We start from the raw sequence: 115,343 nt of genomic DNA on the forward strand, positions 1-115,343 counted from the left end.
GTCATCGAAACGCCGCCACGGCTGTTCACCGCCGCGCCCGTGGAGGTACTGACGGCACCGGAACCCGAGGTACGAGCAGATCCGCTCGATCTGTTGCCCCCGCCTCCGCCTGTCGGTGAGGAAGGGGTCCCCGACAGTCTGCTCCAGGTGGTGGTTAAGCGGCTTACCGGTCACGGCCGACCCGCTCACGAGGTCTGGCTACCGCCACTGGTCGAGTCGCCTACGGTAGACATGTTGCTACCCGATCCGGCATGGCAGTCGCCGGTCAATCGGCATGGACAACTGTGGATGCCGATCGGCATCATCGATAAGCCGTATGAGCAACGACGCGATGTGATGACGATCGATCTCTCTGGCGCACAGGGCCATGTGGCTGTCGTCGGTGGCCCGCAGTCCGGTAAATCCACCACGTTGCGCACCATCATTATGTCGGCTGCGGCTACCCACACACCCGAGCAGGTGCAGTTCTACTGCCTCGATTTCGGTGGCGGTAGCATGGCCGGTCTCAATGGCTTGCCGCATGTCGGCTCGATCGCCAGAGGTACCGACGTAGACCGCGTGCGGCGTACTGTCGCCGAACTCAGCACTCTGCTGCGCCAGCGGGAAGAACAGTTCGCGCAACTCGGTATCGAGTCCATGGCTGACTATCGTCGGCGTAAGGTCGCCGCGCAGGCACAGGGGCGAACCGACGATCCGATTCTGGCCGATCAGTTCGGCGATGCGTTCCTGGTCATCGACAACTGGATGGTTATCCGCGATGACTATGACGACCTCGTCGCACCGATCGCGGTGATTGCTCAGCAGGGGCTCTCTCGCGGTATCCACCTCATCCTGGGCGCAAACGCGTGGCGGGAGATACGCGCGAACATCAAGGACCAGATCGGAACCCGGATCGAACTGCGCCTCGGCGATCCGGGCGATTCCGAGTTGGGCCGACGGGTCGCGGTCAATGTGCCGGTGAACCGGCCGGGGCGCGGTCTGACCCCCGATCAGCTGCACATGCTCATCGCCCTTCCTCGGATGGACTCGGATACCAACCCGGAGAACCTCTCGGAGGGTGTTGCTACCTCTCGCGAGCAGATGGCCGCCCTCTACGGCGAACGGCGCGCACCCGGTGTGCGTATGCTGCCGGAAAGTCTGCCGCGTGAACAAGTACTGCGAGAGGCCAGTGCGCGGGGCATCGTGCAGGGCCCGACCAGGGTCGTTGTCGGTATCAACGAAGCCGATTTGCAGCCAGTTGTCCTAGATTTCGGCGCCGAACCGCACTTTATGGCCTTCTCCGACGTGGAATGTGGCAAGACCACTCTGCTCCGCACTATCATTCGCGGAATTACCGACAACTCGACCTCGGAAACTGCCCGTGTCATTCTCATCGACTATCGTCGCACTCTGCTCGGCACCATAGAAGGCGACCAGCTTGCGGGATATTCGACATCGTCGCAAACGTGCGGTCCGATGCTCAAGGAAGTAGCCGAATTCCTCGCGAAGCGGATCCCTGGGTCCGATATCACCCCTCGGCAGCTGCGCGAACGTAACTGGTGGAGCGGACCTGAAATCTATATCGTCGTCGACGATTACGACATGGTCACCACGGGCGGATTCACTGACCCGCTGGCTCCGCTGCTCGAATTATTGCCACAAGCCCGCGACATCGGTCTGCACCTTGTCATCACTCGTCAGATGGGCGGTGTCTCCCGGGCCCTTTACGCCGGATTGCTCGGGTCGCTGAAGAATCTCTCTGTGTCCACACTGGTCATGAGTGGTTCCAAAGATGAGGGCAAACTTGTCGGCGATGTCCGGCCGATGACCTTGCCTCCGGGGCGTGGCGTGCTGTGGTCGCGTGCTGGACAAAAGATGGTTCAGATCATCGATCTGCCACCGGAGGATTGAGGCATGATTTCCAGGGGAGGGTTATGAACTCTCCCCTGGTTCTCTGGTGAGTGGAAAGGGATTCAAGTCCGCATCGAATCCCGGTGCGTCCCGCATCTTTTCTTGAAGGCTGTCCGGCGCATACTGGTCGGAACCTGCAAGGCTGTCGAGATGCTCCCATCCCAATTTGTCGAACTTCTCCCGATCCTCGGGCGATAGTGCGGCCTGCTCAGCTTCGGATTCGGCGCGAATCCGAGCGAACTCCTCGGGATCCCAGCCTGGCGGCGTAACTTCGGAACTACTCATGAGCCTTCTCCTACCATTTCCTGCTTGCGGTCACTTGTGACCAGAAGAACTAATTCTCGTGCATGATCTAGTATCGGACTGTACCGCTGGTCGGCCATGCCTGCTCGGCCACGAAAGAGGCTATCGCCCAACTGCATACCCTCGTCGACTCAGGACTGGTGGGTTCGCAACGCCTGGTCTGCTTGTCGACCCTCACAATGAACGCGGGTTGGGCCCGGCCGGTCTCCACGTCGCGGACTTGGGTGAAGTATTCGATCGCCATCGGCGTTTCGTCGAGTCGGTGTACGCGGATCTCGGTGCGATATGGGTAGATCTGGGTGGCGGCCATCGGAGTTCCCTCGGCGACCCAGGCACGGTACTGACCGATGGCCTCAGTCGACGAGGCGCTGCTACCGAACTCTGTGATCATGCCGGTCCGCGCGTCTACAATCCGCTGGCTGTAGCCCAGGTCCCAGTTGCCCGCGGCTTCTTCCGCCGGGCTCGGGCAGGGTGTTACGAGCCAGCCGTACTCGAATTCGTCGATATCGTAATGGGGATACAGTCCAACAGTTTTCGTGATGTGCTCGATGGCGTCCTCGGTCGAGCGCAGCGGTTCACTCACTACTTTGTCCCCCTCATGGTCGGCGTTGCTCGATGCCCCACGAGCATGGCATGCTCAGCAGTGACGTGCACAGCGGTACGAACTACAGCGACGGCGGTCGCACGGCCGGCAGGATGGGATGTCCCGTCGAACCCCTACCGGTTGGGCCCAAGGACGATGGTGGACGGAATACGGCTCTCGAATGACAGACGACGATCTACTGTCCGTGGTGCCGGGCATCGCGCTTCATGACGCGGCAACTGAATTCGTTCGGCGTTGCGGTGACAACATTGCGTCGGCACGACCGATCGACATAGCAGACAAGCTACATTCCGTATTTCAGGGTGCGGTAGTTCGCCCGTCGCCTCGACGTGATGGAGGGCCGATCGACCCCCACCACCAGTTCATGTGGGTGACCGAGGACGGTTCGGCGGTTGACCTCCGAGACGAACGCGTGGTGGACATCGAGAATGGCGTTGTAGCGGAGAGCGTGCGACTGACGGCTCTGCAGGTGTCGGTCGTCGCCGATCTCCTGCGCGAACTCGCGGCACGACTGCGTCCAGGCGCGGCGTTCGGGTTGTCCAGCGATGGTCTGACATTGGCTGGCTTCGCGGAACATCTTGCAGATGATCTTTCCACGCGGGCCGGTTCGCGGCCGAGCCGCACGGTCACGGTCAGTCTCGACGAATGGCCTTCGTGGTTGGAAGATGTCGAACGAGTACCTGACTCGGACTTGCGGAACGCGGTTGCTCGAATGTTGGACACGCTCGCCGAACAGGGGACAAGTGCCGAACCGATCGACGAGAAATCCGTGGTCGAGGCATTCGACGCGTTGGCCGGGGTTGTCGAGCACGCTCAACCTTCCGGTCTGCCACACGGCTACGACCCAGGCCTATTCCTGCGCAGTGTTGCGGGCAGAACGTTGTTCGCGGAGGCAAACGATATTCGCACCAGGTTGGCAGAGGAGGCTGACAGGGCGGAGTCGGGAGCTGGTGTACCGGGTCTCGTCGCACTGACAGAACGAGTAGCCGTCACGGCCGGAATTCTGTTGAAGGAACTCGCCGCGAGGCTGCGTCCCGGAATCACCTACGGACTGTTGCCTATGAAGTCGGAACTCGGGGTCATTGCCGACGACTTGGCGGCGGAACTCCTGGCGCAAACCGAATATGGACGCCCGACCTTCCACCCCGGTCCGACCAGGTTGTACATAGTCGCACCAGACCGCTTGAACCCGAGTGTCGGCAATCCTGGCGTGATGGCCCCGGTCGACCATCTCGCGTCGGCCGATTCGGTGTATATCGTCCCGGTGCACCCGATCTCACCCGAATCGGTGCGTGAGTATCAGCAGCTCCGCGAGTCAGTGCTGCTGTTATGCGGGATACTGGACGATCCGCGCGGCTCCGGAGCCGAGTTGCTGGCTGCTGCGGAAGCAATCCACGATCGGATTCGTGGCGAAATAGGCAGTGCCTCCCCGGCCGATCCGAGTCGGCACTTCCTGCATTTCGGGACTCTCACCCGCAATAGAACCGAGCCGTATGGGTTGACCGAGTTCGGCGCCTATGTTAAGGAGTCCCTCGCTGATACCTCGCGAACCCCATACCGCCCGCTGCTTCTGTCCCCTGTGGAGGCAGCTGTCGTTGCCGACTTACTGGACGAGCTATCGGCAAGACTTAGGCCGGGCGCCGCATTCGGGATAAGTACCGATGGGGCATCGCTTGCCGCGATCGTTGCCGATGCGGCGAATTCCTTTCGCGCTCGAACGGATTTCCGGCGCGACGCCTGCGCAGTTCCCGCTGCGGCTGCCTCGCCCACTAGATACCGACGACTCCGCAGCTCCGCTATCCGCTGGCTCGACACATTCGACGAGAATTGGACCGGTCAGCTCGGTGACAATGACGCGACTACCGCACTATTAGACCTTTATCTCTTGGCGCGGGACCGACCTTTTCGATCCGATCCGGCCCGAGCCGAGCCAGTCCGAGATCCGGTACTGCATCTGTGTAGCCGGGTCGACCGCATCGATGACGGCGTCCACCCGGTGACGTTGTCAGAGGAAGCGGGAGCTATCGAAAGCCTCCTAGTCACAAGCTCGGTTGATCCCGCGTCGTCTGCTCTCCAATGGTCCGGCCTAGCCGGTGTCCACGTCAGCAGCATGCTGGGTGAATTGGCCTTACGCCTCCGACCAGGTCCCGCATTCGGGCCGTCGAACAATGGTATTGCGCTGGCCGATATCGCCCACCGCCTCAGCGAACAGATCTGGAACCAGGTCTCTCCTGGCGTCTGACCGTAGTCCACCTACCTAAATTTGCCTCGGCCTCATCGATATCGGTCATGAGTCCTCATTCGGCACGACCATCAGGCCTTGCATATCTCGTCAGTCGGCATCGCGCGACTTGTAGCCGAGGTTGGCCTGACCCCACCGAGTAGTCGACGGCCTGCTGATGCGCCCAAGTCCTCGGGTACTACGAACTCTCGTGCCCATTGAGCGTTTCCGGGTAACGCTCACTCATTCGGGCGTTCAGGGGGTCGAAGAGCTCCACAGAGCCAGGTCAAACTGCATCTGGCCGCATGATCTCCACGCCGAGCGCTTGGAGTAGTTGCGCACAGACAGGTCCAGGTTCAGTCGCCTGACCGTTCTCAGGGTCGCCGGTAGGTCTAACTTTTCTGGATATAACTACTGAACCTTCGAAATGCGATCTAGCGTCACCTAAAGATATAGACTCCACCTCCCCCCTCAATTCATCTAGCCCCCACAGTTGATCAGATATCAGAGCAACTTCGGCACTATGTTCGACTTCGTGTCGAAACCGACCGATGCAATGCTGATCTACAAAAGACTGAACACTCGGGTGTATATTGGGTCCAGAAGTTCCAACATTCGACGACTGGCTGAATATTTTCCCACCGATCAGCAGAGATGTAACGGTAGCCGGATATAACTCAGACAAAGAGATCCTCCGCATCACTTGGCGAGATGAATCGCCGATAGTTGTCCAACGACTCGAGTTGATCGTGCCCAAAGTAATAGGCACCGGTGTGGTGATACCGGAAGAAGCGCCCTTCCCGTCCACGAGCAATATGGAATTCTCAGGCTGCTCATACCCTACAGGAAATACCGCTTCACCAAGACTCTCGCCGAGCTCAGCGAAATCTTCAACCTCCCCGGGCCGGAGAAACGGCAGCTCGAAACTCCAAAAATCTTCCATACTGTCGCCTCGCCTGAATTTCAATCTACCCAGGTTATGAATAACAGCCCGTGCTGCGGGAGTTGAAACAAGAGGGAAACGTTCATCTGTCGCGCAGCCTTCGATGCGTTCAACCATTTCATCAGCATCACGTCCGATATCCCGGTTCGCTGACCAGCCGTACTTGGCCAACCAGTTCATCAATTCGTCACTGACTTTCGTCTGATTCAGAAGAATAAATCCTTCGCCCGAAGTATCTCCCATACCCGCTTGTTGTGGGCGCCGATGCGCTCCCGGTCTTGCCTGGCCTGTTCGGGATCGTCGAAGTGCCGGTGCACTAAGATGAGGTTCTCCAGCGGCGTAACCGAGCCATCCTCACGAACCCGGTAGTGAGATGAGGTTTCCCCGTCGTTGCCCTCTTGGTAGAAGTCGAGGAAGTAGCCGGTCTCGTCGCACTCCGCGCGGACGACAATCCGCTCGCGGGACGACCCTTCTGGTGCGATCAACCCGATCCCAATCCTCATCGGTAGTGGATCCGGGAGTGCGGCGATGTGGGTCGTCCCCGGTTTCAGTGTTGTGACGAAGATGTCCCGCACCCGATCGGGCACCTCTTCTTCCGACCTCATATACTGCCCAATCCAATCCAATCCAATCCAACTCTAGTCCGAGTCGATCTCTGTCGACCGTGGAGCGGCGTCAGTTGGTCGCTTCTGTTACCCAGTTGGGAAGTGCGACGTTGTACAACTTGGCCAATCGAACTTCTTCGCGGAAATCATCTACAGAGGGCTGATCCGCCCATTTGGGCTCCGTGGGTCCGTACATATCGAAATCATATTTTCCGGTGTACCAAATTTCCAAACGTGCAGAGAACCATACGGCTGGGCGAGACCGCGTTGCCGCGCGATATTCGCTGAACCTATCGGCCACCTCGGCTGGGGGCGTCCAGGGCGCCATTTTTCCGGATATGTCTTGCACCAAGCCATTGATCTCCCGATGGCCACCGACTTCGCGGAAATGAATCTGTGCATATGTCCATCCTGGGGGTAGGGCGATATTGGTCTGCGTTTCGATCAGTTCTACATAACTTTCCATCGGCGGGTTTTCGCCCGGCTTCACCGGCGGAAGGGGGGTTTCCGTATTCAACTTCGCCTTTAGCCAGCGAGGAATGTATTCTTCAGTCCGCGGGAAATGGCGAAGATCATTTTCATACGCCGCCGAAGAGATTGGCGGGTCCCAGATTGGGTCAACCCATACGTTGAATGTAGCATTAAGAAAGTCGGGCGGTTTGATGTACATGCGCAGTGAGAGCCATGTGCCAATTCCATCTTCGTACCGTAGAAGGCGCATGTCAGTGAAGGCGCGCATTACTTCCGGTGGCAAATCGCCAACCCCGGCGGAACCATCAGCTTTGAGAATAGTGTACTTGATATCGAAATCGGTTCCAGAGCCCAATGCGGTTACTTCAATGCGTTCCCATCCCGGCTCCGCCGCCTTGATGATTCGGCCCGCTGTCCACAGAAGAATCCTTTCACTCTGTGTGTGCTTTTCATCTCTGGTTTGGGATGGGAATTCTAGGCGTTCAAACGGATGTGGCACGTTCATGCTGTCAGCTCCTAGAAATTCTGATGGCTTCTGAAGTGAAGGACGATTCGGTTGCTATTCGGGTTTGTTTCTTGCACTATCCAGTATGCGTAGTCTGGTGTTACACCCACGGATGAGTTGCTAGGGAAGACTCTAGCACGCTCTAATGCATGACCCGCTCTGTGTAGATTATGGCGATCCATCTCGGATCGCCGCCAGCTGTCATTGTGACGGCTCAGCGGGTCCGTTGATGGAAGTAGTATGTTGTTCTCTCGCCAGAGTTGCGAAAAGAGGCCGAGCGCCTCATTTATTGAGCCCGCCACATGGTCATGGGTGTGACCACCGCGGAAATCCTGACCAGGGTAGTCGATCTCGCCGGCATTGCCCACACGAGCTTGCACACTTCCTGCACGGGGGGGATGGCCTCCAGGACTATAGTCGGGCCTGAACGATGTCGAACCGTTTGCGACGTCGTCTGTGTGGAATACGCGGTCGCCGACCCTATATCGCGTGTTTGTGTGTGGAAGGCCGTCGGCGAGACTATCCCCCGGACTCCGTAGGTCGTTTCGTCGCATTGTCGAAGCATTGCCGAGTTCCGGATTGTTGTTGGTCCAAGTTTCGATGTGAGTAAAGGATGACTGTCCAGTCTCGGGATCGGCCGGTCCGGTGTAGAAATCCCCATGCCAATTGCCGTTTTGGTCGAATACTTCGTATCGGCAATTTGGCTCGAGATCGGTCCGTGAACTGAACGGTTGGTTGCTCGCATTCCAGTCCTGAATCGGTCGATAGTTATCGCCGCCCACTTGGAAATCTGGACCTGTTGGGCACCCAAATGTATCGAGCTCGAACTGCGGCCGGCCACTGGCGTCGGTGCGGAATGTGAATGGTTCAGGGTGACCGGTATCGACTCTGTAGTCAACGTCGGGAAGCGGATAACTCGCATCTGGGTTGGCTACCGGGTTGCCCGGATATCCAGTGCGAGTGTTGTCTACTTCGGTGTCGACATGCGTTATGCGGGGCGGGTTCGAGTCATCGGTGTAGACCGTAGTTCGCCGACCAGTGGAGTCGGCTATTTCATATCGAGTTCGAGGCTCCAACGTGGGGTTATCCGCTGGATCTCGATGAATGCTGTAGAAGGGTTCGCCATCCTGCACGACACGGTTGACAGTCTGGTCGAATGGTGGTGCTTGCCAGTCGATGTCGTTGTGGGTCGGGTTGACTCGGTCACCCGGGCGAACGGCTCGACTGACAGCAGACTCTGCGTTCAGATTTCCAGGTCTACTACTGGGGGCGTGAGCGTTGGTGTCATTAATTGAATTCGTGCCGTTGGAGTGATGTGTCTGCCATTGCCCATCCGGTGGGACTCGAGGGCTGCGGGATCCGTCGGGGTTGGTGACTGTGCTTGCGCTGAATACGTTTCCGTTGGCGTCGGTCCAGGCGGCTTGGGTGGGGGCTAGGACTTCTACGCCCAAGTGTTGGGCGAGGCGGTCGGCGAAGCCGTTGGTGGAGGCGTCGCAGCCGATCAGGCGGATGGGGGTTACGCCGTCCCAACCGGAGCGGCGGAGGAGGTCGCCGTATTGCTCGGGGGTGAGGGTTTGTCCGCCGATTACGGCGTGGCCGTCGGGGGTTATGTGGGTGTCGGCGGTGAAGCGGTTGGGGTCGGCGGGGACTCGGTGGGGGAGGTCGCCCATGGTGGGGTCGCCGCGGTGGTGGGAGATGCCGGCGGGGGTTTGTTCGGCGTGGTTGTTGTGGATGGCGTCGAGGTCGATTGTGGTGTTGGAGGTTGTGTCGACTTCGGTTGTCGAGGTCTCGGTGGCTGTTTCACGGACCAGCCGGGCCAACCCCGCCAAACTCGGATCATCACGATGAAATGACACTCCCGCATCCGTACGTTCACCGAAAGGCAGTGGAACAGTCGGATCACCCGAGTGAGGTTGATGAGCTGCGGTTGTCTGCGAACGAGGGCTTCGCCCTGACTCGCGGTTGGCTGTCTGTGAGCCTGTTGAATGTGGCAGGCCTGGGATCGTGTGTCTCGGTGCCCAGGAGTCCGTCGCGGCGATCTGGTGGTGGTCGGCGAGGTCGGCGAGGTCGGCAGCGTCTCGGAGGTCGAGGACCGTCCCGTCCGCGCGCACGATGCAGACTTGGAGACCGCCTGCTTCGCGCAGCATCGTCTCCGGTGGACTGTCGGTTGCGGTCAGCTCCTGGGTGTCCCACCAAACGGGGGTGTCGGAGTCACGCGGGAATACGACGAGTGTGGCGTGTCCACCGGTGAGGCGTGGTGTGCCGTCGGGTCGGAAGACTCGGTTGCCTTGTCGGTCGAGGCGTTGCCAGCGGGTGGCGACGTAGGCGGCTGATCCTGGTCCGAGTTCAGTGAGCAACCTGTGGAGTGCGCGGTACTGGTCGGCGATATCCATCGTGGGGTTGAACTGCAACCAGTCGGTGGCCAACCAGGAACTGATGTATTCGCGGTCGAGGCCACCTTGATAAACCGTGGACCCGTTGGGACCGATGACCGGCAGCATCCTCGGTGCAACGCGGGGGTCACCGAAGAAGGTGGACAGGCCGGCCATGGCCGCCCAGCCGCAATTGTTACGTCGGCCGGGGCCGTCGGGGCCTTCGCCGTTGACGAGTGCCGCGGCGGGGTGGGTGCGCGGGTCGAAGTGAGTTTCGAAACCGCCGTTCGTCGAGGCGAGCAGTGCCCGCATGTGTTGCTCGAGCATCGGGTCTTCGTGCGCCTGAACAGGATTGACGGAGAATCCGTAGTCGACTGAGTTGTAGTCGGGCAGCAGGCCATTTCTGGTGCCCTCGGGTGAGGACGGATTCCCCTGCTGCTCAGGGGAATGAGGTTCGGGTGAGGGTTGTGTCCTGGTGTTCGGGTCGGTCGATGGTCCGGCCAACATGGTCGAGTCTGGGGGTGGTACCTGTGTTTGTCCGTTCGGGCCGGAGGTCGGATCGCCGTCGCGGTGGAGTCGCAGATCGATGACGTGGACCTCGCCGCGGTCGCCGATCAGCACTCGCCGGAACGTCACTGCGACATCCGCCTCGACCAGGCGGCGGTGGTCGTTCGCTGACAGTGTGTGCTGGTGTGGGTCCGCATCGGCGGATACGACCAGCACGTTCGGGGTGGGGGAGGGTAGCGTGCCGACGCCTTTGTAGTGATCGACGGCGCCTGCCGCCTCCAGTACGTCCGCGGCGGCGCGGGCCAGTAGTTCGGTGCGGACGTTGTCGACCTGATCGCGCGCTTGTAGGTAGTCGAACATGGCCTGGTCGGCGAGCTCTTGGTAGCGGTCCGCTTCCTCGATCGCGGCCCGCGCGTCCAGATGTTCGCTGACGTGGGCGGCGCCGTGGTCGAGAACGCGTTGGGCGGCCGAGCGTCGGGGGCCGAGATGGTCGGTGATCGACTGCCACGCCTGTCGGGGGCCACGAATATCGGGGTCGAGGCCCAGGTTACGTGCGAGGACCTGAAGTTCGGCAGCAGCCGAATCACGTTGGTCAGCAGTACGTTCGATATCGCTGGCAAGTTCGGCGAGGGTCGCCGCGACCTCGGGAGTGGTCGTGACGTGCCTGACTGGCGGCCCGACGGTTTCCCAGCTGGCTCCTTCGGCCAACGACGTGTCCGCGCTCGCGTCGAGAGCGTGGGCGAGCTGTTCGAATTCCTCGACGATCATGGCGGCGGTACCGGTGAGGCGATCGACGAGTTGGCTTGCCGTGTCGGTCAGCGGGTCCACTCCGGGACGCTGCCTGGCGGCCGGTCCGGCGTTGCGCAGTGGATGCGCGTTGCGGATCGTCAGATCTGCCAGTGCCTCTATTTCCGCAGCGCGACGGACTATTTCGGCACGAATCTCGGTGTGGGTCGCGCTGATTCTGTCAGCATCCGGTTTGGTCGTCGTCGCGCGGAGGGTGTCGAGCCAGCCTTCCCTGCGAGCGATCTCTGCCCGGAGCCGGTCCGCTGTTCGTGCCGGGTCGGGCGCAGGAGCGGACTCCTGCTGAGACAGCAGGTCGGTTAGTACGGTGATGTCGGCTCGAACGACATCACCGACGATGTCGACCTCGTGTGATTTCAGGTGAGTGTCATAGACAAGGGCGAAGCGCAGCCAGTCAGTGTTGGGATCGGTCGATGTGCGTCCGGAACTCAGCGCGGTCGAGATATCGTGGCTGCCTGCGATATCCCGCAGGAATGCGGCGGAATCGACGTGACTCGGGACAGGAAACAGCTGCCCTGGCTCGACCACCGGCATTGGCTGGTTGTGCTCGGATTCGGACTCGCTCGCCGCGACAGCCGCCGCCCATGCGACCTCGTGGTGGGCCATCGCGGCCATGGCTTCGACTCGGCCCGCGCGAAGGACGTTGTCGCGGCGCAGCGCGTCGAGGGTTTCTCGGATGCGCGCGGGGTCCAATGCGGCGCGATCGACGGCCAATCTGCCGGCCAGTTCCACAACGGCAAGATCGACGTCGGCCGGAAGATCCAGCTCCGCCGCCGTGAGCCGATAGAGAGCGTGCTCTGACTCCGCGGGCACGCGATCGACGCCCGTGAGGGAATCGAGCCTGGCTTGGGCACGCAGATACTGCTCGGACCGGTGAACGAAATCCGCGCGCTGTCGGATGTCGGTGGCGAGCCGATCGCGAAGAAGTTGCTCGTGGTTTCGTGAATCAGCCGCGGTGACAACATCGGGGACGTCGAGGTAGGCCGCCCACGCAGCTGCCTCATTGCGCAGCGACGTTCGCCGGGCGGCTTCGGCCTGCCAGATGGCTTCGTCCTGTGGCCTCGAGAATTCCGGACCACTTCCCATATTCGCTGGATTACCGACCGACCGGTCGATGAAGGTCCCGCGCTCGCCCGCGATCTCACGGAGCAACCGCGCTCCTGGGTTCGTTCGGGTGACGTCGATCTCGCGCGAGAAGGGGATATTGGCGTCCTCCGCACGATACCGCTGCCAGGTGTCTATGGCCGCCTCGATGGCACCGGCCAGGCGCACATCACGTGCGTGCAGGTCGGCAGTGGCTTGTCGTAGGCCATTAGGTCCGAGGTCGGTCAGCGTGAGACCGAGCCCATCGGCCTGCCGCTGCAGGAGCGTGGCGTGGCGCAGGGCGTCGGCGTACGCGGCGCGAGCGTCGGGCTCGAGCTGAGTGGGATCGACCGGATTGGCATCGGCGAACCGGGTATCGGGGGCGGGTGCCATCGCGTGTTGCAGTCGGCGAACCAATTCAGGGTTTTGCTCGACGATCTGAGTAGGCGTCTCCGGTGATGCGGGATCCGTGTTGTTCGGGGTGGCCAGGTGCTGCCAGATGGCAGCGGTGCGTTCGGCTTCGAGACGCGCGAAATCCGGGTCCTCGGCATTCTCGGCGGTCCCTTCGTCCCAATACCGGTACGGGGTCCCGTCTGCGCGGCGTGGCGGTGGAGCGTCGGAAACCGTCTCTGTCCAGCCACGGAAATGTCGCTTGAGCAGTTCTCGGTTCTTGATGAGGATTGCGAGCTCATGCAGGATTCGCGCGGCATTGGGGGCCTGGACCTCCGCGAGTGCCTCGCTTTCCCCCGAGTGTCGCTGATCGTTCGCGGCGTTGATTCGGGACGGCGTATGAAAGATATGGTTCTGGCCCTGGCCATCAAGGCCTGAGCCGGATGGGTGTTTGGCGGTCGCGGCCGCCTGGTTCCACATAGCTACCCGCTCTCGCAGGCCGGTGACGATCCCTCGTAACCAGTTGCGCGGCCTGGTTGGCGTGGTTGCGGCGGCGGCTTCTGGAGCAGCCGATTCAGCCACCGGTACCGACTGGGGTTCGCTGAGGTGGCGCAGTGCAGTGCGCGCGGCATTGTCAAGCTCGGTCGCCGCCGCGTGATGGGTTTGGTGGAGTCGCTCGATCGCGGACGCGCGGGCCTGGTCGATCCGCGACGACACCGCGGGGTGACGCTGGAGCAGCGACTCCGGTCGCGTCGCGCCGCCGTCTTGACGCAGGGTGTTCGTGAGTTGTTCGACCGCCTGCTGACGGGTAGCTTCGAGCGCACGATTCCCGGCGCGATAGCTGTCGCCGAGTGCTGCGATGGGCCCGGAGACAGGCTGCGTTTCGGCGTGTTGTTCGGACGTTCCCAGGTCGAACACGTGTACGTTGCCCGCGTCGTCGATCACCACCCGCCGGTAGTCGACACCGATTCCGGCGTCTTTGAGTTCGCGCATGTGCTGCTCGTCCAGCACGGTGTGTGGGTCTGTGGTCGAAACGGCGACGGCACGCGGCGGACGCCCAGGAACCACGCCGTATCCATCGGATCGGATGTCGGCCCCAGCAGCGGCGAGAATGTCAGCGACAGCGCGTCGTGCTGCTGCTGATCGAAGGTCACTTTCGATCGCGCGGGCGCTCAAATACCGGTCCAGTTGCTGCTGCGCCCGCTCGTTCACCGCCACCAGCGCGTCGATCGTCCGCTCGGCGGCATGTCGTTGGTGGGAGAGGCTCACCATCTCGTCCGGCGTGCTGGGCTGAAGATCGTAAACCTTTGCCTCGGTGGCGATCTGGGCCTTGACATGGGCCCGGATGTTATCGGCTACGGTGCGTGGGCCCGCTGTGTGCGGATCGACGCCCACTTGTCGCGCGAGCGTCGAGAGTCGGCGCCGGGCCGAATGCTGCTCTGCCGCGGCCTCGGTGATCTGCCTGCTGAGCGAACTGAGCTGTTCGCGCACAAGCGGATTCGTCGGGATGTGCCGCGCGATTGGCTCGGGTGTGTTGGGTCCGGTCAGTTCTCCGCTGTCCGGCGACGTGTTCGTTGGTCTGCCATTGCTGTCGGGGTCGTTCTCGCTCGAAGAAGCCGCGCGTTCGCCCGCCTGATTGGGATCGATCCCGTGACGATCCTGATCCCGAGTCCCCGGGACGAACCCATCCCGACTGGCGACAGTGGCCGACCCATCAGGGCGGAACGTCTGCCACTGCCCATCCGGCGGAATCCGCGGCCGACGCGACCCGTCGATTCGCGGCTCCGGTGTACTGGAGAATACCCGACCCTGAGAATCCGACCATGCCGTCTTCGTCGGGGCCAACACTTCGACACCCAAATGTCGCGCCAACGCGCCGGCGAATCCGTTGGTCGCTGCGTCGCAGCCGATCAACCTGATCGGGGTGTGCCCGTCCCACCCGGCGGCACGGATCACCGGAGCCAACTCGGCGAGGGTGTGCGTGCGGCCACCGAACAGCGGCCGTCCGTCTTGGGTGAGGTGAACGTCGACGGTGAATCGAGCCGGGTCAGGGCGGACCTGCCTGGCCAACTCGGCCATACTCGGGTCATCGCGGTGGAACGACACACCCGCGTCCGTGCGCTCTGCGCCGGGCAGGTCGGTCGTCGGGTCGTTCGGGAGTGATTGATGAGTCGTGCTCGGCTCATCGCCATCATGGGGTCGAGCTTCGTGCGCAACCGCCGGATCGTGAGCCTGGGGCAACAACATGGTGTGGTTGTCGGTCAAGAACTTCACGAACGACGGATCATGTTCGCCGAGGAGTCGCCACGGAACGTGGGCGGTGGCGTTGTCCATCAAGCCCAAGCGACCCAGTTGGTCAGCGAATTCGGCTCGCAAACCAGCCAACTCGCCCACCCGAGCGGGGGCACCCGCAACTTGGGAGATCTCGGCCGCCAGCGACTGCAAGCGATTGAAGCGATCGCGTAGCTCGGACGTCAGCTCTGTTGGTTGTCCTTCCGGTGCGTGATCCGCTCCATTTTCGCCGGACTGATTACTATCAGAAGTCGTTCCTAGCGTGTCATTGTTCAGGGGCGGGGAAGGAGCTGGCGTCGATGGAGGACTGGCGGGTGTTTGTGTTGTCTGCTCAATTTCCGCCGCGTGCTGATGCGGGGTGCCGGCGGGCTCGATACCGGGCAAGTTCAGTGCTGTATCGGTAGCTGGAATGAGGTCCCGTGGGAAAAGCTGATCCGGTTCCTGATCCTGCATCGGAGTGTGCGAATCGGAATGGACACCGTCGGGTGACTGTGATGTATCGGCAACTTCCGCCCAGATGACATGCATTATTCCGTTGGCATCCATGCGGCGGTAGAGCACGCGGAACTGCCGTCCATCGGGGATAAGCACTTCTGCCTCGCCACGCTTTTCCGGCGGATGAAGGAACGAGATGTCTTTCCCGCTGGCTGAAAGGATGGTCAATTCTACGGTCGGGTTCCATTTGAACTTGTTTTTTGAGGTCGATACAAATCCGGGATCCTCCACGACGGAATCGACGCGGTTTTCGTACCAGAATTTCTGCATTTCTTCCGGCGAGAGCATCAATGATCTCTTGACCGGGCCGATGTGGTTCGGAAGAGCGGCGAGACCGCTGCGAATCAATTCGATGGTCTCCGTGGTGACCGTGTCGAGGGGTTCGCCGAATCGCAGGTGGCGATTAATTTCGGCGTATGCGTCTCCGGCGTAGTCGACGAGGGCATCGCGGACGGCTCGGGGGAGTTGGTCGCAGGCGTCTTTGGCTATTTGTTCCTGCGGCGTCAGTCCCGTTTCGGTTGCCTCGTTACTCGGTGCCGATGTGGCCGCGGCGTCTGGAGTAGGCGTGTTCGAATGCGGGGAATCCGAGGGCGGAGTGCCTCGGTTGTCGGGGTGAAGTTGTTCGTCGATCGTGGCTCGGATTTCGGCCAGGGTCTGGCCGGCTTCGGCGGCTCGGCGTAGGACGGTGAGTTCGTGTTCTGGTGAGTCGGTGGGAACCACGATCATGGTTTCCTCGGTGACCGCGATGGCGGTCATCGCGATACGGTCGGCGTTGACAGCTGTTTTGGTGTTGTCGGCCATCCATGCGCGATAGGTGGCGTGGTCGAAGTCCGGGTTTGCGACGAGTTCTGCGACTCGTGCGTGCAGGAGCTCGGCTTCGTGGGTGATCTGTGCCTGGAGTGCTTCGGTGTGCGCTTCGCGTTCGGCCGGGTTCGCGGCCGGGTTCACCGCGTCGAAATGATCGTTGGTTTGCTGTTCGATCGTCGCGAGTCGGCTCGTGACACCGAGGTCTATATCTGCTCCGGCGAACCATGGCGTCATGGCGCGGTCGACATCGGCGACGCTGTCCGGGGACCACAGCGCTGTTGGTTGGGTGTCGCGAGCGAACTGGATTACCGGTTCATGGGTGGTGTCCGGGTCGGCGTCGTAGCGGTGATCGTTGACGATCTTTTCGAAATTCTCGCGACGCTGGTAAGGGTCGAATGTCTCCCAGTACTTGTGTGGTCCGTGCTCGATCCCCGCACCGATAGTGTGGAGGGCGGTCACCAGTTCATCGATTTCCGCAGGAGTCAGACGAGATCCATCAGCGTGACGGACATCGAAGAGATCATGATCGCCCGTGATCGGTTTCCAGCCATCGACGGTGCGGCGTTCGACGATACCGTCGACGACTTGAAATTCTCCCTGTCCGCTGTTGTCGAGGGTGAGCCGGTCCATGCTTTTTTGGTATTTGAGCCAATCGCTATTGCGCCGGTCAAGTCGGGCTTGCAAATTCCTGCGATGCTCAGGACTCATTTCGGCGGTGTCCGGCATCGATAGCATTCCGGGTGCGAAACGTCCGACCAGCCCCTTCGCGTGTGCGGGTGCGCCGAGTTCGATATCAAGATCATTGATGGTCTTGTCTTTGATCGCCATCGGCTTGTATGCGGCACCAGCACGTATGTGTCGAACGGCATCGGGATTGGTGGGTCGCACTTCCAAGATCAGGTTGTTTGCATCGACATAGCGCTGTATTTTGCGCTGATTCTCGACCGGTATCCCGTGTTGCGATTCTATGACTTCGGAATTGAGCGGCATCGGCTCAGGTACCGACCGCTCACTGTCCTCCGGAATGTCCAGTTCGCTGTCAGGGTTGGCTGATGGGGTGTGGCCGTCCAGCGCGGGATTCGGTGTTTGTTCTGGGCTGGCCTGCGTATCCGGACTACTCAGGACTGGATTATTCCGCCCTTCGGCCAGGCGCCCTCCGTCCTTGCCTTGTGCAGAATCCGACCGGCTGTTGCCCGGGCGACTCCGTCCATCGGACTGTTGGTCGTCTGAAAATCGCGAGTCTGTTTGTTGAACAACAAAATTCGGCTGCGATCTGCCTCTGTTGTCCCGAACAGGTATTCCACCTGTGTCGGGGTCTCCTGGGCTCGGTCGAAGAACACCAGTAGTGCCATCGTTGGTCTCCCACGTGTGGTCGTATCGCTCGCCGGTGCGAGCGGGGATGTCGGCTGCCCAATTGTGGGCCTGGTTTGCTACGGCATGCGCGTCGGGATAGGTGGCTTCGGGGTGGGCGCGCATGTAGTTCGACTCGGTCAATTCGTGTTCGAGCATCACGATGTCTTGCGGCAACTGTCGACCTGTTGCGAGGCGAATCCATGCCTCCGCCTGATCTGGCGATGGATCGAATCGGGCAAGTATGAAGCCGCCGTTGTCGTAGTCGCGTAGGAGATGCTGCTCGCGCATCAGGTGATTCTTGATCTGGGCAATTTCCGTGTCGGTGAACCCGGTAGAGCCGTCGGATCGTTGGATGTCGGCGAGAGTAGCCACGATTCGGGCGATATCGCCGTCGTAGGACCGGAAGTGGTCGTAGGCCTCAGCGGCCCATTCGTCGTCGTAGCTGGGATCGCGCGGTCGGACAGCTCCACCAGATTGTTCCCATGCCTGGGCTACGTCCGACGCAGGCTGGGGTGCACTGTCACTAGCTGGGAGGGAGGCGTTGTTGCTGGAATTCAGCGCTCGATCGTGCCCTGGTCCGGCCAGATCCCGTCCGCTCGGTTGCGCATCTGTGCCCAGGCGTTCACCTTGATGCTGCTCGGATGGATTTTGCCGGTGTTCGTTCGGTAGCTGAGCGCTTGTTTGTCGATCGTCAACAGTTGGTCGCTGTCCTCCAACGGCGGATTCATCAGCGATCGTGCTTGAACTCGGTACTCGATTTCGGTCGGGGACTCGCGTATCCGTTGAAACTTCACTCGCCATTGTGGGGGATAGATCTGGTAGGCCTCGATGGGCCGTCCGCTCTGCATCGCCTTGTCGTACTCCAGCCCGATCAGATCGGTCGGGAGATTGCTCCCGTGCCCTGTCACCCGCCCCGTTTGTTTGTTCACTACGTAGCAGCCGCTCCCCACTCTGTGGTCCCGGCTCAACTCCGGTGGGGATATCGGCCGACATACCCAGCAGGTTTGGAATTCCGATATTGCGTATTCCCCCGAACCCTTGAGGACTCGGTCCAGATACTGTTGAACTTGTTCCCTGGTTTCCAGCTGTAGACTTGGCACTGACGGTACCTCCATCGGAATCGATAGATATAAAGGCGAGATCGAGAGACCTTTCGGTCATCGTGGTCGGTGGCTTGTCCGACATCTCCTTCGATTGCGGGTCCCACCATACTGGAGAATCAGCACCATGCGGAAAAACGATAATTGTGGCATGGCTACCGCCATCGACGGGATTTCCATCCTCGTCGAACATTAGTTGCCCGTCCGTATCACGCGCATGCCATTGGTTGTACACGAAGGCCGCTGATCCCGGCCCCATCTGTGTTATCCAGTCATGCAGTGCGGTGAACTGTTCCGGGATGGACATGCCCTGGCCATCGAAGTTCTGCCAGGAGCCACCGATCCAGTTCGCCGCACGGTCGAGTCCGCCCAGCTCACCTCGTTGATCGAGCCTTCCGTCGGGGAGATATTCCTCGTTCCGCGGGAGCGCTACAGCGGGCCGTCCGAGAAACGACGACAGTCCGGCCAGCGCGGTATCGAGGCAGTTGTACCAGCGGCCGTCCACTGTCGGACCGCCATCGTTGATGAGTCGTCCATAGTCGTTGGTCCGTGGGTCCGCGCCCATGATGAAGTGGTCGTCGTCCAGTAGCGCGTCCTGGACTGCTTGGAGGTAGGCATTGTCTTCGAGGGGAGCGAGTCTTTCTGAGCCGATGATGCGGGTGTCGTCGAGACTCGGCACGTGGGTGGGCGTATTGGCTTGTGCAGTCTCGATGCGAAGTTGGCGTAGCTCGGCTTCGGTGGGTGGGCGGGTGTCGGCGTTGGGGATGTTGTTGGTGTGTGTTGGTGTGTGTTCGTCAGGGGAGGGGCTGGTACCTGGACGCGCCTCGGGTGGTTCGGTGGTGTTAGGGATTGTGCGGATTGGAGATTGCGGGGAATTGTGGTCGGGACGGTTTTCGAGTTGGTCAAGTGCGGCCGCTTCGGCGAACAGTTGGTTGACGAGCGCGCGTTCGTCGGCGTTGAGCGGCACGTACGGCTTGAAGATGGTGTTGTGTTCGATGTCGGCGGCGATGGATGCCCGTCGTGTGGTGAGCTGTAGTTCGTAGGTATAGGGGATGCCGTCGACATCGATCCGAATGACGAGCGGGATGACTCGGTATCCGGGGTTTCCCTTGGGGGTGACGTACATGTTGTCGATTTCGACGATTCGGCCGCCGTCGCCGGATCCGATCAGTTGTTGGACGCGGTCGAGTACTTGTGCGAGGTGCACGGTGTTGTTGACGGTGATGCGAGCGCCGATGGCGTCGATGGCGTCGCCGACTTGGTAGTCGGGGCGTGGACGTCGGCGTTCGTTGCCGTTGACCATGCGTTGGACTTTGTCGATGATCGCGTCAGCTGGTTTGGTCCGTAGGTTGGTGGTGACACCGTCCAAACCTTCGGTCAACCGAGCCAGTTCGGCTTCGACCGCAGGTTCCACGTCATGGACGAGCCGTCTCGCGTAGTCATCGACAAGTACTTGTTCGGTGTCGGTGGGGTTCGCACCGACCTGGCGAGCTGGGTCGAGGAGTTTGCTGTCGGCGACCAGCGCAGCCATTCGTGCTCGGCCGTCGGGCAGGTGATTGACGCCAGGTGTGAGCGGGTCGAAGAGCGGACCTTGACCTGGGTTTTGGGCGACGAATTCGGTTATCGACGTTCCGTCGAGTAGCTGAGATTGGGAGATTTCCCGGAGGATCTCCAGCGCGGCGTCGCGACGACCAGGGTCGCGAATTGCGTCGGTCAGGTTAAGTGGGTGGCCGACGTCGTTGACGAGGCGGTGAATGATGCTCGCGACCTCGGGATGCCCAGCGAGAGCTTGATCGATCGCGTCATGCATGGTTTGTTCTGGATCTGAACTCAGCGATGACGTGTCGGTTGCGACGGATGTGGCCGGTTGCTCGTTGCTCGTATCGGTTGTTGATTCGGACGGTCCGTTTTCCGTGGTGCTTCCGGGGCGGCCACCATCGTGTGGGACGCCGACGTTAGGTCTCGGCACCGACGTATTAGGTGTGGCACCCTCTTCTGAGGTCCGGTGATCGGGGTTGGCAGGGTCTGAAGGGTTGCCTGAGATCGCACGACCTGGATTTGAAGGGTCTCGTGAAGTCAGCCCTTCGACAGGGACGACGTAGCCTCGGTCGTTGATCGGGCCACCTCGAGGATGGCCTCCTTGCGGTAGGTCGAGCACACCCTCGTTGGTGAAGAAGCGGACCTGACCGTCGCGGCTGACCACCGCCTCGATATGCGGAGTCTCCTTGTAGGTGACATCTTTGTGCATACTGTCGACCACGTCGGGTCGGAGTCGACGTTCTTCCTCCGACGGCGGGCCGGGTAGCCGATCTTCGGGATGCGTATGCAGGATGAAATTGTAGGTGTCTTTTAAATTAGTAGGGATTATTGTTGAGCGTTCTCCGCCGCGGAACAGTCGTAGATCGCCCTTGCTGTTCTGGATAACAGCGTGTTCCAGGCTCGCAAATTTCTGCAGTTCGGCGAGATGCCCGATATTTATTTCGCCTGGTCTGATGGGGATGCTTTCGTTCTCGGCCAGGGCGTTTGCCAATTGCTTGGCTTTCGGCGAGAGTTCGCCGAACGTTATTTCCCCGCCAAGCAGTCGCGAGTTCGACTTGTAATGTGTTGCCATCTCCCGCGTGTCGTCGGCGGCGATCTCCTGGACCGGGGTCGGCTGCTGATGAAGAATGGCTGCCTCGGCCGACGCCATCGCCACTGGCGGATCGATGTTTGTGCTGGAAGCCTGTACGGGTGCGGTAATTCCCATTGCCGGGATGTGAGGACTGGCACCAGCGCGCGGCCCGGTGACCGGCGTGCTGGGTGACACCGTATTGGGGTTCTGTGACGTCGGCGCGGGCTTGGCGGCGTTTGGCTCACGCGCATCGGCACCGGTTTGTGCTGGGGCCGCGTTCACCGTAGAAGCCGGCGTCACTGTCGTGGCTGATGGCACTGCCGCTGGTGCGCTGCTCACTGCCGCTGGCGCGCTACTCACCACCCCTGGCGGGCTGGTCGGCGTCACGACGGCCGCTGTCGGTGATGGCGAGGCGAGACTGCTGACCACCGATGAGGTCGCAGGGTTGGTCGTCGGTGCAGCCTCTGTCGGCGCGACCGAATCAGCCTGCTCGGAAACCTGTGGCCGACTTTCCAGCGCGTTATCTGACTGTGGCACAGCTGTATCCGTAGCCGCGGCATCGGGTTTGGGCGAAGCCGCGTCCGGACTGGCTTCACTGGTGACGGCCTGACCATCGTTCGCGACAGGTTCGGCGGTCGTAGCAGGAGAAACCTCGCTGACAGCGTTCGACGGGGCTTCTATGCCGGTCGACGTGCCATTAATCGCCGATTCTCCAACAGCGTCAGGTGTGGCACTCGTCGGTGCGGTTGCTGCCACAGGCGCTGAGCTGTTGGCGTCGGCGACTTTGGGAGATGCTCCCGGACGATCATTCGCGGCGTTGGTCGCCGAAGGTGCCACATTACTTGTGCTATTTCCGGTAGCGCCATCGCGCCCATTCGTGCCCGTTACAGAATCAGTACCCCCCGTTGAGCCTCGCGATCCAGTGTCGAGTTCTTTACTGGATTGGTTCGTATCTGTGGCGCTGCCGGGCGTGCCCGGGGTTGCTGGATTAGCGGCACCGCCGCGGTACCCATGAATGGCTGAGGGCCCCGCGCCCGACAACGCACCGCCGGTCAGCGAGCGTGGGTCGAATTCCCAGTGGCCGGTGAAGGCGCCAGTGGCCAACCACGCCGCACCGGCACCAGCCGCGCCGGCGATCATGCCGGTGAGGGCACCGTTTGTCATGCCCTTGACGCCGCCCGCGCCGGTTGGCAAGGCCCTGCCTACGCCGAACCCGACACCGCCGCCCGCAGCGCCGGCGATCGCAGAAATGCCAGCGTTGAGCTTGACCTTGTCCCAGTCGTAGCCATCGACATGGCCGGTTTGGTTCTGAATATACTGGACAAGCAATTCTTGGCTAGTGCCTTGCAGTGTTTCGACAACTGCTTCCTGGAATACCTCGAATACCAGCCCAGCAACTACTTTTCTGGCGGCGGCATTGGTGATTTTCCGCAATAGTGTGTTCTCGATCGCCGCGAGTAGACGCTTTGAGAGAAGTCTGAAGAATGTTCTCGCCGATGCGATAGCAGCGGCTTCCGCAGCGGGCGCACCCGGCCCGGCGCACGCGGCCAGAGCGAGTTCCGACATCAGCCAGACGCCGGCGATGTAGAAGTTGAGTTTGGCGGCTTGGAGTTCATCGCCCATCGCGTCGGCTGAGACCGCCAGACTGCTCCATTCCTCGCCGAGGCTGGCGAGCGAGCCGTGCTTGTCGCCGTCGGTTCCATCGAGAAGCGGGGTGATCCAAGCGATGATGGACTCGCCGCCTTGGCCGGACGGATACGCCGCGTTGACCTCGCCGATCATGGCTTGGAGATCAGGGACAAGGGCTTTCGTATCGTTGGCGACGGCGGTGAGGTCGCGCCCCATCTCCCACATACGGTCTTCGTTGCCATGGGGCCAGTCGGCGCCGACTACCCACTCGAGCCACTCCAACCAAGACGGAAACTGCAGAGCCACGCGAGATCACCTAACGTCGGCGCATCGCGACTGGTCGGTGAGTTATCGACCGATCCGGCATCGTCGATGATTCGATGATGGCATAGATCATTTCGCCCCCCAGAGCCCGCGCGTCACCTATCAGCATCGCCAACGACGAGCTGGCGTGAGATCGACTGTGCCACAGGTTGCTAGGCCACACAACGTGCACCCCACCAAGCTAGGTTGAATAGGTTGGTGGTGGTGCACGGTGAACCCAGCGGGTAGGGAACCAGTAGACTACCGGCGGGCTCCTTTGCGCAGCAACAAGTTACCTACCGAGTCGATGCCGAGAGGACCGGACAGTGATCGACGATGATGAGGCTTGCCGGTTTTGCGGTCGGTACGTGCTGGAAGTTGACGGGTGGGCGGAGTCGCTGCAGCCGTATCACCAGATGCGTGCGTCGTGGGACGTGAACGCGAGCTTTTTCCGGGGGTCGTATCACTTGGCGTGTGTCCGGAATTTTTCCGAGCGTGACACGTTCCGGAGTGAGGCTGCTACGTGGATCTCCACGGTCGAGGATGTCGTTACCCTCCGGCGCGGCGACGGGGAAACGTACGATGTTCAGCGGCGCGGGCTCGGCTTTATCGACGCGGTGGCGCTGCTTCCCAGCGGGAATGTTTACGAGAATCCGCGGTTCAATCGGTGGGCGTATGTGGAGAATGCTGGACCGTTCTATTTCATTGATATGAACGAAGCTGAAGCTCTCGGCCGAGGTGAGCGTGTGCGCGGCCGTAGTGGTGGAATGTCGAGACTCTTGAGTAAAGATCCGCAGGTGGATATTTCGGAGTGGGACTTGCAAAGGTTGTTGGAGTTCCTTGAAGTGCGGGATCTCTATCAAGAAATGTTGGACACACGCGAGCCTGAGTATCAATATCTGCGTTCCGGGCGAAATCGTGCCGGATTCGTGCTAACGTATTCACTTTCCTGCGTTCAGGAGTTTCCAGTCGATGTAAGTGATTTCTTCGGCGAGTACCTGTCGACGTACGTACGCAAACGGCTAGAGGACGCCTGAAAACCGAAGTCGATGAAAAAAGTGGGATCCATTGACGAAACAGTCATCGGACCGCGAAGTCTGCTTGGTCCGAACTCTAGTTGGAGATGACGAATGGGTTGCCACCTTTGTCATTGATGGACGTAAATATCCCACTGCCGAGGATTTTGTACGGGTAACACTCGAAGCGGGTCAGTCGCTCGACCGGTATTGGAGGCTAGTCGCGGAGTTCGAGACGCGCGCGGTGGGTGTGAACGAACCGGATTTTCCATATCCGTCGTGGGAGGAATATCATGCTTCTCTCGAAAGTGGAGACGTGGGAGTCCCGCGAAAGTAGTTATTGAGTTCGCTGAAGCCGCAAACGCGTCGCAGTAACGGTCAGGGGAGTCCTGAGCCTCGGATCGGGTCGGGTGGCAGATCCATTGGGCGCAGGTGCAAACCTGTGAATCTGGGTTGAGTTTGCCGTATGACTGTATGTCAAATTCTCAGGGTGTGCTTGGCGGTATCAATCACGTCGAGGTTTTCGCGGAACTCCCAATGCGCCGCTCTCGAGAGAGTCCCGATACTCCTCCCACGTAGGATATGGGAAATCTGGCTCACAGACCCCGACTTCCCTCGTCTCAAAGTCTGCAACGAGGCTCCATCTGCGATTTATCTCTATGAACGCTTCGCGAGAAACTCGCTCAAACTCCTCGGCACTCGAAAAATTACGTCCATCGATTGCAAAGGCAGCAACCCAGTCGTCATCGCCAACTAAGGTTCGGACCAGCCAAACATGCCGACCTGCGTTTTGCGAAGTCAATGGAGTCTCCCAACTTCTTGGCCGCGTGGTCCGCGGTGTATCAACGCACCGGCCAGTCAGTACAGGGCTTGCTCAAGCGTACCGCGAGGCTCCGTAGCTTGTGATGTGTTGAATCGGCTACCCTGCGATCGTCAAATTCTCCTCTAAGCGGCATGTCCTGGTCTATAGGTGACATAGGTCGGCGGGGTGTCCGATGGTACGGTTGCTTGCAAAGCTGTGATGTGCGCGGCGGTAGAGAGTTGAGGTCCCCATTGACTGCCCAAAAGCCGGATCGGAAGGTCTGCCTGGTCCGAACTCTGGTCGGCGACGACGACTGGGTCGCCACCTTCGTGATCGATGGACGTAAATACCCAACTGTCGAAGACTTCGCGCGGGTGAAGCTCGAAGCATTCGACGAAATAAATACGGGATGGAAAATTGTCTCGGAATTCGAGACGAGAGTCGTCGGCCCGAACGAACCGGAGTTTCCGTATCCGTCATGGGAGGAGTATCGGGCTGCCCTTGAAGGTGGTGAGCTGGGGGTTTCTCGGAAACCTAAACGAGTCTAGATCTGATGTAACACCAACCGCATGCGCGAAAAACTTCTTCCTATTGCTGTATCGCTGTGCGCACGGAACGTGCAGCGAGCTATCGCCTATGGATTCGGTTCAGTAGCCCTCTACTTTGGCGTGCAGAATCCGCTGAAAAGTGTGTGTGCCGTCGATATCGAGGTAGGGGCAGCCGTCGGTATCCTGGTGTAGCGACGCGGTTGGGTCGTCGGGTGCGATCCAGAGAAGTTTGCCGGCCTCGATCCACGGGCGTAGATCGAAATCGTAGTCACTGGCGATTTGGGTGTGTTCGTTCCATGCGCGCCAATGGCCTTTAGCATCATATACATCGTATTTCTCAGCCCCCCAAAAGTTTTCCAACGGGACCCCCACTGCGCGTTGGGTGCTGAAGTAGGTGGTATTCCATCCGGTGTGGGGGCCGATCGGGATCTGCGCGATGACGGCACGGACCGTGGGGCGTTCCAAGATGCGTGGAATCACGTAGGGGCGGTCGGGGCCTGGCTTGCGAAAGAAGGGCGCGGAAGTCAACGGTTCGACCAGACGGACCGCTCCTCCCATCGCCAGCCAGGTAGGGAGGACCGGGTCGACCACGCGACGTATCGGGTTTTCGCTGTCCCAGTACCAACCGTCGAGGTCGACGGTGTCCATCGGCCATCGGACAGGTTCGTCGGTGAACGGGCAGCGAGAGACGAGAACATCGGGAAGTAGTTCGCGGTACTGCTTGCCTAGCTCGATCGCTTGATAGATCGCCTTTTCGCCCTCGTCGGTGTACCCGAGGTCTTTGTACAGTCGCTTGAGCCGATTGCCTTCGTCGAGCAACGCTTGGCGTTCTTCGGCGAACTTCCGTGTGGCTTCATCGGTCACTGGATCTCCTTCGGCCGACCGCTACCAACTGTCATCGGTCACGCTCGTCCGCCGCCGTTCGTTCCATTGTTCGTGGTCTTCGGCATCAACGAACACCGGCGAATCACTGACGGCTTCATTGCGTTCGAGTGAGCCGGGGGGCGCCATCGAGGGTTTGGGCAGGCTGGGACTGGTGTCGCCGAGGTCCGGTAAGCCTTCGATGAGTTCGTGAATCTTCGGCATCTTGGCCCGCTGCTCAGTGATCGGCGCCATCAACTCCTGGGCTTTACGGCCTACTTCCGCGGCCGCGTTCTGCGCCGCGGAAGTCACGGCTTTGGCGATCTCGGCATTGGTGAGATCGTCGACAGTCGGCGAGATCTTCGTTTCGATCACCGCGCCGTCAGCGTTGACCGTTACCGAGATCCGTCGATTTTCCGCGTAGCCAGTGGCGGTGAGTTGTGCCCGCTGCTGTGCGACCTCGGCTATCGCCTTCATCTGACGGTTGAGACCGTCGAACACTGATGCCGCGTCGTCGACGCTCCTGTCCGCCATGGTGTCGTCTACCGGAACAATCCGGCGTTGTGGTCCTCGGTCTTCGCGGAGGACCCGCCCGATTCGGTAATGCCTGTCGCGAGGGCGCTCATAGAGCTCGAGACGGCTCTTGTGGTTGCGGTGATGTTGGTGCTGTTTTTCTCGAAACCCTTGTCACCGCTGGCGAACTTGCCGCCGAACGCATCATCGCCCCAGGCCGAGGAAGCCGCCGAGACGGCGGACTGGCCGGCGGTGGCGATCGCCGCGAGGCGATCGGCGATGGAATCGGCCGATGCTGCCAGTAGTCGTAGCTTGTCTGCGTTGACCTCGATGTGATCAGCCATCGGAATCTCCCCTGTGTGAACGTCTATCGCCCGCGACCCATCGGGCACTCGATTCGACTGTGCCACAGAGCGTGTCTCAGCACAATCGGGTAAGAGTTGTCGTAGATCGCGGCTAGCGCACGGTGCTGCGGGCCCGCATAGTGTACGGGTACCGTGAATCATGCTCGGCACCTAGCTGGTTGGGGTGGAGTGGCGGCTCGCGATCTGTCAGCTGTGGCGTTACGGAGGGACCTGAGAGCTGTGAGGGAATCGGTGGGGCGGATACCCGGACTCGAGTCGCCGGATGTCGGATTCAGCCTCGGGACCGGATCCTCCGTTGTGTCGGACGTGACGACCGGCCGTGGCGAATCGCGGCCCGCATCGGAGGATTGGCTGTACGAGGCGGCGCGAGCCTTCGTCGGGGTCGGTCCCGCTGGGTGGCGGCGCCTCGAAGCCGTTGTCGCTCTGACCGTCGTCGCTGGTGTGGCCCGAGCGGACTGGTTCGACGAGAAGGAACAGTCGGTGCGGGCCGAGGTGCCAGAGGCTGTCCTGGAGCTGGTTCGTGAGCACCGGTCACGGGATGCTCGGAAAGCCGACGGGCCATGGTGGCGGATGACTGTGCGACTGACAGTGCTCGGCGAAGTCGACTTCGAATTGGACTATGGCGCTGAGCCATTCCCTGATGATCAACTGTTCGCCCCGGAGGCGTACGCGGCCGACCTACTAGCGCATCCACGCAGTCGGCTTCCGGTGTGGTTGGCCGCGTATGTGCGACAGGAGGGCTCGCAGCGGCGCTCACCCAAACAGGCCGCACAACAGGCCAGGGCTGATCGCTCGCGGGGCCAGTGGGCAGCGCCGGTGCAGGGGTTGCCCACATTGTCGGTGATGTGGGCAAGGTGGGCTGTCCTCGCGGCCGTGCACGCCGCGATCGAGTCGCCGAGCGGACCACGTGTTTTGCCCTCATTCGGCATGTTCGAGACCGAGGGCAGGAGTGGCTCGTCTCTGTATCTATTGCCCGGTGATCGCGCCGTGTTGTCCGGCGGAGTGTGGGACGCGGCGGATCTCGATGCTGCTTACAACGGTGGTGCGGTGATGCCCGATTACTACCTTGGGGCGCCCGACTGGGTCGCGAATCCGGTATTGAATCCGCGAGCGGGCACTGGGTTGCTGTCGTTCTGCTTCTGGTGGGACGGGTCTGGGTGGTATCGAGGTGAGTCGGCGGATGTCGAGCATCATCGGTCTGCGATTCCAGAGGTGCTGACGGCGGCTGGTACGGCGGATGCGGTGTGTGAGGTTCTGCCGGAATCTCTTCGTGGTGAGCGGCTATCGGTAGCGATGGCGGCGGTGGCCGCGGCTGAGCGTGCTACAGCCTCTCGGGATGCCGTATCGGGTCTTTTTTCGAGTGAGGGCTCTGTCGACATCGATGGCGCGTTGTATCAGTTGTCTCTTGCTGGGTTGATAGGCGCAAGGGCGGTGCCCAATCTAATGTGAGGAACGCCTGTTGCGCCAAACGCTAAACCGCGAAATACATCTACTCTGGAGGGGAACCGATGGCTGAAGGTAACGCTTTTACCGGGTACAAGACTGATGCCCGAAACGGTGCTTTTGATAGCAATGGCGTCGCATTCGATCCCGCAGTCGCAACTGCAATGGCGCAGCAATGTGCAAATCTGACCAATCTTGTGAATGAATGCCTAAATATAATAAGGTCTGCGACGGACCTTCAGCCACTTAATCAAAGGGGCTCGGGGGCGAAGTTGGCTGACAAATTTAACGCGGCTGGAAAGAGGCTGATCGATACAGTTCTGCCTGAACACCTCAATATACTGAGGGACATGGGTGAGACGTTCGTGGCTGCGGGTAAACTATTCACGGGGGTAGACGACGCGTCTGCCGAGGCATTCAGAAATGGAACGTATACGAGTGATCAACTGGCCACAGCCTTCCAGGGGTTCACGAAACCGTCGGATCAGTGGTCGCCGCGGACCGCATTGTCTATAAGCGTTGGACAAGTAGAGCTTCCTGGATGGAAGCAGTCTCAACCGACAGAAATTCCTCTCTTGACTAATCATCATAAATATTCTTGGAGTGGGACTTATTCATCAGATTATGATGACAAACTGGCGGGAACCTCTCATGCGAATGCCTTGCAGGAACTTGTGGGAAGTGTTGGACTCTCAATGGATCGCGAGGTAAATATAGAGCCAGAGCCGGGAATTCAGTACCAGTGGGATGATTTTCATAACCACTGGGAACATTTCGCGCATACCTCTAACGTAATCTCCAGACTGGCGGCAATTGCGCAAGATTACCACAGAGTGTACGCGTACCTCGATGTGGGAATTCGTGATATGCACACGGCGGTTGATCAGCACCTTCAGGGCTACCAAGGAGACTCCACGGTCGGAGGGAAGTGGGCATCTCCTGGCGCATTGGCTGCCAAGGCGTCGGTATCGAAGTATATAGCCAGCGCGGAGGCGTTAGCGCGCGCAACTAAGTTGATGAGTTGGAACTATGCGCATGCTCAAGGCTGGATGAATCGTCTTCAAAATTTTCTGCCCTATCGCAGCATCAAAGAGGAGTGCGGAGATAATCCCGAAAAATGGGTTGTCGACAGCTGGATGAAAGAACTTCGACAAGCATGGGACAATTGGTACGGCGAGGGTGTTAAGGAATCGGGATCCGCAATCCCGATTATGCCGAATCCGAAGGATTCGCTATCGGTAAAGGTGCCCGAAATAGTGATTCCTCCTGTCAGCCAAGTGCCGGGAAACCCCTCCGGTCTGGGTGGGCAAGCGCCGACCGGGGGCGGAAGTCCGAGCATCCCGTCAACCCCGTCCCCATCAATTCCTACGACCCCCACTCCCTCCATTCCGACGACCCAGAATCCGGTAACGACTGAAGACCAGACACAGAAGACTCTTCAGTCCCTGTTGGAGCAGGGCAGCACGGTGCTACAACAGGGCGTTGAAGCGGTCGGAACGGCGGCCGAGAGCGCTTCCTCAGCCCTTACTTCGGCAATCACCGAGGGATTGACGGCTGCCACCGCCACAGACCAGTCGCAAACGCCACTGAGCGTGGCGCCGAGTGCCGGAGTCCCGTCGGGACAATCTGGCGGTGGGAAGTCGGCCATGTCCGGCGGTGCGGGTAGCGCCGGCGGCGCGGGTAGTGCAGGCGGCGGCGCAACGCAGCCGACAAAATCGCAACTGTTTCCCCGCGCCGCAGTGCAGGGGGTGCAGACCGCAGAGGTATCGACCGCCACGGCCAGAGCTGGACTCGCCTCGACTGGGGCGACCTCTGGCATGTCCAGTCCGATGATGGGATCGCCCGCGGCCGGTGGCGCGCAGGGGCAGGGGCAGGGCAAGGAACACAAGCGAGCCCAGTACCTCGATTCCGCAGAGAATCTCGATGCCGCTCTCGGCGATACGCCGTCAGCTGTCGTGCCGGTGGCTGAAAAATGATGGTGCGATGGCGATTTACCGAAGCGGAGTTCTACGTCCTGTGGATGGATAAGGCGGGAATGGAGCCGCCGGAACCGTTCATGTTCACCTCGCTGACACGGACCCCCGAGGATCTCCGCATCGAACTCCGGGAAGCCCGAGCGAGCTTGAACGAAAAGATGGATGGCGACTTCCACGCTGCGTTCGACGCGATGGCGAACCCCGATATGTACCTGTCCGCTTATGGGTGGAACGATCAGGACCCGTGGGGTGTTGATTCGCAGATTCGGGTGCGGGCTACCAGGAAGGGTCCGAGGGGCTACCTGATCACCCAGTTGCCCGGCGCGACATACTGGCGGCGCGGCGGCTACACCGTGAGTGAATGTGACCCGATCGAGTTGTCCAATGTGGTTATCGACGCGATGCCATCCGCTGAGCGCGGTAGTCGCGGGGATATGGCACTTACCGCGCCCGATCAAGACCTGGACTACGATCACGGACGCTCGGTGGTATCCGGTCCGCTGGATACTGCCGTGAACAAGACTGAGAAATTCCTCCAGGAGGCAGCCTTGGCGGCAGGAGAGATCTATGTTGTCCAGGGCCGGTCGGTTTTCGGTCCACGCGGAGCGACTCGCCACCTGGTTCGTTTCAGAGACCTCGCTGATGACGGCCGCTATGTCATCACTGAGAACCCCGCTTACGTTCGCGCGGTGGACCGAACGAGGTTCGTCTCGGTCCTCAACAGTCATGTCGCGTTGGTGATCGCCGCGATCAAGGACGAACGAGGGTCGGCTCGCACGTGAAGTAACGGCGATCCCGAGATGCGCGTTCGCTCGACTCTGCTCGCCCCGGCAGACGTAGGTCGTTCGACATAGCTTGTCGAACGACCTACCGAACGGCGAGGCTCTCGTAGCGCGCCGCGTGGAAGCTGCCGGTCGTCCTTGCTCGGACGAGCTGCTGCAGCACAACGAAGCGCACCCTTCAGATAGACTGAAGGGTAAGTGTCGCAATCAGATTGAGGATTTGCCAGCGAGGGTTGCAGGCTCGGGGGGAGGGCATCGCACATCTGGTGGCACCCAGCCCTCTCGGATGCGGCTTGATCTGGTGCGGTAGGCGAAATGTGTGATACTTCTAGACGAAGCGATCCGGGGAGGGAGTTGTCGATGCGCGAGTCGAGCGTAGAAGGTTCTGGTGGGGCGGACTGCCCCACCTACACTGCCGTTTCGATGAGCGGGTCGATCAAGGTTCGCACTTCCGAACAGGGGTTGCCACTTGGGCTGCGTGTGGATCCCGCTGAGCTGCACCGCGATCCATCGCAGCTCGCCGCCGAGATTCTGCGACTCTGCCAGCGCACCGCCGCGCGTGCCGGGGCTCTCCGACGCAGGCAGTTGGCGGAGGCTGGGGTGAGTGCTGAAACTCTCGCACTGTCCGGGCTTCCCACCGAAGCCGACGTAGCTCGTCTCGAGTACGTCGAGGAGCAGGAATACGACACCGAGCCGCAGAGCTGGCTCCGGACTATCTGAAGGAGGACGGTGTGGTCGGGTCGTGGGACGAGCTGGAGGCGCGAGCTCGCCAACGGATGTATCGGATCGAGGAACTCGGTGAGCAGATGCATGCGGTTCGGGAACGGGTGACGTCCGCGGAGGGTGCGGTGACTGTCGAAGTGGACGGCAACGGCGCTCTGGTGGATTTACGGTTCTCTGATGAGATCTCACGGATGTCACCAGACGACTTCGAGCGGGCCGTGGTAGACGCCGGCAACGAGGCGGTCCGCGAAGCATTCGCGCGGCGTGCCGAGCTGATCGCTTCTCTCGCTGAGGAGTTCGCTCCTCGGCAGGCAGTTTAAGCAAGTCTTGTGGATGTGTTAACCCACTGGCGCAACGCTATTGGTGCAAGTACGCTTTGATCTAGATCGACGGAGAATGGGAGGGGATCACGATGGGCGACCTGGTAAAGGCCGACTTCGCGGCGATCACGGCTTTCGGTAGTACTCAAGCGACAACGGCGGCGCAGATCGCTGGTGCGGCTGGCATCGATTCCGCTACGGCGCTGGCTTCGGCAGTGCCGGTGTTCGGGCTGATCGGTCAGGACTTCCTGATCGCCTTCGCCCAGGCGCAAGCGAACTACCTTTTGTCGACGGCGGAAATCGCGGCGGTGCACGGTCAGACTGCGGCGAGCGCCTTCGCGGGTGTCGCTGCCTACGAGAGCACGGATTTGGCGTCTGCGATTAGCTTCGCCCTCAAATCGTTGTGAGCGACGCAGTACTGAACCAGACGGTTCTCGATGTCTTGCGTAACAGCCCCGCAGGGTCGATGCTGGATCTTCCGGTCCCGGATGTGTTGACGCAGCTGGGAATTCCCCAGCTGCCTACGATTCCGCAAATTTCGGGGCTGCCGGAGATCGCGCTGCCGTCGATCGACCCCACAGCACTGATCCAGCCAGCCGTGGACCTGCTGAGCGGGTTCGGAACTGGCGCTAGCGGTGGCGGTTTCGATATCTCGGACGTGTTCTCGCTGATGTCCGGGGTGTTGTCCGATTCGTCCAGTGCGACGAGTCAGGCTGTCAGTAAGGTTTCGACAGGCTGGCAGAGCGACGCCGCGGTCAAGGCTCAACAGAAGAGCCTCAGCGTGGTCGATGACATCGGGAATGTTCAAGTACAGGGCACAAACCAGAAGGCAATTCTGCTCGACGCGGAACGCGTTGTCGCGCAGGGGTACGCCGAACTCAGCGTGGTGATCGCGAAGTTCGTGGCCGAGGTGATAGCCGGTATAGCACTGCTCGTGACGCCCGCCGGAATACCGACGTTGCTCGCGATGGCGTCTCAAGTGATCGCTGAGGCAACTGTCATCGCCGCCCGAACACGGGGGGAGTTGACAATCAAGACCGCCCAGATCGTTGCTGCTGGAATGAAAGTACCGGTGACCGGCGCTCCCACCGTTGCTGATGCGGCCCAGTTGGCGAACTTGGTCATGCAATCAGTGCAGCCGCTGGTCTCGCCCGCTACGGAGTTGGCCACCAAGGTCGTCGAAAAGGGCAGCGCGGTAGTCAGTGGCGGCTCGGACATGGTCAGCGACGCCGTCAGTGGTCTGCAGTCGAGTATCAGTGGCATACAGACGGCGACGAACCAGAACGGTCAGGGCACAACGGCTGGCACGCCATCTGCCATCAACGGTGGTACCGGCGCTGATTCCACTGGCGGTACCGGCAGCGGTGCAGGTGGTGGATCCGGCCTCGGGGGGCTAATCGGCGGATCCCCGGCCACATCCCCAGCAAGCAGTCCGCTGACCAGGGCTCCGGTCAGTGATACCAGCTCGCCGACAAATCGCGCAGCAGCGACGAGCACATCCAACGCGGCAGCAACGGGCCGCTCTGCGGCAACGCCGATGATGCCGGGGATGGGCGGAGCGAACCGTGCTGGTGCAGCAGAGGATTCGGCGGCCGGCAACGTCCGCACAGATCTCGTCACCACAGCGCACGGCGATGAAGTAGTCGGAAACATAGAGGGCGTCTCCAACCCGGTTATCGGTGGCGTCGAAGTTGCGGATGAGCCGCCGGACAAAGCGCTCACGCTCTGAATCATCACAGGCAGCAGGAGGATTACCATCATGGCCAACAACGAAATCGCTGGGCTGAGTTTCGATTCCGAATCGGCCTTGGCCGCCGCAGCCCAACTGGACGCGCTCGCGGATCGGCTCGCCGCGGGCATGGAGAAAGAACAAATCAAGCTCACCATCGTCTCCGCGGGCGCCGACGAAGTATCGGTCCAAGCCGCGCGAACGCTCAACTCGGTCGCCGCATCCTTCCAACAGAGCGCTGGTAACGGCGTAGCCGAGCTGCGAAAGCTCGCTACCGCCTTGCGGGCACAGACCAACGAGTTCGGTCAGGTCGAAGAGCAGAGCGCTCTCGGCTTCAAGGTATGAGCGAGCCGCCGCCGATGCTGGAACCACAGAATCCCGGATTCACCGGGACGGTATGGGAGTCGCGGCCATCGGAACAGTTGGCTCGAGATCTTGTGACGGGCGCGGGCGCATCATCTGCGGCCGAAGCCGGTCTGGCCTGGGGACGACTGGGTGTCAGTTTCGCGGCGACGGCCGTCGAATACGATCGCATTCTCGGAACCCTCAGTACTGCTTGGGAATCCGAGAACAGCAGCCAGGTCATCGAACGGTTCCGCACTCTCTCGGACTGGTTGACGTCATCGGCGACCGCAGCTGCGGGAAACGCAGCACAAGCGGAGTCGCACGCGCTGACCTACGAGATCGCGCGGCTGGCCATGCCGGACGCCCAGGAAGTCACAGCGCTTCGTGACCTGCAAAACCTCCTGGAGAGCGTGGGCGCGGCTATGGGCGCGCCCATGCTCGCGAAAATCGCGCAAGCCGAGGACGACGCCGATGCGGCGAAAGCCGTCGCCGCACGAGTCATGCGCACCTACGAAGCCGCGACCGAGAGGTTGGCGACACCGTGGGAGCACGAGCCCGCACCAATGGTCGCGCCTGATGTGCAGGCGAATGGCGGGACATTGAGTACCGCCGACAATCCCGAGGCGTCACCTCAGGCGATGGCTGGGGCGCCCGGGTATTCGAGCGGGCCGATCAATTTCGCACCGGTGAAGACCGCCTATCGTGGCCGAACCACTACCCAGGTCTCCTCGCGTGACTCGGAAACGGTGCGAGTACAGCCGGTTTCGGTGCAACAGGCAGGCACGATGCCGTTCGCGCCGGGCATGGGTGCCGGGCACGGCGGACAGGACGAAGAGGAGCACTCGACACGCTCTGACCTGGCTGGAGTTCCTGCCGGCGACGCTGAGCTCGGACTGGGCTCGGGGATGCAGGTAGCGCCCGCCGTACTCGGCGGACTGGATCCGAGTGCGCAAAGAGGTGTCCCTGATATTGCTTTCACTGCCTCCACTGCCGGTGGTGAAGCGATGCCGACCGCTGAACCCGCAGGCGGAGAGGGAGCTTCGTCGCCATGACGACTTTGACCAATGATGGCGTCCTGGTCCTCGCGCGTCAGCTCGGCGTCCAGACGCTGCCGCTTGTCCTCGCGGTGAGTCCGCAACAGGATTCACATAGTGACTTGACCCTTGCGCACGAGCGCGCGCGAGTCGATCTGATCGCTCAGCGGGTGATCGACCCCAACGGTGACGTGGAGCCCGATATCGCTGATGCGATGTTCACACTGGCACAGCCGGACCGGGAACTCGCTATGCGGATCTTCGGTGATGACGGGTCAGTACGTGTGTGTGTGGCCCGGCGTGGCGAGAACCATGCCGTTGCCGTGCGCCGCGACGGTAGCCTCGAACTCCGGTCCATATGGACCGACGGGTCTGGAGAATCGCTTGCCCGGCCGCTGATCGAGGCGTTGGGACCGAGCGAAGCCGCCTCCGTTGTCAATTTCAGCGCGCTCTCCGTGGACTTGGGCGAACGCTTCGATACCGCCATAACGTCGGAGGACTACGCGAGTGCCGTCTACAGCTTCGGTGTCGAAGACACCCAAGCCACGGCCTACGGACTCGCGTTGGCCTCCTGCCACGCATACGCCGAAGTTGTGGCCTATGCGTACTCCGACGGCGCGACAGACCGATCACCGGGAGCCGCCGTCGTGTACGACACCGGAAGGGGCCGCATTGTGGTCGCACCGGGTGTCGCTCCGGACCAGCAAGTCTGGTCCACACTGTCACCGGGCACCGATCACCGTTTCGCGCAAGCGATTTCGGGATTGATCGACCGATTGCCTGGGGGGAGGTGGCTGTCGTGATCCAGACATGAACACGCAGCTGCTCCACGCAGAGATGGCGATGTGCGACCGCATTGCCTGGCCGTAGTAAGTACACACAAGAGATCGAGGTACACACCGATGGTTGCAGTTGACGAAGCGAAGGTTCAGTCAGCGAAGGATGAGGTCGCGAGTGCAGTCGACCACATTCAGCGAGTTCTCCAAGACGTCCAGGAGCTGGTAGACAGCGGCAAGAAGGGCTTCGTCGGCGCTGCGGGAGCCGCGTATGTCGGAGCCGCATCGGCTTGGGACGAGGAAGCCGTCCGCCTGAAGGGGGTTCTGATCAAGCTCGAGGCACAAGTCGGCGAGGGGCAGACCACCTACGCCAAGATGGAAGCGGTGAACGAAGAGGGGTTCGCACGATTGACGAATCTCTGACCAAGTTTCGCCGTTCCCGACCATATTTGATAGAAATCACAAGGAGTAGAAGATGTCCGGTGTAACTGTCTACGACAGAGCCACAATGACCCACATGTACACCGAGTTGCGTCGGCTTCACGGTGAACTGACGCGGGCCGGTGTCGACGAGATGGAAGCGGCCTCAACGAAGTTGAGGGTTGCTTGGTCGGATGACGCCGGCAACGTCAACGAGGCTTACAATTCCGGTTTCGGGCCGGTAAAGGCATCGTACGACAACGAATTCAAGGACACGCTGGCCAAGCTGGAAGCTATCGCCACCGCGGTAGAAGAGTCGATGGGCAGCGCTTTCGGCGCGGATGCCAGGATCGCGGACGGCTTCGGAGCTATCTAACCGGAGTTTCAAACATGGCACCCCTCTTCGTTAGGGGTGCCATGTTGTCGTTGTTCTGATTTGGTCGGCATGACAGTCGACCTGATGGAGGATTCGTGCCAGCACAGTTGACTACCCGCGCCCAGGTCAATGGGTACAGATTCTTGCTACGGCGGCTCGATCACGCATTGATTCGTCGGGACGTCCGTATGTTGCACGACCCGATGCGGGCCCAGTTTCGTTCGCTGGTCGTTGGTGCCGTGCTGGCGGTGTTGGTGGTCGCAGGCGCGGTCATTCTGTCGTTGATCAGTCCTCAGGGCTCGATCGGCGACGCGAAAATCGTGATGGGCAAGGACAGTGGTGCGTTGTATGTGGTGGTGCAGGACCAGAACAAGAACAGCACGCTGCACCCAGTCTTGAACTTGGCGTCGGCACGATTGATCATGGGAACTCGCGATGTGCCGAAATCAGTAAAAGACAACAAACTCAATTCGTTGCCCCGTGGTCCGCTCCTGGGAATCCCGGGGGCGCCCGCTGCTCTCCCTGTCGCTGACCACGGCGAGAAATCGCAGTGGACCCTGTGCGATACCGTGGAACTGTCGGCCTCCGGCGGAGCCGTCTCTTCTTCGGGCGCGACAACTACGGTTATCGCGGGCGAGCTCGAGCTGAGTGACCGGATGAAAGAGACGGGCCGTGACGCAGCGCTGCTCGTTCGCAACGGTGCGAAGACCTATCTTATATACGAGGGTAAACGGGCCGAGATCGATCTGCAGAATACCGTGATACAGCGCTCATTGAAGGCGTCGAACCTGATGCCGCGTCCGATTTCCACCGGACTTCTCGGGGTGCCGACCGCAGTAGCGCCGGTGTCTCCGCCGGTGATCGAACGCGCGGGCGAGCCCGGCCCTGGCAAGCTGAGCGATGTTCCGATCGGTGGCATCATCAGTGTGGCCGGCCTCGACAAATCTGCGACCGCAGAGCTCTATGTCGTTCTTTCCGGTGGAGTGCAACGTGTTTCGGAGTTCACGGCGGAGTTGATTCGCAACCAGGACTCATACGGAATGAGCACCAGTAAATCCGTTCCGCCGGATACGCTCGATGGGATCTCGACGGTGGACACTCTTCCGGTCGACGACTTCCCGATCAGCACGCCGAAGATCCTCGCCGCTGATCTGAATCCCGTTGCTTGTATCGAATGGACGAAAACGGCCGGCACTGGACTTCTGCAGTCCGACGCAACCGAAGGAGCCTCAGATCGTGCCACCGTATCCTTACTTGCGGGCACGCGTTTGCCGATTTCCGAGAAGACGAAACCTGTCAAGCTGGTGACGGCTGACGGCACCGGCAGCCGCATCGATGAGGTCTACTTACCACCGACCACGGGAGAATTCGTACGGGTGACCGGAACTGAACCGGGCAGTCCCCGGCGCGACCCTGGCTTGTTCTACATCATGGACACCGGAATCCGGTATGGCGTGCCGGATATAGACGCCGCGGATGTGCTCGGGTTGGGGAGAACGCCCCATCTGGCGCCGTGGTCGATCATCGGTCAATTAGTTCCAGGGCCTACGCTGGACAAGCAGGCTGCGCTGGTCGGCCATGACTCGCTCTCCGCGGCCAACTGAACGGCCATGAGGATCCGCCTCCCCGATGTTCGGCCGTGCTGGGTCCGTCGATGCGGAGGTCGCGCTAATCGCTGGCGGTCGACAGCGCACGGGTGAATCGTGCCGCAGAAGGATGGCGGCGCCAGTTCATGGTTCGACGCTGAAACAGCGCGCGCGATGGGCCGGTTGCGGCCGGTCCAGCGAGGCGCGCGAGATGAAAACCTGAACGACGGTAGTAGTCGTGCAATTCAGTGTTTGTGGTCCACGCGTCTAAGCGCACCCATGTCCGCTGCTCGAGTTCGGCCAGGTTGGCCGCGTGTGTGAGCATCCGTTTGCCGATCTGATTGCCCGCGAACCGCAGATCGACGATCATGAAGTGCACGATCACGGATTCGGCCAACTCCCACGGTGACCACAACCCCGGATCTGCCCGCTGGTTCACCGTGATCGTCCCCGCCGGCTCCCCGTCCACCTCCGCGATCCACGTCTCCCCCCGATCCAACGCCCGCCCGACGGCCCCCGCGAAGATCTCGATCGGCCGCCCCCGCCCCGCCACCGTCCACTGATCCGACCCGCGTGCGGTCAGCCACGACGTGCGCTGGACGCGCAGGCGGCAGATCAGTGGCAGGTCGCCCAGGGTGGCTGGGCGCAGGCGCACCGTCATGGCAGGGCGACGGCCAACCCGGGCGCGATGCCCAGTGTGCGGGCGATGACGTCGGTGCCGGTGGTGTCGCCGAGCTGGTAGGCGAGTTGGTTGCGGCCCGCCAGCGAGCGGTGGCGGGTGGCGCGGGTGACGCGTTCGTGGTTGGCGCCGATGCGCAGGTGGTCCAGCAGCACGGTGCCGGTGGCGACGCCAAGGACCGCGGCCTCCTCGGCGGTGGCGGCGCGGGCCAACACGGTGTCGCGGTGGGCGGTCTCGCCGTAGCCGCGGTCGGCCAGGCGGCGGGTGGTGCCCTCGGGGATGTCGTGGGGGGAGTCGATGCCCGCGGCTTCGGCGAGGTCGCGGGGGTAGAAGCTGACCTCCCACGACCAGGGCTCGTTGTCCAGGAACTGCACCACGGTGCGGGCCAACACCCAGGAACTGGGGCTGACACCCAGCCAGCGCGCGACCTCGGGCTCGGCGGGTTCCATCCTGGTGCTGAATTCCTTGGACGGTTCCCGGTTGGCCGCGCGCGCGATCTCCTCGAAGATGTCGTGCGCGGACTTGGGGCGGTCACGCCGGATGTGATCGGTGACCACCGACTCCAGCACTTCCTGATTGCGCACGATCGTGCCGCGCGAAGTCGCTGTGTAGACCAGGTTTTCGGCGACCAACACCTGAATCGCGTTGCGCGAGGTGGTGATCGAGACCTGCATCTGGGCGGCGAGCTCGGAATGGCTGGGCAATCGATCGCCCGGTTTCCATGTGCCCGCACGGATCTCCTCACGGAGGAGGTTCGCGATCCGCAGGTAGGTCGGACCGTCGGCCATCTTGCTCCTCGGTAAGTCGTGCAGGTAACGAAGTGTACTCGTATCGGTTACCTACGGCCGAGTAATGCTTGACAGGGAGCTTGCGAGGTTTATTGTAATGAACGTCCTGATCCGGTGCTCTGCGGCGATGACGGCGAGGCAACGTGGCTGGTTCGGAGAGTTCTACCGTAGTAATGGTTTTCCCCGACACGGTGCGCAGTGTCGACACCGCCGGACCCTCGGCACCCACCGGTCTGTTACCGCTGTCGGACATTCTCGTCCGGGCGTGTCGCGGACACCGGGTAGTCGGTGGACCCCTGCTGTGGTTCGCGCGCGATCTCGCCGTGCTGCACGAGAAACGTGTGGTCGGGCGCGGGGGAAAGGTCGATACCGACCTGGTGGTTCTGCGCGAAATCGACTGTCGCCGTGGTGAATTGGTGTTGGCCATCGACGACTGGGTCCTGCGTGGGATACCCCAGCACCGACTCGGCGCCACCCTGCACACCGAAACGGTCGGCGCGGTCATCGACCGCTTGGCCGAGGCTTCCGTGCGGGCGCACCACGCGCTGATGACGCTGTCCGCCCACGACGAGATGCTGCACTCCGCCTGGCACCACCTGGCCGAACTGGCCGACGCCTATGACGACCTGGTGCGTGATGTGTTGGCGGGTCGGCGACGTTTGCCGGAGTGGTGACCGACAGCGAAAGTGCTTGACGCCTAAGAACCTTCGCGAAGTGTGCGATATCGGCCCCCGTGTTAGCCTCGGCGAGACCATCGGGGTCGTTGGGTTGCATGGGGGATTTCGATGGGGGCTCGACGGCGCTGGATACTGGCCGTCTGTTCGGTGTTGGCCGTCTCGATGTCGGGCTGCGGTGCGGTCACCGACGGAGAAGTGCCGGAACCGGCGGTCGACCTCGGTCTTCTCGACGTGGGCGGCTATCCGACACGTCCGGTCGACTACGGTGCGGACAGCGCTGAACCCATGGTGCTGCACCGGGTGCGGGAGGCGCAGCGTTTGGCGGAGTACTTTCCGCTGCCGACCGAGGTAGACCCGTCGTTGACGCTGCTACACGATCGGCAGGAAAACGTCTTCGTCGGCGGGAAGACGAAGAGCTTTCCGACGATTCACCGCGATGTCAGCCTCACACCGATTTCCGGCGAAGCGTTCACCTCCGCGGGATTCATCGCGGGCTTCAATACCTCGGGAACAGCCGCGGAGGAGACAGCCTGGATCGGCTCAGCGCTGTCCTACGCCGGACTGGTGTATCGCGACAGCGCAACGGCCATCGCGGGGGCCACGGCGCTCGCTGACGCCGGGTTCAATCTCGACGGAGCCGAACCCGTGCAGTTGGTGCAGTTCCCGGCGGTGCGGTCCGCGTGGTTGCCCAAGGAACAGGTGCAGGCGGCCTGGCATGTGGTCGGCTCGGTTGTCGTGATCGTGGTCGCGGAGAGTCCGGAGAACCGGAAACTCGGCATCGCCGAACTGGCTCCGTTGACGACGCTCGTGGAAGGTGCGCTGCGGCGGCTGTCGGACCGGGTGGCCGCGTTTCGGCCGACTCCGGTCGATCAGTTGGCCTCGTTGCCGCTCGATGCCGACGGGTTGTTGCGACTGACCGTGCCGGAGACCACCGGTTACGAGTACGCGCACAAGCACGGCACCTACGACGCACGCGCGGACCTGCACTTGCGCAGAGACCCGCAACGGCACGCGCGCCTGAACGAGACTCACGGCATCGACCGGGTCGCCTATCGAGAGGCTGTTGTCGCGCGGGCCAGAGACGCCGACAGCGCTCGTCGGTATCTGGCCGACATCGCGGTCGGCAAGTTCCTGGCTCGGGAAGACTCGCCTGGCGGGCTGCCACAGGCTCGGTGCGCACGCAATCGCAGCGTGCGTCCGGGCCTTCTGCGCACCGAAAAGTACACCTGCTCAGTGGCTTTCGGGCGCTACGTGGCCACTGTGCATTCCCCCTGGTTACGTGACGCGCAGCAGCGGATCTCCGCGCAGTTCGCGATTCTTGTCAACAGCAGGTGAGGGCGAGCTGGATGAAGTACCTGGAGTTGTTGCGCAATATCGCGGCGGTGGCTGCTGTCGCGACGATGGCGGTGACGTGCGGGCTGGCCGTGCGGGCAGCGCCGGTATCGGGCACCGCCCTCGCCGGTGAGGTCGATGTACGTCGGTTCGATGTCGGCAGCTATCCGGTGGAACCGCTGGAATATCGTGCGAACTACGCGCACTCCCTCGAGCACGGCACCGAACTGGCGATCATGAGGTTGGCCGGACACATCGTGCAGGGCTATGAGGTGGACGAGGCCCTCGCTTTCGGTACGGGCTACGCGCCGGTAGCCGAGCCGCGGGAATACAGGCGCCAGCACGCGCAGGCCGATTTCCAGGAGGTGCTGCGTCGAAATCAGTTGGCCTACGGCATCGTTTCCAGCGTCAGCGCCACCGAGGGGACTGATATGGACTCGAAGCGGGGTGAGCCGGGTTTCGCGATCTCGGTGTTCCAGTTTCCGGATGCGGCGATGGCGTCGGCCGCTGCCGCCGAGTTCGAGGCGATCGACTTCGGCGTAGCGGCCGACGTCAACACCAGGGTTCAGCTGGCGGGACATCCCTCCGCGCGGTCACATTGGCGCCCCGAAGTCAGGACATTGGGCACCCGGTTGTCACACGGGTCCTACATGATCAGCCTGACGGTGAGTACATCGTCGCCGGAGCTCGCCGCGTTGACCACGCTCGCCACGCGGGTACTCGACAAGCAGTTGCCGTTGCTGGACTCGTTGCCGCCGCTGTCGCGTCGCGAGATCTACCGACTCGGCGATGACCCCTTCGACCTGTTGCGACGCACATTGAAGCTTGATCCTTCTCGCTACCCGCAGTTTCCGCGACGTGCCGCCGCCTTCGAGGCGGTCGTGGACGGCCGTGGGGCGATCCTTTTCCAGGTAGAGCAAGCTGAGCAGGGGCGGTTGTTCGGCGAAGTCGGAGTTGACCGTGCGGCGTTCGTGGACGGGACGATCCTGCTTCGAGCGCGGGACCCGGCGGCTGCGCACACACTGCAACACAGGCTGGCCGAGGGGAAACCCGACGTTGTCGCCGGGCCCGACGGTGTACCCGACACCATCTGCCGAACATTCGATGACCGGCGCCGATACACCTGCAATCTCAGGTACGACCGCTACGTGGCAACGGTGTTCAGCGACCAGATCGCCGACGTTCGCCAGCGCGCCGCTGCCCAATATGCCCTGCTGGCCAACAGTTGACGGGATCGCCGATGTCCGCACCGGGAAATATCATCGCCGGGTATCGCATCGAACGGCTGCTCGGGGAAGGTGGGATGGGCGCGGTCTACCTCGCCGCCCATCCCACGCTGCCCCGCCACGATGCGATCAAGGTCCTGTCTCGACGTTTCACCGGCGACCGCGAGTTCAGGGCCAGATTCGAACGTGAGGCCAATCTCGCTGCGGGACTGGATCATCCGAATATCGTCTCTGTCTACAACCGGGGCGAGGACCGCGGGCAGCTCTGGATCGCGATGCAGTACGTGTCGGGATCCGATGCGGCGCAGGCGATGTCGGCGGCTCCGCAGTCGATGACACCGGACCGGGCCCTGCGCATCGTCACCGAGGTCGGCAAGGCACTGGACTACGCACACCGATCCGGCCTGCTGCACCGCGATGTGAAGCCGGCCAACTTTCTGCTCTCGCCACGTTCAGGTGAACAGGAACGGGTACTGCTGACCGACTTCGGCATCGCGAAATCGACCACCGATACCGAAGAACTCACCCAGGACGGCGACCTGCTCGCCACCGTCGCGTATGCATCGCCCGAACAGCTGCTCGGCGGGGCGGTAGACCATCGCGCGGACATCTACAGTCTCGCCTGCTCCTTCTTCCGGCTGTTGACCGGCCGGAATCCCTTCGTCGGGACGGTACCGACCGTGGTGATGATGGCGCATCTGAACCAGCCACCGCCACGCGCGACCGACTTGCGTCATGAACTGCCGGTCGGTGTCGACCGGGTGCTCGAGGTGGCGATGGCCAAGCGGCCCGACCAGCGATTCGGGACCTGCGGTGAATTCACCGACGCGCTGCGTGCGGCGATGACCGGCGCGCAGGTGCGGGCTCCTGTCGGCGCGCCCGATCGGTCGTCGCGGCAATGGTTGGTGGCCGGAGCTGCCGCCGTGCTGGCGATTGCCGTGGCGGTCGGTGTCGCCGTCTGGCCGCAGCCGTCGAGCACGGGCGCGACGGCCGCGGTCGCATCGACAGTCATGAGCACGGCCGCTTCGCCGAAGCCGACCAGTGTCGGACAGGCGAAATCGGACAACCCGCAGTTTCTCGGACGACAGATCCTGCTGGCCGAGTACCCCTCGTACGGAGAGGGGATCGTCTACCTGCATCCAGGGGGACCGACCCAGTTCCTCACCGATCTCGGCTTCCGGTACCACCCGCGCTACTCGAATGCCGAGGCGAACAACAGCACCAAGGCCTTTCGGCACTGGTCGAGGGAACTGGAACCCACCGGCTCTGATGGGCTCGACTATCTCGTCCTCGTCCGCACCGACGACAAGGCAGGCGGCGGTATGGCCGGGGTCTCGACTGACCTGATCGGGTTGCGCAGCACCATCATTGTGGTGGACGACCTCGCCGCCGTCGCCGCCATCCAGAACTGGACGCCCGAGGGCGAAGCCGTTCTGCTCGAGAAGTTGCTGCCGCTGCTGCGTCGAGACGTGAAGTAACTCCGCGAGCAAGCCACGCCCGCACTGCAGGCGTGACTTGTCGGGTCAGTTGAAGCGGCGGTGGTCCACGCCGAACTCGTCGGCGACGGTGGCTGCCAGTTCCACGTAGGCGCGCTTGGTGGTTTTGTGCAGGCGGTGCAGGTCGATTTCGGCGCCCTCGGAGAGGTGTTCGTCGAAGGGGATGATGTGGACGGCGCGGCAGCGGGACAGGAAGTACTCGCGTAGCTGCTGGATGCCGACGTTGGGGGAGCCCTCGCGGGGCAGGTTGATGACCACTACCGCGTTGCGGACCAGGTGGTCGTGGCCGTGGAGCGAGAGCCAGTCCAGGGTGGCGGCGGCGCTGCGGGCGCCGTCGATGGCGGCCGACGAGATCAGCACCAGCGAGTGGGCCAGGTCCAGGACGCCGCTCATCGCCGAGTGCATCAGGCCGGTGCCGCAGTCGGTGAGGATGATGTTGTAGAAGCGCTGCAGGATGCGGGCTACGGCGCGATATTCCTCGTCGTTGAAGGCTTCCGACGCGGCCGGATCACGTTCGCTGGCAAGCACTTCCAGACGGCTCGAGCCTTGGGAGGTGTGCCTGCGGACGTCGGAATAGCGTTCGATCGACGGGTCGAGGAGTAGATCGCGCACGGTCGAACGGGTTTGGATGGCCACTCGCTGCGACAGGGTGCCGAAGTCGGGGTTGGCGTCCACGGCGATCACTCGGTCGCCGCGGATCGAGGCGAAGATCGAGCCGATGCCGGTGGTGGTGGTGGTCTTGCCGACGCCGCCCTTCAGCGACAGCACCGCGATCCGGTAGTCGCCGCGCACGGGTTGGCGGATGCGGGCCACGAGTTCCTGCAGGCGCAGTTCCTCGGCGGACATGCCGGGGTTGATCGCGCCGCCCGACGCGTGGTGCACGGCCTTGCGCCAACCGCTGCCGGGGGCTTTCTTGGCGCGCTTGACGGGGACGTCGTCGAGTGAGGGCTGGTAGCCCTGTGGTTGTGCGCCCCAACCTGGTTGGCCGTATTGCGGGCGTTGCTGGTTCGGGGGTTGTTGGTATTGCTGTGGGGGTTGGTATTGCTGCGGTGCGGGGCTGTTCGGCTGGAACTGGCCCGGGCCGTTGGGTTGGTGCTGCGGAGCAGGGGTGCCGTCGGGCAGGAACTGGCCGGGTCCGTTGGGCTGTGCCGGGGTGCCGTTGGGTGCGAACTGCTGGCCGGGGCCGTTGGGCTGTTGGTACTGGGGCGCCGGAGATCCGTCGGGCTGGTATTGCTGCGCGGGTGCGTTCGCGGGGAACTGTTGCGGGGCAACCTGATTCGGCTGCACGTACTCCGCAGGCTGCTGATACGCGCCGTCGGGGCGATACTGCGGCGAACCATCGGGCTGCTGCGCGGGAGCGGGCTGGTACTGCGGTGCCGCACCGTCTGGCCGTTGAGCGACACCATCGGGCCCGTAAGTGGGCAGGCCGTCCGGCTGCTGATGCTGAGCCGGTGTGCCATCGGGCCGCGGATACGGCGACGCGGCATCGGCTGCCTGCACGAATTCGCCTGAGCGGTAACCGGTTTGACCACCTTGGGCCGAACCCGCGCCACCCTGCCAACTCGACGCGCTCTGCTCAGTCGCACGATGCGGTGCGCCCTGCACTCGCGAATCATCCGAGCGGAAAACCTCGGTCCGATCCTCCGGTGCATGCGTCGGCGCCGGGTCACCCGGAACCGGATTGTATTGCGTCGCAGGGTAAGTCGACGGCAGCGCGCTCTCGCCCGAGGCGTACGGCGAACGCGGGTCAACTTCTGCGGGCAGCTGAGGATCGACGAACTCGCCAGTGCGGTAGGGCGACTCGTTCCGCAGCGCGGATTCGCCTGTCGCGTGGGGGGATGGCGCGGCCGAACGCCCGGCGTTCGAGGACGCTTCGGGAGTTGAGAAGTCCGGCTGAGGCTGCGACTCGGACGTACTGGCAGCGGCTGTTGGCGACTGCGTGCTGCCGGCGATCGAGTCTGCCTGCGCTTCGGTCGTCGCCGCGTTGGGGCGCGCGGAGCCTGCCGTGGTGGGTGCCGTCTCTGCGGGAGCGCCTTCGGCTGGCATCGACCATCCACCGGCCGAATGCCTGGCACCGGTCGGTCGCGACTCAGTGGATGCTGTTGTCGGCGAAGCGGATTCGGGTGCGTCGGGTTCGGCGGTGAGGCGAGTCGGCGCGGCTTGCGACGCGGTGTGGGGTTCGGACGTGAGTCGTGCCGGTGCGGCTTGTGACACGGCGTCGGTGGGCTGTGCCGCCGTCTGCGGTTCCGCGGTGGGGCGCTCGGCATCGGGGCGGGGCGCGACCGGCTGTGACTCTGCGGGGACGGTCAGGCGGGGCGGTGCCTGCGTCGGGCGGGCAGGTGACGGCTCGCTCGGCGGGGCCGGGAGCGGTGGCGGCGGGGGGAGATCCGGGCGCGGCGGGGGAGGGAGATCCGGGCGCTGCTGGGTGGGGCCGAGCGGGGTGAAGCCGTTCGACGGGGGTGCGGGTGTGCGCGCCGGGAGTCCGTTGGTGTCGGTCTTCGCCGCTTCGCCTGGCGTTGCGGGCAGGGCAGGGCCCGCATGCGACGGGGACGCGCTCGCATCGGCCGGGGCGGTGGGCGCGGGCTGGGCGGAGGGCCAGGGTGCAGGGTCGTTGACCGACGGGCCATGCCCGGTAGGCCGAACTCCGGCGTCGGACTGTGCCGGCGTGCGAGTTTCGCTGGTCGGCGGCATTTGCGGGCCGGGCGCGGTTTGCCAACCGGTGCTCGCCTGCTGAGGCGCCTGTTGCGGACGCGCCGCCTGCTCGCGAGTCGGCTGTGACAGCGGCGACTGCTGGACCGGAGTCTGCTCACGGCTCGCTTGCTGATCCGCGAGTTGCTCGCGGGGCGGCTGCTGAGCGAGGGGCCGCTGATTCGCAGCCTGCTCGTCAGTCGACTGAGTCCAAGGCTGGAACGTGCTCTGCTCGCCGGCTACGGCGCGGTGCGGCTGCTGCTCGTGAGTCGGCGGTTGCAGGACGGCGGCGTGATCGCCAGTCGTCGGGCGCAGCGGCTGCTCGCGGTTCGGCGGTTGGGGGAACGTGCCGTGCTCGCCGGTCGGGCGCAGCGGCTGTTGTTCGCGACTCGGTGTCTGCGGGAAAGGGCCCTGCTCGCCGGTCGAGGAGCGCAGTGGCTGTTGTTCGCGGCTCGGCGACGGAGACTGCGGCGCGTAGTCGCGGGTGGGCTGGTGTGGTGACGGGTCGCGAAGGGCGTCCGGGTGCGCGGGCTGGCGCGGGGGGAGTTCGGGGGACGGCTGTTGGTGGGACGGGCCCGGGATCGGCGCGTTGGGGGGCTGGGTGGACCAGTCGGAGACGGGCTGCTCGGTTCGGCGGGCGGGGTCGGCCGGGTGGGCGGACTGCTGCTGCGCGGCCTCTTCTTCGGGCTCGCGGTCCTTGCGACGGCGCCGGCCGCCCTTCTCCTTGCGCGGGGCATCCTCACCGCGGCCGAGGAAGCGGCGGCGTTTGGGCGCCTCGTCGATTTCGTCGTCTTGGGGCAGGTTCTCGACCGGAGCCTCGTAACCGACCTGAGTGACGTCGCTTTCCGACAGCCACGGCGGCAACATGGGGAGGCTGTCGTTGTTGCGGCTCACCGGCACGCCTCGTTCACCAGGGTCCCCCGATCTGATCGACCCACTTCTTACGACGCCGGTGAGTTTACGCGACAACCTCGGCACCGTGGTGGGTGCCTCAAAGCTAGCCGCCGCCCTATCACCACCCAGCGCGCAGCCCTCGGATTACCCGTGCCCGCACCCGGATTGCGGCGCACCCGCGCCTCAGATTCCCCCGCGCCAGCGTCGCGGATCACCAAGCGCCCACGCTCCGATTCACCCGGAACTCACACCCGGATTACCCAGCACAACCCCAGCTCGAGGTGTACGGTTCGGGGCACTTTTGCCTCTGGGCGTCCGGCCCGGTAAGCTTGAGCGGCGGTGCACCTATGCGCCGACTGTTCGCGTGCACGCCGACTGATCGTCGGCAGGCCACGGGCAGCACCCAAACTCAGGTTGAGCGTAACCGGGATCGCGGAGGATATGGCGAAGAAAGACGGGGCCATCGAGGTCGAGGGTCGAGTTGTCGAGCCGCTGCCCAATGCGATGTTCCGGATCGAGCTCGAGAACGGTCACAAGGTTCTCGCGCACATCAGCGGAAAGATGCGGCAGCACTACATTCGTATCCTTCCGGAAGACCGCGTGGTCGTCGAGCTGTCGCCGTACGACCTCTCCCGCGGCCGGATTGTCTACCGCTACAAGTGATGCCTGACGGCGTCGCGAGCTCCGCGCCCGCGGCGTCGCCCAGTGTCTCCAACCAGAGACACCACCAGACTTCCCCAGTCCTTCAGCTGGGGAAAAACTGTGTTCACACCACCTGTGTGGACCGACAAAAGATTGGACTGACGTGAAGGTTAATCCGAGCGTCAAGAAGATCTGCGAGAAGTGCAAGGTGATCCGCCGTCATGGTCGGGTCATGGTGATCTGCGACAACCTGCGCCACAAGCAGCGTCAGGGCTGATTCAGCCTCACCACCGGGCACCGATCGTCTGATCGGATTGACCGAAAAGAAGCACTCCCAGCTCCAGCACGCACATACGTGTGCGTGCCATCCACCGGCACGGAGGCCGGTGCCCCCACCTTGTAAAGACGGGGGGACGGACGGGGAGCAGACCTCCGCCACCATTAAGGAACTGCCACATGGCACGTCTGATGGGCGTTGATCTCCCGCGCGAAAAGCGTATGGAGATCGCGCTGACCTACATTTTCGGAATCGGGCGCACCCGCGCCACCCAGATCCTTGCCGAGACGGGCGTGAGCCCCGACCTGCGTTCCAAGGACCTGAGCGACGACGATCTCGCGAAGCTTCGCGAGTACATCGAAGCCACGGACTACAAGGTCGAAGGTGACCTGCGCCGCGAGGTTCAGGCCGATATTCGTCGCAAGATCGAGATCGGCTGCTACCAGGGCATCCGCCACCGTCGTGGCCTGCCCGTGCGTGGTCAGCGCACCAAGACCAATGCGCGCACGCGCAAGGGTCCGAAGAAGACCGTCGCCGGCAAGAAGAAGTAGGGATAGCGTATGCCTCCGAAGAGCCGGGCCGCTGGCCCGAAGAAGTCTCAGAAGTCGCGTCGCCGGGATAAGAAGAACATCCCGCACGGCCACGCGCACATCAAGAGCACGTTCAACAACACGATCGTCTCGATCACCGACCCCGAGGGCAATGTCATCTCGTGGGCGTCGTCGGGTCACGTCGGTTTCAAGGGTTCGCGTAAGAGCACCCCGTTCGCCGCGCAGCTCGCTGCCGAGAACGCTGCCCGCAAGGCGCAGGAGAACGGCGTCAAGAAGGTCGACGTGTTCGTGAAGGGCCCGGGTTCGGGCCGCGAGACCGCGATCCGTTCGCTGCAGGCCGCAGGCCTGGAGGTCGGCTCGATCTCCGATGTCACTCCCCAGCCGCACAACGGCTGCCGTCCGCCCAAGCGGCGTCGCGTCTAATAGCGGGAAAGGAAAAAGCTTAAAATGGCACGTTATACAGGCCCCATCACCCGCAAGTCGCGTCGTCTGCGCGTCGACCTCGTCGGAGGCGACCAGGCGTTCGAGCGTCGTCCTTACCCGCCCGGCCAGCACGGCCGCGCGCGGATCAAGGAATCCGAGTACCTCATGCAGCTGCAGGAGAAGCAGAAGGCTCGCTTCTCGTACGGCGTCATGGAGAAGCAGTTCCGTCGTTACTACGAAGAGGCCAACCGCCTCAAGGGTAAGACCGGCGACAACCTGCTGCGTCTGCTCGAGTCGCGTCTGGACAACGTCGTGTACCGCGCCGGTCTGGCTCGTACCCGTCGTCAGGCCCGTCAGCTGGTCAGCCACGGTCACTTCATCGTCAACGGTGTGAACGTGAACGTCCCCAGCTTCCAGGTTTCTCAGTACGACATCATCGATGTCAAGGAGAAGTCGCTGCCGACGCTGCCGTTCCAGGTGGCTCGCGAGACCGTCGGTGACCGTCCGGTTCCCGGTTGGCTGCAGGTCGTTCCCGGCCGGCTGCGCATCCTGGTGCACCAGCTGCCCGAGCGCGCGCAGATCGATGTGCCGCTGACCGAGCAGCTCATCGTCGAGTACTACTCGAAGTAGGCGTGTTTGCCGTACCGGGGCGCTCCCGGTACGGCCCACCTACGTCTGCTCTTTGGTGGGGGCACTACAAGGACCCCCGCAATCACTGATCAGGCATCAAATAGTGGATGCCCAGACAGGAAGTAGATCCCCATGCTGATTTCCCAGCGTCCGACACTGACCGAAGAGGTTGTGGCGGAGAACCGCTCGAAGTTCACCATCGAACCCCTCGAGCCGGGCTTCGGTTACACCCTCGGCAACTCGCTGCGTCGTACCCTGCTGTCCTCCATCCCGGGGGCCGCGGTTACGAGCATTCGCATCGACGGCGTCCTGCACGAGTTCACCACCGTCCCCGGCGTGAAGGAAGATGTCACCGACATCATCCTGAACCTCAAGGGCCTGGTCGTGTCCTCCGAAGAGGACGAGCCGGTCACCATGTACGTGCGTAAGCAGGGCCCGGGCACCGTCACCGCTGGTGACATTGTTCCGCCGGCTGGCGTTATCGTGCACAACCCGGACATGCACATCGCCACCCTGAACGACAAGGGCAAGCTCGAGATCGAGCTCGTCGTCGAGCGGGGTCGCGGTTACGTGCCCGCCGTGCAGAACAAGGCGACCGGCGCGGAAATCGGCCGGATCCCCGTGGATTCGATCTACTCCCCGGTGCTCAAGGTGACCTACAAGGTCGAGGCCACCCGTGTCGAGCAGCGCACCGACTTCGACCGTCTCATCCTCGACGTGGAGACCAAGAACTCCATCACGGCTCGGGACGCGCTGGCTTCGGCCGGTAAGACCCTGGTCGAGCTCTTCGGCCTGGCCCGTGAGCTCAACGTCGAAGCCGAGGGCATCGAGATCGGCCCCAGCCCGGCCGAGGCAGATCACATCGCCTCGTTCGGTCTGCCGATCGAGGACCTGGACCTCACCGTCCGGTCCTACAACTGCCTCAAGCGCGAGGGTGTGCACACGGTGGGCGAGCTCGTTGGCCGCACCGAGTCGGATCTGCTCGACATTCGCAACTTCGGCCAGAAGTCCATCGACGAGGTGAAGGTCAAGCTGCACACGCTCGGCCTCTCGCTCAAGGACAGCCCGGCGTCGTTCGACCCGTCCTCCGTGGTGGGTTACGACGCGAGCACCGGAACGTGGAGCGACAGCGGCACGTTCAGTGATACCGACGGCGGCGAGCAGGACTACGCCGAAACCGAACAGCTTTAATACGCCCAGGAGAAACCCACAATGCCCAAGCCCAAGAAGGGTCGCCGGTTCGGCGGCTCGGCGTCGCACCAGAAGGCGATCTTCGCCAACCTGGCCACGGCGCTTTTCGAGCACGGTCGGATCACGACCACCGAGGCCAAGGCCAAGGCGGTGCGTCCCTACGCCGAGAAGATCATCACCAAGGCGAAGGCCGGCACTCTTGCCGACCGTCGCGAGGTCATGAAGGACATCCGTAACAAGGACGTCGTCCATGTCCTGTTCGCCGACATCGGCCCCTCGTTCGAGGGTCGCGAGGGTGGCTACACGCGTATCACCAAGGCGCTGCCGCGCAAGGGTGACAACGCGCCGATGGCCATCATCGAGCTGGTTCGCGAGAAGACCGTGACCAACGAGGCCGATCGTGCCCGTCGGGTCGCCGCTTCGCAGAAGACCGAAGAGGCTCCGGCCGCCGAGGTCGTCGAAGAAGCTGTCGTCGAGGCTCCGGCCGCCGACGAGGCCACCGAGGACAAGAAGGACGCCTGATTCTCAGGCTTCCTGCCGAGCCCGTCACCCTTCGTGGGTGGCGGGCTCGGTTCTTTTCTGTGTGCGACTCCAGGAGGATGGCATGACGCGGGTGCGGCTCGGAATCAGTTATGACGGAACCGATTTCACCGGGTGGGCACGTCAGCCGGGGTTGCGCACGGTGCAGGGGGTGCTCGAGGAATCACTGTCGAAGGTGTTGCGTGAGGATGTTGTTCTCACTGTTGCCGGGCGTACGGACGCGGGGGTGCACGCCGAGGGGCAGGTCGCGCACTTCGACACCGACGCCGAGTTCGACGCCGACAAGTTGATGTATCGCATGGCGAAGTTCTTGCCCAAGGACGTGCGGATCACCGAAATCTCGCCCGCCCCTGAGGAATTCGACGCTCGCTTCTCCGCGATGCGCCGCCACTACGCCTACCGCCTCACCACCGCCCCCTACGGCGCGCAGCCGTTGCAGGCACGCGGCGTGGTGCCGTGCAAGCCGGGCGTGGATCTCGAAGCGATGCGCGAATCCTCACGAAACCTGTTGGGCCTGCACAACTTCGCCGCCTTCTGCCGCCGCCGCGAAGGCGCGACCACCATCCGTGAACTGCAACGCTTCGACTGGGAACGCGACGGCGACCTGCTCACCGCCTACGTCAGCGCCGACGCCTTCTGCTGGTCGATGGTCCGCAGCCTGGTCGGCGCCGTCTTGGCCGTAGGCGAAGGCCGCCGCACCCCCGACTGGACCCGCACCCTGCTCGCCGAAACCGAACGCTCGAGCTCGGTCACCGTCGCCCCCGCCCACGGCCTGTCCCTGATCGCCGTCGACTACCCCGCCGACGCCGACCTCGCGGCCCGCAACATGCAGACTCGCGAAACCCGCACGGTGCCGGTTCCCGACGGTGGTTGCTGTGGCGATTAGGCCTATTAGCCAAAGCAATTAGTTGGCTATTGTTCCCGGACCCATGTTTCTGGCGGATCGGTGATCGCAATACGCTATTTAGCGTGGTTGCACTCACATTCCTGGAATTCTGATTCCGGCTACTGCTAGATTCCCTCTCGTAGGCGCGAGTATGGCAACCACCTGGCCAATTCCGCTGCCAGCTGTGGTTGTCGAGAGAGTGGGTACCGTCGATGGATACGTCCACCGCGGGTTCGTTCGACGAGTGGGAAGCGGTGATGACCAACGCCTACGTCCCCGTGGCGATCGAACCGCTGGGGCAAACGGGTCCTTTCCGCGGCGAACTCACTCACGACACCTTCGACGGCGTGGAATTCAGCACGCTGTATTCCAGCGGACAGCGGGTACGGCGCACCCCGCGCTTGATCGCTCGATCGAACATCGAAGTGCTGTACGTCGGGATCTGCGTATCGGGTTCGGGTCGGGTGCGACAAGACGGTCGACTCGCGGAATTGCGGCGGGGCGACATGGTTTTCGTGGACAGCAGGCGGCCGAACTGGTGGGAATCCGACGGACTGCACGAGCAGATCGTTGTCCAGGTGCCGGTGTCGATCCTGGCCGACCGCGGGGGTTGGACTCAGCCACTCACGCCCTCGGCCATTACCGTCAAGGCCGATAGCGCGGCTGCGGTGGTCACCGACTTTCTCCGCAATATCGCGTCACTGCAGGCCGGTCACCCCGCGCAAGCGGCGGAATTGGCCGCGCACAGTGTGCCGTTGCTGGCCTCGGCCTTGGCATTGACCGCCGGGCAGTTGCCAGGGGAGCTGGGAATGCACGCGTTGTCGCGCAGGCGGGTGCTGGCGTTCATGCAGCAGCGGTGCATCGATCCAACGCTCACAGTCGATGACATCGCCCGCGCCTGCCTGCTGTCGCGGCGTGCGCTGTACCGACTCTTCGACGGCAGCGATGTCGGTGTCATGGCGCGATTGTGGAGTTTCCGGGTGGAGCGGGCGAAAACGCTGCTGCTCGCGGACCCGCAGCGGCCGGGCGCCACGATTGCCGGGCTGGCCGGATTCGCGAACGAGCGACAGTTCTATCGAGTTTTCCGTACGACGACGGGAGTGACGCCGGGAGAATTCCGGGGGAGGGTTCGATGACTACCGATAATGCCATTCAGAAACAATCCTTCGCGGAGTGGGAGTCACTGCTCTCGGAAAGCTATGTGCCATTGGCTGTCGAACCTGATCGGGAGGCGGTCTTTCACGGCAATATCGCGCGCACCAGCATGCCGGGATTCGACTTGTCGACCATCAGTGGCAGTGGGCAGCGGATTCGGCGGACCAAGCGGGGGATCGCGCGGACCGAGGGGGAGTTTCTGCTGGTCTCGATCCTGACGCAGGGGTCTGGACGGTTACATCAGGATGGGCGGGTTGCGGTGGTGGGGGCTGGGGACATGGTCCTGTATGACACGTCGCGGCCGTATCACTGGGAGATGGACGCGTCGTGGGCGCACGTGGTGGTGCAGACGCCGTTGGAATCGGTGCGGGACAATTCGACTGTGGTGCCTACCGCTGTAGCTGTGCGGGCGGCTAGTCCGGGTGGGGTGGTTGCGGGGTTCTTTCGCGATCTGGCGCGAATTCAGCAGATCGCGCCTGACCAGGCGAATGTCCTGGCCGATAACGGGATTGCGTTGCTGGCTTCGGCGGTGCGGCTGGCCGCGGGTGAGTTGCCGACCGGGCTAGCGGGGGAGGCGCTGGGGCGGGAACACGTTTTGGCGTATATGCGGCGGCGATTCACCGATCCCGGACTGACTGTCGACGAGATCGCGCGGGCTTGTCTGTTGTCGCGTCGCAGCCTGTACAGGGTGTTCGACGAGGGTGGAATCGGTGCGGAGTTGCGGCGAATGCGGGTGGAACATGCGCGCGCCCTGCTCGTGGGTGAGCGGGGGCGTTCGATGGCGTCGATCGCGCTGGCGTCCGGGTTCGCCTCCGATCGTCAGTTCTTCCGTGCGTTTCGTTGCGAAGTGGGTATGACCCCTGGTGAGTACCGGGAAGCGCACGGCGCCTGAGGAAACCGACGGGTTGGCACGCATCGTCGGTCGGCTGGCACGCAATGACAGTTTGAGGCTCGAAATTCTGCGAGAGAGTGAAACGAGCACTTTTATCAGGATGAGCGACGAGGGGTCACGATGAGCCGGATACGCGTGGCGGCTGTGCAAGCCGAGCCGAAATGGTTGAACTTGTCCGCCGGGGTGGAACAGACCATCGGATACATCGAGGACGCCGCCGACGGTGGTGCGCAGTTGGTGGCCTTTCCCGAGACGTTTCTGCCGGGATTTCCGTGGTGGATGTGGCTGAACTCCGTCGACTGGGGTGGGGAATTCCTCAACCGATATCTCGCGAACGCGTTGACCGCCAACGGTCCGGAGTTGCGGGCGATCGCGTATGCCGCGCGGCGCAAGGGGATTCACGTATCGGTCGGGTTCGCGGAGCGGGCCGGGCACGAGGTTTTCATGTCCCAGGCACTGATCGGCGCCGACGGGACTGTCGCGGTAGTTCGTAAAGCCGAACCGACAGGACTCGAACGGACTGTTTTCAGCACCTCGCTCGGTGGGCTGCTGGTCCGTGACACCGAACTCGGACGGATCGGCGTGCTCGGCGGCACCGATCATCTTCGTGCGGATATGCGCGCCCGAATGCACGAGCAACGGGAACAAATCCACATCGCGGCCTGGCCGGGATTCACCGTCTACTACGGCGAGGACAAGGACTGGGGTCCCGGACTCGATACCGCCGCCAGCGTGCGTTATGCGATGGACGGCGCGACACACGTCATCGCACCGGTGGCGGTGGTGCCGGTGGCCGGGTGGGAAGTTGTCGACGCGCGGATGCCGGACCGACGGCTGTTGCGCGGCGGTGGGGGAGTTTCGCGGATTTTCAGCCCTGGTGGGTTGGAGTTGGCGACGCCGTTGGCGGAGGGGGCGGAGGGGTTGCTGTTCGCGGAGATGGAGGTCGGCCGGTCGTTGCGGTCGGTGGGGGAACGTTCGATGCACACGCCGAGTGGGCGGGTTGTGCGGCGTGAGCGAGAGGTGGCCGAATCGGCGTGACCGGTCCGCCGGTGGGGCTATCGTGGCCGTAGAGTCGGTTATGTCCCGGAGGTCGGCTGCGGATGCCCATCGAAACGACGACGCTCGATTTCTCGTCGCCGACGCCGCGCGGTGCGGCTGTGGACGAGTGGGAAATGTACATGTCGCAGTCCTACGTCCCGGTCTCCGTCGACCCACATCCCGAGCGACCCTTCTACGGCCGCGTCACCTCGGGCACGCTGCCGGGTCCGGCGGATTTCACGCTGGCGACATTCGCGGGCAGCCATCAGGTGATGAGTTGCTCCAGGTCGCAGGCCCGCGCAGGCGAGGGATATCTGCTGGCCAGCGTGCATATCGACGGCCAGATGTGTATGAACCAGGACGGGCGCAGGGCCCCGACTCGTGCCGGTGACATGGTCTTCTTCGACACGTCCGTTCCGTACCACTGGGACAACGGGCCGGATGACTGGAGTGGCGGGGCAGCTTTCGAGGTGGTCATCGTGCAGGTGCCGTTGCGCTTGCTGCGGGCGCAACCGGGACTCGATTCACTGCGGCTACCGACCGCGGTGACAGTGCCGGCCGACAGTCCCGCGGGCGCGGTCGCGGGCTTTTTCCGCAGGCTCGCGCGGTTCCAAGTGGAAGCGCCGGCCGAAGCACAGACGTTGGCAAGCAGCGCGCTCGGCATGATCGGCTCCGCGGTGCTGCTGGCCGCGGGGAAACGGCCGGTCGACGAGCCTGCCGATCAGCTCAGTCGCGAACACGTGATGACCTACCTGCGCGAACACTGCACGGATCCCGGATTGACCATCGACGAGGTCGCGGCGGTCTGTCATATTTCGCGCCGCACGCTGTTCCGAATCTTCGACGGCGGTGACAGTGTGGGTGCGACCTTGCGCAAGCTGCGGGTTCGGCGCGCGCAGACCATGCTCGCGAGTGCGCGCCGACATTCGTTCGCCGAGGTGGCATTTGGATCGGGCTTCGCTTCGGAGCGGCATTTCTATCGCTGTTTTCGACGTGAAACCGGAATGACGCCGGGTGAATATCGGCAGGTCCATCGCGGATGAGTTTTTCTCCTTCTTGCCTTGCCCGTTCTGGAAATTGCTGAAAGGGGCTTGCGGAGTGGGGTTTTCGCTGGTGTCAACGCGTTGAGGGGGATCGGGGGCGCGGCTATTCTGAGGATGCCGTAGGTACGGCTATGTCTGAATCCTTGCGGGAGGACGCCGATGGGGAACGAACCGACGACGCTCGAATTTTCGGCGGCCACACCCCGTGACGCAGCATTTGAAGAGTGGGAGGCGGCGATGCAGCAGAACTGCCTTCCTCTCGCGGTCACGCCCCGGCAGGGCGCCCCGTTCGCTGGGCGACTCACTTCCAGTTCACTGGATGGCACAACCGATTTCGGGCTCACGGTGATCGGTGCCACGAATCAGGAAGTGCGCCGACGCGATCGTCATGTCAGGGCGGCTGTCGATGAGTACCTGTTCTTCAGCATTCAAACAAAAGGGCAGGCGCGTCTGGACCAGGACGGTCGATCTGTCCTGCTCAATCCGGGCGACACGTCCTTCTACGATACGAGTCGACCGTCTTGCTGGACTGTCGATGGTGCGTGCGAGATGGTGGCCGTGCAGGTCCCGCTCCGTCTGGTTCGCGCACAGCCCGGCGTCGGTCAACTGGTGATACCCACCGCGATCGCGCTGCCTCCGACCAGCGCGGCCGGGGTGGTGTCCACCTACTTTCGCGATCTCGTCCGCATCCGCGAGGAATCGCCTGCCCAAGCCGACATCCTGTCCCGCAACGCCCTGGACCTTGTGAGCTCCGCGGTTCTGCTCGCCACCGGTGAGCACCCGGTTGACGCACCCGCCGACACCTTCGGTCGAGAACAGGTCTTGGTCTACCTCCGCAAACACTGCACCGACCCGGAATTGACTATCGACCAAGTCGCCGCCGCCTGCCATATCTCCCGCCGCACGCTGTTTCGGGCCTTCGTCGGTACCGACGACAGCTTCGGCACGGCGCTTCGTAGGTTGCGTTTGCATCATGCGCGGAAACTGTTGGCCCGCAACAGGACGCAATCATTGCCAGCAGTTGCCTTCGACTCGGGGTTCACCTCGGAGCGACACTTCTACCGCGTGTTCCAACAGGAATTCGGGATGACTCCGGGTGAGTATCGCCGATCGCATATCGGATAGTCAGGCTGCTTGCGGCACTCGCTGTGGACGTCCTGAAAGAGGTTTTCCTATCGAGGTTTTCGCTGGTCATGTGACTTGCTATCGCATTGAGAGGCCGTGTGCACGGGACTATTCTGGGGTGATGCCGTGGTGACGGCTATGCCTGATTCCCGTTTTCCGGAGGACGCCTGTGGCGAACGAACCGACGACGCTGGAGTTTTCGGCTGCGGATTCCCGGGACGAGACGTTCGAGCAGTGGGAAGCGGTGATGCAGCAGACCTATCTTCCGCTGGCCGTTTCGCCTCGGCGGCAGGCTCCGATGTCCGGGCGGCTGACGTCGGGTTCTCTCGACGGCGGAGTCGATTTCGGTCTCACGGAGATTCGCGTCGAGAACCAGGAAGTGCGCCGGGGCGACAGCCATATCAGGGCAGCTTCGGACGAGTACCTGTTCTTCGGCATTCAGACGGTGGGGCGAGCACGACTGGAGCAGGACGGGAGGTCTGTGCTGCTGCGACCGGGCGAGGCAACGTTCTTCGACACCAGTCTGCCGTCGTGCTGGTCTGTCGACGGCGCGTGCGAGATGGTGCTCGTGCAGGTCCCGATTCGGTTGGTGCGCGAGCAACCGGGAGTCGGTCAGTTGGTGATTCCGACTGCGACGGCCATGTCACCGACCAGCGCGGTGGGCGTGATCGCCACCTTCTTTCGCGATCTGGTCCGCGTCCGCGAGCAATCACCCGCGCAGGCGGAGATCCTGTCCCGCAATGCCCTCGACCTGATCAGCTCGGCTGTGCTGCTCGGCACCGGCGGACGTCCGATCGACACGCCCGCCGACGCCTTCAGCCGTGAGCACGTGCTGATGTACCTCCGAAACCATTGCACCGAACCCGAATTGACCATCGACCAGATCGCGGGCGCCTGCCACATCTCCCGACGCACGCTGTTCCGACTGTTCGACGGCACCGGCGAAACTCTCACCACCACGCTGCGCAAGCTACGAGTCCAGCACGCGCGAAAACTGTTGGCCGGCAACAACACGCACTCACCGGCCACCATCGCCTACGCCTCCGGCTTCGCTTCCGAGCGCCAGTTCTACCGCGTGTTCGGTCAGGAAACCGGGATGACACCCGGTGAGTACCGGCAATCACGCCTGTAGATGATCAACATGGCACCGATTGTCAGAACCTTGGCGCGGACGGACTGTAAGTACGTTTGCACTTGCAGCACACTGGAATTCGTTGGACCAGTGAGGAGCGGGCGCGATGGCGATTCGGATTCGGGCGGCGGCGGTGCAAGCGGAGCCGGCTTGGCTGCATCTGCCCGCCGGGGTCGCGCAGACGATCGGGTTCATCGAGGACGCGGGGGCGGGCGGGGCGCAGTTGGTGGCGTTTCCCGAGGTGTTCCTGCCGGGGTATCCGTGGTGGTTGTGGCTGAATTCGGTCGACTGGGGGTCTGAGTTCCAGTCGCGGTATCTGGCCAACGCGATGACCGCCGATGGGCCGGAGATGCGGGCCATCGCCGATGCCGCGCAGTGGGCGGGGGTGTGGGTGGTGCTCGGGTTCGCGGAGCGGGCAGGCGACGAGATCTTCATGTCGCAGGCGATGGTGAGCCCGGCGGGGGTGGTGCAGGTGTCGCGCAAGCAGTGGCCGACGCCGCTGGAACGTGAAGTCTTCGCCGACGGTGTGCTGCCGTCGGTGGTTTACCACACTGAGCTGGGCCGGGTCGGCGTCCTGGGGGGAGCCGATCATCTGTGCCCGGACCGGCGCGTGGACCTGTGGCGGGAGCAGGTCCACGTTGCCGCGTTCTCCGGTTTCACGGTGTATCACGAGGTCAGCGAGGACATCGTGGTCGCGGTGAACAGTTCGGTCGCGCAGCAGTACGCGCGCGACAGCGGGGTGGTGGTGATCGCGCCGACGGCGTTGGTACCGATGACGGGATGGTCGGTGGTGGACGCGCGGTCGCCGCAGCACCTGCTGCTCAGCGGCGGGGGCGGGGTGGCGCGGATCCTCGGGCCGGACGGCAACGACCTGGTTCGGCCGTTGCCGCCGGGCAAGACGGGGCTGCTGTTCGCCGATCTGGTGCTCGACGAAACGGGCAATCCGTGGACCGACGGGCGAACGGACATTCGCGCGGCGGGGTAGGCGAAGTTGCCCGCCGTCAAGGATTCAGCTGCGAACCAGACGTGCGATCGCGTCGGTCGCCTCTTTGATCTTCGCTTCCGCTTCGGGTCCACCGGCCACCGCCGCGTCGACCACGCAGTGCGAGATGTGGTCCTCGAGCAGCCCCATCGCGACAGCCTGCAGCGCCTTCGTCATCGCCGAGACCTGGGTGAGGATGTCGATGCAGTACTTTTCCTCTTCGACCATCCGCTGCAGCCCGCGGGACTGGCCTTCGATGCGGCGCAGTCGCTTGAGGTAGTCGTCTTTGGCGGTGATGTAGCCGTGGCCTGCGTGACCCGCGTGCTCGCCGCCGGTCGCGGTGTCGGGGGTGGGTGTTGTCACCGAAGGTCTCCTCGCCTGCCTGGGTAGCTCGCCTGGCGAACTAATACCCCCCTAGGGTACAGTTTCGCGGCGGAATTGTCAGATGGGTCCCCGGTGATGCGCGCGACCGTGGCGGACGGAAGAATCGGTGGCATGAGTACGCTTGCCCGGCCCGCGCTCGCTGTCATCGGCGGCAGTGGCTTCTATGACTTCTTCGACAACGACGCGGTGCACGTCGAGGTCGACACACCGTACGGCGCGCCGAGTGCGCCGGTCGCGATCGGCGAGGTGGACGGCCGCGCTGTCGCGTTCCTGCCTCGGCACGGCAAGCAACACGAATTCGCGCCGCACACCCTGCCCTACCGGGCGAATATGTGGGCGCTGCGCTCGCTGGGGGTGCGCCGGGTGTTCGCGCCGTGCGCGGTCGGCAGCCTGCGCGCCGATTGGGGTCCGGGCACGGTGGCGGTGCCGGATCAGCTCGTGGACCGCACGTCGGGCCGCGCGCAGACCTACTTCGACGGTGGAGGCATTCACGTGTCCTTCGCCGATCCGTATTGCGATGATCTGCGCGCCGCCGCGGTGAAGTCCGCTGGTGACATGCGGGTCGAGGATTCCGGGACGATGGTCGTGGTGCAGGGGCCGCGGTTCTCCACGCGTGCCGAGAGTCGCTGGTTCGCGGGGCAGGGTTGGGATCTGGTCAATATGACCGGGCATCCCGAAGCTGTTCTGGCTCGTGAACTCGAAATGTGTTACGCGGCAGTCGCTCTCGTGACCGACCTGGATGCCGGGCTCGAAGAGGGCGACGGGGTGCACGCGGTGGATGTGTTCGCGGAGTTCAAGAAGAACCTGGGCCCGTTCAAGGAGCTCATGCGCCGCGCGGTCACCGCGGTCGACGACACCGACGCCTGCGATCGGTGCCGTGTGCACGCCGGGGTGTCGCTGCCCTTCGAGCTGCCGTAATCGCCGCAGCCGGGCGGTGACTTGCAGCGGGCATTCCGGTCGCGGCGCGCCCTGGGCCGATCACCCTTGCGGCGCGGTGACCTGCAGTTGAGCGAGCATGAACGCAGGCACCGCGCCGCCGTCGGGCAACGGTGAGACCTCCACGTCGACGGTGAGCCACCCGCCTTCCTCGGCCGCCAACCGCAACCCGGTCAGCCCGGCTCGGGTGGCGCCGGCCAGGATTTCGGTGCGCAACGCGGCGATCCTGGGCCGGTCGTCGGGGTGCGGAACGGTCCGTTCGTCGACCCCGCGCCAGCGCAGCCCCGGCATCGGCTCGGTCACCCACCGCACCGCACGGACCTGCGCGGTGTCGAGGATGACCAGGAACAGTCCGGGCTGACTCTCACGCAGCAGGTCCAGCGTCGCGGCTTCGAACGACTTCGGTTGCGGCGCAATGCTGTCGGTGACGTCGATGGCGATACCGCGCCAGTCGAACCGTCCTTCGTCGTCGTGACCGTTGCGCGCGGCCACCAGCAGCGAACGCGGGCCGATCCCCGAATACACGGTCGCGATTCCCGACCACCGGCTGCCGGGATCCGAACGCGACAGTGCCGCAATGACTTCCAACGCATTGTCGAACCGTTCGATGCGCTGGAACGGTTCGGCGCCGGTGTATTCGAAAGGCCCCGAACCGAAATGGGGTCCCAGACCCTCGGGTTGGGTTCGCACGATCCGGGCGTGCGAGTCGACCTGGAACGGCGCCACGCTCAGTTCCTCTTCAGGAGCTTTCTCGCCGACCCACACTTTCACCGCATGGGTGGACACCTCCGACCACAGCACCGGTACAGCCCGAAACTGCAATTGTGACCACGGGTTTCGCGACTTCGGCAGCACCTGCTCGACCGGCGCGCCCGTGGCATGAGCGGTCGCGATCAGCGCCTGCAACCGGGACGGGATCGCCCGCTGATACGACGCCCACTCGCGCGGCGACGTCCCCGCGCACAGCATCGACCAGGTATCCGGTCGGCCCAGTGTCTCCACCAGTTGCCAACGTCCGATGATCACGTGCGACCCCCTCGCCCCCATGAAAGCTTCACGAGTGCGCTCCATCGTGCCTGATCCGGCCGACGGGGCAAGTCAGGGGTGGCGGAGTGTCGTTAAGCTCGCGGCATGAATGCACCGCTGCGGTTGGAGATCATCGTCGCCAGCACCCGCCCCGAGCGGTTCGCGGATGTGGTCGCGGGCTGGTTGGTCACCGCGCTGCGTGAGCGGCCCGACTTCGAGGTGGGGGTGCTGGACCTGCGCGAACTGGACCTGCCTGCCGACCTGACCGAAACGCCTGCGGTCGAGGACTTCCGGGCGCGGGTAGGCGCCGCCGACGCGTTCATCGCCGTCACCTCCGAGTACAACCACGGCTACCCGGCCTCGCTGAAAACTGCGCTCGACAGCGTGAAGCACGAGTGGCGGGCCAAGCCGATCGGGTTCGTGTCCTACGGCGGGCTGTCGGGTGGGTTGCGTGCGGTGGAGCAGTTGCGTCAGGTGGTCGCGGAACTGCACATGGTGTCGGTGCGCGAATCGGTGAGCTTCGCCCAGGCCAAACGCCGCTTCGACAAGACGGGCATGACCAACGATGATGCCGCTATCGACGCCTGCGACCGGATGTTGAACCAACTGGCCTGGTGGGGAACGACTTTGCGGGCAGCCCGCACTGTCGAGCCTTATCCGGGCTGATACACGCCGCGGGATCTCCGTCGAGACCGGCGTAATCGTACAATTCGCGCGTTTTTAATCAGTTTTCTGACAAAAAGCGGCCCGATTGTACGATTACGCCGGGTGAATCCGATCAGGCCGACGCCATAGCGCGCTGCCCACGCGGTGCGCCGATGTAGGTGGACTCGCGCGGGATCGACACCAGCGTGAGGTTCACCCTGGTGGTTCCCGTGCGCAGCACCACCCGGTTGCCGATCGCGCCCGGCTGGAAGATCTCCAGGTCGGGGCGGGAAGCGGGCCAGCCGTTCGGGTCGCCGGTGAGGTAGATCGTGGTGACGCCGGCGTGCGGGGCGGGGGCGAGCACACCGTCGACGACCGTGGCGGTGAAACCCGCGTCGGACTGGTGGGTTTCGACCGCGATGGTCAGGCGTTCGGGGTTGCCCACGGTGGTGACCAGCTGCTCCCAGGCCTGCGCCCGGTCGGTGCGCACCAGCACGCGTTCGCCCACGGCCAGCGCGCGGAACACCAACTGCTGCGCCAGATACAGCTCACCGGCGACATACACCGTCGAGATGCCGGTGCCCACGATCCTGGTGGCAACGCCGTTGCCCTCGTCGTCGGAGCCGAGCAGCTGCCCGCAACCCGACGACGGAAGATGCAGGGCACCAATGACATCGATGGGGAACTCGGTGGTCGGGATGGTGTCGTCGACCCCGGGTACCGCGATGGGCAGGTGGGCCAGCAGCGCGTCGCGATGGCGTCCGCGCATGGACACCATGCCCTTGGACTTGGTCTTCTCCGGCAGCTCGCGCGCGGTCAAACGCCATGCGGCACCGACGCTGACGGACTCGGCGTCGCTACCGGGACGCAGTCGCACGGCGACCGTGGTGCCTCGCGAGGGCGCGACCCACAGCTGCGCGAGCAGATCCGAACCCAACTGCTTGGGGTCCACTGCCGCACCGATATTCACCGCGTTGCCGATCTCGGCGTACTTCCACCGCTGACTCAGCGTGCGCGGATCCAGACCGGCGGTGATCTGCTGCACGGCCTTGCGGATCTCGGGCGCGGTCAGGATGCGCGCGTTGCAGTCGGCGTCTTCGAGGGTGCGCATGATCCGCTGGGTGGCGATCGTGACCGCGCGCGACGCACCGTCGACGCCGCCACCGCGACGCTCGGTCGCATCGGGGCAGTTCACCGCGTCGAAACTGATCGCCAACCACACCGTGCGGTGCGCGGTCGCGGGTAGCGGGCCGAGCAGCGATTCGTAGATCGCGCCCGCGGGGGTGCCGGACCGGCTGCGGTGGCCGTGGCTGATGATGTCGATTCCGCTGAGCAGGATGTCGTGCTGGTTCAGGCAGGCGGCCAGTTCGGGCAGCGGCAGCAGGTGCGAGGCGTGCACGGCGGTGCGGGCGATTCGGGTCAGCCCGCCCTTGGGGGCCAGCACCTCGACCACGGTGACCACGCGACTGCCGTCCCAGTACAGGCCCAGCGAGCGGCCGTCGGTGTCACGGAAGTCGACGGTGTCGCCGAGGGTGTAGTCGCGCTTGCCCAGGTAGCGGCGAATGGTCGACAGCCAGTCCAGGATCGTGCGCTTGCCGATCGGGATCAGCGGCAGCAAGGCCACCCCGATGGCGATGCCGAGCGAAGGCAACGGTGCCAGGCCGACGATCAGCGCCACGACCCCCGCGATCAGGCCGAGGACCTGCGCGATCAGTAGGTGCGGCAACGTGATCCGACCGAACAGCGGGCGCGGTCCCGCACCGGTGAACTCAGCCATTCGTTCCTCCCCCAGGTACCCGATTGTCGATCGGCGCCAGGCCGAATGCGAACAACTTCTGCCGGGAACTGTACTGTGTTGCCCGAGCGAGAGCACTGTTCGGGGGAGGAACCATGCCTTCAAAACCAACAACGCGCTGGCAGGTCAGCGGATACCGCTTCCTGGTGCGGCGAATGGAGCACGCCCTGGTGCGCCGGGACGTGCGCATGTTGCACGATCCGATGCGCGCGCAGACCCGTGCCTATGTGGTCGGGCTCGTGCTGGGCCTGGTCGTGTTGGCCGGTTGCGGCATCCTGGCGCTGCTGCGGCCGCAGGACAAGATCGGCGACAGCAAGATCCTGATCGCCAAGGAATCCGGCGGCGTGTACGCGGTGGTCGAGAACGTCGTGCACCCTGCGCTGAACCTGGCTTCGGCCCGGTTGGCCGTGGGTGAGGCGGCCAAGGCGTCGATCGTCAAGGAATCCGAGCTGGGGAAGAAGCCGCGCGGTCAGCTGATCGGTATCCCGGGCGCCCCGTCGTCGATTCTCTACGACAAGGGCGGCAAGGGTCGGGCGTGGACGGTGTGTGATCAGCTCAAGTCCGACGGCAGCGCGGACCTGACTACGTCGGTGCTTGCGGGTGACCCGAGTCTCGGCACGAAGGCGTCGAAGGTCGAAGAAGGCAAGACCATGCTCGTCAAGGGCAAGGACGCGACCTACCTGGTCTACGACGGCAAGCGCGCTCGCGTGAAGATGGACGATCCGGCCGTGACCCACGCGCTCGGTGTCACGACGGTGACCCCGCGTCCGATCAGTGAGGGCCTGCTCAACGCGATTCCCGAAGCACTGCCGATCATCACGCCGGTCATCGTCAATCCCGGTGGCACACCGTCTTACAACGTGAGCGGCCACAAGATCGGTGACGTGGTCCAGGTGTTCAACGAGCCCAATCAGAACTACGTGGTGCTCCAGGACGGACTGCAGGAGATTTCGACGCTGACCGCCCAGATCATCCGCAACTTCTATCCGACAATGATGAACGGCACGACGATTCAGTCCACCGACAAGGTCTATGCACCGCACGTGCAGACGCTGAAGGTGCAGGACTACCCGCGCGACCGGCCCACGCTGATCAGCGCCAAGGATCAGCCGGTGAGCTGCATGTCGTGGAAGCCGATCCCCGGTGCCACCGATAACGCCGACGCCACCGCGCGCGCCGAACTGACCTTGCTGACGGGTATCGATCTGCCGATCCCGGACAAGGCGAAGATGGTCGATCTCGCGCAGGCCGACGGCGCGGGCCCCAATGCCGACACGGTCTTCATCCCGCCGGCCTCGGGTGCCTACGTGCAGTCCACCGGTATCGAACCGAACAGTCGCCGCAAGGACAGCCTGTTCTACATCGCCGACACCGGCGTTCGCTTCGGCATCAAGAACGGCGACGCGGTCAAGGCCCTCGGCCTCGAGCAAGTCACCGCTGAACCGGCGCCGTGGCCGATCATCGGACTGCTCGCGGGTGGGCCGACGATGGGTCGGGAAGAGGCGATGGTCGCGCACGATGGTGTCGCGCCGGATCCTTCACCCGCGAAAAAGCCTGTCGCAACAGTGAATTAGTCCGGTGGGGTCGCCGAGCGCAGTTCGGCGACCTCGGTGCGTAGCGCTTTGACCTCGTCGACCAGTTCGCGCAGCGTGTTCTCGGTGCGGTCGGCGGCGTCGTCGACGGTTTTGAGTTGTTCCACGACCCAGCTGGTCATGGTGCCGATGGCGAACGAGATCAGGCCGATGCCCAGCGTCATCAGGATCAGGGACACGAACCGGCCCTCGGTGGTCACCGGGTAGACGTCGCCGAAACCAACGGTGGTCACGGTGACCGCGGACCACCACAGGGCGTCGCCGAAGGATTCGATCTTGCTGTCGGGTGCGCCGTATTCGGCGTCGAAGAAGGCCAGGCTGGTCAGCAACAGGATGAGCACCGAACTGGTCGCCACGAAGGTCACCAGGCGGGTGCGCGGGTGCGTCGCGCGGTTGAGCGCGTCCAGCAGCAACAGCGACGCTCGGAGTAGGCGCAGCGGGCGGAACGGCGGCACGAGCACGACCAGCAGGTCCAGCGGGTGCTTGCGGATGAAGCGCGGCCGGTCGCTCGACAGCCACAACCTGACCGCGAAATCGACCGCGAACACCACCCAGATCGCGATATCCGCCCATAGCAGACTGGCATCCAGCGTCGGAGACGCGTCGGTGTCGAGCACCCGCCACGCGTACATGATCACGAATACCACCGCGAGCACGATCAACGGCAGATTCGTCGCGCGCTCCCACCGTTGTCTGCGGGTGAGGGGACGATCGGTTGAATTCATGCGGCTACCTGGCTTGATGGGTCACAGACTCCAGGACCGTACCCTGCTCTTCGGTCGATCAGGTCAGAGATCGTCGACCGACATCCCGAACTTGCGACGGATCGGGAACGAAGCCAGCACGCCGAGGACCAGGATCAGCCCGATGGCGCCCGAACCGATCAGTGCCACGTTGCGCGCGGTGTTGTCCGGCGCAGGCGGCGGTGCGGGCACGGCGAGCTGCTGACTGCGCGGCGGGCTCGACTGCTTCGGCGGAAGTTGTTTGGGCACTTCGTTTGTCAGCGCAGCGACCGGATCGACCGCGCCGTACCCGATGTATGGATTCCAGCCCTCGGCCGGTGCGTGCGCGGTGGCCTGCAGTCGTTCGATGACCTGCTTCGAAGTCAGATCGGGGAACCGGTCGCGCACCAGCGCGGCGACACCGGCGACGTACGGCGACGCGAAACTTGTTCCGCTGTAAGGCGAGTACTTGCCCTGACCGTCGTACTTGCCGTCGGAGATGCCGGTGCTGTGCTCGGGTTCGCCGGTGCGGGCGTCCAGCGAGGTGATGCCCTCACCAGGCGCCGCGATCCCGACCCACGGGCCGGGCACGGTGAACGACGACGGCGCGCCGTTGGCACCGATCGAGCCCACCGACAGCACGTACTCGTCGTACCAGGCGGGGTTCACGTAGGTGCGGATGGTGCTCCACAGATCCTGCGCGGGTTTGAGCGGGTCGGGGCCGGGATTGCCGGACTTGCAGGCGTTGTCGGAGTTGCCCGCCGAACTCACGATCACCGCGTCCTTTTCGACGGCCGCGTACCGCACAGCCGCGCCGAGCGCGCCGAACGCGGCTTCACTCGCGGGCGAACCGCTGTTGCACGCGACCAGCGAAATGTTGATCACGCGAGCGCCGAAATCGGCCGCCCGTCGGATGGCGCTGGCGAGCGAGGAGACCTTGCCGTAGCCGTCGGGCATGTCCTCGGGGGACTTGTCGCGTCCCGCGCCCTCGGCCTGATAGAGCGCGCTGGTCTGGCGAATGCTGAGAATGCGGGCCTCGGGCGCGACGCCGGAGAACCCTTCGCCCTTGACCTGGGTCGCGGCGATGATTCCGGCCACGACCGTGCCGTGCACATCGCAGTCCTCGGTGCCGTCGCCACCGGCGGCCACGTAGTCGCCGCCCGCCCACAGATCCGGCAGACGGGGATGCGGTGCCACGCCGGTATCGATCACCGCGACGAGTTGTCCTGCGCCACGGGAGAATTCCCACGCGCGTTCCAGATCCAGCGAGCGCTGACTCGCGGGAATCACCGCGGGCGTGGTGACCGGCTGGGTGCGCAGGCACAAACCGTTGACGCCACTGCCACGTTCGGTCTTGCCCGCGGGCGCGGCGGGATCTCCCGCGGGCAGCAGACCCGGGTCGATCGCAGGGGGTCGATCAGCGAAAGCTGTTCCGCTCACACCGATTCCGGCGTTGAGACCGACGACCATGGTGACGGCCGCCAGTCGGAGGCCCAGCCTCACAGCCCGCGGACCAGCGAGTAGAGATCGGCGACCCAGAACACCAGCGGCAGCACCGCGGCGACGAACGCGTACTCGAGCAGTTCGACCGCGCGACGCATCGGCGGGGTCGCCGACTGGTTCGGCACGATCAATCCCATCACCAACGCCGAGATCAGGATCACCAGCGCGGCACCGAAAACGACCAGGGGCTGGCGCATTTCGACCGCGACACCGATCAGCATCAGCAGCACGATCGCCGAACCGCCCGCGATCAACACGATCGCCTGTTCGGCGCCCGCGTAGGTGCGGCTGCGGAACATCAGCACCGCCGCGCACACCAGCGCCAGCGAGATGCCGGGCCAGTAGGCGTCCTCGGCACCGGCGTTGGTGGCCAGCAGCGCGCCGACCACGGTGACCAGCGTGGTCGCGCTGACCAGGCCTGCGAGGTAGTGACGGGCGCGCTCGGAGCGGGCGCGCAGGGCGTCCAGCGTCGGCAGGGCGCGGTGGTCGTCGGGGTCGTCTTCGGTCGGGTCGATCGGGGTGCCGGGGGAGGGGACCGGTGGCAGCGGCAGCTTCGCCAGCAGCATCGAGATGCGCGGCGACAGCGACAGCCCCGCCAGGCCGATCGCGGCCACCACCGCACCGATCGCCTTGAGCGGCTGATCGGTGAGCAAGCCCACCAGCGCGGCGGGCACCGCGAAGACCGACACGGTCGCCGCCCCGATGAACAGGGCAAGACCCACGCCGGTCACGCGCCAGGCAAGCACCGCGATCGCACCGAGCAACGCGAAGCCGAGCAGCAGGTGCGCGGCGCCGTAATGGTCTGGTACCAGCAGCATTCCGGCGGTGAACGCGGTCGGCAACGCACAGCCCGCCAGCACCAACGCTGCGGAAGCGTCGCGATACATGCGACTGAGCACGGTGCCCGCGACCACGCACAGGATCGACACGAACAGCGCCAGCGACCCCGACACCCAGAACGGCAGCGCGTCGGGCGCGGCCAGCAGGCCGAAGCAGCCCACCAGCATGGTCAGCGCGGCCAGCACCGAACCGGTGATGCGCGCGGTCTTGGGCGTCCAGCTGCGGTAATGGTCGGCGTCGGCGATCGCGACGTTGTACATGATGTCGTCGAACAGGGGAGTGGGCGCGGTGTGCGAGGCGCTTTCCAGCATCAGCAGCTCGCCGTCGCGGACGCCGTGTTCGCCCAGGCTCAGCGAGTTCGAGAACGGCGGGTGGCCGATGCGCGCGAGCACCCACTCGGCGGGCTCGTAGCGTTCGCCGTCGTTGTCGAAGTCGTTGGAGCGGCTGTGTTGCGCGACCATGTCGACGACGCTGGGAATGACGAGGGCGACCGGCACGTCGACCGGGATCGCCATGTCCACCTGCGTGTGCTTGGCCAGGATGGTGACCCGGGCCAGGTCGGGTGCGCGAACGATGCCGCGTGCCGAGTCTTCGTCCACTTGGTGATCGAGCCGCGCGTCCGTCAAAACTCCCCCAGTTCCGTCTCTACCTCGTGTTTCCGCTCAACCGGTCTTAGCGGTTGACAGTTTGCGGAACACACCGTTCGGACAGCAGAATGCCTGACGAACCATACGACATGTCGGCCACGACCTCTACACTGAGCCCGCGGCGACAGATAGCGAGTAGTCAAGCAGGGGGAGTCTTCGACCATGAGCACCGTCAGGTTCCAGCGCCGTGCCAGGCGCGAAATGCCGCGTACACCGGGTGGCGAAGTCACCTTGCAGCCGCCGCCGGAGATCCCACGGATCACCCCCGGTAGCCTGCTGCAGAAGCTGATGCCCGTGGTCATGGTGGTCGGCATGGTGGGCATGATGGCGCTGATGTTCACCCAGGGCAGCGGCATGCTGTCCAACCCGATGGCGATGATGTTCCCGATGATGATGATCATGTCGATGGTCACCATGTTCGGACAGGGTGGCGGCAAGGGCGCCAAGGCCGCCGAAGCCAACGAGGACCGCAAGGATTACCTGCGCTACCTCGACCAAGTCCGTAAAGACGTCGACGAGACCGCCAAGCAGCAACGCGCCTCGGTCGAATGGAGCCACCCCGAGCCCGGCCTGATCTGGATGCTCGCGGGCACCAGCCGGATGTGGGAACGCCGCTCCGGCGACAAGGACTTCTGCCACGCACGCATCGGCCTAGGTGGTCAGCGCCTGGCGACCCGACTGGTGGCCCCCGAAACCGGCCCCGTCGAAGAACTCGAACCCATCGCCGCGGTCTCGCTGCGCCGCTTCGTACGCGCGCATTCCACGGTCCCCGACCTGCCCACCGCCATCGCGGTGAAGGGCTTCGGCACCGTCGCCCTCGACGGCGACCGCGCCCAAGCCCGCGACATGACACGCGCGATGCTGTTGCAGCTGTGCATGTTCCAGGCCCCCGACCAGGTGTTGGTCGCGGTGGTCTGCGGCCCCGACACCGCCCGCGAGTGGGAGTGGACCAAGTGGCTCCCGCACACCCAGCACCCCGATTCCCAAGACGGCATCGGCACCCAGCGCATGTTCTACGGCTCCATCCGCGAAGCGATGGCCGGCCTGCAGCCGCTGCTGGGCAACCGGGTGCGCTACTCGCGTAACCAGCCCAACAACCCGAACATGGTGCACGTGGTGATCGTGGTCGACGGCGGCCTGCTCGAGGCCGAAGACGACCAGCTGCGCGAGTCCGGGTACGAGGGCGTCACCATCATCGACCTGTGCAATTACGCACCGCGCCTTGCGGTTTCGCGCGGCATCAAGATGGTCGTGGAAAACGGCGAGTGCCTTGGCCGCGGTGCCACCGGCAACCAGGAACGCTTCGCCACCATCGACCGCGTCAGCGCCGAACAGGCCCAACAGCTTGCCCGCCGCCTCGCCCCCTACCGCGCCGCCACCCAGCGCAGCAGCGACATCGAAACCGACGAGGGCGAGACCATCTCCACCTGGTCGCAGCTGATGAACCTCGGCGACATCGGCAACTTCAGCCCCGCCAGCGCCTGGCGCCCCCGCTATGGCCGCGAACGTCTGCGCGTGCCGTTCGGCATCGGCGCCGACGGTGCCCCCGTGGAACTGGACATCAAGGAAGCCGCCGAGAACGGCATGGGCCCGCACGGCCTGTGCATCGGCGCGACCGGTTCCGGTAAGTCGGAATTCCTGCGCACGCTGGTCCTGAGCCTGCTGGCCACCCACTCGCCCGACCAGCTCAACCTGGTCCTGGTCGACTTCAAGGGTGGTGCGACGTTCCTCGGTCTCGACGGCGTCCCGCACGTCGCCGCGGTCATCACCAACCTCGAGGACGAAGCCGACCTCGTCGACCGTATGAAGGACGCGCTCGCCGGCGAGATGAATCGCCGTCAAGAGGTCTTGCGTCAGGCGGGCAACTTCGCCAACGTCTCGGAGTACGAGAAGGCTCGTGCGGCCGGCGCCGATCTGGACCCGCTGCCCGCACTGTTCGTGGTGCTCGACGAGTTCTCCGAACTGCTCACCCAGCATCCTGACTTCGCGGAACTGTTCGTGATGATCGGTCGTCTGGGTCGCTCGCTGCAGGTGCACCTCTTGCTCGCCTCGCAGCGGCTGGAAGAAGGCAAGCTCAAGGGGTTGGAATCGCACCTTTCCTATCGGATCGGTCTGAAGACCTTCTCCGCCAACGAGTCTCGTCAGGTTCTCGGTGTTCCTGACGCTTACAACCTGCCGAGTGCGCCCGGTGGTGGTTACCTCAAGTCCAACTCGGGTGAGATTCAGCGGTTCCAGGCTTCGTATGTGTCCGGGCCGTATGTGGGTGGTGGGTCGGCGCGCGAAGTCACCAGTGCTGGCATCGTCGGCGGCGAGATCGATATCAACGCAAGGCTTTTCAGTGCCACCCACGTGGGTTTCCGTGCGGCCGACCGGGTTCCGTTGCCGGTGGAGCCGGAGTTCGAGCCGGAGCCTGTTGGTGACGAGAACGACCAGATGTCGAACTTGAACATGCTGGTCTCGCGTATCTCCGGCCACGGTCGTCCCGCGCACGAGATCTGGCTGCCGCCGTTGGACGAGGCGCCGACCATGGATCAGCTGATCCCGCGTTCGATTCTCACCGGCGACTACTCCGCGATCGCTACGTTGCGTGCGCCGATGGGCATTATCGACCGGCCTTACGACCAGCGGCGCGATCCGTTCGTGGTCGATCTGTCGGGTTCGCGAGGCAACGTCGCGATCGTCGGTGGCCCGCAGTCGGGAAAGTCGACGGCGCTGCGTTCGATGATCATGGCGATGGCGTTGACTCACACCGCCGAGCAGGTGCAGTTCTACGGACTCGACTTCGGTGGTGGCACACTGACCAGCCTGCAGGGTCTGCCGCACGTGGGTTCGGTGGCCAGCCGCCTCGACGAGGATCAGGTCCGGCGCACCGTCGCCGAAATGACCACGATCGTTCGCGCCCGTGAGGCGAAGTTCCGTCAGCTCGGTATCGAATCGATGGTCGAGTTCCGGCGACTGCGGTCGATGGACCCCTCGTCCAGCCCGGCTGCGGCGGGCGCGCACGACGATCCGTTCGGCGATGTGTTCCTGGTCATCGACGGCTATGGCTCGATCCGTCAGGATTTCGACGCGCTCGAGCAGACCATCATGAACCTTGCGGTGCAGGGTCTTTCGTATGGCGTGCACGTGGTGATCGCGCTCGCTCGTTGGGCAGAAGCCCGCCCGGCTTTGAAGGACCAGATCGGCACCCGCATCGAACTGCGTCTCGGCGATCCGATGGATTCCGATCTCGGTCGCAAGTTCGCGTCGCTGGTTCCGCAGGGGCGTCCCGGTCGCGGTATGACCGCCGAATGCCTGCACATGTTGACGGCATTGCCGCGCCTCGATGGTTCCTCGGATCCGTCGAATCTCGGACAAGCGGTTGCTGCTGCAGTCGAGACAATCAGCCAGATGACCCCTGGTCGCCCTGCTCCCCAGGTCAGAATGCTGCCGGATCAGTTCCCGCGTGAGCAGCTTCTTCAGCTGGCTGGCAACTGGCCTTCACGTGTCGATCCGTCGTTGAAGTGCATGCGCATTCCGATCGGCATCAATGAGGCGGAACTTGCGCCGGTCTACGTGGACTTCGCGGAAAGCCCGCACTTCATCATCATCGGCGACACCGAGTCCGGTAAGACGACGTTGCTTCGCTCGCTTATCGACGGTATCGCCGCGTCGAATACGCCCGAGCAAGCGCGGTTCATTGTCGGCGACTACCGCCGTAACATGCTCGGTCTAATTCCCGAGGGCTACCAGGCTGGCTACGGTTCGACGGCCCCCCTGTTCACCGACTATATGAACGGATTGGCGACCTACGTTGCCAAGCGGACCCCCGGTCCTGACGTGACCCCTCAGCAATTGCGTGAGCGGTCTTGGTGGAGCGGGCCAGAGCTGTATGTCATAGTCGATGACTATGATTTGGTCGCTACCTCGCAGGGCAACCCGGTTTCAGCAATGGTCGAACACATTCCGCATGCCCGTGACCTGGGCTTTCACCTGATCATCGCTCGTCGTTCGGGCGGTGCCGGCCGGGCAATGTACGAAGCAACACTGGCCAGGATGAAGGATCTCGGTTCGGCTGCGCTGATCTTGAGCTGCAGTCGTGACGAGGGTGTAATCGTCGGCACTGCCCGACCAGGCCCGAAGCCGACGGGCCGCGGCACGTTTGTTACACGCAACACTGAGGGGCTGATCCAGACCGCCTGGATGCCGCAACCGGAATGACCGTCGTCGAGCTCGTTGTCAGCGAAGCCAAGGTGTGGGCGCGTGGCGCCACCACCCACTGGGACGTTGCCCCGTCGATTGTGTTGGGCAGCAACGGCTCCGGTCTAGTCGTCGGTGAGCCGCTGGCACCACCTACCCAGGCGGTGTCGGCGGTGCAGTACGTGTCCGGCGGGGTAATCGCGCTGCCGCCGCGGATGCCGACAGTGGGCCAAGCCTTGTCTGCGGTGCTCAGGGCGATCATGGACGCCCTGCGGGTGACGCCGCTGTGCGAGCGAATCGTGGTCGTGCACCCCACCGCGTGGGGGCAGCCCGATCTCGACCTGTTCGCTACTGCCGCACAGCGATTCACGCACGAGGTCGTGTTCGAGACTTGCGCCCTGCGCGCTTCTGCAGTAGACATCACCGCCAGCCGGAGCCGCCGCACCGCACTCATCGAGTTCGGGATGCTGTCGACTTCGGCATCGTCGGTCATCTACGACACGAACGGCACCCACGTCGAAGCGGTCGAGGTTGAACCCAACCTAGCGGTCGCCGAACTCGATACCGAAGAAGGCTTCGGCCAGCTCGAGCAGTTGCTCGCGCGTCTGCTCGCCGACCGCCCCGTCGACGTGGTCCAGGTGTTCGGTACCACCGATCCGGCGGTACTGGCTTCGGTAACCGCTGTAGTCGAAAGCGTGTGCGGCACAAAGACAACCGTCAGCCCGCTGACCGGAACCGACCTCGCGCGCCCAGCTCAGCGCGCACCCGCGTACACACCAACCATTCCGCCCGCAGCGGAGTGGATGCAGCCCCTGCGCGAACGTGCCGCGGCCACCAACCCGGTCGACAACCGCCCGCTGTACATCGGCGCCGCCGCCCTGGTCGCCGTCATCGCCGCGGCAGGCATCGGCGGCTTCTTCTTGTTCGGTGGTTCCAACGAGCAACAGGCCACGGCTGCCGTTGCAACAACCGCGGCTCCGCTGAGCTCCTCGACTCAGCCCCCGGCTACATCAAAACCAAAATCAAAACCCGCCCCTCAGATCCTCGGCCGAGTCGTCGTAGCCGTCCCCCCAGGCTGGCACAGCACCACCGCCACCGAAGCCCGCACAGACCTGGCCCCCGACGACGCCACCCGCCAACGCATCACCATCACCCAGAAACCGGTCAACGCAGGCGCGGGCTACGACGAGGTAGCCACCGACCTCGCCGCCCAAATCGCCAAAAAACCCGCAGGAACGGTTACCCCCGTCCGCCGCGACGTAGTCTTCGCCGGCCGTCCCGGCCTGTCCTACGAAGAGCGCCCCGGCGACGGGTCAACAGTCCGCTGGCAGGTGCTCGTCGAACACGGCATCCAGATCAGCATCGGCTGCCAATACGCCGAAAACGGTTGGGCCGGTGTGATGTCCGCCTGCGAGCAGGTCGTCGGATCTGTTCACGTAGGCCCATAACGGCTCACCGGGCACGCCACCTGTGCGACGTGCGACTCGCAGCTCGTAGGCGAAAGTGTTTGATCAGTTAGACGGCCATTTGCTGTATCAACTTCAGCAACTCGATGCGATCGAGCTGGCCAGCCGGTCGATGAACAGCGGCACGCCGCCATAGCGTCGAAGTTCGGCCAGCGATTCAGCCGACCCGTTCAGGCGAGCGTTTCTTCGATCGTCGAAGCGGTGAGGATCTGGTCGGCCCAGCGGTGCAGATCGCCGGGGTCGGCAGCTCTGACACTTCGGATGATCGGTTCGGGTATGTCGCCGAACTTGCGTCCGAGCTGCCAGATCAGCAGGTCGGCCTCGCCCTCTGCTTTGCCTTCAGCACGCAGCATTTCCCCGGTAGTCATGAAGACCTCCTTCGCGCGCGGGTTGAGCCGGTTGGTCAGCGGCTCGAAATTCGCCGGCACAGTTTTGCCGACAGTCATAATGTACGTGACAGCGGCCTGTAGGTCACGGTCGCCGCCGGGGGTTTCAGCCATCGCGGACAGGTCCGCGACCAGCGGCATCATCCTGACCCCTAGGTCTTCGCGGCCCGAGGCGTTCTGTTGCAGGAACAGCATCACTCGGACGGCGGGTGTCAGCGGGCGTTTCTGGAGTTCGGCTAGGTCGGTGCGTGCGATGTCGTCGAGGATGAATCGCATTCGTGGGACGAGGTCGCCGAGCGAGTCCCGTAGCGGTGCCGGCAGCGCGAACAGCTGCGAAAGGTCCGTCGGCGCCCTCCATTGGTATCCACGTGGGCTGGTGTGGAGCACGACGGGGATGATGATCGGCAGGGTCTTCGTGTTGGGGTGCGTGTCGACGTACTGGGTCCAGATGTTGACCATGTACTCGGTGAGCCGCAGCGCCATGAGATGGTCGGTGCTGCTTTGGTGCTCGATGAGGATGTAGATGAGGGCGTCTGCACCGTTGAGTTCGACCGCGAACGGCAGGTCGGTGTAGCGCGACCGCAGTTGTGGTGAGACGAAGCTGCCCGGCAGAAGTCGCAGGGTTTTCCAATTTATCTGCTGGACAACAGCTTCCGGCAGAACCGAACGTAGCTCTGAGGCGGCGTTGGCCGTTCGGCCGAGGATGATGCGTGTGAAGGCGTCATGGGGGTTCGATGGTTGCTCGGCCATGTCTACAACCTACGCCGATGACAATCCTGCCTGTTCATTAACGGTATGAAACATGTTGCTGGACTTAGCTATAGGCTGTCGATGGCACCCCCCGAGCTCGCAACCAATCGCAGGCCCGAACGACGCCTGCGCGCACCGTTCGGCCTGTGAAGATCTGGCTGGCGGCGACGTTGGATTTCTCGGCAATGCGGGTCTCGGCGACGATTCGCCAGGCACCGCGGCGCGTACGGTCAATATCCGCCCTGAGCTGGGATTATGTCGGTTGGGCTAGGAAACTCCGGTCTCTGGGTTCCGCAATTCCGGCGAGTACTTCCGAGATCTCGAGACTTCCCCGCGTCACGGGGCCCTCCCGGCGACGTGCTTCTCGAAGTCGGACAGTTGACGGGCCGGCTCGTAGCTGCATACGTCGAAAAGGCACTCAGAAGGTCCTTTCTGACTGGCACGACGGGTACTTTTGCTGCAATGAACAGCGCGACGAACCTGCGTGCTCGGCTGGCAGAACTGGCCGAGTCTCAATGGGGCCTGCTCACCACCGCCCAGGCCGCGACAGTTGGCGTGAACGGCAAGCAACTGCAGCGTCTGGTCGATCATGCCGTGCTGGAACGGCTGCGCCACGGCGTCTATCGGATGGCCGGAGTCCCTGATCACCCAGTCGAGCCGATGCGTGCGGAATGGCTCGCGCTCGAGCCTGCCCGCCCCGCAGGCGAGCGCATCCGCGACGACGTCCCCTCGGGTGTGGTCTCCCATCGTTCCGCCGCCGACCTGCACGGCCTCGGCGATCTCGACGCCGACTACTTCGAATTCAGTGTCCCGACCCGCTGCGGCACCCGCAGCCCCGACGTCCGCTTCCACCGAGCCGTGCTCGCGCCGAACGATTGGACACTGGTGGATGGACTACCGGTCACAACGCCCGTGCGGACCATTCGCGACCTCGCCGCAGCCCGCACCGATGGCGGTCACCTGGCCTCAGTGGTGCGCGATGCTCTGATTCAGGGCGCCTCGGCCGACGAGATAGTCAAGGCGTTGCGCAACTACGCACCCAATTACGCCATGTCTGTCGACCACGCCTCCGCGCTGCTCAACCATTTCATCACCCAAGCCGGCATTCCGGAATCAGCGCTCGTGCTAGCGGCACCCGCCCTCGAACCTTTGCTCGCGGCCGGCAACGCGTGGACTCAGGCTCTTGACCAGCTTGTAGGTGGTCAACGCAGTGCGCATCTGGCCACCACACTGGCCTCGCCTACCGCCACCGGAGCGGCGATGCAGGGAACGCCCAGCCCGCGAGTGAGGCTGTCTTCGATGAAAGTTGAGCAAGCGGTTCGCGAGCGCGTGGGCAGGCTGGCTCGAGCGGAAGGCCGGACCGTCTCCCAGACCATCGCGCATCTGCTCGACGAGCATGATCGGCGCCATCGGTTCGCCGCAGTATCTGCAGGATATGCCGAGGTGGACCCAGAATACGCAGCCGAGGTTGGAGCATGGGACGTCACGCTCGAAGACGGTCTGGACGAGGCTCGGTGAGTGCGGCACCTGCCAGCAGGCTTGGGGACGTCATCGGGACTGAGCTCGCAGCCGTACGGTGCGCTCCTGGGCGTTGGTCCATTTGCATCATTTTTGGTGCCGGTAAAAACAGGTCCCACGCTGGGGATATGCCGTTTAAGCTAGGAAACTTCGGTCTCTGAACTCCGCAATTTCGGAGCTTCTGCAAGCAGTCGCGACCGTATCAGCGCACGTGCCGAAGCGCTCCCGAAGCATCGGCCAGGTTCGGCTTCGGGGTCTTGAATCAGTACTCTCGCTACGGGTCGCGTGTCAGTCGGGAGCGGCCTGGGAAAATCGGGAGGGAACTATGACCTATCCACCGCCGCAGCAGGGTTCGGGTTGGAATTCCGGTCAGCCACCGGTGCCGGGACGGCCTCACCAACCTGGTGGTCAGCAGCCGATGCAGCCGCCGTATGGAGCGCAGCCGCAATACGGTTCGCAGCCGTATCAGCAGCACGGTGGCCAGCCCTACCCGCAGCAGGCTTGGGGGCAGCCGCCTCAGCAACCAGGATGGCCGCCGCAGCCGCCGCAGCAGAATCCGTGGTGGAAGTCGCCGCTGGTGTTGGTGGGTGCCGCGGTTGTGGTGGTCGGTGCGCTGGTTGTCGGGATCGTCGCGGTCTCCAGTGGAGGCGACGCAGAAGGTGGGACGGTCGCAGCACCTTCGTCGGCGGTCCAGGAAGCGACGTCGGCTCCCACCTCCGCGAAGAGCACCTCCAAAGCCGCTCCGACAACAACTAAGGCTGCGCAGCAACCGGTTTCGGCCGATGCGAAGGCCGTCCTCGACGCGTTGCCCGCACCGCTGCGCGATGTCGTCGCCGTCAACACGATCACCGAGAAGCCCCCGATCGGCAACGATCCCTACGCGGTGCGCGTGCTGTTCACCGTGCCGGCGAAGGACCCCCTGACGGTCGGCTTGCTCAGGACGGTCGTCGACATCGACCGGTACCCGATCTGCTGGATCGACACCAACCCGGACAAGCTGTTGCGCATGTGGAACAGCCAGCACCCGGAGTGGTTGATCGACAAGGGCGACAAGAAGTTCCGCATCGACGACACGATCCCCGGTGGCGGTGCCACGCTGGAGACCTTCAACACCTCGACGAAGCTGTACATGTCGATGTCGGGGTTCAAGGACAAGGAATCAGCGTTGAAGTTCGTCGAGCGCGCGGGGTTCTGAAGGCCGTCGCTCGGCGAGCGCAGGGTCCCGCGGCGCGTCTGTCTCGAGACGGCGGGCGATCCGGCATCGCCCGGGGGCGACACCTCATGCCGTCTCCTCGTTGACCTGGCATCACGTGATGTCAGGCCATAGAGCCGTAGCGGGGAAAGCGAGGGTTCGGCTATGGTGGCCTCGTTGGCTCGTGCTGGATGGAGCCGGACACATGCCAGGGGAGTAGCCGGGGGGAGATCTGAACGACGTGCAGAACGTCAAGTCTGAGGCCGTACCAGTCGGCCCCGAATGTGCCTCTGGCCTGGTGATCCTGTCTTCGCCACGTACTGGCTACGTGCTGACAACGGGGGCTACCGCGACCGAGCACCAAGGTTTTTTCGAATCGATGGAACCGATCGGGCTCCGGGTGCGTCCAACTATATGAACGAGGCCAAACCGACCCGCGACGTTGGCCGTGAGCAGGGAGCAAAGCAATGACGACGACTACCAACTTCAGTGCCGAAATCGACGGTCTCGATTCAGAGGTCGCTCGGTTCGTTCAGCGCCACGATCAGATCGCGGACGCGATCAAGTCGCTCAGGACGCTCGAAGACGAGATCACCACCGGCTCCAACTGGAAGGGTGCGGCACGCGACGCGTTCAACGCGTTCATGGAGCGGTACTACTACCAGGCCGACAAGATGAACGATCAGCTCATGCAGACATCTGAGAACCTGCGGAAGATGAGCGGCACTCTGACCGACCATGACCAGGCCTTCTCGGCTCAGGTCAATGCTCAGGTCTCAAGCCTGGACCTCCCCGCAGTCTAATCCGTATCTCACAAATTTCGAGAGGATAAATACATGTCCAGTGTGATTTCTGCCAATTTTGACGGTGTTGCCGATAACGCTCGGCGACTCATTGCGGATGCAGAGCGTCTTGCCGCTGACCTGCAGGATTTCCACAAGCAGGTTGACGCCTTCTTCCAGGCCCAGGGTGGTCAGGCTAAGGAAGCCGTCATCGCCTACCAAGCCACCTGGAACCAGCACGTTCAGCAGCTGAACGAGACCCTTCAGGGTGCCGGTCGTCTGGTGAACTCGGGCAACTCCGAGCTTCAGGACAAGGACAAGGCCCTCGCCGGCTTGTTCTGATCCCGAACGTATTCGAGCCCCTGCGCATCCGCGCAGGGGCTCGAATTGTTTTGTGGCGAACCGCTAGACGATTAGGCCAATGTTTTCCATTCGGTAGCTCGGCAGCGAAGCGATGTACGGATGGAGTTGGGCCATCCGCTGATCACTGGGTCTGGCTATTTGCCAACAGTGCGTACTGGGCAGCTGCTCTCTGATGTGCGTCTTGAATCTGATCCGCCTCAACTACTGCGACGTAGCGTCGGTACTGAACTGCGCAAAGGAACCGCTTGCGTTCGCCAGTGTCAACGAACTTGTCGTTCAGCCGAGCGTCGGTGTTTTTGGCGCACTTGGTATCTGGCAGTTGGGGTGGTGAATCGGCGGCCTCCGAACTAGGAACGCGTAGACCGATGATTTTGTCCCGGAGGGTCTCTGCTGATTCTTCGTCACGGGTTCTGACGAGTTCGGTACCCCACGATCGTGTAAACCGATCTGCGCCGACTTCGGAGTATATGGAATCATGCAGTTGCTGTACGCGATTGGCCTGATAATAGCCAAGTCGATCGAGAGTGAAATACTCTAGTTCGCTCGCACCGGCATTTTGCTTGGGATTTAGCGCTCGGCGAAGCATTCCATCGGGGTCTGGTGGAAGCCGGAGGATGTCGGCGGGCGAGAGAGGAGAAAGCTGATCCAGCAAGGATATTTGGGTGCGGTAGGATTTCTCTGCGAGAGAGGTCAATTGTGCGATGTCGTCGTCACGGACACCAACGTGAAGGTAGAGCACGTAACGGCCGTGTGCCAAGGTTGACCCGAGCGTAGGAATTCCTTGGCGCCGATGGCTAGTGGCCGCTGGATAATTTGGCAGTGAGACGCGTTGGTTTTCGTTTGCAGCGACGTCGAAATCTGCATTCGCCATGTCCTTTGCAACCCGTTCCGCGGTTGCATCATCTTCAAACTGCAGCACCGTAATATTGGAAAATCTTGCCTTGAGACGTTTGCGCTGGAGTTCGGCGAGCCCGTCATCGCCCGCGCTGTTCGAGAATATGTTGAATTCCGCCTGGTCCGTGCTTCCGCTGGCCCATCCGTAAAGCATATTGTTGGCTTGAAGGACTGTTCGTGTCGCCTTGCTGAGATACATTGTTGCGGTAGCTGGCGACGTAAGAGCACTTCCTGCGCCATGCTTAAAATCGGGGTCGATGTCCGTCCCGAGTGCCATGCTGCCCGCGAGGCGATTTGCCGCAACTAGTTGCGAACTTCGCATGTTAGGACTGTATTCGTAGATGGTGTCAATCGGCTCAACTGGGTACTTTCCTACATCTAGAGTTCGGACGTCGACTTCAGCTGCGACTCCTGTGCCTGCAACTATCGATCCGCACCCGGTGGCGCCGACAGCTACGGCGGCCACCACGCACGTCCGTGCGATCCTGGAAAGCATCAAGTTCCTTGACTGTTGGGATTTAGGTGTCATTTGCTGTTCACCAAAAGTGCGTATTGAGCGGAGATTCTTTGGTATGCGTCATCGAGTTGATTGGCAGAGATATCTGCGGCATAGCGATCGAAATTTGTGCTGCAGTAATAGCGCATCTTCGATTTCGTCGTGGGGTCCTTCAATTCATAGCACCTTGCCGTCGGTAACCCGGGCGGTGAGGCGACTTTTCGGTAGTATTTCGTGAAGGTCGTATGTTGGTTCGTGACTGCGATTGCTGACGCTGCATCCTTGGCTCGATACAGGTAGCCGCCGTTGAATGCAACGCGGTCGACTCCTGCTGTTTCGAACAAGGTTCGGTCGAGCTCAGGCTGCCGTGATAGCTGAAGGCCACCATGTCGGTCATATACGCCGGGAATCGTGAGACCTGGGCGCTGGTCGTTAATTGCGGGTACCGCACGGGCGAGCATGCCGTCCCAGTCAGGTGAGGATGAATCCCGCTCGGGAGCTGGCGTTGGACTGAATCCGGCTATCTTGCCGGGAATCGCAGTAAGACTCTTCGAGACCAGGTCCGTCATGCCTGGGAGGTCTACTTGTGACAGCTCGCCGCTCAGTCGGTCCCAAACTGAGGTAAAGATGACGAACTTACCCGTGGCGTACCATGACCAAAATGTAGGACGGTCCGGCTTCCAGTACGCGCGGGCAGTGGGGAAGTTCGCAATGGGAAACGAAGACTTCGTAGGGTCAGCTGCGAGTTCGGAGTCGACGATTGTGTTCATTGCGGTTGTTGCCGCTATATCGCTGTTGAAAATCAAAACACGATTCTCAAGTACTACCGACAGTGAGAGTCGTTCATCGGAATTGGCTGCGCTGGTGAACCCCGAAACAAATCCTGCCAAGGCTTCCCTGTGTGGTTCGAGGTCGGATCCTACCCAGGATCCCATGTTTTGGTGATCTATTGTTGTGAAAACCTTAGGTATAACGCCGGAGTAGTATTTCAGGCGAGGGTCGATTTCCATCGGCAGTGGAATATGATTCGCAAGCCTCTGGGCCTGGACTGCGCGAGCTTGAGCCTCGTCTACAGGCTTATCGAGCGGCTGTGGCACTCCCGCGTAGTTTCCCAATTCCAGTTTGCTGAGATCGATCTGCGGTTCCGCTGGAGTTGTAGGCGGTGGAGTGGCGGATTCGCCGCCACAGGCCGCAGTGAAGAGTAGGCCGATGGCAATCGCGGTAGCTGCGATACCGCGGGCGTGATCGCGCGACGGTAGATTCCACCGCCGCTCACTGTGAGCACTACGCGGCGGTTGCAGGCGTATTTTCAACACATCCCCCTAAATGGTAAATGCAGATCTAGCGTACTTTGGACTTCAGGATCGGAACCAACTGATCGACCAATGCACGTTCGGAGTCCGAGGACCAATTTCTCATTGCCGACACCGTTGCTGGTGCATCGACTGGAATTACGACCGCGCGAGAGCTCGTGATCTGGTATGGAAGGCCGAGTAGCCCTCCGCCACCGGCCTTTTCGTCGCTGCGGAGGACGATTACGTAGGTTCCATCGGCGGCTTCCAACGACCCGTATACGTCATTGAATGACTTAGGAGAAGCTTCGCCTTCGGTGTTGGTGTACTCGAAGTTGTATACGAAGCCGAGTTTCTCGATGAACTGTGTTTGCGGGGACCCTGTCAGATAGACACCGAAGCCCTTTGGGTTGGTGACATCAACGATTGTGACCGTCTTGCCCTGGAAGGCGGGATTGTCCTTGCGAGCCTGCTCTAGGGGCGTCAACGCCGCCGCACTCACTGATGAAGACGATCCCGAACCCGGTGTGTTGGTGCCGGGCTTGTCATCGCCGGACAGCGCGAAGATGCCGATGCCGGCGATCAGCGCGATCGCGACGACCGCCGCACCGCCGATCAGCAATGCACGCTTGGGCTTGGGTGCGGGGCTCGGAGTGAGTGCTGCGAGGCCGGGCATCGATGCTGACAGGCGGGGATCGGTGTGCTCGCGTGGGGGCGGCATTACCTGGATCGGGTAGGTCGGCGAGGTGTGGTGGCCGGCCGGATTGAAGCCTGGGACAAGGGCATTGGCTGCCGCGTCGGTGAATTCGCGGCAGGTGGCGAAGCGTTCGGCGGGGTTCTTGGCCATGGCGCGGGCGAAGATGTGGTCGATCGCGGGGGGCAGGCCGGGGCGGACCGCGGTGGCCAGGGGTGGGGGTTGGTGCAGGTGGCCCATCATCACCATGGCGGGTTGTGCTGCGGGGTAAGGGTTTTGGCCGGTGAGGAGTTTGAAAAAGGCGCAGGCCAGGCTGTAGATGTCTGCTCGGTGGTCCAGGGACGCGCCGCTGAGCTGCTCCGGTGGCGCGTAGGCGATCGTGGCCAGGAAGCTGCCGGTCTGGGTGAGTTCGGAGGCGTCGTCGGTGGACTTCGCGACGCCGAAGTCGGTGAGCAGGACGCGTTCTTCTTCGCTGTCGTCGTTGCTGGACAGCAGGAAGTTGGCGGGTTTGACGTCGCGGTGCAGCAGACCGCGGCGGTGGGCGTAGTCCAAGCCCTTGCCGACTTCGGTGGTGATGCGCAGGGCGCGCAGTGGCGTCATCGCGTGGGGGTCGCGGGCCAGTTCGGCGGCGGCGTCGGTGCCCTCGACGTACTGCATGGCGATCCACAGTTGGTTGTGTTCGTCGCCGCGGTTGTAGACCGACACGATATTCGGATGGTCCAGGCCGGCAGCGAGATTGGCTTCGCGTTCGAAGCGGGCGCGGAACTCGGGGTCGCGGCTCAGTTCGGCGCTGAGGACCTTCAGTGCGTCCATTCGCGGCAGGCTCGGGTGTTTGCCGAGGTAGACAGTGCCCATGCCGCCCGCGCCGAGGATCCGCTGGATGCGATATCCACCCACGATGGTTCCAGGATTCAACGCCATGTCCCACTAACTCCTGATTCGACAGAAAACGGAGCCGCCTCGGGCAAGGCCCCCACACACTGCAGCGATTCCACCGGGTCAGCCTAGGTCACGGTCTTGGCGATGGTAGGAACGAGTGTCTCCACCAGGCGCTCCGGTGACTGATCGGTCCAGACCTGGAAGGCCTGGATCGTATTGAGGTCATCGACGACGACGACCTTGGTCGTGGCGTAGACCAGTTTGGACGGCAGGCCACGCATTCCGCCGTTACCTGCTTGGTTGTCGGTTCGCAGGACGATGAGGACTTCGGCATCGAAATCCGATGCCGACGTTTCGAGCGAGACCGAGCGTGGGCCCTTTTCGTCGCCCGCTGCTTTCAACTTCGAGGTGTAGCGGAACCCGATGTCCTGCAAGAACTTCGCCTGCGGGTCGCCGTTCAGAAAGACCGACATCGATGAGCCGGTGTAGCTCACTGCCGCGACGATCTTGTTGTCGAACTGCGGGTACTGGGCCCGGACATCGGCGAGCATGGTCTCGTTGGTCGCGGTTTTGTCGGACGGTCTGGTGAGGAAGTACGTTGCCGAGCCGACCGCGACGGCGAGCACGACGGCAAGGATCGCCGGCACGAGGAGCCGTCGGCGTTTGGGGCGTGCGCCGGTGTTGCGCAGGGTATCGACAAGATTCTGATCGTGATGGCCGACGGGCTGCGCGAAATTCGTTGTCGGCGAATAGTTTCCGTGAACGTCGGTCCGGGCGGTCTGATACGAGCCACCTGTCGAATAGGCGGACTGCGTCGGGTGTCGCGGATCAGTGGAGTGGGGTCCGGGTGCCTGGTTCGCGGTGCCCAGCAGTGCGGCTTCGGCGTCGCGGGTGAATTCCCGGCAGGTGCTGTACCGATCGGCCGGTTCCTTCGCCATCGCTTTGGCGATGACACGGTCCAGCGCGGGCGGCAGGTCGGGACGCACTGCTGTCACCCGCGGCGGCGGCTCGTGAAGGTGGCCCATCATCACCATCGCGGGAACAGTCGACGGATACGGGTTCTGGCCGGTGAGCAGCTTGAAGAAGGCGCAGCCGAGGCTGTAGATATCGGCGCGGTGGTCGAGTCGGCCCGCGACCAACTGTTCCGGCGGAGCGTAGGCCACCGTGGCCATGAAACTGCCTGTCGCGGTGAGGTCTTGGCTGTCCTCCGCGGACTTGGCGACACCGAAGTCGGTGAGCAGCACACGCTCTTCCTCGCCGGGATCTTCGGGCTTGGCGAGCATGAAGTTGGCGGGCTTCACGTCGCGATGCAGCAGGCCGCGGCGATGTGCGTGGTCCAGACCCTTGCCGACCTCCGACACGATCCTCAGCGCGCGCGCGGGCGTCATCACCGAGGGGCCCTTCTTCGCCTCATCGCTGGCGTCGATGCCATCGATGTACTGCATGGCGATCCAGAGCTGGCCGTCCTCTTCGCCGCGGTTGTACACCGCGACGATGTTCGGGTGGTCCAGACCTGCGGCGAGGTTGGCCTCACGCTCGAACCGCGCGCGGAACTCCGCGTCGGTGGACAGGTCGGCACTGAGTACCTTCAGCGCGTCGGGTCGGGGCAGGATCGGGTTCTGGGCCAGGTAGACCGTGCCCATACCCCCACTGCCGAGTACGTTCAGCACTCGGTATCCGCCGACAATTGCGCCGGGCCGCAACGCCATTCGGTCCTCCTCCTCGTTGTCGAACGCCCGGACAACGAGCCTTCGGACGAAATCTAGCAAGTAAGCGACTGGTCCCGCTTACTTGCCCGTGAGCATCGCGTACTGCGCGTTCAGCTGTTGATACGCGTCCTGAACCTGGGCGCTTTCGACTTCGACGTAGTACCGATCGTGCTGGAACCCGCAGACGCTGGCGCTGGCGTTGACTTCCTTGCCGTCGATGATGGCGATGAACGTGTAGCAGGCGACGTTCTCGCCGAGGCCGGGTGGCGAACTGAGCGGTCTGAACACGCGATTCGCTGTCGCCAGCGCCTCAGCTCTTTTCGCCCGATCCGCGAACAGTCGCTTCGATGCTTCCGGCGTGCGACTGCGGATGACCACTGCCTCACCGAAGGAGACAAGGTCGATCTCGAACTCGTCCAACCGGGCCAGTGCCTCGGGGCCGGCGTTCACCATCAGGGACATATAGCCACGGCCGGTGAACAGACCGTCAGGTTGAGCCCTCGGAGGGTTCTCCGGGCTGCTGGGCAGCGTGCGGCCGAGCAGCCCGTCGACGTCGAGCGCAATGTTGGGAAGGTCCGCGTTGGGGGTCGGCGTGAACTTGTCCAACAACGGCAACTGGAGCTCGAGCAGGCGCTCTACGTGGCCGGTGAGCGAGGGCAGATCGGCCGGCTGGCTCTCGTCCTCGATCTTGATGAACACGACGTAGCGATCATGGACAGTCCAGGACCCGATGGAGGAAATGCCGGGGCGCCAATGTGCTGTGGTGCCTGGGTATTTGGCGATCTCGACCGGCTGGTTGTCCCTGTTGTAGGTGAAGTCGTCGTGCTCGAGGGTTGGACCTACTACCTTTGCCGTCGCGGCGTCAGGGAACATCAGCACGGCGATATTCGCGCGGCGGCCCTTGTTCAGTGCGTTGTCGACCGTAGACCACGAGTTCACCCACCCTGCGCTGAGATCCTTGGCGACCTCATCGAACGTGTCGTTGATGACCATTCCGCCCAGACCCTTGCGGTTCAGCACGATTGGGGTGGGGAAGAATCCGCTCACGGAGATGTATGCCGGGTCGGCCTCGAAGGGCAGGATCACGTAGTCGCCGAGCCGTTGCGATTCTCGGGCGCGAGCTTGCTTGTCGCTCTTGGCATTACCGACTGTGCGCGGGGCTGACGGATAGTTTCCGACGTCGAGGGTGGTTTTGGGTGGTGTGGCCTGCTGCGCTTCGCCGGACACGGTCGATCCGCACCCGACGGACGCGGTCGCCAGCGCACAAGCCGTGAGCAGTGCCGTCATGATGCGACGTTTCTTGTCGCCGCCGAAGCTGATCATTGGGGTCTCTCGATTCTGCAGGGTGGACGCACGGCAGTCAGCGGTCGACCGCGAGCATCTTGTACTGGGCGGAGATCTGCTGCTTGACCTCCTGGATATTGAATCCGGTTACGCGCGCTAGGTACCGGTCATACGCGACGAAGCACATCGCTTCGACCATGAAGGTGTCCTCCTTCGGCTCGTAGCAGGCGGCGATGGGCAGGTTGCGGGGGCTGTCGACAGGTTTCACATCATCGAGATGTGGCGCTATCAGCGCAGCCTGGAGACGTTCCGCTGCTTTGGCGTTCTCTGCCCGGTAGACGATGAAGTAGTCGGAGTCGCTCGAGACCAGGTCGACACCGGCATCGACCAAAGCGGGTTTGGTGGTGCCAGGCGTGTTGTCGTAGGGCAGCACGGTCTGTGCGGGTCCTACGGCGCCCACGGGCAGCTTGCCGACCCACATGTCTTTATCGCTGGGCAGTGTCCGACTCAGCATTCCGTCGGTGTCGATCGGCAAGGCGGCGATTTTGTCGACCGGGGTGGGGACGTACCCAGGCAGCATCTCGATGATCTTGGTGTAGGCCTTGCTCACGAATTCGATACCGGCAGCGGGATCCGCGGGTTCGGTCATCGGATCGTCCAGTCGCACACCGAAAACCATCGTGTCCTGTGCCATCCACGAGTCGAGCGAAGTTCCGGCCCAGTTGCTGCGAGCGTTCGGAAATCCTGGAATATCTACGCTGCGACCCGCGCCACGTTCCTGTTGCTTCTCCGGGATGCGCTGCACAGCGGTCGCGGCCTCGGCTGCAGTGCCGAATCGATAGACCTTGATCGATGCCTGGCGGCCGAGGATGGATTGGGCGCGACGGTTGCCCTGGGTTTCCCAGCCGACGATGAGCCCCTTGGTGACCTCTGGGAACACGTCCTCGTCGATCCTGCTCATCGATCCGGGGATCTTCGAGGTGACGCGGGGCGTCGGGGAGCTCATGTGCTGGAACCTGTAGCTGCGGTCCACATCGTAGGGAAGCGGAACGGCCGCGCCGAGGCGGACGGCTTCGATCGCCTGGCCGGTGTCGTCCGCTTTGGAGGTATTCGGGTCGCGGGGCGCCGACTGGTAATTTCCGGTATCGAGCTGGTTCAAATCTATTGTGGGCGTGGCAGCTTCACTGTCACCGCCACATCCGGTGGCAACGGTGACAATCGCGAGGAGGGCGGCGCAGAGTCGCAAATCAAGTCTCATGGTTGTTCTCACTCGCTCCTGGCCAGGACGGCGTATTGGGCTGCCGCCCTTTCGTACAGGGCGGGGTTGGTTGTTCCGGTCACCTTGGACTTGGAAACCACGACGCCGACATAGCGGTCGCGGACAACCGCGCACAGCATGTCGTAATGGCGGAGGTTGTCTTTCTCGTACAGCTGGATGCAACGGGCATCCAGCAGACCCGGCGGCGGGTCTATTTCCTCATCGTTCTTGCCCAGTGTCACCAGTGCCGATTGCAGACGAAATGCCCCGGCGAGGTCCTTTGCCCGGTAAACGACCCCGACGCGTCGACCGATCAGGTCGACGCCGCTGTCGGCGTATGCCTGCTTCATCAGCGCCGGATTCCGTTCGAAGTGCAAGTGACCCGATGGCGCGTAGGCATAGAAGTCGAGGTCGTTCGAGAACACGTCGCTGTAATCGGCGGCCTCGGGCATGGCTCGTCGCATGATGCCGTCGGGGTCGAACGGGATGTCGAGGACATCTTCGAACGGTGTCGGTTTCAGGTCGGCCATTTTGGCCAGCTGCAGGTCAAGGGCCTTCTTCAGGTTCGTCTTGACCTTGGTCTCATCGGGTTGGGGCAGCGAGTAGTTGGTGACCAGCAGGTAGCTTCCCCTGGTCACATAGGCAGTTCCCGTCGACCAGTCCTTCGACGATGCTTTGACGTCGGGATGGCCGTCGACAGCGAACACGTGCGACGGCTCGTCCAGCGTGGCCTGGACCATTTGGTCGCCGGCTTTGCTCGCTGCCTGCTCGGTGGGAAACCGAAGCACTGAAATGATCAGCTTCTTGAGACTGCGCATATTGCCGTTGGTCCGCACGACGTACGTGCCCGCGACGAGCTTGTTGTCGAACATCGCAGCTCGGTACTTCTCCGGAAGGACCGGGGCCCGAAACGGATCACCAGGAGCGGTGAAGGCCTCCACACCGATTACCTTGTCGATCTCGGGATCGACATCGGTCGACAAGATGGTGTAGTTCAGCATTCGCTTCGACTCGTGTCTGCGAACGTCGTCGGGTGTCGATGACCGGGGCAGCACATAGGTGGTGGGCTCGGGCGAGAAGCTGCCCAGCCGCAACGTCGAGATATCGACAGGAGACATCCCCGGCACCGCAGCGCCCTGCACCGTCGACGCGCAACCGGCGGTCGCGACGGTACCGACCATGGCCAGCATGAGCAGCCTTGTTCGCAACTTCATCGGATCCCCCCGTGATTACTCGATGCCGTGGCGGTGCCGACTCGGCGCGGCACGGTGGTCGGTGGCCTGGTCGGTCGGCCGCTTCGGGCCTTGTGTTCGGCGAGGATACTACTCGACTCCGACACGGGCGCGCTGTGTGCGGGAGTGCGGTCGTCGAGTAGGAGCGCGGTGCGGTCGTGTCCGTGGGTCATCGGGTATTGGCGAACAGTGCGTACTGTGCGGCCGCACGCTGGTGGACGTCCAAAAGCTGATCGCTGCTGACGATCCCGACGTACTGCTTGTAGGCCACCAGGCAGCTGAAGCGTTCGACGGCTTCCGATCGCCGATTCTCGACGCAGACCGTGTCGGGGACCTTCGGGGCGGGGTCGGTGTCGAGTCTGACCGGCCAGGGGAACAGCTTCTCGGTGAGCGCGCGGTCTGCGATGTCCGCAGAAGGGGTGCGAATGACCATGGCGGCGTTCGTGATTCCGACCTGTTGGGCTTCCATGCGGGTCAGCTGTTTGTCGACGTAGCCCCGGTCGCTGGGGAGGACTCCGCCGGTGCCGAAGTGGACCGCTCCCTGCTTGCCGGTGAGGATGTAGCCGCCGCCGGCGGCGTCGGGGCTGGTTGATTTGTCGGGGTTCAGGGTGCGCATGAGGACGTGATCGGGGTCCCATGGCAGGGCCAGGATCTGCTCTTGGGTGAGTGGGGCGGTGGCGGTCAGCGCTTGGATCTGCTTGGTGAGCGCCGATTCGGTGCGCTCGGTGAGGGCGGCGAGATCGGGGGAGTCCACCGAGAGCAGCACGGCGATCACGTAGCTCCCGTGTGGCATGAACACGCGCAGGAACGGGGAATCCGGGTGCCAGTGGGCGTGGGCGGTGGGATGTACGGACAGCGCCACCTGCTGGCTCTTGCCTTGTTGGATACCGAAATCGACGTCGTAGAACTCCTGCGCCGCCGCGGCAGCGCGTGCCGCGTCCGGGAACTGCAGCACCGTGATGTTGGCGGTGAACTTGTTGTCGGGTTGCTTGGACGGCCAGTCGAAGGCGGAATAGATCGACTTGTCGACTGAGGCGCTGCCGGATTCGAAGCCGAACAGCATCGTGTGCTTCTCCGCGACAGCGTCCATGCCATCGTGCATTCCCATCGAATAGGGAACAACCGTGCTCCACGCGGTACCGGCGTCGGTGCCGTACTTCATCTGGGGGTCGATCGTGCTCGGGTCGATCACGTACTCGGCCAGGCGCAGCGCTGCTACCTCGTAGCGTTCGCTGAACGGCAGCACTGGATCGTCGTCGTGGGCGTTGAGCGGCTCGACGGGGTAGGACCCGGTGTCGAGGGCGCGGATGTCGGTTTCGCCGGGAAGCGCGGTACCGGTCATGGCGGACCCGCAGGCGGTCAGAACCGTTGTCAGGGTGGCGGCCAGCAAGGCGTGGCGGATTCTCATTTCGTGTTCACCAGCAATGCGTATTGGGCGGAGATTCGCTGTTGGGCGTCGAGCAGTTGGTTCGACCAGGTGTAGGCCGCGTAGCGGTCGTAGGACACCGCGCAGTAGAAGCGGATGGTGAGGCGTTTCTGTCTGCCGATGTATTCCTTGCACAGCGCTGTCGGCAGATCCTTCGGTGCGGCTGTTCTGGTGAACTTCCTTGTCAGCCCGCCCATTTCGTCTCGCACGGCTTGCGCACCCGCGACGTCACGGGCTCGATAGACCTCCGCGCCGTCGACGGAATACAGGTCGACGCCGTTCTCGTCGATGAACTGCGCGACCTCCAGTGGGTTGCTCGCGAAATGTCTGGAGGTTCGGGCCGCGTAGGCACCTGGCGGGTTGATCCACCCATCGTCTTTGGGACGCGGCAGGGTGCGGGCTCGGATGTCCTCGCGGTCGCGCGGGAGCTCGAGCATTTTGTCGCTGGGGGTCGGCGTGAACTCCGCGATCGACGGGACGACCGTGTCGAGGCTTTTGCGGGTCAGGTCGAGCAACGCCTGTTTGTCGACCTGCTTCAGAAACATCTTCGGGTAGTCGTAGATCCAGGTGTAGACCACGAGATGGCCGGTCGCGTACCAAGATCCGATCGATTGCTTGTGCGGCTGCCAATGTGCCTTCGCCGCAGGATATCCGGGAATTTCGATCGGTTGATTGGCGGCATAGCCGAAGTCGAGCTGTTCCAGCGCGATCGCCGCGGCGGCGGCCCGCTGTTCGTCGGGAAAGATCATCACGGCATTGACGAGTTCGATGCCGTCGTTGTTGGGTTCGCTCTCACCCGAACTCACGAATCCGCCGATGAAATCCGGTGCGGCTTCAGCGAATCGGTCGATAGCCATGAACCTACCCAGCGACTTGTCGGGCTCGAGAAACACCGACGCCATCCACGGATTGGCGTGGACGAACCGCGGGTCGATGTCGCCCGGTGTCGGGACGTAGTCGCCGAGACGTTCGGCCTCGATCCATCGGGCCTGAGGCATGCTCGTGACCGTGCCGAGCCGGCGCGGCTGCGTGGGATAGTTGCCGACGTCGAGTGCGGCCAGGTCCACCGGCGGGTCGACAGCCTGTGGACTGTCTGCTGACCCGCAGGCGGCGACGGTGGTCAGCAACGCGGCCGTGAGTGCGGCACATGCTGCTCTGACAGGTCTGCTCGAACGCACGGCAATCATCCCTCCCCGAAACGATGGTCGGGCGGAATCCTACGTCACCGGCGTGGGGGAGGGGGTAGGTCGCGAACTCACAAACTGTTCGCCAGCAGTGCGTACTGCGCCGTGATCTTCTGCCGCGCTTCAGGTTCGGTGTCTGCGCTGATCATCGCCAGGTACCGCTTGTACGAGACGTAGCAGCGGTAGGCGAAGTTGTCCTCTTTGCCTCTGTCGTTGAGTTTGTGGCAGGTGGCGGTGGGGACGTCGGTGGGGGCGGTGATGGGGTCGTAGTGGGGGGCGGTGGTGATGAGGCCTTGCATGAGGGATTGGGTGGCGGGGTGGTCGCGGACTCGGGTGACGAAGCCGCCTTCTACGGTGGCGTAGGCCTCGACTTGTGTTGTGTCGACCAGGGTTTGGCGGGTGGACAGGTCGGCGGCTTTGTTGATCAGGTGTTCGGGGGCGTAGGTGGCGAAGGTGTCTTCGTCGGGGTGCATGGTGGCGCGGACGGGGACTACGGCGCGGGCGAGTAGGCCGGTGGGGTCGACGGGGAGGTCGGGGATTTCGGCGGTGGGGGTGGGGGTGAATTTCGCGAGTTGGGTGAGTTCGGCGGCGAGGGTTTTGTCGACCCAGGCGGTGAGGTCGGTGGCGTCGGCGTGGGGGCGTTGCAGGAACAGGGAGATCACGAACTCTTTGTGGGCGTAGAAGGCGCCGACGGTGGCAACGCCGGGTCGCCAATGGATGTAGGCCTCGGGGTATTTGGTGGAGGCGAGTTTGCGGTTGTCGGGCGATACGGCCAGGTCGACGTCTTCGAGTTCGCGGGCGGCCAGGGTGGCGGCCGCGGCGGTGGGGAAGCGCAGCAGGAAGTTGGTGACCGCGGTGATTTCGCGGACGGGGCGGTTGTCGTCGTCGAGGTCGGCTTTGTCGGCGCCCTGCACGGCGTAGCCGGTGATGAATTGTCGGTTCTCCAGAACGGGTTTGGAGACGTTGGCGACGAAATCCAGGGCGCGTTCGACGTCGGGGACCACCGCGTCGCCGCCGCCGTGCCACAGTGACGGGTCGATCCGCACGGTGGGCACCACCGCCGCGGACATGCGCATGCCCTCCACGAGGGGGCCTTTGTCGCCGGCGGTGGCGGTGTAGGCGTGCCGGTCGACGGCGAAAACGCCGGTCTCCAGGCCGCGCACATCGGGTTCGCCGGGTAATGGTGTGCCGGTGACGGCGCAACCGGTGAGTAGGGCGCCGGCCAGGGCGAGTGCGATGCGAAGTGTGGTCGAACGAATCATCACAAGCCCCCGATGTTCTGCCGCGATAGGTACCAAGTTACCGGACCGCGCCCGCCCAGGGGGACCGAAGCGGGGTGCTTGCCATACTCTGGATGTCATGGTCACCTCTGCGCTGCGAGGCCGATACCTGTGAGGGATCGGCAGGTCGAAGTGGTGCTCGGAAGTCATGCGGTCGCGCGGGTCGCGGGGGCGGTGATCGTGGTCGCCCATCGAGCACCGGGCAGGCTCGCGCCCGGCGATGTCGCGGCTATCGCGCTGGAGTCGTTGGCGGAGTTGGTGCGTGACGCGCACGAGCAGTCGCCGTCGGGTCCGGGGTCGGTGGTGGCGCGCGAGGCCACGCGGTGGCTGATGAAGTACGCCGAGCAGATCTCGCCGGGGGTGCCGATCGATTTCGGGGTGCTGTCGGCCGCGGACAACGGTGGGGTGGCGATCTTCCTGCACGGGTCGGTCACCGCTGTGCTCGCCGATGAGCGTGGGCCGCAGTACTACCGCGGCAGCGATGCGGCGTTCACCGTGGATCGGGTGGCTTCGGAGCCCGCGAAGGCGGTGGCGCTGTTCGTCGACGATGCCAAGGGGCGCATCCCGGATATGCCGACCGAACGCGGAATCGGTTGGCTGGTCGAAGGAATCGCGCAGGCCGGGGGCGCGGTGATGTGGTCCAACGATGTGCGCAGTCATGTGCGCACCGCGGAGCCTGCGAGCGGAACACGAAGGCCCCCACCGGCTACCGCGCGCATCGATCGCGAACCGCGTGCGGCGCAAGCGGATTCACGTCCGATCGAGCAGCCCGCGACGGGGATGCAGCCCACCACGTCGATGATGGACGCGGTCACCGGCGCTTCGCATGGCACGGTCGACACGCCACTGGCCCAGCCGCCGCACGCGGGAACCAATCCCGCGCCCGAACCTGATCCCGACCTGCAGCGCAGGCTCGAGGCCACGGCCAAGTCAACGGTGCTGGTGGTGAAGGTGATGGGATTCAAGTGCGCGCGTGCGCATCCCAGCGATCCGCGCTCGGCGTTCTGCACGGTGTGCGGGATGCCGGTGGACCAGACGCAAGCGCTGGCCGAGGTCGTGCGGCCGCCGTTGGGGATGCTGGTGCTCGATGACGGCATGACCTACCTGATGGCCGCCGACGCGGTGATCGGGCGCGATCCGGAGAACTCCGAGGCGGCCCAGCGTGGACTCATCCCGTTGCGCATCGACGACACCTCCGGGGGGATGTCACGCGCGCATGCCGAAGTGCACCTGGTGAATTGGGATGTGCAGCTGTTGGATTGCGGTTCCACCAACGGAACTCGCAGCCGGCATCCCGGGTATCGGGATTGGGTGCGGCTGACTCCCAATCAGCCGGTGGTGCTCATCCCCGGCACCGAGGTGATGATCGGCAACCGGGTGTTGCGCTACGAACCGGCCGCACCCCCGCCTTTCGGCTAGGAATACCTTGACAGGCAAGTGGTTTCGCCGTTGAGCACGCCTGCCCGGAAGGCGTCGACACGGGAAAATCCGCTGGGCACGGTCTTGCCTTCGGCGTCACTGGCGGCGAGGCCGTCGGTGAGCAACCCCGACACCGCCTCGTCGAGATCGCCCGCGGACAGCTGGATATCACCCTCGCTCACCGGGCGGTCGGATCGCGCGAGCTGACCGGTGACCACACCGGATAGACAGGCCGCGCGCAACCCGGTCTTCGCGCCGGTCAACTCCTGCCCCTGACTGCGCTGCACGGCCAGCGTGTAGCGGGAGATGAACACCACGTACCCGTTGTAATCGCCGCCGACCTTCACCGGCAGTGGGCCGTCGTCGTCGGTGTCGGTCTTGCCGCGTTCGGCCAGACCGGGCACGTCGGTGGCGATGGTGTTCTTGGCGGGGCAGTAGGTGACCGGGTCGGTGACCGCGCCGTCCACGCAGTCGATGCCCGAGCCCGCGTAGTCGTAGGTGGGGGCTTGCTTGACCGGCAGAATCGCCTGCAGGGCCTTGCTCAGTTCGACCAAATTCGCTTTGGAGACAGGGTATTCGCCGCGACCGGAATCGCCGGAGAAGCTCTGCGGAAGGCTGCCGCGGCGCGAGTCGATCTCGGCCTCGTCGATGCCCTTGCAGCCGCGCGGTCCGTCGGTGAACCCGATCTGCACGGCGGTGACGCGTTCGAAGGCCGAACCGTGCACGCTCTCCGGGTCGTCGGGATCGGAGTCGCGAATCGAAACCGTCGCGGCCAGAACGGAATTCAGACCGTCGGAGGTGTTGATCGTGAAGTGCTTCGACTTGCCTTCCGCGACATGACGCATGAACGCGCCCGCGAAACAGTCCGCCTGCTGTTCCTTCACCAGGACCTTGGTCTTCTTGGTGACCATCTTGGCCATGGTCTGAATCGCGTGCCCGTACTCGTGCGCGAGCACCATCACCACCGACATCGGGCCGAAGGTCTCACTCATGGTGGGCAACAGCATCTCGCGGTCCCAGCCGATGGAGTTGTCGGTGCGGCAGTAGGCGGCATTGACCAGGTGGTAGGTGGTTTCTGAGCAGAATTCCACCGACTGGCTGCGGGTGGCGCGCGCGTTCCAGGAGATCAACTTCTCGACCGGATCGAAGGTTTCGCCGGGGAATTCCGCGCCGAAACCGGCCTGCCAGTACGACTGGATGTCGTCGATCGCGTTCAGCGCCAGTGTGTCCACGTCACCGCCGTCACCGTTGGACGCGGTCAGCGACGAATCGGGCACGTTCGGACGCGGTCCGTTGGGCCCGCCGGTGGTCGGCAATCCCGCCACTTGGAACGGATCGTCATAGATCGAGACGCCGTGCCCGTCGATCGCCCGCGTGCAACCAACTCCGAGCAGCGCACACAGCGCGACGGAAATGGCAATGAACACTTGAGCTTTCGGCATTGATCCCCCTGGTCGGCCGGTCACGCATGCAGGTCGAGCGCCGGTTCGGGACTGAAGCCAACTCGGGGGCACCGCCGATGTCCGGGCGATGGCATAGTATCCGCTCCATGTCTTCACCGGGGGCGCAGACCATCACAGTGCGCCATGATGGAACCGAACGAGTCTTCGAAGCGAGTCAGCAGATCACCATGGGCCGCGCGCCCGAGGTCAGCCTGTTCGTGGACAGTCCGCTGGTCTCGCGCGTGCACGCCACCCTGCGCTTCGCCAACGGCGCGTGGGTGCTGGCCGACAACGGCAGCACCAACGGGGTCTTCGTCGACGCACGCCGCCTGAACCAGCCTGTCTCGATCGACCGGCCCACGCAGGTGCGCCTGGGCGACGCGATCACGGGGCCGCTGCTGCATCTGGTGCCCGCCGCGCCCGCCGCACGGCACGCGCAGACCATGGTCGCGCCGCCCTCGCAGCAGCGCCCGCAACAGCAGCGTCCCGGCTTCCAGCCGCCCGCGCGTCCGCAGTACCCCGCCACGTCGCAGCTGCCCTCGCAGCCGCAGGACAACATCAACATGACCCGCCGCGCCGACTCGTCGATGCTGCCGCCGGTCCGCAAGGCCGCCTCGACCGAACCGGTCGCGCGCGGTGACAGGATTCCGCCCGGCGGCCTGAGCATCGGCCGCACCTCCGACAACCAGATCGTGGTCAACGACCCCCTGGCTTCGCGGGCGCACGCGAAACTGCTGTCCTCGCCCGAAGGCCTGGTCATCGAGGACCTCGGGTCGGCCAACGGCACCTTCGTCAACGGTCACCGTCAGCAACGCGTGGTGCTGCGCGAGCGCGACATCGTCACCATCGGCAACGTCGACTTCGCGGTCACGCAGGGCGCGCTGGCGTTGCGGCAGAAGCCTGTCGCCGAGCAGGGGCTGTCGGTGCACGGGGTCGGGTTCACCGTCGAGGGCAACAAGCAGTTGCTCGTGGACGTGAACCTGACGGCCGGGCGCGGCACGTTGACGGCGCTGATCGGGCCCTCGGGCGCGGGCAAGTCGACGCTGTCGAAGTTGATCGCGGGCAACACCCAGCCGTCGGGCGGTGTGGTGACCTTCGAAGGACGCAATCTGCACGCCGAGTACGAGGCGCTGCGTTCGCGCATCGGCATGGTGCCGCAGGACGACGTGCTGCACCGTCAGCTCACCGTGCGCCAGGCTCTGGGCTTCGCCGCGGAGCTGCGGCTGCCGCCCGATACGACCAAGGCCGATCGCCAGCAGGTGATCGACGGTGTGCTGCAAGAACTTTCGCTCACCGCGCACGCCGACACCCGAGTCGATCGCCTGTCGGGTGGTCAGCGCAAGCGCGCGTCGGTGGCGATGGAACTGCTCACCGGTCCGTCGCTGCTGATTCTCGACGAGCCCACGTCGGGTCTGGACCCGGCGCTGGACCGCCAGGTCATGCAGATGCTGCGCGAACTGGCCGACGCCGGGCGCGTGGTGATCGTGGTGACGCACTCGGTGGCCTGCCTGGACATGTGTGACCAGGTGGTGCTGCTGGCGCCCGGCGGCAAGACGGCGTTCGCCGGGCATCCGGGTGGCGTCGGTGCGGCGATGGGCACCAGCGACTGGGCGGAGATCTTCGCCATGGCCGCGGCCAATCCCGACCAGGTGTTCGCGGCGTATCGGTCCCGGCAGGCGTATGTGCCGCCGCCACCGCCGGTGCAGCCCAACCGCGGCAATGTGGGGGCGCCGCCGCAGTCCAGCGGGATGCGGCAGTTCTCGACATTGGCGCGCAGGCAGGTGCGGTTGATCTTCGCCGATCGCGGGTATCTGATCTTCCTGCTGGTGTTGCCGTTCATTCTCGGTGCGTTGTCGCTGGTGGTGCCGGGTGAGAACGGTTTCGCGCCGGGTCCGCTCGTGGCTCAACCCGACGGGTCGTTCGCGCGATCCGGTGGCAGTGAGACCCAGCAGTTGCTGGTGGTGCTGATTCTGGGTGCGTGCTTCATGGGTGCGACGCTGAGCGTGCGCGATCTGGTGGGCGAGCGGTCGATCTTCCAGCGCGAACGCGCGGTGGGTCTGCTGCCCTCGGCGTATCTGCTGGCCAAGATCGCGGTGTTCAGCGTGGTCGCGTTCCTGCAGTCGGCGGTGCTCATCGGGATCACACTGCTGGGGAAGAAGGCGCCCGGTGCCGGTTCGCTGATCCCCAACGGCAGCATCGAGCTGTACATCGATATCGCGATGACCGCGGTGTGCTGTGTGGTGTTCGGGCTGCTGATGTCGAGCCTGGCCAAGTCCAGCGAGCAGGTCATGCCGATGCTGGTGGTGATGATCATGGTGCAGCTGGTGATGGCCGGTGGCCTGATCCCGGTGACCGATCGACCCGGCCTCGAGCAGGTGTCGTACCTGTTCCCGGCCCGATGGGGGTACGCGTCGGGTGCGTCGACGGTGGATCTGCGCAACCTGTTCTGGGGTGCGCAGCCGGACACGCTGTGGGATCACACCGGATGGATCTGGACGTTGGACATCGTGATGGTCATCGTGATCACCTCGATTCTGGCTCTGATTACGTGGAGTCGACTACGACTGAAGAAGTCGCAGGCATGATCGCGCAGGTCAGAGTCGTTTCGGCGGGCATGATGCGCGGGCCCGTCGCCGACCGGGCACACTTGATCCTGTGACCGTTCGAGTTGGAGCCCTACATCTGGGGTGGGACGTGGTGTCCGTCGCCGCGGGTGGCGGTGCGAACCCGGTCCGCCCGGTACAGGTGGAGGGCACCTACACCCCGCCCGCCTACCTGCTCGCCGACGCCGCGGGCAGGCTGCACACCGCCGGTGTCGACCGGCAGCGACCGGACCTGGGGATGGCGATCGCCGACGTGCGCGACATCCTCGGCCACCCGCAGATCGTGATCGCCGGCGCCACCTGGCCCGCCGAACTGGTCTTCCGCGCGCGGCTGTACAACCCGCTCGCCTCGATCGGCAAGTACCTGCGGGGCAAGCCGCAGGTCGTGGCGCTGCCGTATCCCGACAGCTGGCCCGAGGACAAGGTCGAGGTGTACGCGGCGCTGGTCGAGCAACTCGACGTGATCGTGGAACCGCTGCCGGAGAGCGTGGCGCTGTCGGGTTATGTGCGCGCGCTGGGGCTGGTGTCCCCGCCCAGCGAGCGGCATCGCAACGGCGTCGGCGCCACCGGTATCTACTCCGACGGGCGATCACTGCTGGTCGTGGCGGTACACGGCGACGACGAACAGCCCACCGAATCCACCGAGGTCCCGGTCGGCGCCGAGGCACTGCGCGACGCCCGCACCGCCGACAACGTGGTGATCGAGGCGATGGCCGCAGCCCGCTCGATCGGCGCCGACACCTCGACGGTGCTGCTGGCGGGAAATGTCTGCTTCAACGACGCGCTGCGCTTCGCCTTCCAGAATCATCTCGGGCAACGTCTGCACGTGGCCGATCATCCGATGCACGCGCTGGTTCTCGGGGCGGCGCATCTGTTGGTCACCGAGCCTGATGAAGACGACGAGGAGGATGACTATCCGGCTTCCGGACATCCCGCTCAGGCCGTCGCCGCGCAGGTCGGGTGGGGTGCGCAACCCACGGCACCGCCCGCCGCGCAACCGCCTGGCCCCGCCGGATTCGTCGCCGGGCCCGCACCTCGGCACGCGCTCGACGCCGACGGACGTGGCGGTCTGCTGGGCAAGGTGAAGAAGGGTTTCCTCGGTGCCCCGGCCGTGGTCGGCGCGTTGGCGTTGGTGGCGCTGCTGCCCGACCCCGCCGTCGCCTCGGCCACCGAGCAGGTGAACTGCTCGTTCACCCCGTACGCGACCACCGTCCCGCGCGAAGGCATCGCCACCGCGCGCGCGAAGTTCGTCGACGACTGCGCGACGCCGGGCATCGACACCCTGCGGTACCTCATCCCGCGCGCGACCGACCCCGGACCGCCGGTCGTGATCTGACGTCCCGATTGGGAGTCGGTCATGCGTGGCTGGTATCGTTGCCCGTTGGCGTGTGGAACGTCGAACCGTTCGCGGGTCGGCGTCAGCTCGATGTCCTGGGTCTCCACCGGCCGCCAGGACGCTTCGATCCACCCGACAAGGGCCGGCAACACCGACGACAGACAGGGATTCACTGTGCCTACGTACAGCCCCAAGGCGGGTGACACTACCCGTAATTGGTATGTCATCGACGCCACTGACGTAGTCCTCGGCCGTCTCGCCGTGCAGGCCGCTGGCCTGCTGCGCGGCAAGGGCAAGCCGACCTACGCACCCCACGTGGACGGTGGCGACTTCGTCATCATCATCAACGCGGAAAAGGTTGCCATCTCCGGCAACAAGAAGCAGAACAAGCTCATCCACCACCACAGCGGACACCCTGGCGGCCTCAAGTCGCGCACTGTCGGCGAGGTGTTGGCGACCCGTCCCGATCGTCTCGTGGAGAAGGCCGTCAAGGGCATGATCCCGAAGAACAAGCTGGGTAACGCGATCGCGGGCAAGCTGAAGGTCTACGCAGGCCCGAACCACCCCCACACCGCGCAGCAGCCGGTTCCGTTCGAGATCAAGCAGGTGGCCCAGTGACCGCTCCTGAAGAGTTCGCAGCCGAAGAATTCGACGCCACCGACGAGGTCATCGTCGAGATCGTCGAAGACGGCGAAGCCTACGATGATGCCGAGTACGTCGAGGAAGAGCTGGCCTTCGAGCCGCTGTCCCTCGACCGCCCGGTGCAGACCGTCGGCCGTCGTAAGGAAGCCGTCGTTCGCGTGCGCATGGTGCCCGGCACCGGCAAGTTCGAACTGAACGGTCGCACCATCGAGGATTACTTCCCGAACAAGGTGCACCAGCAGCTCGTGAAGTCCCCGCTGGTCCTGGTCGAGCGTCTCGAGAACTTCGACATCTTCGCTCGCCTGGTCGGCGGCGGCCCGTCGGGTCAGGCCGGCGCTCTGCGTCTGGGCATTGCCCGCGCGCTGATCGTGGTCACCCCGGACGACCGTCCCGCCCTCAAGCGTGCCGGCTTCCTGACGCGTGACCCGCGTGCCACCGAGCGTAAGAAGTACGGCCTGAAGAAGGCCCGTAAGGCGCCTCAGTACTCGAAGCGCTGATTTACGCACTGCCGTGGGCCGTCTTCGCTTACTTTTGGTGAAGACGGTACCGTCGGCGGAGCATGTGCGAGAGCAGGCTTCCAGCACGGCTGGTCGCCTGCTCTTGTGCTATCTGGACCTACGACGGTAGAGGGTTTATGGGACGGCTGTTCGGTACAGATGGAGTTCGAGGGCTTGCCAACGAGTCGCTGAGCCCGGAGCTCGCGATGCGTGTGGCGGCCGCGGCGGCGCAGGTGCTCTCGCGCGGCAAGAAGCGCCCGGTGGCGGTGCTGGGTCGCGATCCGCGCGCCAGTGGCGAGATGCTCGAGGCCGCGGTGACCGCGGGCCTGACCTCCGTCGGTGTCGACGTGCTGTCGGTGGGCGTGCTGCCCACGCCGGCCGTGGCGTATCTGACCGGCCTGTACGACGCGTGCTTCGGCGTGATGATCTCCGCCTCGCACAATCCCATGCCCGACAACGGAATCAAGATCTTCGCCGCGGGCGGGCACAAGCTCGACGACGCCATCGAGGCACGGATCGAAGCCCTGGTCGCCGAAGGCGTCACCGTACGCCCGACCGGCGCGGGCATCGGCCGGGTGCGTGGTGATTACACCGTCGAGGGCACGCACGAGCGGTATGTCGAGCATCTGCTGGAATCCACCGGGCAAGACCTGTCCGCGTTGACTGTTGTGGTCGACTGCGCGCACGGTGCGGGCTCCGAGGTGGCGCCGCAGGTGTACCGGGAGGCGGGCGCGACGGTGATCGCGATCAACGCCGAACCCAACGGGCTCAACATCAATGATCGTTGTGGCTCAACGCATTTGGACAATGTGCGAAGCGCGGTGCTCGAGCACGGTGCGGATCTGGGCATCGCACTCGACGGTGACGCCGATCGTTGTCTTGCCGTGGATGCCGCCGGTGAGGTCGTCGATGGTGACGCGATCATGGCGGTGCTCGCGTTGGCGATGCGCGAGGCGGGCGAGTTGGTCGACAACACGCTTGTTGCGACCGTGATGAGCAATCTGGGTCTGCATATCGCGATGCGTGCCGCCGAGATCACCGTGATCACCGCCGCGGTGGGTGACCGGTATGTGCTCGAGGAACTGCGTCGCGGCGGGTACAGCCTGGGCGGGGAACAGTCGGGGCACGTGGTGTTCCCGCGGTTCGGAACCACCGGTGACGGGGTGTTGACCGGTCTTCGGGTGATGGCGCGGATGGCGCAGACTCGTTCGTCGCTGGCGTCGCTGGCTTCGGTGATGACCACTGTGCCGCAGGTGCTGATCAATGTCGCGGTGTCGGACAAGGCTGCCGTCGCGGCTGCTCCCGAGGTGCGCGACGCGGTTGCCGAAGCCGAGCGGATCTTGGGGGAGACCGGGCGAGTTCTGTTGCGGCCCAGTGGAACCGAGCAGTTGGTGCGGGTGATGGTGGAGGCCACCGATCCGGCACAGGCTCGCCAGCTGGCCGACGATCTGGCCAAACGGGTCGCTGCGGTCTAGTTGCCTGGCGGGTCCGGTGCGCGACAACTAGTATTGGGATACGCCGTAAGGACCTGTGTGCTCGTGGCGCGTGTGTGCTGCTCGGCGCAGGCGGTTACTGTTGGCGCGCACCACGATGGAAAAGGGGGCCGATCATGGTTCCGTCGCTGCCAGCCCGCAACTATCCGTACGAGTACGGCGAAGCAGACCAGCCACACCGCTGCGGTGGGGCGTGTGGGCGGCCGGGGTGTCGCGAAGTGCCGCAGGGGTATTCGCACACGGTCCCGATTCGCGACGAAGGCTATGGTCAGCCCGCGTATGAACCGGTTGTCGAGCCGCCGAGCACGCGCGCGTTCGCGGTGCCCCGGGTGCCGCGCTCTCGTTCGTTCATCGCGGTGGTCGCCGTGCTCGGTGTCACCGCCGGTGCCGGGCTGATCGGGGCGAAGCTGGGTTCCGATATCGACCTGTTCGGTGCGGCCGAACCTGTTGTGGTGCAGTCCTTTTAGAACTGTCCGGCGACGAAACCGGTGAACAGCACGGCGAAGCCACCGATCTCGCCCGCGATGAGTCCGTACATCGACAGCCGCAGTTCGGCGGGAATCTGCCCGTCGAACTGGTTGGTGGTGTCGCGTCGTTTGCCGTGCAGGGCGTAGCTGGCGATCGCGCCGACGAAGAACGCGAGAATCACCAGGTCGGCGGTGAGGTTGACGATCGTGGGCCAGGCGCTGAGCTCGGTGAACACCGCCAGCAGGATTCCGGCGAAGGAGTACATCAGCGCGGCGCGGTGGGCGATGTCGACGTAGACGTGTGCCGCGCCGTCGACCCGGATGCCGTGGTACTTCCAGATCCCGAGCAGCAGCGCGCTCAGAAAGATGAAACCTGTGATGAGCAGGGTGATTCGGGTGTCGATACCTAACATGTTCATTCCTCGGTGAGTAGCCCACCGGACATGTGCCAACGACGGGTCGCACGAACAGAATCCAGCATCCGGCGGTCATGCGTCACCAGAATCAAAGTGCCGGTGAACGATTCGACGGCCTGCTCGAGCTGTTCGATAGCGGGCAGGTCGAGATGGTTGGTCGGTTCGTCCAGGACCAGCAGGTTCACCCCGCGCGCCTGCAGCAGGGCCAGGGCGGCGCGGGTGCGTTCGCCGGGGGACAGGGTGTCGCAGGCGCGGGTCACATGCGGGCCGCGCAGGCCGAATTTGGCCAGCAGCGTGCGGATTTCGGCGTCGGGCCAGTCGGGCATCGCGGCGGCGAAGGTGTCGGCCAGGGGTTCCATGCCGCGGAACAGCCCGCGCGCCTGATCGACCTCGCCGATCTGCACACCGGAACCCAGTGCGGCGGAACCGGAATCGGGTGCGAGCTTGCCCAGCAGCAGGCCGAGCAGGGTCGATTTGCCCGAGCCGTTGGCGCCGGTGAGCACGATCCGGTCGGCCCAGTCGATCTGCGTGGTGATCGGGCCCAGCGTGAACTCGCCGCGCGCGACCGTGGCGTTGTTGGCCGTGGCGACCACCGCACCGCTGCGGGGCGCGGTCGCGATCTCCATCCGCAGCTCCCACTCCTTGCGCGGCTCCTCGACCACGTCCAGGCGTTCGATGCGACGCTGCGTCTGCCTGGCCTTGGCGGCCTGCTTCTCGGTGGACTCGGCGCGGGTTTTGCGGCCCATCTTGTCGGAGTCGTTCTTGCCCTTGCGACGGGCATTGCGGACACCGTGCTCGAGCCAGTTGCGTTGCATCTGCGCGCGCGACTCCAAACCTGCTTTGGTGTCGGCGAATTCGTCGAAGGCCTCGCGGGCGTGCTTGCGGGCGATCTCGCGTTCGGTGAGAAAGGCGTCGTAACCGCCGTCGTAGAAGCCGGTTTGCTGCTGGGCCAGATCCAGTTCCAGGACGCTGTTCACGGTGCGCGCCAAGAACTCTCGGTCGTGGCTGATCACCATCAGGGGTACTCGGACGCCTTTTACGAACTTTTCCAGACGGTCGAGGCCGTCCATATCGAGGTCGTTGGTCGGCTCGTCCAGCAGCAGAATATCGAAGCGGGACAACAGGACTGACGCCAGCCCGGCGCGTGCTGCCTGGCCGCCGGACAGGCCCGTCATCGGGGTGTCGAGTCCGCTGGCCAAGCCGTTGGTGAGACCCAGATCTGCGGCGACTTCTTCAGCTCGCTGATCGAGATCCGCGCCTCCCAGTGCCAGCCAGTGTTCCAGTGCTGGGGAGTAATCATCGTCGCCACCATCGCCGAGGCGTTCCGCGGCCGCGTCCATCACCTGCTGCGCGTGCGCGACTCCCGTTCGGCGGGCGAGGAATTCGAGCACCGTCTCGCCTTCGACGCGTTCCGGTTGCTGCGTGAGGTAGCCGACGGTCGCGTCCGGCGGGCTCAGCACGATGCTGCCCTCGCCCGGATCGCGTTCGGCCAGCATCCGCAGCAACGTCGACTTGCCCGCACCGTTCACCCCCACCAGCCCGATCACATCGCCGGGAGCCAGCGTGAAATCCAGGTCGGCGAACAGGGTCCGTTCGGCGTGCCCCGCGGAGAGGCCGTTGGCGTGCAATGTCGTGCTCACCTCGACAATTGTGCCCGTCTCAGGGTCTGACCCTGAGGTCGGGGCCCGCGGAAATCAGGGTGCGTATAGGTCTGTGGACCGATGCGGGTGCGGGTCCTCCGACGGCACAGTGGAGATATCACCGCTCCACAGGAAGGCACACCATGACCGCCCCCGCCCGCCGCCTCACCCGTTCCACCAGCAACAGCTGGATCGCCGGCGTTTGCGGTGGTCTCGCAGAACGCTACGGCTGGAACCCCAACGTCGTCCGTCTGGTCTTCGTAGCCTCCTGCCTGCTCCCCGGCCCCCAGTTCCTGATCTACCTGGCCATGTGGATCCTCATCCCCAAGAAGTAGCCCGACCCCCGCGGCAGCCGCTCGCGGATGAGACTATGGAGGCACCCCCGCCAAGTCGTCATCCGCGAGTTTTCCGTTGGAGGAGCAGTCATGGTCACCTCGGGCGAGTTCCCCGGCCTCGGCCTACCCGACATCGACGCCCACTCATCTTTGGGCGGCCTCGGCGCCGTAGAACTGAACAACCCGTCCCTGGACCTGGACAACGACGGGGTCGCCGACTCCCTGTCCACCGGCGACACCGACTCGACCAGCATCTGGTCCGATTACGACCATGATGGGTTGGCCGACCATGTGACGGTTGTGGAGGAGGACGGGGATTACGCCGCGTGGGAGTATCACCGGCATCCCGATGGGACGTCGGAGTGGCGTAGGACTGACCAGGGGAACCTGGAGAAGTAGATTTCGGCCCGCCGGTGAGGGAACCGGCGGGCTGTCTCGTGCGTCGAAGTAGGTAGGACGCCGGTGTGGCGTGCCTCGAGAGCTGGAGGTGGGGGATGGGAACAACAGTTTCGGGCGGGGTCGTGGTGAAACCGGAGGCGATAACGCAATCGGTCGCAGGCTTGCAGACCGCGGTGACCGAGGTGCGCAAGGCGGCAAAGGCTGTAGACGCCAACAGCTGGGGCGACGGCATGAACGGTGCCGACTACGAAGCCGGCCGTGCCTACCTCGAACAGGGAAAACGCATTGCGGCAGGACTCGACCGAACCGTCACGTGGCTCAAGGTATGGACCACGGCAGCCGAGGCGGTCGCCGGCGCGATCGGCAAGGCGACCGTCGAGTACACCGACGTGGACGGGAAGAACGCACGCGATTTGAACCAGGTCGCGGCGAAATGACCTCCGACGCGGCGAGGGGGCCGGCATGACCAGATCGGTGAACGACATCCTCGACGAGGGTGCCAAGGGGCTGCTCTACTTCGAACAGTTGTTGCCGCGGTACCAGCAGGCCTTCGGCGGTATCGGTGTCAGCGTGTCGATCGACCAGATCGAGGCCCGCTACGACCAGGAGCGGGGGATGAACCTCGCGAAGCTCGATACGGCGGCTACCGAACTGCAGAAGATGCTCGGCGTCGCCGACACCCAACGCACCGCGCAAACGGCAGCGGCGAACTCGCTGGGGTCGGCATGGCAAGGGAACGCGGCCGAGGCCGGAATCGGACGTCTGCGGGAGATCGTCGGCATGGCGGCCCAGGACCGGGAGAAGGTCGCGACCCTTGCCACCGCGATGTCGGGTGCCGTGCCCGCCTTGCAGCAGATCATCGAGGCCAAGGCGAACACGGTGAAGGCCTTCGCCGCGGGAAACCGGCTCGACATCGGGAGTCAGAACACGCTGATCACCATCGGCGAGATAACCGTGGTGGACATCGACCAGATCATCCGCGGTAGTAAATCGGGGGACCTGCTCCCGTCTCTGCTGAACCGGCTGGTCGGAGTGAACGAGATCGAGGACCGCACCAAGGATCTCGATCGCGGCTCCGACCAGTGGAAACAGGCCGTCAGAGAGATCTGCGACGACTGGCTGAAAACTGTCTTCCAGAAAGAGTTCACCGACAAACTCGATCTGTTCAACGCCCAATGCGCGACCACACGGACTGCTGTTCAAGACGAGTACGCGGCCATCGAGGCGGCGGCGGCCGGGGTCGAGGAGCGCAGCTATCCGTCGGTTGCGGGCAGCGGGACTGCGCCCGTCGAAAACGGCGATTCGAGCAAGGCGAAGGGTGACGGGTCGAAGGGCAACGGTGATCAGTCGCAAGGGAATGGTGGACAGTCGCAGGGCAGTGGTGGCCAGTCTCAGGGCAGTGGTGGCGGGACCACCGCGGCGGGAGCCAAGACCGACGACACCGCGGCGGCAGCCGCATCGCCGGTGAAAGCCGCGACGCCGACCACCGACGACTCCGCCAACACCGATACCAGCGCCGCGCTGACCGCCCTCACCTCGACACTGAGCGAACTCGGCACCACCGTGTCGAGCGCATTGACCGGCGAACTCGGCACCGCGCTCACCTCGGCGGTCGAGTCGGTAGGCACCTCCATCGGTGACGGCATCGAGCAGTTGACCGAGCAGGCGAGCGGTCTGCTGTCGGGTGAGCACGAGGCTTCGTTCCAGCTCGGTGATACCAAGGTGAGCATCGAGGCCGGCGAGAACGGGCTGGCGTTGACGACCACCGACGCCAACGGTGACACCCAGCAGTATCGGCTGACGTTGGACGAGAACGGGCAGCCGGTGATCGAACCGGAGTCGGGTTCTACCTCCAAGGATGATTCCAACGGTGTGTTGGGTTCGGGCACACCGGAATCCGGTACGGGACCGGCCGAACCCGAAGCTGAGTCCGGGGTTGGCGGGGCAACCCCGGGAACCCCGACCCCTCCCGAAACCCCGGTCGCCCCCGAAACTCCGGTCACTAGCGATGGAGGTAACGGTGACCAGTCCCCAGGTTCCGTCGGCGGCGGTATTCCCGGTGCCCAACGCCCACCCCAGCAAGAATCCGACGGCGAGCACACCCCAACTGTCGACGACCACCCAGTGACCAACCCCGGTGACTCGGGCGCAGTCCTCGCCGAGGCAGGCCCACTGTGAGAACCGTTCGCACACCGAGTTCGATAACGGGAGAATGATCCACCGTGGACTACGCCGCCGAGATTGAGCAGATCGCCGCGGAAGCACGCCGCCGCTCGGCGATCCTGATGGACGAAATCGACGAGATCAACCGCCAAACCGCACTGCGCGCCGAACAATTCGCCATCGACGCAGCCCAACGGCTACGAGAACTAGAGGAGCCCGCCGAGGAACCAGCGGAGCCCGAGCCCGTTGCGCCACAAGCGACTGTCGAGCAATGGGGCCAACCTGTGGTGCACGCACAGGTACCCCCACCCCCTCCGTCGGTCGACCCCAACTGGACCCCGGAACAGCAACAACAAGCCGAAATCCGCGCAGCAGTCGCCCGCGCAAAAGCCGCCCGCCAAGCCCAATCCACCGTCGCCCCCACCGACGGCGACTTCGACCCGGAATCCGAGTACTACCGCCGATCGACCTGGCTGGACTAACCGGCGTAATCGCCCACTTCGCCCCCGAACAGTCAGAAATCTGGCGGTTGAGGCCACCGATTGGTCGATTACGCCGGACAGACCAGGATGGGGTGGCAAGGATCGCCCACCTTTGTCACCCGGCCGCCGTCGAACCCTGTCGCTGAACCGGCGGCCTGGCCCGTTGTTGGATACGATGGCGCCGCCGACGTGTGGGTAGGGGTGGCTATGGTCGAGTTCATTGCTGGGTTCGCGGTTGAACGCGTGCTCGGGCGGGGTGGGATGGGGACGGTCTATCTGGCTCGGCATCCCCGGTTGCCGCGGTCGGTGGCGCTGAAGTTGTTGGACGAGAACATGTTCGGTGACGCGGAGGTGCGGGCGCGGTTTCAGCGGGAGGCCGATCTCGCCGCGCGACTGGATCATCCGAACATCGTCGCCGTGTACGACCGTGGCGTGGAAGGGAATCGGCCCTGGATCGCGATGCAGTACGTGCGGGGGACCGACGGGGCCGCGGTCGGGGTGTTCGAACCGATGCGGGCGGTGCGGGTGGTCAGCGAGGTGGCCGGTGCACTGGACTTCGCGCACAGCCACGGGGTGTTGCACCGCGACATCAAGCCCGGCAACATCCTGCTCGGCGAGTCCGTACACGGCCTTCCCGAGCGAGTGATGCTGGCCGACTTCGGGATCGCGCGCTTACGTGTCGATCAGAATCCGCTCACCCAGACCGGATCATTCACCGCCACACTGGCATTCGCGTCTCCCGAGCAGCTAGCGGCATCCACGCTCGACTCACGATGCGACCAATACTCGCTGGCCTGCGCCTTTTTCGCGATGCTGACAGGCGCGTCACCATTCCACGCGACCAACCCGGTAATGGTGATCCAGTCACACATGTCAGCCCCGCCACCGCCGGTGACCCGATTCAGACCGGACCTGCCGCTCGAATTGGATGCGGTGCTGGCGAAGGCGATGGCGAAACGGCCCTCGGACCGATTCGCGTCCTGCGGAGAGTTCGCGGACGCGGTGCAGCACGCGTTCCGGACGTCGGCCGATGAGGCCTCGGACACCGGTTCGCTCGTCATGGCGGGCTCGGCGATGGTGTCGGTGGGTGCGCACGCACCAGCACCACCAAGACCCGCAGCGCCGAGCCCGGAACCACCCAGACCTATGGACGCGATGCCACAAGTGACGGACCGCAGGGCCGTCGACTGGGGACCGGTGCGACCCCCGGAAGTAAAGGGCAGACCGGGCTCGATCGCGATGACCATGAAACGGGAAGCCCCACAGCCCCGCAACCTCCAGCAGCGTGAACCACGCCTACAACCACGACAGATGCTGATCCTGCTGTACGTGTCGGTGCTGGCCGTGCTGTTCGTCCTGATCACCACTGACATCACCAACTGGTAGTCGCACCGATCAGTGCGAGGCCCGGGCTGCGTATTCTGTTTGCGACACAGCGAATTCAGGGGGATGCATGTATCAACGAGTCGACCAGCGGCCGTCGGGCGGTGGGACCGGAGTGACTGCGGCGGTCTTCGCGTTGCTCGGGAGCACGGCCGGGTTGATCGGGTTGATTTCCTTGGTGACCGAGTACGTCCGCTATGAGTACTCGCCCGGCCTGAACTGGTTCTCGGTCCTCGGGGGCTGAAGACAGGTGCACTGTCTTGCTGGCGCTGGTGGAGCTTGGGCGGGCTCGTCGCGATGGTCGGCCGATCCCGCTGATCGGGGTCGCAGAGGAGCCTCCGCAAGGGTCCTTCAGCCCGAAGGGATGATGAGTCCGCTACGTCGAATAACTGTCGAGATGGCGGCGGACCTCTGCGGCGAAAACGCGGGTGCCGGTTCGTTCCAGCACTGACAGGAGGCCGGTGACTGATCTCGGGTCTCGACGGTAGGAGGATGCTTGGCCGCGCAATGTCGAGATTGTCAGGCCGGGGTGGAGGTCCAGTTGGTCCAGGAGGAATTCGTCGGGGGTGATGGCGGTGAGGTCGTACGGCTTTACGGCGCGTTCGGGGAAGTCGCGGATATTGAAGGTGACGAGAACCTCGGCGGCTGACCGCACAGCTGCGGCGAGTACGTGCCGGTCCTTCGGGTCGTTCTCCATGCCTTCGATCAGCGACTCGTAGCCGGTCACCATCGCGTCTGGGAAAGCGGACTGCATTTTTGCGATTCTGCTGTCGACGCTGTCCGCCGCGATATCGCAGCGATATCGCGGCGGATGAGGCTGCCGCGGAGTTCTCTCAGAACATCGGCAGACCAGAGCGGACGGAACATTTGGGCATCCGCCATGCGAAGAAGTGTGTCGGAAAGGTAAGCGGGGTGCAGAACACATGCATCGAGGAACACACTGAACGGCATCCGGGCGCCCTACTCTGAAAGGGGTGGTGTTGTTGTGGCCGTGTAGATTCCGGCCTCTTCGCCTTCGATTGCCATGGCGTCCAACGTGGTTCGGCGTTCGGTGCGGACGCGGTCTTGGTAGGCGAGGATGTCGCGGAGCAGGACTCGGCGGTGGCGGCCTCGCATCGAGTAGGCGATTTCGCCGTCGGTGAGTAGGCGGACCAGGGTGGGGCGGGAGATGTTGAGCAGGTCGGCGGCCTCCTGGGTGGTGAGCATCGTGTTGTGGGGTGCGATCGAGACGGCCAGTCCGTTGGACAGGGCTGTGACGGCGTCGCGCAGGACGGTGTAGAGCTCGTCGGGGATGTCGAGGTATGTGCCGTCGGGGCCGACGAGTCTTGCCTTCGCGCAGGTGTTGTCGATGCGTAGGCTGGAGATCAGGTTGTCGAGGTCGGCAGGGTCGTCTGGTGGGAAGACTGTGCTCTCCCGCAGCATCGTGGACATGTCGCCAGTGTAGCGCTATTCGAAAAAAACGAAAGGTGTCGCGATACCCTCGAGACGGCTAGAAGTCCCGATGGTGACAGTGAATTCGAGGGTCTAGCCGCGGATCAGTTTGGCGACGGTGCCGATCGACAGCTTCGGGGTCTCGACCTCGACCGGCGCGTTCGGGTCGACCACCTTCGTGTGCGGGATCTCCGCTTCCGAGTCGGCGAAGGGGGCGTACTTCTTGTCGGCGAGGACCGTGGCGAGCAGGTAGCCGGTGACCAGGGCTCGGGTGGTTTTGTCGATTTTGTGGTCGTAGCGGCCTGCGCCGAGGGCGGCGAAGAGGCGGCGGCCTTCGATGATGTCGGTGGGGGTGGCGCCGTCGATGGTGCGCAGGATGGACGGGCCGGACCAGGCGGCGGCGAGGGCGCGGGCGTTGCTGCTGACCGAGCCGAGGTCGTCGCCGGACAGGATCAGGCCGGGCGTGTCGATTTCGGGTGCGATGTTTTCCGCGGCGGGGGAGGTGGGGGCGGGGAACACGGCTACTACGGCGGCGACGCGGCGTTGAGCTGCGGCGATGACGGCGGTGCCGGCTCCCATGCCGTGGCCGGCCAAGGCGAGGCGGTCGGGGTGGACGCTGATGGTGCCGTCGCCGAGACGGACCTTGCTCACGATGTCCAGGGTGGTGAGCAAGTCGGTGCCCAGGTCCAGATGTGACGGGATCGGGCCGCGTTCGGTGTCGGGGGCTGCGACCACGAAACCCCACGACGCGATGTGTTCGAGCAGGCCCTTGTAGTTCTCCGCGCTGGTCAGCCAGCCGTGCGCGAACGCGACAGCGGGCAGGTTCAGGCCGGACTCGGGTGTGTAGACCACACCGGGTTGGCCCGCGATCCCTAGATTCCCGCGCAACACCCGGTGGGGGCCGCGCACGGACAGGGTGCTCAGGAGCGATTTCACAGACACCGACACGGCCGAAACACTAGCCGATCAGTAGGGTGGTGGACCATGTGCGGAATCGTGGGGTACGTCGGATACCGGGATGCGCTGGGCGTTGTCGTCGACGCGCTGCGACGCATGGAGTATCGCGGATACGACTCGGCGGGGGTCGCGATCCTCGATGGGAACGGGGCGATCGCGGTCGAGCGGAAGGCCGGGCGGCTGGCCAATTTGGAGGCCGAACTCGGCGAGGTGGGGGTCGATCGGTTCGCCGGGTCGACCGGGATGGGGCACACCCGGTGGGCCACCCACGGGGCGCCGACCGACCGCAACGCGCACCCGCATCGCGACATTTCGGGCAAGCTCGCCGTGGTCCACAACGGCATCATCGAGAACTTCGCGCCGCTGCGCCGCGAGCTCGAGGACGCGGGTGTGGAGTTGCGCAGCGACACCGATACCGAGGTCACGGTGCACTTGGTGTCGCGTGCCTACGCCGAAGGGCCGACCGCCGGTGACTTCATCGCGAGCGTGCACGCCGTGCTGCAGCGGCTGGAAGGCGCGTTCACGCTGGTGTTCACCCATGCCGATCATCCGGGCACGATCGTGGCGGCTCGTCGGTCGACGCCGCTGGTCGTTGGGGTCGGCGAGGGCGAGATGTTCATCGCCTCCGATGTCACCGCGTTCATCGAGCACACGCGCGAAGCGGTCGAGCTCGGCCAGGATCAGGCCGTGGTGA

94 protein-coding genes (2 of these 94 cut by a window edge) are annotated in these 115,343 nt (G+C 63.8%); 59 read left to right on the top strand and 35 right to left on the bottom strand.

Going from position 1 to position 115,343, the window contains the following annotated elements:
* Window positions 1-1,890, top strand: the 3' end of a protein-coding gene (gene eccCa / locus ACFWU5_RS05865) for a type VII secretion protein EccCa (RefSeq protein ID WP_379241427.1). Its footprint begins 2,142 nt before the window's first position; 1,890 of the gene's 4,032 nt are visible here — the last part of the coding sequence; its start codon lies beyond the left edge, outside the window; its stop codon occupies window positions 1,888-1,890.
* A 21-nt stretch (window positions 1,891-1,911) separates the two neighbouring features.
* Here eccCa (ACFWU5_RS05865) and ACFWU5_RS05870 read toward each other — a convergent pair whose 3' ends face one another.
* A complete protein-coding gene (locus ACFWU5_RS05870; RefSeq protein ID WP_379241428.1) occupies window positions 1,912-2,175 on the bottom strand; it encodes a hypothetical protein in 264 nt (87 codons plus the stop codon).
* A gap of 67 nt (window positions 2,176-2,242) precedes the next feature.
* Window positions 2,243-2,776 carry a hypothetical protein gene (locus ACFWU5_RS05875; RefSeq protein WP_379241429.1) on the bottom strand — a complete coding sequence of 178 codons (534 nt, stop codon included), beginning with the start codon at window positions 2,774-2,776 and terminating at the stop codon, window positions 2,243-2,245.
* Between the two features lie 181 nt (window positions 2,777-2,957).
* On the opposite strand from ACFWU5_RS05875, the gene ACFWU5_RS05880 reads away from it, so the two are divergent.
* Complete coding sequence (locus ACFWU5_RS05880) at window positions 2,958-5,039, top strand: hypothetical protein (protein WP_379241430.1); 2,082 nt, start codon at window positions 2,958-2,960, stop codon at window positions 5,037-5,039.
* 265 nt (window positions 5,040-5,304) lie between these two features.
* Here ACFWU5_RS05880 and ACFWU5_RS05885 read toward each other — a convergent pair whose 3' ends face one another.
* The 4 genes from ACFWU5_RS05885 to ACFWU5_RS05900 all read right to left on the bottom strand — a co-directional run bounded on the left by ACFWU5_RS05885 (window position 5,305) and on the right by ACFWU5_RS05900 (window position 23,291).
* Complete coding sequence (locus ACFWU5_RS05885) at window positions 5,305-6,204, bottom strand: YwqJ-related putative deaminase (RefSeq protein ID WP_379241431.1); 900 nt, start codon at window positions 6,202-6,204, stop codon at window positions 5,305-5,307.
* On the bottom strand, window positions 6,168-6,536 hold the full coding sequence (locus tag ACFWU5_RS05890; protein WP_379241432.1) for a hypothetical protein: 369 nt from the start codon (window positions 6,534-6,536) through the stop codon (window positions 6,168-6,170). The genes ACFWU5_RS05885 and ACFWU5_RS05890 overlap by 37 nt, the downstream gene beginning before the upstream one ends.
* Before the next feature lie 100 nt (window positions 6,537-6,636).
* Window positions 6,637-7,542, bottom strand: coding sequence for a hypothetical protein (locus ACFWU5_RS05895; RefSeq protein ID WP_379241433.1), 906 nt, complete (start codon window positions 7,540-7,542; stop codon window positions 6,637-6,639).
* 11 nt (window positions 7,543-7,553) lie between these two features.
* Window positions 7,554-23,291, bottom strand: coding sequence for a toxin glutamine deamidase domain-containing protein (locus ACFWU5_RS05900; RefSeq protein WP_379241434.1), 15,738 nt, complete (start codon window positions 23,289-23,291; stop codon window positions 7,554-7,556).
* A 323-nt stretch (window positions 23,292-23,614) separates the two neighbouring features.
* Between ACFWU5_RS05900 and ACFWU5_RS05905 the strand changes: the two genes are divergently transcribed.
* Window positions 23,615-24,325 carry a hypothetical protein gene (locus tag ACFWU5_RS05905; RefSeq protein WP_379241435.1) on the top strand — a complete coding sequence of 237 codons (711 nt, stop codon included), beginning with the start codon at window positions 23,615-23,617 and terminating at the stop codon, window positions 24,323-24,325.
* Window positions 24,326-25,357: 1,032 nt separating this feature from the next.
* Window positions 25,358-25,654: a hypothetical protein gene (locus ACFWU5_RS05910; RefSeq protein ID WP_379241436.1), complete on the top strand. Its 297-nt coding sequence runs from the start codon at window positions 25,358-25,360 to the stop codon at window positions 25,652-25,654.
* 99 nt (window positions 25,655-25,753) lie between these two features.
* Here ACFWU5_RS05910 and ACFWU5_RS05915 read toward each other — a convergent pair whose 3' ends face one another.
* From ACFWU5_RS05915 to ACFWU5_RS05925, 3 genes are read right to left on the bottom strand one after another with little or no spacing between them, the layout of a single operon-like run.
* The gene (locus ACFWU5_RS05915; protein ID WP_379241437.1) at window positions 25,754-26,518 is read right to left on the bottom strand and encodes a hypothetical protein; all 765 of its coding nucleotides are present in this window, start codon (window positions 26,516-26,518) and stop codon (window positions 25,754-25,756) included.
* A 21-nt stretch (window positions 26,519-26,539) separates the two neighbouring features.
* Complete coding sequence (locus ACFWU5_RS05920; protein ID WP_379241438.1) at window positions 26,540-27,049, bottom strand: YbaB/EbfC family nucleoid-associated protein; 510 nt, start codon at window positions 27,047-27,049, stop codon at window positions 26,540-26,542.
* An 8-nt stretch (window positions 27,050-27,057) separates the two neighbouring features.
* Window positions 27,058-27,372, bottom strand: a complete 315-nt coding sequence (locus tag ACFWU5_RS05925; RefSeq protein ID WP_379241439.1) for a hypothetical protein — start codon at window positions 27,370-27,372, stop codon at window positions 27,058-27,060.
* A 318-nt stretch (window positions 27,373-27,690) separates the two neighbouring features.
* Here ACFWU5_RS05925 and ACFWU5_RS05930 point away from each other — a divergent pair, with 318 nt between their 5' ends.
* From ACFWU5_RS05930 to eccB (ACFWU5_RS05985), 12 genes are all read left to right on the top strand, one after another.
* Complete coding sequence (locus ACFWU5_RS05930; protein WP_379241440.1) at window positions 27,691-28,842, top strand: hypothetical protein; 1,152 nt, start codon at window positions 27,691-27,693, stop codon at window positions 28,840-28,842.
* Window positions 28,843-28,901: 59 nt separating this feature from the next.
* Window positions 28,902-30,812, top strand: a complete 1,911-nt coding sequence (locus tag ACFWU5_RS05935) for a hypothetical protein (RefSeq protein WP_379241441.1) — start codon at window positions 28,902-28,904, stop codon at window positions 30,810-30,812.
* Complete coding sequence (locus tag ACFWU5_RS05940) at window positions 30,809-31,594, top strand: ESX secretion-associated protein EspG (RefSeq protein ID WP_379241442.1); 786 nt, start codon at window positions 30,809-30,811, stop codon at window positions 31,592-31,594. The genes ACFWU5_RS05935 and ACFWU5_RS05940 overlap by 4 nt, the downstream gene beginning before the upstream one ends.
* A 731-nt stretch (window positions 31,595-32,325) precedes the next feature.
* Window positions 32,326-32,637, top strand: coding sequence for a YbaB/EbfC family nucleoid-associated protein (locus ACFWU5_RS05945; protein WP_379241444.1), 312 nt, complete (start codon window positions 32,326-32,328; stop codon window positions 32,635-32,637).
* Between the two features lie 92 nt (window positions 32,638-32,729).
* Window positions 32,730-33,044, top strand: a complete 315-nt coding sequence (locus tag ACFWU5_RS05950) for a hypothetical protein (protein WP_379241445.1) — start codon at window positions 32,730-32,732, stop codon at window positions 33,042-33,044.
* Window positions 33,041-34,366 carry a hypothetical protein gene (locus ACFWU5_RS05955; RefSeq protein WP_379241446.1) on the top strand — a complete coding sequence of 442 codons (1,326 nt, stop codon included), beginning with the start codon at window positions 33,041-33,043 and terminating at the stop codon, window positions 34,364-34,366. The genes ACFWU5_RS05950 and ACFWU5_RS05955 overlap by 4 nt, the downstream gene beginning before the upstream one ends.
* A gap of 30 nt (window positions 34,367-34,396) precedes the next feature.
* The gene (locus ACFWU5_RS05960) at window positions 34,397-34,711 is read left to right on the top strand and encodes a PE family protein (RefSeq protein WP_379241447.1); all 315 of its coding nucleotides are present in this window, start codon (window positions 34,397-34,399) and stop codon (window positions 34,709-34,711) included.
* The gene (locus ACFWU5_RS05965; protein WP_379241448.1) at window positions 34,708-35,763 is read left to right on the top strand and encodes a PPE domain-containing protein; all 1,056 of its coding nucleotides are present in this window, start codon (window positions 34,708-34,710) and stop codon (window positions 35,761-35,763) included. Before ACFWU5_RS05960 ends, ACFWU5_RS05965 begins: the two co-directional genes overlap by 4 nt.
* Window positions 35,760-36,548 carry an ESX secretion-associated protein EspG gene (locus tag ACFWU5_RS05970; RefSeq protein ID WP_379241449.1) on the top strand — a complete coding sequence of 263 codons (789 nt, stop codon included), beginning with the start codon at window positions 35,760-35,762 and terminating at the stop codon, window positions 36,546-36,548. Before ACFWU5_RS05965 ends, ACFWU5_RS05970 begins: the two co-directional genes overlap by 4 nt.
* 99 nt (window positions 36,549-36,647) lie before the next feature.
* Complete coding sequence (locus tag ACFWU5_RS05975) at window positions 36,648-36,944, top strand: WXG100 family type VII secretion target (protein ID WP_379241450.1); 297 nt, start codon at window positions 36,648-36,650, stop codon at window positions 36,942-36,944.
* A gap of 94 nt (window positions 36,945-37,038) precedes the next feature.
* The gene (locus ACFWU5_RS05980; protein WP_379241451.1) at window positions 37,039-37,317 is read left to right on the top strand and encodes a hypothetical protein; all 279 of its coding nucleotides are present in this window, start codon (window positions 37,039-37,041) and stop codon (window positions 37,315-37,317) included.
* A gap of 95 nt (window positions 37,318-37,412) precedes the next feature.
* The gene (gene eccB / locus ACFWU5_RS05985) at window positions 37,413-38,921 is read left to right on the top strand and encodes a type VII secretion protein EccB (protein WP_379241452.1); all 1,509 of its coding nucleotides are present in this window, start codon (window positions 37,413-37,415) and stop codon (window positions 38,919-38,921) included.
* 64 nt (window positions 38,922-38,985) lie between these two features.
* Here eccB (ACFWU5_RS05985) and ACFWU5_RS05990 read toward each other — a convergent pair whose 3' ends face one another.
* A complete protein-coding gene (locus ACFWU5_RS05990) occupies window positions 38,986-39,564 on the bottom strand; it encodes a GNAT family N-acetyltransferase (protein WP_379241453.1) in 579 nt (192 codons plus the stop codon).
* Window positions 39,561-40,370, bottom strand: a complete 810-nt coding sequence (locus ACFWU5_RS05995) for a GntR family transcriptional regulator (protein ID WP_379241454.1) — start codon at window positions 40,368-40,370, stop codon at window positions 39,561-39,563. The genes ACFWU5_RS05990 and ACFWU5_RS05995 overlap by 4 nt, the downstream gene beginning before the upstream one ends.
* 173 nt (window positions 40,371-40,543) lie before the next feature.
* Between ACFWU5_RS05995 and ACFWU5_RS06000 the strand changes: the two genes are divergently transcribed.
* From ACFWU5_RS06000 to ACFWU5_RS06015, 4 genes are all read left to right on the top strand, one after another.
* Window positions 40,544-41,044, top strand: coding sequence for a DUF4254 domain-containing protein (locus tag ACFWU5_RS06000; RefSeq protein WP_379241455.1), 501 nt, complete (start codon window positions 40,544-40,546; stop codon window positions 41,042-41,044).
* A 111-nt stretch (window positions 41,045-41,155) separates the two neighbouring features.
* Window positions 41,156-42,382, top strand: coding sequence for a hypothetical protein (locus tag ACFWU5_RS06005; RefSeq protein ID WP_379241456.1), 1,227 nt, complete (start codon window positions 41,156-41,158; stop codon window positions 42,380-42,382).
* Between the two features lie 11 nt (window positions 42,383-42,393).
* Window positions 42,394-43,608, top strand: a complete 1,215-nt coding sequence (locus ACFWU5_RS06010; RefSeq protein ID WP_379241457.1) for a hypothetical protein — start codon at window positions 42,394-42,396, stop codon at window positions 43,606-43,608.
* 11 nt (window positions 43,609-43,619) lie between these two features.
* Window positions 43,620-45,083, top strand: coding sequence for a serine/threonine-protein kinase (locus tag ACFWU5_RS06015; protein WP_379241458.1), 1,464 nt, complete (start codon window positions 43,620-43,622; stop codon window positions 45,081-45,083).
* Between the two features lie 45 nt (window positions 45,084-45,128).
* Here the strand turns inward: ACFWU5_RS06015 and ACFWU5_RS06020 are convergent, their stop codons facing one another.
* Window positions 45,129-48,683, bottom strand: a complete 3,555-nt coding sequence (locus ACFWU5_RS06020; protein WP_379241459.1) for an AAA family ATPase — start codon at window positions 48,681-48,683, stop codon at window positions 45,129-45,131.
* 441 nt (window positions 48,684-49,124) lie between these two features.
* Here ACFWU5_RS06020 and infA point away from each other — a divergent pair, with 441 nt between their 5' ends.
* The 15 genes from infA to ACFWU5_RS06095 all read left to right on the top strand — a co-directional run bounded on the left by infA (window position 49,125) and on the right by ACFWU5_RS06095 (window position 61,193).
* The gene (gene infA / locus ACFWU5_RS06025; RefSeq protein ID WP_003418601.1) at window positions 49,125-49,346 is read left to right on the top strand and encodes a translation initiation factor IF-1; all 222 of its coding nucleotides are present in this window, start codon (window positions 49,125-49,127) and stop codon (window positions 49,344-49,346) included.
* Window positions 49,347-49,488: 142 nt separating this feature from the next.
* A complete protein-coding gene (rpmJ, locus tag ACFWU5_RS06030) occupies window positions 49,489-49,602 on the top strand; it encodes a 50S ribosomal protein L36 (RefSeq protein ID WP_056818299.1) in 114 nt (37 codons plus the stop codon).
* 179 nt (window positions 49,603-49,781) lie between these two features.
* On the top strand, window positions 49,782-50,153 hold the full coding sequence (gene rpsM, locus ACFWU5_RS06035; RefSeq protein WP_379241460.1) for a 30S ribosomal protein S13: 372 nt from the start codon (window positions 49,782-49,784) through the stop codon (window positions 50,151-50,153).
* 9 nt (window positions 50,154-50,162) lie between these two features.
* Window positions 50,163-50,576 (top strand): 30S ribosomal protein S11, encoded by a 414-nt coding sequence (rpsK, locus tag ACFWU5_RS06040; protein ID WP_378547364.1) that lies wholly within the window; start codon window positions 50,163-50,165, stop codon window positions 50,574-50,576.
* Window positions 50,577-50,600: 24 nt separating this feature from the next.
* On the top strand, window positions 50,601-51,206 hold the full coding sequence (gene rpsD, locus ACFWU5_RS06045) for a 30S ribosomal protein S4 (RefSeq protein WP_379241461.1): 606 nt from the start codon (window positions 50,601-50,603) through the stop codon (window positions 51,204-51,206).
* 132 nt (window positions 51,207-51,338) lie between these two features.
* Entirely contained in the window at window positions 51,339-52,397 is a 1,059-nt protein-coding gene (locus tag ACFWU5_RS06050) for a DNA-directed RNA polymerase subunit alpha (protein WP_378598299.1), read from the top strand.
* A 21-nt stretch (window positions 52,398-52,418) separates the two neighbouring features.
* Window positions 52,419-52,919, top strand: a complete 501-nt coding sequence (rplQ, locus tag ACFWU5_RS06055; RefSeq protein ID WP_379241462.1) for a 50S ribosomal protein L17 — start codon at window positions 52,419-52,421, stop codon at window positions 52,917-52,919.
* A 91-nt stretch (window positions 52,920-53,010) separates the two neighbouring features.
* Entirely contained in the window at window positions 53,011-53,823 is an 813-nt protein-coding gene (gene truA, locus ACFWU5_RS06060) for a tRNA pseudouridine(38-40) synthase TruA (RefSeq protein WP_379241562.1), read from the top strand.
* Between the two features lie 212 nt (window positions 53,824-54,035).
* On the top strand, window positions 54,036-54,959 hold the full coding sequence (locus ACFWU5_RS06065; RefSeq protein ID WP_379241463.1) for a helix-turn-helix domain-containing protein: 924 nt from the start codon (window positions 54,036-54,038) through the stop codon (window positions 54,957-54,959).
* Entirely contained in the window at window positions 54,956-55,870 is a 915-nt protein-coding gene (locus tag ACFWU5_RS06070) for a helix-turn-helix domain-containing protein (RefSeq protein WP_379241464.1), read from the top strand. Before ACFWU5_RS06065 ends, ACFWU5_RS06070 begins: the two co-directional genes overlap by 4 nt.
* 120 nt (window positions 55,871-55,990) lie before the next feature.
* The gene (locus ACFWU5_RS06075; RefSeq protein WP_379241465.1) at window positions 55,991-56,908 is read left to right on the top strand and encodes a nitrilase-related carbon-nitrogen hydrolase; all 918 of its coding nucleotides are present in this window, start codon (window positions 55,991-55,993) and stop codon (window positions 56,906-56,908) included.
* Window positions 56,909-56,970: 62 nt separating this feature from the next.
* Window positions 56,971-57,951, top strand: a complete 981-nt coding sequence (locus ACFWU5_RS06080; protein WP_379241466.1) for a helix-turn-helix domain-containing protein — start codon at window positions 56,971-56,973, stop codon at window positions 57,949-57,951.
* Between the two features lie 159 nt (window positions 57,952-58,110).
* The gene (locus tag ACFWU5_RS06085; RefSeq protein WP_379241467.1) at window positions 58,111-59,076 is read left to right on the top strand and encodes a helix-turn-helix domain-containing protein; all 966 of its coding nucleotides are present in this window, start codon (window positions 58,111-58,113) and stop codon (window positions 59,074-59,076) included.
* Window positions 59,077-59,245: 169 nt separating this feature from the next.
* Window positions 59,246-60,208 (top strand): helix-turn-helix domain-containing protein, encoded by a 963-nt coding sequence (locus tag ACFWU5_RS06090; protein WP_379241468.1) that lies wholly within the window; start codon window positions 59,246-59,248, stop codon window positions 60,206-60,208.
* Between the two features lie 106 nt (window positions 60,209-60,314).
* On the top strand, window positions 60,315-61,193 hold the full coding sequence (locus ACFWU5_RS06095; protein ID WP_379241469.1) for a nitrilase-related carbon-nitrogen hydrolase: 879 nt from the start codon (window positions 60,315-60,317) through the stop codon (window positions 61,191-61,193).
* 24 nt (window positions 61,194-61,217) lie between these two features.
* Here the strand turns inward: ACFWU5_RS06095 and ACFWU5_RS06100 are convergent, their stop codons facing one another.
* A complete protein-coding gene (locus ACFWU5_RS06100) occupies window positions 61,218-61,553 on the bottom strand; it encodes a metal-sensitive transcriptional regulator (RefSeq protein ID WP_379241470.1) in 336 nt (111 codons plus the stop codon).
* A gap of 132 nt (window positions 61,554-61,685) precedes the next feature.
* On the opposite strand from ACFWU5_RS06100, the gene ACFWU5_RS06105 reads away from it, so the two are divergent.
* Window positions 61,686-62,492, top strand: coding sequence for an S-methyl-5'-thioadenosine phosphorylase (locus ACFWU5_RS06105; RefSeq protein WP_379241471.1), 807 nt, complete (start codon window positions 61,686-61,688; stop codon window positions 62,490-62,492).
* 60 nt (window positions 62,493-62,552) lie between these two features.
* Here the strand turns inward: ACFWU5_RS06105 and ACFWU5_RS06110 are convergent, their stop codons facing one another.
* Window positions 62,553-63,536: a GAF domain-containing protein gene (locus ACFWU5_RS06110; protein ID WP_379241472.1), complete on the bottom strand. Its 984-nt coding sequence runs from the start codon at window positions 63,534-63,536 to the stop codon at window positions 62,553-62,555.
* 105 nt (window positions 63,537-63,641) lie between these two features.
* Between ACFWU5_RS06110 and ACFWU5_RS06115 the strand changes: the two genes are divergently transcribed.
* On the top strand, window positions 63,642-64,202 hold the full coding sequence (locus ACFWU5_RS06115; RefSeq protein WP_379241473.1) for an NADPH-dependent FMN reductase: 561 nt from the start codon (window positions 63,642-63,644) through the stop codon (window positions 64,200-64,202).
* A gap of 112 nt (window positions 64,203-64,314) precedes the next feature.
* Here the strand turns inward: ACFWU5_RS06115 and eccE are convergent, their stop codons facing one another.
* Window positions 64,315-65,958: a type VII secretion protein EccE gene (gene eccE / locus ACFWU5_RS06120; protein ID WP_379241474.1), complete on the bottom strand. Its 1,644-nt coding sequence runs from the start codon at window positions 65,956-65,958 to the stop codon at window positions 64,315-64,317.
* Between the two features lie 113 nt (window positions 65,959-66,071).
* Here eccE and eccB (ACFWU5_RS06125) point away from each other — a divergent pair, with 113 nt between their 5' ends.
* Window positions 66,072-67,550, top strand: a complete 1,479-nt coding sequence (eccB, locus tag ACFWU5_RS06125; protein ID WP_379266315.1) for a type VII secretion protein EccB — start codon at window positions 66,072-66,074, stop codon at window positions 67,548-67,550.
* Here the strand turns inward: eccB (ACFWU5_RS06125) and ACFWU5_RS06130 are convergent.
* The 3 genes from ACFWU5_RS06130 to eccD form a co-directional block, all read right to left on the bottom strand.
* Window positions 67,547-68,293 (bottom strand): potassium channel family protein, encoded by a 747-nt coding sequence (locus tag ACFWU5_RS06130; protein ID WP_379266316.1) that lies wholly within the window; start codon window positions 68,291-68,293, stop codon window positions 67,547-67,549. The two genes, eccB (ACFWU5_RS06125) and ACFWU5_RS06130, sit on opposite strands and share 4 nt — an antisense overlap.
* A 63-nt stretch (window positions 68,294-68,356) precedes the next feature.
* Entirely contained in the window at window positions 68,357-69,760 is a 1,404-nt protein-coding gene (mycP, locus tag ACFWU5_RS06135; RefSeq protein ID WP_379241563.1) for a type VII secretion-associated serine protease mycosin, read from the bottom strand.
* Window positions 69,761-69,789: 29 nt separating this feature from the next.
* Complete coding sequence (eccD, locus tag ACFWU5_RS06140; protein ID WP_379241477.1) at window positions 69,790-71,259, bottom strand: type VII secretion integral membrane protein EccD; 1,470 nt, start codon at window positions 71,257-71,259, stop codon at window positions 69,790-69,792.
* Between the two features lie 183 nt (window positions 71,260-71,442).
* On the opposite strand from eccD, the gene eccCa (ACFWU5_RS06145) reads away from it, so the two are divergent.
* Together eccCa (ACFWU5_RS06145) and ACFWU5_RS06150 are read left to right on the top strand one after the other, a co-directional pair.
* Complete coding sequence (eccCa, locus tag ACFWU5_RS06145) at window positions 71,443-75,480, top strand: type VII secretion protein EccCa (protein WP_379266317.1); 4,038 nt, start codon at window positions 71,443-71,445, stop codon at window positions 75,478-75,480.
* Window positions 75,477-76,907, top strand: coding sequence for a type VII secretion-associated protein (locus tag ACFWU5_RS06150; protein ID WP_379266318.1), 1,431 nt, complete (start codon window positions 75,477-75,479; stop codon window positions 76,905-76,907). Before eccCa (ACFWU5_RS06145) ends, ACFWU5_RS06150 begins: the two co-directional genes overlap by 4 nt.
* A 188-nt stretch (window positions 76,908-77,095) precedes the next feature.
* Here ACFWU5_RS06150 and ACFWU5_RS06155 read toward each other — a convergent pair whose 3' ends face one another.
* On the bottom strand, window positions 77,096-78,061 hold the full coding sequence (locus ACFWU5_RS06155; RefSeq protein WP_379266319.1) for an Rpn family recombination-promoting nuclease/putative transposase: 966 nt from the start codon (window positions 78,059-78,061) through the stop codon (window positions 77,096-77,098).
* A 462-nt stretch (window positions 78,062-78,523) separates the two neighbouring features.
* Here ACFWU5_RS06155 and ACFWU5_RS06160 point away from each other — a divergent pair, with 462 nt between their 5' ends.
* The 4 genes from ACFWU5_RS06160 to ACFWU5_RS06175 all read left to right on the top strand — a co-directional run bounded on the left by ACFWU5_RS06160 (window position 78,524) and on the right by ACFWU5_RS06175 (window position 81,895).
* A complete protein-coding gene (locus ACFWU5_RS06160) occupies window positions 78,524-79,579 on the top strand; it encodes a type IV toxin-antitoxin system AbiEi family antitoxin domain-containing protein (RefSeq protein WP_379266320.1) in 1,056 nt (351 codons plus the stop codon).
* A gap of 325 nt (window positions 79,580-79,904) precedes the next feature.
* Window positions 79,905-80,774: a hypothetical protein gene (locus ACFWU5_RS06165; protein WP_379266321.1), complete on the top strand. Its 870-nt coding sequence runs from the start codon at window positions 79,905-79,907 to the stop codon at window positions 80,772-80,774.
* A gap of 464 nt (window positions 80,775-81,238) precedes the next feature.
* Window positions 81,239-81,574 carry a WXG100 family type VII secretion target gene (locus tag ACFWU5_RS06170; RefSeq protein WP_379266322.1) on the top strand — a complete coding sequence of 112 codons (336 nt, stop codon included), beginning with the start codon at window positions 81,239-81,241 and terminating at the stop codon, window positions 81,572-81,574.
* A 33-nt stretch (window positions 81,575-81,607) separates the two neighbouring features.
* Window positions 81,608-81,895, top strand: a complete 288-nt coding sequence (locus ACFWU5_RS06175) for a WXG100 family type VII secretion target (protein ID WP_379266323.1) — start codon at window positions 81,608-81,610, stop codon at window positions 81,893-81,895.
* Window positions 81,896-82,037: 142 nt separating this feature from the next.
* Here the strand turns inward: ACFWU5_RS06175 and ACFWU5_RS06180 are convergent, their stop codons facing one another.
* The 10 genes from ACFWU5_RS06180 to ACFWU5_RS06225 all read right to left on the bottom strand — a co-directional run bounded on the left by ACFWU5_RS06180 (window position 82,038) and on the right by ACFWU5_RS06225 (window position 95,526).
* Entirely contained in the window at window positions 82,038-83,132 is a 1,095-nt protein-coding gene (locus ACFWU5_RS06180) for a hypothetical protein (RefSeq protein ID WP_379266324.1), read from the bottom strand.
* Window positions 83,133-83,335: 203 nt separating this feature from the next.
* Complete coding sequence (locus tag ACFWU5_RS06185; protein WP_379266325.1) at window positions 83,336-84,622, bottom strand: hypothetical protein; 1,287 nt, start codon at window positions 84,620-84,622, stop codon at window positions 83,336-83,338.
* A gap of 25 nt (window positions 84,623-84,647) precedes the next feature.
* Entirely contained in the window at window positions 84,648-86,213 is a 1,566-nt protein-coding gene (locus ACFWU5_RS06190; RefSeq protein ID WP_379266326.1) for a serine/threonine-protein kinase, read from the bottom strand.
* Between the two features lie 83 nt (window positions 86,214-86,296).
* Entirely contained in the window at window positions 86,297-87,880 is a 1,584-nt protein-coding gene (locus ACFWU5_RS06195; protein WP_379241490.1) for a serine/threonine-protein kinase, read from the bottom strand.
* Window positions 87,881-87,958: 78 nt separating this feature from the next.
* Window positions 87,959-89,203, bottom strand: a complete 1,245-nt coding sequence (locus ACFWU5_RS06200; protein WP_379241491.1) for a hypothetical protein — start codon at window positions 89,201-89,203, stop codon at window positions 87,959-87,961.
* 37 nt (window positions 89,204-89,240) lie between these two features.
* The gene (locus ACFWU5_RS06205; protein ID WP_379241492.1) at window positions 89,241-90,422 is read right to left on the bottom strand and encodes a hypothetical protein; all 1,182 of its coding nucleotides are present in this window, start codon (window positions 90,420-90,422) and stop codon (window positions 89,241-89,243) included.
* Between the two features lie 8 nt (window positions 90,423-90,430).
* Complete coding sequence (locus ACFWU5_RS06210; RefSeq protein ID WP_379241493.1) at window positions 90,431-91,636, bottom strand: hypothetical protein; 1,206 nt, start codon at window positions 91,634-91,636, stop codon at window positions 90,431-90,433.
* 187 nt (window positions 91,637-91,823) lie between these two features.
* Entirely contained in the window at window positions 91,824-93,062 is a 1,239-nt protein-coding gene (locus tag ACFWU5_RS06215; protein WP_379241494.1) for a hypothetical protein, read from the bottom strand.
* Window positions 93,059-94,258 (bottom strand): hypothetical protein, encoded by a 1,200-nt coding sequence (locus ACFWU5_RS06220; protein ID WP_379241495.1) that lies wholly within the window; start codon window positions 94,256-94,258, stop codon window positions 93,059-93,061. Before ACFWU5_RS06220 ends, ACFWU5_RS06215 begins: the two co-directional genes overlap by 4 nt.
* 77 nt (window positions 94,259-94,335) lie before the next feature.
* The gene (locus tag ACFWU5_RS06225; protein WP_379241496.1) at window positions 94,336-95,526 is read right to left on the bottom strand and encodes a hypothetical protein; all 1,191 of its coding nucleotides are present in this window, start codon (window positions 95,524-95,526) and stop codon (window positions 94,336-94,338) included.
* A gap of 129 nt (window positions 95,527-95,655) precedes the next feature.
* On the opposite strand from ACFWU5_RS06225, the gene ACFWU5_RS06230 reads away from it, so the two are divergent.
* Window positions 95,656-96,963, top strand: a complete 1,308-nt coding sequence (locus tag ACFWU5_RS06230; RefSeq protein WP_379241497.1) for an FHA domain-containing protein — start codon at window positions 95,656-95,658, stop codon at window positions 96,961-96,963.
* Here ACFWU5_RS06230 and ACFWU5_RS06235 read toward each other — a convergent pair.
* Entirely contained in the window at window positions 96,960-98,405 is a 1,446-nt protein-coding gene (locus ACFWU5_RS06235; protein ID WP_379241498.1) for a metallopeptidase, read from the bottom strand. The genes ACFWU5_RS06230 and ACFWU5_RS06235 overlap by 4 nt on opposite strands.
* A 107-nt stretch (window positions 98,406-98,512) precedes the next feature.
* On the opposite strand from ACFWU5_RS06235, the gene ACFWU5_RS06240 reads away from it, so the two are divergent.
* The 6 genes from ACFWU5_RS06240 (at window position 98,513) to ACFWU5_RS06265 (ending at window position 105,443) form a co-directional block, all read left to right on the top strand.
* Window positions 98,513-100,990 (top strand): FHA domain-containing protein, encoded by a 2,478-nt coding sequence (locus ACFWU5_RS06240; protein WP_379241499.1) that lies wholly within the window; start codon window positions 98,513-98,515, stop codon window positions 100,988-100,990.
* Between the two features lie 70 nt (window positions 100,991-101,060).
* Window positions 101,061-102,344 (top strand): hypothetical protein, encoded by a 1,284-nt coding sequence (locus ACFWU5_RS06245; protein ID WP_379266327.1) that lies wholly within the window; start codon window positions 101,061-101,063, stop codon window positions 102,342-102,344.
* A gap of 174 nt (window positions 102,345-102,518) precedes the next feature.
* Entirely contained in the window at window positions 102,519-102,962 is a 444-nt protein-coding gene (gene rplM, locus ACFWU5_RS06250; RefSeq protein WP_379241501.1) for a 50S ribosomal protein L13, read from the top strand.
* On the top strand, window positions 102,959-103,483 hold the full coding sequence (rpsI, locus tag ACFWU5_RS06255) for a 30S ribosomal protein S9 (protein WP_379241502.1): 525 nt from the start codon (window positions 102,959-102,961) through the stop codon (window positions 103,481-103,483). The genes rplM and rpsI overlap by 4 nt, the downstream gene beginning before the upstream one ends.
* 137 nt (window positions 103,484-103,620) lie before the next feature.
* Window positions 103,621-104,958 carry a phosphoglucosamine mutase gene (glmM, locus tag ACFWU5_RS06260; RefSeq protein WP_379266328.1) on the top strand — a complete coding sequence of 446 codons (1,338 nt, stop codon included), beginning with the start codon at window positions 103,621-103,623 and terminating at the stop codon, window positions 104,956-104,958.
* A 134-nt stretch (window positions 104,959-105,092) separates the two neighbouring features.
* Entirely contained in the window at window positions 105,093-105,443 is a 351-nt protein-coding gene (locus ACFWU5_RS06265; protein WP_379241504.1) for a hypothetical protein, read from the top strand.
* On the opposite strand, the gene ACFWU5_RS06270 is transcribed toward ACFWU5_RS06265, so the two are convergent.
* Both ACFWU5_RS06270 and ACFWU5_RS06275 read right to left on the bottom strand, forming a co-directional pair.
* The gene (locus ACFWU5_RS06270) at window positions 105,440-105,856 is read right to left on the bottom strand and encodes a hypothetical protein (RefSeq protein ID WP_379266329.1); all 417 of its coding nucleotides are present in this window, start codon (window positions 105,854-105,856) and stop codon (window positions 105,440-105,442) included. The two genes, ACFWU5_RS06265 and ACFWU5_RS06270, sit on opposite strands and share 4 nt — an antisense overlap.
* A 2-nt stretch (window positions 105,857-105,858) precedes the next feature.
* Window positions 105,859-107,499 carry an ABC-F family ATP-binding cassette domain-containing protein gene (locus ACFWU5_RS06275; RefSeq protein ID WP_379266330.1) on the bottom strand — a complete coding sequence of 547 codons (1,641 nt, stop codon included), beginning with the start codon at window positions 107,497-107,499 and terminating at the stop codon, window positions 105,859-105,861.
* A 143-nt stretch (window positions 107,500-107,642) separates the two neighbouring features.
* Between ACFWU5_RS06275 and ACFWU5_RS06280 the strand changes: the two genes are divergently transcribed.
* The 7 genes from ACFWU5_RS06280 (at window position 107,643) to ACFWU5_RS06310 (ending at window position 112,505) form a co-directional block, all read left to right on the top strand.
* Complete coding sequence (locus ACFWU5_RS06280; protein WP_379266331.1) at window positions 107,643-107,834, top strand: PspC domain-containing protein; 192 nt, start codon at window positions 107,643-107,645, stop codon at window positions 107,832-107,834.
* 90 nt (window positions 107,835-107,924) lie between these two features.
* On the top strand, window positions 107,925-108,233 hold the full coding sequence (locus ACFWU5_RS06285) for a DUF6802 family protein (RefSeq protein ID WP_379241508.1): 309 nt from the start codon (window positions 107,925-107,927) through the stop codon (window positions 108,231-108,233).
* 95 nt (window positions 108,234-108,328) lie between these two features.
* Window positions 108,329-108,670 (top strand): hypothetical protein, encoded by a 342-nt coding sequence (locus ACFWU5_RS06290; protein WP_379266332.1) that lies wholly within the window; start codon window positions 108,329-108,331, stop codon window positions 108,668-108,670.
* 25 nt (window positions 108,671-108,695) lie between these two features.
* Window positions 108,696-110,411, top strand: coding sequence for a hypothetical protein (locus ACFWU5_RS06295; RefSeq protein ID WP_379241510.1), 1,716 nt, complete (start codon window positions 108,696-108,698; stop codon window positions 110,409-110,411).
* 44 nt (window positions 110,412-110,455) lie between these two features.
* Window positions 110,456-110,878: a hypothetical protein gene (locus ACFWU5_RS06300; RefSeq protein ID WP_379241511.1), complete on the top strand. Its 423-nt coding sequence runs from the start codon at window positions 110,456-110,458 to the stop codon at window positions 110,876-110,878.
* A 207-nt stretch (window positions 110,879-111,085) separates the two neighbouring features.
* A complete protein-coding gene (locus ACFWU5_RS06305; RefSeq protein WP_379241512.1) occupies window positions 111,086-112,264 on the top strand; it encodes a serine/threonine-protein kinase in 1,179 nt (392 codons plus the stop codon).
* A gap of 67 nt (window positions 112,265-112,331) precedes the next feature.
* Window positions 112,332-112,505 (top strand): hypothetical protein, encoded by a 174-nt coding sequence (locus ACFWU5_RS06310; protein ID WP_379241513.1) that lies wholly within the window; start codon window positions 112,332-112,334, stop codon window positions 112,503-112,505.
* Between the two features lie 132 nt (window positions 112,506-112,637).
* Here the strand turns inward: ACFWU5_RS06310 and ACFWU5_RS06315 are convergent, their stop codons facing one another.
* From ACFWU5_RS06315 to ACFWU5_RS06325, 3 genes are all read right to left on the bottom strand, one after another.
* The gene (locus tag ACFWU5_RS06315) at window positions 112,638-113,015 is read right to left on the bottom strand and encodes a hypothetical protein (RefSeq protein WP_379241514.1); all 378 of its coding nucleotides are present in this window, start codon (window positions 113,013-113,015) and stop codon (window positions 112,638-112,640) included.
* A 206-nt stretch (window positions 113,016-113,221) separates the two neighbouring features.
* A complete protein-coding gene (locus tag ACFWU5_RS06320; protein ID WP_379241515.1) occupies window positions 113,222-113,692 on the bottom strand; it encodes a helix-turn-helix domain-containing protein in 471 nt (156 codons plus the stop codon).
* Window positions 113,693-113,785: 93 nt separating this feature from the next.
* Window positions 113,786-114,640, bottom strand: a complete 855-nt coding sequence (locus ACFWU5_RS06325) for a dienelactone hydrolase family protein (protein ID WP_379241516.1) — start codon at window positions 114,638-114,640, stop codon at window positions 113,786-113,788.
* A 36-nt stretch (window positions 114,641-114,676) separates the two neighbouring features.
* Here ACFWU5_RS06325 and glmS point away from each other — a divergent pair, with 36 nt between their 5' ends.
* Window positions 114,677-115,343, top strand: the beginning of a protein-coding gene (gene glmS, locus ACFWU5_RS06330; RefSeq protein WP_379241517.1) for a glutamine--fructose-6-phosphate transaminase (isomerizing). Its footprint extends 1,214 nt past the window's final position; 667 of the gene's 1,881 nt are visible here — the first part of the coding sequence; the start codon lies at window positions 114,677-114,679; its stop codon lies beyond the right edge, outside the window.

Source organism: Nocardia sp. NPDC058640 (assembly GCF_042716995.1).
GTDB lineage: Bacteria > Actinomycetota > Actinomycetes > Mycobacteriales > Mycobacteriaceae > Nocardia.

Excerpts from the sequence above, each read along its gene's own strand:
- ACFWU5_RS05870 (WP_379241428.1), bottom strand. The coding sequence starts at position 2,175 with ATGAGTAGTTCCGAAGTTACGCCGCCAGGCTGGGATCCCGAGGAGTTC.
- ACFWU5_RS05880 (WP_379241430.1), top strand. The coding sequence starts at position 2,958 with ATGACAGACGACGATCTACTGTCCGTGGTGCCGGGCATCGCGCTTCAT.
- ACFWU5_RS05885 (WP_379241431.1), bottom strand. The coding sequence starts at position 6,204 with ATGGGAGATACTTCGGGCGAAGGATTTATTCTTCTGAATCAGACGAAA.
- ACFWU5_RS05895 (WP_379241433.1), bottom strand. The coding sequence starts at position 7,542 with ATGAACGTGCCACATCCGTTTGAACGCCTAGAATTCCCATCCCAAACC.
- ACFWU5_RS05920 (WP_379241438.1), bottom strand. The coding sequence starts at position 27,049 with ATGGCGGACAGGAGCGTCGACGACGCGGCATCAGTGTTCGACGGTCTC.
- ACFWU5_RS05925 (WP_379241439.1), bottom strand. The coding sequence starts at position 27,372 with ATGGCTGATCACATCGAGGTCAACGCAGACAAGCTACGACTACTGGCA.
- ACFWU5_RS05935 (WP_379241441.1), top strand. The coding sequence starts at position 28,902 with ATGGCTGAAGGTAACGCTTTTACCGGGTACAAGACTGATGCCCGAAAC.
- ACFWU5_RS05940 (WP_379241442.1), top strand. The coding sequence starts at position 30,809 with ATGATGGTGCGATGGCGATTTACCGAAGCGGAGTTCTACGTCCTGTGG.
- ACFWU5_RS05950 (WP_379241445.1), top strand. The coding sequence starts at position 32,730 with ATGGGCGACCTGGTAAAGGCCGACTTCGCGGCGATCACGGCTTTCGGT.
- ACFWU5_RS05960 (WP_379241447.1), top strand. The coding sequence starts at position 34,397 with ATGGCCAACAACGAAATCGCTGGGCTGAGTTTCGATTCCGAATCGGCC.
- ACFWU5_RS05965 (WP_379241448.1), top strand. The coding sequence starts at position 34,708 with ATGAGCGAGCCGCCGCCGATGCTGGAACCACAGAATCCCGGATTCACC.
- ACFWU5_RS05970 (WP_379241449.1), top strand. The coding sequence starts at position 35,760 with ATGACGACTTTGACCAATGATGGCGTCCTGGTCCTCGCGCGTCAGCTC.
- ACFWU5_RS05975 (WP_379241450.1), top strand. The coding sequence starts at position 36,648 with ATGGTTGCAGTTGACGAAGCGAAGGTTCAGTCAGCGAAGGATGAGGTC.
- ACFWU5_RS05980 (WP_379241451.1), top strand. The coding sequence starts at position 37,039 with ATGTACACCGAGTTGCGTCGGCTTCACGGTGAACTGACGCGGGCCGGT.
- ACFWU5_RS05990 (WP_379241453.1), bottom strand. The coding sequence starts at position 39,564 with ATGACGGTGCGCCTGCGCCCAGCCACCCTGGGCGACCTGCCACTGATC.
- ACFWU5_RS05995 (WP_379241454.1), bottom strand. The coding sequence starts at position 40,370 with ATGGCCGACGGTCCGACCTACCTGCGGATCGCGAACCTCCTCCGTGAG.
- ACFWU5_RS06000 (WP_379241455.1), top strand. The coding sequence starts at position 40,544 with ATGGTTTTCCCCGACACGGTGCGCAGTGTCGACACCGCCGGACCCTCG.
- ACFWU5_RS06005 (WP_379241456.1), top strand. The coding sequence starts at position 41,156 with ATGGGGGCTCGACGGCGCTGGATACTGGCCGTCTGTTCGGTGTTGGCC.
- ACFWU5_RS06010 (WP_379241457.1), top strand. The coding sequence starts at position 42,394 with ATGAAGTACCTGGAGTTGTTGCGCAATATCGCGGCGGTGGCTGCTGTC.
- ACFWU5_RS06015 (WP_379241458.1), top strand. The coding sequence starts at position 43,620 with ATGTCCGCACCGGGAAATATCATCGCCGGGTATCGCATCGAACGGCTG.
- infA (WP_003418601.1), top strand. The coding sequence starts at position 49,125 with ATGGCGAAGAAAGACGGGGCCATCGAGGTCGAGGGTCGAGTTGTCGAG.
- rpsM (WP_379241460.1), top strand. The coding sequence starts at position 49,782 with ATGGCACGTCTGATGGGCGTTGATCTCCCGCGCGAAAAGCGTATGGAG.
- rpsK (WP_378547364.1), top strand. The coding sequence starts at position 50,163 with ATGCCTCCGAAGAGCCGGGCCGCTGGCCCGAAGAAGTCTCAGAAGTCG.
- rpsD (WP_379241461.1), top strand. The coding sequence starts at position 50,601 with ATGGCACGTTATACAGGCCCCATCACCCGCAAGTCGCGTCGTCTGCGC.
- ACFWU5_RS06050 (WP_378598299.1), top strand. The coding sequence starts at position 51,339 with ATGCTGATTTCCCAGCGTCCGACACTGACCGAAGAGGTTGTGGCGGAG.
- rplQ (WP_379241462.1), top strand. The coding sequence starts at position 52,419 with ATGCCCAAGCCCAAGAAGGGTCGCCGGTTCGGCGGCTCGGCGTCGCAC.
- ACFWU5_RS06065 (WP_379241463.1), top strand. The coding sequence starts at position 54,036 with ATGGATACGTCCACCGCGGGTTCGTTCGACGAGTGGGAAGCGGTGATG.
- ACFWU5_RS06070 (WP_379241464.1), top strand. The coding sequence starts at position 54,956 with ATGACTACCGATAATGCCATTCAGAAACAATCCTTCGCGGAGTGGGAG.
- ACFWU5_RS06075 (WP_379241465.1), top strand. The coding sequence starts at position 55,991 with ATGAGCCGGATACGCGTGGCGGCTGTGCAAGCCGAGCCGAAATGGTTG.
- ACFWU5_RS06080 (WP_379241466.1), top strand. The coding sequence starts at position 56,971 with ATGCCCATCGAAACGACGACGCTCGATTTCTCGTCGCCGACGCCGCGC.
- ACFWU5_RS06085 (WP_379241467.1), top strand. The coding sequence starts at position 58,111 with ATGGGGAACGAACCGACGACGCTCGAATTTTCGGCGGCCACACCCCGT.
- ACFWU5_RS06095 (WP_379241469.1), top strand. The coding sequence starts at position 60,315 with ATGGCGATTCGGATTCGGGCGGCGGCGGTGCAAGCGGAGCCGGCTTGG.
- ACFWU5_RS06105 (WP_379241471.1), top strand. The coding sequence starts at position 61,686 with ATGAGTACGCTTGCCCGGCCCGCGCTCGCTGTCATCGGCGGCAGTGGC.
- ACFWU5_RS06115 (WP_379241473.1), top strand. The coding sequence starts at position 63,642 with ATGAATGCACCGCTGCGGTTGGAGATCATCGTCGCCAGCACCCGCCCC.
- eccE (WP_379241474.1), bottom strand. The coding sequence starts at position 65,958 with ATGGCTGAGTTCACCGGTGCGGGACCGCGCCCGCTGTTCGGTCGGATC.
- eccB (WP_379266315.1), top strand. The coding sequence starts at position 66,072 with ATGCCTTCAAAACCAACAACGCGCTGGCAGGTCAGCGGATACCGCTTC.
- ACFWU5_RS06130 (WP_379266316.1), bottom strand. The coding sequence starts at position 68,293 with ATGAATTCAACCGATCGTCCCCTCACCCGCAGACAACGGTGGGAGCGC.
- mycP (WP_379241563.1), bottom strand. The coding sequence starts at position 69,760 with ATGGTCGTCGGTCTCAACGCCGGAATCGGTGTGAGCGGAACAGCTTTC.
- eccCa (WP_379266317.1), top strand. The coding sequence starts at position 71,443 with ATGAGCACCGTCAGGTTCCAGCGCCGTGCCAGGCGCGAAATGCCGCGT.
- ACFWU5_RS06150 (WP_379266318.1), top strand. The coding sequence starts at position 75,477 with ATGACCGTCGTCGAGCTCGTTGTCAGCGAAGCCAAGGTGTGGGCGCGT.
- ACFWU5_RS06155 (WP_379266319.1), bottom strand. The coding sequence starts at position 78,061 with ATGGCCGAGCAACCATCGAACCCCCATGACGCCTTCACACGCATCATC.
- ACFWU5_RS06160 (WP_379266320.1), top strand. The coding sequence starts at position 78,524 with ATGAACAGCGCGACGAACCTGCGTGCTCGGCTGGCAGAACTGGCCGAG.
- ACFWU5_RS06165 (WP_379266321.1), top strand. The coding sequence starts at position 79,905 with ATGACCTATCCACCGCCGCAGCAGGGTTCGGGTTGGAATTCCGGTCAG.
- ACFWU5_RS06170 (WP_379266322.1), top strand. The coding sequence starts at position 81,239 with ATGACGACGACTACCAACTTCAGTGCCGAAATCGACGGTCTCGATTCA.
- ACFWU5_RS06175 (WP_379266323.1), top strand. The coding sequence starts at position 81,608 with ATGTCCAGTGTGATTTCTGCCAATTTTGACGGTGTTGCCGATAACGCT.
- ACFWU5_RS06180 (WP_379266324.1), bottom strand. The coding sequence starts at position 83,132 with ATGCGAAGTTCGCAACTAGTTGCGGCAAATCGCCTCGCGGGCAGCATG.
- ACFWU5_RS06190 (WP_379266326.1), bottom strand. The coding sequence starts at position 86,213 with ATGGCGTTGAATCCTGGAACCATCGTGGGTGGATATCGCATCCAGCGG.
- ACFWU5_RS06195 (WP_379241490.1), bottom strand. The coding sequence starts at position 87,880 with ATGGCGTTGCGGCCCGGCGCAATTGTCGGCGGATACCGAGTGCTGAAC.
- ACFWU5_RS06200 (WP_379241491.1), bottom strand. The coding sequence starts at position 89,203 with ATGATCAGCTTCGGCGGCGACAAGAAACGTCGCATCATGACGGCACTG.
- ACFWU5_RS06205 (WP_379241492.1), bottom strand. The coding sequence starts at position 90,422 with ATGAGACTTGATTTGCGACTCTGCGCCGCCCTCCTCGCGATTGTCACC.
- ACFWU5_RS06210 (WP_379241493.1), bottom strand. The coding sequence starts at position 91,636 with ATGAAGTTGCGAACAAGGCTGCTCATGCTGGCCATGGTCGGTACCGTC.
- ACFWU5_RS06215 (WP_379241494.1), bottom strand. The coding sequence starts at position 93,062 with ATGAGAATCCGCCACGCCTTGCTGGCCGCCACCCTGACAACGGTTCTG.
- ACFWU5_RS06225 (WP_379241496.1), bottom strand. The coding sequence starts at position 95,526 with ATGATTCGTTCGACCACACTTCGCATCGCACTCGCCCTGGCCGGCGCC.
- ACFWU5_RS06235 (WP_379241498.1), bottom strand. The coding sequence starts at position 98,405 with ATGCCGAAAGCTCAAGTGTTCATTGCCATTTCCGTCGCGCTGTGTGCG.
- ACFWU5_RS06240 (WP_379241499.1), top strand. The coding sequence starts at position 98,513 with ATGTCTTCACCGGGGGCGCAGACCATCACAGTGCGCCATGATGGAACC.
- glmM (WP_379266328.1), top strand. The coding sequence starts at position 103,621 with ATGGGACGGCTGTTCGGTACAGATGGAGTTCGAGGGCTTGCCAACGAG.
- ACFWU5_RS06265 (WP_379241504.1), top strand. The coding sequence starts at position 105,093 with ATGGTTCCGTCGCTGCCAGCCCGCAACTATCCGTACGAGTACGGCGAA.
- ACFWU5_RS06270 (WP_379266329.1), bottom strand. The coding sequence starts at position 105,856 with ATGTTAGGTATCGACACCCGAATCACCCTGCTCATCACAGGTTTCATC.
- ACFWU5_RS06280 (WP_379266331.1), top strand. The coding sequence starts at position 107,643 with ATGACCGCCCCCGCCCGCCGCCTCACCCGTTCCACCAGCAACAGCTGG.
- ACFWU5_RS06285 (WP_379241508.1), top strand. The coding sequence starts at position 107,925 with ATGGTCACCTCGGGCGAGTTCCCCGGCCTCGGCCTACCCGACATCGAC.
- ACFWU5_RS06290 (WP_379266332.1), top strand. The coding sequence starts at position 108,329 with ATGGGAACAACAGTTTCGGGCGGGGTCGTGGTGAAACCGGAGGCGATA.
- ACFWU5_RS06295 (WP_379241510.1), top strand. The coding sequence starts at position 108,696 with ATGACCAGATCGGTGAACGACATCCTCGACGAGGGTGCCAAGGGGCTG.
- ACFWU5_RS06305 (WP_379241512.1), top strand. The coding sequence starts at position 111,086 with ATGGTCGAGTTCATTGCTGGGTTCGCGGTTGAACGCGTGCTCGGGCGG.
- ACFWU5_RS06310 (WP_379241513.1), top strand. The coding sequence starts at position 112,332 with ATGTATCAACGAGTCGACCAGCGGCCGTCGGGCGGTGGGACCGGAGTG.
- ACFWU5_RS06315 (WP_379241514.1), bottom strand. The coding sequence starts at position 113,015 with ATGCAGTCCGCTTTCCCAGACGCGATGGTGACCGGCTACGAGTCGCTG.
- ACFWU5_RS06320 (WP_379241515.1), bottom strand. The coding sequence starts at position 113,692 with ATGTCCACGATGCTGCGGGAGAGCACAGTCTTCCCACCAGACGACCCT.